Annotated in this window: 102 protein-coding genes, 3 tRNA genes, 1 other RNA gene, 1 pseudogene and 1 riboswitch (1 of these 108 running past the window's edge); of the genes and pseudogenes, 42 read left to right on the top strand and 65 right to left on the bottom strand. The window is 70.6% G+C overall.

The features are described 5' to 3' along the window. A protein-coding gene (locus tag CUT39_RS14390) for a choice-of-anchor I family protein (protein ID WP_157930700.1) crosses the window boundary here: on the bottom strand, positions 1-1,168 show its 5' portion. It extends 602 nt beyond the left edge of the window; the window shows 1,168 of its 1,770 coding nt (coding positions 1-1,168); its start codon is at positions 1,166-1,168; its stop codon lies beyond the left edge, outside the window. A gap of 316 nt (positions 1,169-1,484) precedes the next feature. Between CUT39_RS14390 and CUT39_RS14385 the strand changes: the two genes are divergently transcribed. Both CUT39_RS14385 and CUT39_RS14380 read left to right on the top strand, forming a co-directional pair. Then, positions 1,485-2,384, top strand: coding sequence for an ATP-binding cassette domain-containing protein (locus CUT39_RS14385; protein WP_157930699.1), 900 nt, complete (start codon positions 1,485-1,487; stop codon positions 2,382-2,384). Further along, entirely contained in the window at positions 2,377-3,162 is a 786-nt protein-coding gene (locus CUT39_RS14380) for a hypothetical protein (protein WP_157930698.1), read from the top strand. The genes CUT39_RS14385 and CUT39_RS14380 overlap by 8 nt, the downstream gene beginning before the upstream one ends. A gap of 70 nt (positions 3,163-3,232) precedes the next feature. Here the strand turns inward: CUT39_RS14380 and CUT39_RS14375 are convergent, their stop codons facing one another. The 3 genes from CUT39_RS14375 to CUT39_RS14365 all read right to left on the bottom strand — a co-directional run bounded on the left by CUT39_RS14375 (position 3,233) and on the right by CUT39_RS14365 (position 5,967). Then, positions 3,233-3,493 (bottom strand): hypothetical protein, encoded by a 261-nt coding sequence (locus CUT39_RS14375; protein ID WP_100447731.1) that lies wholly within the window; start codon positions 3,491-3,493, stop codon positions 3,233-3,235. A 138-nt stretch (positions 3,494-3,631) separates the two neighbouring features. Next, complete coding sequence (locus CUT39_RS14370; RefSeq protein ID WP_100447729.1) at positions 3,632-4,699, bottom strand: aspartate-semialdehyde dehydrogenase; 1,068 nt, start codon at positions 4,697-4,699, stop codon at positions 3,632-3,634. Between the two features lie 2 nt (positions 4,700-4,701). Continuing rightward, positions 4,702-5,967 carry an aspartate kinase gene (locus tag CUT39_RS14365; RefSeq protein WP_100447727.1) on the bottom strand — a complete coding sequence of 422 codons (1,266 nt, stop codon included), beginning with the start codon at positions 5,965-5,967 and terminating at the stop codon, positions 4,702-4,704. A 131-nt stretch (positions 5,968-6,098) separates the two neighbouring features. Between CUT39_RS14365 and CUT39_RS14360 the strand changes: the two genes are divergently transcribed. From CUT39_RS14360 to leuA, 3 genes are all read left to right on the top strand, one after another. Further along, positions 6,099-6,830, top strand: coding sequence for a hypothetical protein (locus CUT39_RS14360; protein WP_157930697.1), 732 nt, complete (start codon positions 6,099-6,101; stop codon positions 6,828-6,830). A gap of 112 nt (positions 6,831-6,942) precedes the next feature. Continuing rightward, the gene (locus tag CUT39_RS14355; protein ID WP_100447723.1) at positions 6,943-7,518 is read left to right on the top strand and encodes a nitroreductase family protein; all 576 of its coding nucleotides are present in this window, start codon (positions 6,943-6,945) and stop codon (positions 7,516-7,518) included. A 188-nt stretch (positions 7,519-7,706) separates the two neighbouring features. Beyond that, complete coding sequence (gene leuA / locus CUT39_RS14350; RefSeq protein WP_100448269.1) at positions 7,707-9,407, top strand: 2-isopropylmalate synthase; 1,701 nt, start codon at positions 7,707-7,709, stop codon at positions 9,405-9,407. A 42-nt stretch (positions 9,408-9,449) separates the two neighbouring features. Here the strand turns inward: leuA and CUT39_RS14345 are convergent, their stop codons facing one another. Beyond that, positions 9,450-10,319: an alpha/beta hydrolase gene (locus CUT39_RS14345; RefSeq protein WP_100447721.1), complete on the bottom strand. Its 870-nt coding sequence runs from the start codon at positions 10,317-10,319 to the stop codon at positions 9,450-9,452. Positions 10,320-10,643: 324 nt separating this feature from the next. Here CUT39_RS14345 and CUT39_RS14340 point away from each other — a divergent pair, with 324 nt between their 5' ends. Beyond that, positions 10,644-12,428: an ABC-F family ATP-binding cassette domain-containing protein gene (locus CUT39_RS14340; RefSeq protein ID WP_232805765.1), complete on the top strand. Its 1,785-nt coding sequence runs from the start codon at positions 10,644-10,646 to the stop codon at positions 12,426-12,428. Between the two features lie 7 nt (positions 12,429-12,435). Here CUT39_RS14340 and CUT39_RS14335 read toward each other — a convergent pair whose 3' ends face one another. Then, the gene (locus CUT39_RS14335; protein ID WP_100447717.1) at positions 12,436-15,534 is read right to left on the bottom strand and encodes an NACHT domain-containing protein; all 3,099 of its coding nucleotides are present in this window, start codon (positions 15,532-15,534) and stop codon (positions 12,436-12,438) included. A gap of 347 nt (positions 15,535-15,881) precedes the next feature. Here CUT39_RS14335 and CUT39_RS14330 point away from each other — a divergent pair, with 347 nt between their 5' ends. Both CUT39_RS14330 and CUT39_RS14325 read left to right on the top strand, forming a co-directional pair. Continuing rightward, positions 15,882-17,438, top strand: coding sequence for a S8 family serine peptidase (locus CUT39_RS14330; RefSeq protein WP_100447715.1), 1,557 nt, complete (start codon positions 15,882-15,884; stop codon positions 17,436-17,438). 307 nt (positions 17,439-17,745) lie between these two features. Beyond that, positions 17,746-18,987, top strand: a complete 1,242-nt coding sequence (locus tag CUT39_RS14325; RefSeq protein ID WP_100447713.1) for a S8 family peptidase — start codon at positions 17,746-17,748, stop codon at positions 18,985-18,987. 84 nt (positions 18,988-19,071) lie between these two features. Here the strand turns inward: CUT39_RS14325 and CUT39_RS14320 are convergent, their stop codons facing one another. Further along, positions 19,072-19,596 (bottom strand): hypothetical protein, encoded by a 525-nt coding sequence (locus tag CUT39_RS14320; protein WP_100447711.1) that lies wholly within the window; start codon positions 19,594-19,596, stop codon positions 19,072-19,074. A gap of 177 nt (positions 19,597-19,773) precedes the next feature. On the opposite strand from CUT39_RS14320, the gene CUT39_RS14315 reads away from it, so the two are divergent. Then, positions 19,774-20,421, top strand: coding sequence for a hypothetical protein (locus CUT39_RS14315; RefSeq protein WP_157930696.1), 648 nt, complete (start codon positions 19,774-19,776; stop codon positions 20,419-20,421). Positions 20,422-20,460: 39 nt separating this feature from the next. Here CUT39_RS14315 and CUT39_RS14310 read toward each other — a convergent pair whose 3' ends face one another. From CUT39_RS14310 to CUT39_RS14260, 11 genes are all read right to left on the bottom strand, one after another. Next, positions 20,461-21,735 carry a thymidine phosphorylase gene (locus tag CUT39_RS14310; RefSeq protein WP_198587147.1) on the bottom strand — a complete coding sequence of 425 codons (1,275 nt, stop codon included), beginning with the start codon at positions 21,733-21,735 and terminating at the stop codon, positions 20,461-20,463. A gap of 7 nt (positions 21,736-21,742) precedes the next feature. Beyond that, positions 21,743-22,132 carry a cytidine deaminase gene (locus CUT39_RS14305; protein ID WP_100447707.1) on the bottom strand — a complete coding sequence of 130 codons (390 nt, stop codon included), beginning with the start codon at positions 22,130-22,132 and terminating at the stop codon, positions 21,743-21,745. Continuing rightward, positions 22,132-23,421, bottom strand: coding sequence for an ABC transporter permease (locus CUT39_RS14300; protein ID WP_100447705.1), 1,290 nt, complete (start codon positions 23,419-23,421; stop codon positions 22,132-22,134). Before CUT39_RS14300 ends, CUT39_RS14305 begins: the two co-directional genes overlap by 1 nt. 5 nt (positions 23,422-23,426) lie before the next feature. Next, positions 23,427-24,695: an ABC transporter permease gene (locus CUT39_RS14295; protein ID WP_198587146.1), complete on the bottom strand. Its 1,269-nt coding sequence runs from the start codon at positions 24,693-24,695 to the stop codon at positions 23,427-23,429. Further along, positions 24,685-26,214 carry an ABC transporter ATP-binding protein gene (locus CUT39_RS14290; RefSeq protein WP_100447703.1) on the bottom strand — a complete coding sequence of 510 codons (1,530 nt, stop codon included), beginning with the start codon at positions 26,212-26,214 and terminating at the stop codon, positions 24,685-24,687. Before CUT39_RS14290 ends, CUT39_RS14295 begins: the two co-directional genes overlap by 11 nt. Before the next feature lie 21 nt (positions 26,215-26,235). Next, a complete protein-coding gene (locus tag CUT39_RS14285) occupies positions 26,236-27,351 on the bottom strand; it encodes a BMP family lipoprotein (RefSeq protein WP_198587145.1) in 1,116 nt (371 codons plus the stop codon). A 115-nt stretch (positions 27,352-27,466) separates the two neighbouring features. Further along, positions 27,467-27,808, bottom strand: a complete 342-nt coding sequence (locus tag CUT39_RS14280) for a hypothetical protein (protein WP_100447701.1) — start codon at positions 27,806-27,808, stop codon at positions 27,467-27,469. A 64-nt stretch (positions 27,809-27,872) separates the two neighbouring features. Further along, entirely contained in the window at positions 27,873-29,015 is a 1,143-nt protein-coding gene (galK, locus tag CUT39_RS14275; RefSeq protein WP_100447699.1) for a galactokinase, read from the bottom strand. Beyond that, the gene (gene galE, locus CUT39_RS14270; protein WP_100447697.1) at positions 29,002-29,973 is read right to left on the bottom strand and encodes a UDP-glucose 4-epimerase GalE; all 972 of its coding nucleotides are present in this window, start codon (positions 29,971-29,973) and stop codon (positions 29,002-29,004) included. Before galE ends, galK begins: the two co-directional genes overlap by 14 nt. Further along, complete coding sequence (gene galT / locus CUT39_RS14265) at positions 29,970-31,091, bottom strand: galactose-1-phosphate uridylyltransferase (protein ID WP_232805764.1); 1,122 nt, start codon at positions 31,089-31,091, stop codon at positions 29,970-29,972. Before galT ends, galE begins: the two co-directional genes overlap by 4 nt. Then, positions 31,088-31,927, bottom strand: a complete 840-nt coding sequence (locus tag CUT39_RS14260; protein ID WP_100447695.1) for a DeoR/GlpR family DNA-binding transcription regulator — start codon at positions 31,925-31,927, stop codon at positions 31,088-31,090. Before CUT39_RS14260 ends, galT begins: the two co-directional genes overlap by 4 nt. 126 nt (positions 31,928-32,053) lie before the next feature. Here CUT39_RS14260 and trpS point away from each other — a divergent pair, with 126 nt between their 5' ends. From trpS to CUT39_RS14245, 3 genes are read left to right on the top strand one after another with little or no spacing between them, the layout of a single operon-like run. Further along, positions 32,054-33,070, top strand: coding sequence for a tryptophan--tRNA ligase (gene trpS / locus CUT39_RS14255; protein WP_100447693.1), 1,017 nt, complete (start codon positions 32,054-32,056; stop codon positions 33,068-33,070). Beyond that, on the top strand, positions 33,070-33,672 hold the full coding sequence (locus CUT39_RS14250) for a 2'-5' RNA ligase family protein (protein WP_100447691.1): 603 nt from the start codon (positions 33,070-33,072) through the stop codon (positions 33,670-33,672). The genes trpS and CUT39_RS14250 overlap by 1 nt, the downstream gene beginning before the upstream one ends. A 30-nt stretch (positions 33,673-33,702) precedes the next feature. Then, positions 33,703-33,927 (top strand): hypothetical protein, encoded by a 225-nt coding sequence (locus tag CUT39_RS14245; RefSeq protein WP_100447689.1) that lies wholly within the window; start codon positions 33,703-33,705, stop codon positions 33,925-33,927. 118 nt (positions 33,928-34,045) lie between these two features. Here CUT39_RS14245 and CUT39_RS14240 read toward each other — a convergent pair whose 3' ends face one another. The 3 genes from CUT39_RS14240 to CUT39_RS14230 form a co-directional block, all read right to left on the bottom strand. Beyond that, positions 34,046-34,315 (bottom strand): TFIIB-type zinc ribbon-containing protein, encoded by a 270-nt coding sequence (locus CUT39_RS14240; RefSeq protein WP_269799171.1) that lies wholly within the window; start codon positions 34,313-34,315, stop codon positions 34,046-34,048. A gap of 85 nt (positions 34,316-34,400) precedes the next feature. Beyond that, positions 34,401-35,939 (bottom strand): bifunctional phosphoribosylaminoimidazolecarboxamide formyltransferase/IMP cyclohydrolase, encoded by a 1,539-nt coding sequence (purH, locus tag CUT39_RS14235; RefSeq protein ID WP_100447685.1) that lies wholly within the window; start codon positions 35,937-35,939, stop codon positions 34,401-34,403. A 265-nt stretch (positions 35,940-36,204) separates the two neighbouring features. After that, complete coding sequence (locus CUT39_RS14230) at positions 36,205-36,525, bottom strand: MerR family transcriptional regulator (protein ID WP_100447683.1); 321 nt, start codon at positions 36,523-36,525, stop codon at positions 36,205-36,207. Between the two features lie 133 nt (positions 36,526-36,658). On the opposite strand from CUT39_RS14230, the gene CUT39_RS14225 reads away from it, so the two are divergent. Together CUT39_RS14225 and CUT39_RS14220 are read left to right on the top strand one after the other, a co-directional pair. Next, entirely contained in the window at positions 36,659-37,075 is a 417-nt protein-coding gene (locus CUT39_RS14225; RefSeq protein WP_100447681.1) for an Hsp20/alpha crystallin family protein, read from the top strand. Positions 37,076-37,160: 85 nt separating this feature from the next. After that, positions 37,161-37,391, top strand: a complete 231-nt coding sequence (locus CUT39_RS14220; protein WP_100447679.1) for a hypothetical protein — start codon at positions 37,161-37,163, stop codon at positions 37,389-37,391. Here CUT39_RS14220 and CUT39_RS14215 read toward each other — a convergent pair. Genes CUT39_RS14215 through CUT39_RS14195 form a run of 5 tightly spaced genes read right to left on the bottom strand, consistent with a single transcriptional unit; the run spans position 37,347 to position 41,759 of the window. Continuing rightward, positions 37,347-37,907 (bottom strand): VanZ family protein, encoded by a 561-nt coding sequence (locus tag CUT39_RS14215; protein ID WP_100447677.1) that lies wholly within the window; start codon positions 37,905-37,907, stop codon positions 37,347-37,349. The two genes, CUT39_RS14220 and CUT39_RS14215, sit on opposite strands and share 45 nt — an antisense overlap. A gap of 5 nt (positions 37,908-37,912) precedes the next feature. Continuing rightward, on the bottom strand, positions 37,913-38,518 hold the full coding sequence (gene purN, locus CUT39_RS14210; RefSeq protein ID WP_100447675.1) for a phosphoribosylglycinamide formyltransferase: 606 nt from the start codon (positions 38,516-38,518) through the stop codon (positions 37,913-37,915). After that, on the bottom strand, positions 38,508-39,815 hold the full coding sequence (locus CUT39_RS14205; RefSeq protein ID WP_100447673.1) for a cell division protein PerM: 1,308 nt from the start codon (positions 39,813-39,815) through the stop codon (positions 38,508-38,510). The genes purN and CUT39_RS14205 overlap by 11 nt, the downstream gene beginning before the upstream one ends. Positions 39,816-39,870: 55 nt before the next feature. Beyond that, complete coding sequence (locus CUT39_RS14200) at positions 39,871-40,518, bottom strand: LuxR C-terminal-related transcriptional regulator (RefSeq protein WP_100447671.1); 648 nt, start codon at positions 40,516-40,518, stop codon at positions 39,871-39,873. Next, on the bottom strand, positions 40,506-41,759 hold the full coding sequence (locus CUT39_RS14195) for a sensor histidine kinase (RefSeq protein ID WP_100447669.1): 1,254 nt from the start codon (positions 41,757-41,759) through the stop codon (positions 40,506-40,508). Before CUT39_RS14195 ends, CUT39_RS14200 begins: the two co-directional genes overlap by 13 nt. 286 nt (positions 41,760-42,045) lie before the next feature. On the opposite strand from CUT39_RS14195, the gene CUT39_RS14190 reads away from it, so the two are divergent. Then, a complete protein-coding gene (locus tag CUT39_RS14190) occupies positions 42,046-42,747 on the top strand; it encodes an ABC transporter ATP-binding protein (RefSeq protein WP_198587177.1) in 702 nt (233 codons plus the stop codon). 46 nt (positions 42,748-42,793) lie between these two features. On the opposite strand, the gene CUT39_RS14185 is transcribed toward CUT39_RS14190, so the two are convergent. Continuing rightward, positions 42,794-44,218 carry an MFS transporter gene (locus CUT39_RS14185; RefSeq protein ID WP_232805762.1) on the bottom strand — a complete coding sequence of 475 codons (1,425 nt, stop codon included), beginning with the start codon at positions 44,216-44,218 and terminating at the stop codon, positions 42,794-42,796. A gap of 86 nt (positions 44,219-44,304) precedes the next feature. Between CUT39_RS14185 and CUT39_RS14180 the strand changes: the two genes are divergently transcribed. The 5 genes from CUT39_RS14180 to sucD all read left to right on the top strand — a co-directional run bounded on the left by CUT39_RS14180 (position 44,305) and on the right by sucD (position 48,903). Further along, entirely contained in the window at positions 44,305-44,694 is a 390-nt protein-coding gene (locus CUT39_RS14180; RefSeq protein ID WP_100448257.1) for a MarR family winged helix-turn-helix transcriptional regulator, read from the top strand. An 84-nt stretch (positions 44,695-44,778) separates the two neighbouring features. Next, a complete protein-coding gene (locus CUT39_RS14175; protein ID WP_100447665.1) occupies positions 44,779-45,789 on the top strand; it encodes a hypothetical protein in 1,011 nt (336 codons plus the stop codon). A 122-nt stretch (positions 45,790-45,911) separates the two neighbouring features. Continuing rightward, positions 45,912-46,376: a cobalamin B12-binding domain-containing protein gene (locus CUT39_RS14170; protein ID WP_100448255.1), complete on the top strand. Its 465-nt coding sequence runs from the start codon at positions 45,912-45,914 to the stop codon at positions 46,374-46,376. A gap of 454 nt (positions 46,377-46,830) precedes the next feature. Further along, complete coding sequence (gene sucC / locus CUT39_RS14165) at positions 46,831-48,012, top strand: ADP-forming succinate--CoA ligase subunit beta (protein WP_100447663.1); 1,182 nt, start codon at positions 46,831-46,833, stop codon at positions 48,010-48,012. A gap of 3 nt (positions 48,013-48,015) precedes the next feature. Then, positions 48,016-48,903: a succinate--CoA ligase subunit alpha gene (gene sucD, locus CUT39_RS14160; protein ID WP_100447661.1), complete on the top strand. Its 888-nt coding sequence runs from the start codon at positions 48,016-48,018 to the stop codon at positions 48,901-48,903. 99 nt (positions 48,904-49,002) lie between these two features. Here the strand turns inward: sucD and CUT39_RS14155 are convergent, their stop codons facing one another. The 10 genes and pseudogenes from CUT39_RS14155 to ffs form a co-directional block, all read right to left on the bottom strand. Beyond that, positions 49,003-50,013, bottom strand: coding sequence for an ABC transporter ATP-binding protein (locus tag CUT39_RS14155; protein ID WP_100447659.1), 1,011 nt, complete (start codon positions 50,011-50,013; stop codon positions 49,003-49,005). Next, a complete protein-coding gene (locus CUT39_RS14150) occupies positions 50,010-50,963 on the bottom strand; it encodes an ABC transporter ATP-binding protein (protein WP_100447657.1) in 954 nt (317 codons plus the stop codon). Before CUT39_RS14150 ends, CUT39_RS14155 begins: the two co-directional genes overlap by 4 nt. Then, positions 50,963-51,925, bottom strand: coding sequence for an ABC transporter permease (locus tag CUT39_RS14145; RefSeq protein WP_100447655.1), 963 nt, complete (start codon positions 51,923-51,925; stop codon positions 50,963-50,965). The genes CUT39_RS14150 and CUT39_RS14145 overlap by 1 nt, the downstream gene beginning before the upstream one ends. Continuing rightward, positions 51,922-52,929 carry an ABC transporter permease gene (locus CUT39_RS14140; protein ID WP_100447653.1) on the bottom strand — a complete coding sequence of 336 codons (1,008 nt, stop codon included), beginning with the start codon at positions 52,927-52,929 and terminating at the stop codon, positions 51,922-51,924. The genes CUT39_RS14145 and CUT39_RS14140 overlap by 4 nt, the downstream gene beginning before the upstream one ends. A gap of 23 nt (positions 52,930-52,952) precedes the next feature. Then, positions 52,953-54,695, bottom strand: coding sequence for an ABC transporter substrate-binding protein (locus CUT39_RS14135; protein WP_100447651.1), 1,743 nt, complete (start codon positions 54,693-54,695; stop codon positions 52,953-52,955). Positions 54,696-54,874: 179 nt separating this feature from the next. After that, positions 54,875-55,474, bottom strand: coding sequence for a recombination mediator RecR (gene recR, locus CUT39_RS14130; protein ID WP_100447649.1), 600 nt, complete (start codon positions 55,472-55,474; stop codon positions 54,875-54,877). Between the two features lie 68 nt (positions 55,475-55,542). Further along, on the bottom strand, positions 55,543-55,884 hold the full coding sequence (locus tag CUT39_RS14125) for a YbaB/EbfC family nucleoid-associated protein (protein WP_408611159.1): 342 nt from the start codon (positions 55,882-55,884) through the stop codon (positions 55,543-55,545). Between the two features lie 130 nt (positions 55,885-56,014). Further along, a pseudogene (locus CUT39_RS14120) lies at positions 56,015-57,829 on the bottom strand (DNA polymerase III subunit gamma and tau); the annotation flags it as partial. Positions 57,830-58,007: 178 nt separating this feature from the next. Continuing rightward, positions 58,008-58,080, bottom strand: a tRNA-Thr gene (locus CUT39_RS14115). Beyond that, positions 58,078-58,171: signal recognition particle sRNA small type (gene ffs, locus CUT39_RS14110), an RNA gene on the bottom strand. Before ffs ends, CUT39_RS14115 begins: the two co-directional genes overlap by 3 nt. A gap of 116 nt (positions 58,172-58,287) precedes the next feature. Here ffs and CUT39_RS14105 point away from each other — a divergent pair. Next, positions 58,288-58,377 (top strand) — tRNA-Ser (locus CUT39_RS14105). Between the two features lie 114 nt (positions 58,378-58,491). Here CUT39_RS14105 and CUT39_RS14100 read toward each other — a convergent pair. Next, positions 58,492-59,979 (bottom strand): ricin-type beta-trefoil lectin domain protein, encoded by a 1,488-nt coding sequence (locus CUT39_RS14100; protein WP_100447643.1) that lies wholly within the window; start codon positions 59,977-59,979, stop codon positions 58,492-58,494. A 181-nt stretch (positions 59,980-60,160) separates the two neighbouring features. Here CUT39_RS14100 and CUT39_RS14095 point away from each other — a divergent pair, with 181 nt between their 5' ends. Beyond that, entirely contained in the window at positions 60,161-61,210 is a 1,050-nt protein-coding gene (locus CUT39_RS14095; RefSeq protein ID WP_408611158.1) for a LacI family DNA-binding transcriptional regulator, read from the top strand. Here CUT39_RS14095 and CUT39_RS14090 read toward each other — a convergent pair. The 3 genes from CUT39_RS14090 to CUT39_RS14080 form a co-directional block, all read right to left on the bottom strand. Then, positions 61,195-63,576 (bottom strand): ATP-binding cassette domain-containing protein, encoded by a 2,382-nt coding sequence (locus CUT39_RS14090; RefSeq protein ID WP_100447641.1) that lies wholly within the window; start codon positions 63,574-63,576, stop codon positions 61,195-61,197. The two genes, CUT39_RS14095 and CUT39_RS14090, sit on opposite strands and share 16 nt — an antisense overlap. Before the next feature lie 76 nt (positions 63,577-63,652). Next, the gene (locus CUT39_RS14085) at positions 63,653-64,063 is read right to left on the bottom strand and encodes a VOC family protein (RefSeq protein WP_198587142.1); all 411 of its coding nucleotides are present in this window, start codon (positions 64,061-64,063) and stop codon (positions 63,653-63,655) included. Positions 64,064-64,073: 10 nt separating this feature from the next. After that, a complete protein-coding gene (locus CUT39_RS14080; RefSeq protein ID WP_100447637.1) occupies positions 64,074-64,514 on the bottom strand; it encodes a helix-turn-helix transcriptional regulator in 441 nt (146 codons plus the stop codon). Between the two features lie 306 nt (positions 64,515-64,820). Between CUT39_RS14080 and CUT39_RS14075 the strand changes: the two genes are divergently transcribed. Continuing rightward, a complete protein-coding gene (locus CUT39_RS14075) occupies positions 64,821-65,951 on the top strand; it encodes an LCP family protein (protein ID WP_100447635.1) in 1,131 nt (376 codons plus the stop codon). A 9-nt stretch (positions 65,952-65,960) separates the two neighbouring features. On the opposite strand, the gene cutA is transcribed toward CUT39_RS14075, so the two are convergent. The 8 genes from cutA to CUT39_RS14035 form a co-directional block, all read right to left on the bottom strand. After that, positions 65,961-66,311, bottom strand: a complete 351-nt coding sequence (gene cutA / locus CUT39_RS14070; RefSeq protein ID WP_100447633.1) for a divalent-cation tolerance protein CutA — start codon at positions 66,309-66,311, stop codon at positions 65,961-65,963. Between the two features lie 136 nt (positions 66,312-66,447). After that, positions 66,448-69,063: an ATP-dependent Clp protease ATP-binding subunit gene (locus CUT39_RS14065; protein ID WP_100447631.1), complete on the bottom strand. Its 2,616-nt coding sequence runs from the start codon at positions 69,061-69,063 to the stop codon at positions 66,448-66,450. A 323-nt stretch (positions 69,064-69,386) separates the two neighbouring features. Then, positions 69,387-69,737: a histone-like nucleoid-structuring protein Lsr2 gene (locus CUT39_RS14060; RefSeq protein WP_100447629.1), complete on the bottom strand. Its 351-nt coding sequence runs from the start codon at positions 69,735-69,737 to the stop codon at positions 69,387-69,389. A 212-nt stretch (positions 69,738-69,949) separates the two neighbouring features. Next, positions 69,950-71,404 (bottom strand): lysine--tRNA ligase, encoded by a 1,455-nt coding sequence (gene lysS, locus CUT39_RS14055; protein WP_100448251.1) that lies wholly within the window; start codon positions 71,402-71,404, stop codon positions 69,950-69,952. A 116-nt stretch (positions 71,405-71,520) separates the two neighbouring features. Further along, a complete protein-coding gene (amrB, locus tag CUT39_RS14050; RefSeq protein WP_100447627.1) occupies positions 71,521-72,345 on the bottom strand; it encodes an AmmeMemoRadiSam system protein B in 825 nt (274 codons plus the stop codon). A gap of 32 nt (positions 72,346-72,377) precedes the next feature. Further along, entirely contained in the window at positions 72,378-73,496 is a 1,119-nt protein-coding gene (gene amrS, locus CUT39_RS14045; RefSeq protein WP_100447625.1) for an AmmeMemoRadiSam system radical SAM enzyme, read from the bottom strand. A 153-nt stretch (positions 73,497-73,649) separates the two neighbouring features. After that, entirely contained in the window at positions 73,650-74,744 is a 1,095-nt protein-coding gene (locus CUT39_RS14040; RefSeq protein ID WP_100447623.1) for an ABC transporter ATP-binding protein, read from the bottom strand. Positions 74,745-75,010: 266 nt separating this feature from the next. Continuing rightward, the gene (locus CUT39_RS14035) at positions 75,011-75,751 is read right to left on the bottom strand and encodes a maleylpyruvate isomerase N-terminal domain-containing protein (protein WP_100447621.1); all 741 of its coding nucleotides are present in this window, start codon (positions 75,749-75,751) and stop codon (positions 75,011-75,013) included. Positions 75,752-75,798: 47 nt separating this feature from the next. Between CUT39_RS14035 and CUT39_RS14030 the strand changes: the two genes are divergently transcribed. Beyond that, positions 75,799-76,863, top strand: coding sequence for a UDP-N-acetylmuramate dehydrogenase (locus tag CUT39_RS14030; RefSeq protein ID WP_232805759.1), 1,065 nt, complete (start codon positions 75,799-75,801; stop codon positions 76,861-76,863). A gap of 38 nt (positions 76,864-76,901) precedes the next feature. Here the strand turns inward: CUT39_RS14030 and CUT39_RS14025 are convergent, their stop codons facing one another. Continuing rightward, on the bottom strand, positions 76,902-79,088 hold the full coding sequence (locus CUT39_RS14025; RefSeq protein ID WP_100447619.1) for an MMPL family transporter: 2,187 nt from the start codon (positions 79,086-79,088) through the stop codon (positions 76,902-76,904). A 98-nt stretch (positions 79,089-79,186) separates the two neighbouring features. Between CUT39_RS14025 and CUT39_RS14020 the strand changes: the two genes are divergently transcribed. The 3 genes from CUT39_RS14020 (at position 79,187) to CUT39_RS14010 (ending at position 80,545) form a co-directional block, all read left to right on the top strand. Further along, positions 79,187-79,816, top strand: a complete 630-nt coding sequence (locus CUT39_RS14020; RefSeq protein WP_198587141.1) for a TetR/AcrR family transcriptional regulator — start codon at positions 79,187-79,189, stop codon at positions 79,814-79,816. A gap of 127 nt (positions 79,817-79,943) precedes the next feature. Further along, entirely contained in the window at positions 79,944-80,135 is a 192-nt protein-coding gene (locus CUT39_RS14015; protein ID WP_100447617.1) for a hypothetical protein, read from the top strand. Next, a complete protein-coding gene (locus tag CUT39_RS14010; protein WP_100447615.1) occupies positions 80,132-80,545 on the top strand; it encodes a PIN domain-containing protein in 414 nt (137 codons plus the stop codon). Before CUT39_RS14015 ends, CUT39_RS14010 begins: the two co-directional genes overlap by 4 nt. A gap of 77 nt (positions 80,546-80,622) precedes the next feature. On the opposite strand, the gene CUT39_RS14005 is transcribed toward CUT39_RS14010, so the two are convergent. Together CUT39_RS14005 and CUT39_RS14000 are read right to left on the bottom strand one after the other, a co-directional pair. Then, positions 80,623-80,826, bottom strand: a complete 204-nt coding sequence (locus tag CUT39_RS14005) for a transposase (protein ID WP_100447614.1) — start codon at positions 80,824-80,826, stop codon at positions 80,623-80,625. Positions 80,827-80,890: 64 nt separating this feature from the next. After that, the gene (locus tag CUT39_RS14000) at positions 80,891-81,514 is read right to left on the bottom strand and encodes a TetR/AcrR family transcriptional regulator (RefSeq protein WP_100447612.1); all 624 of its coding nucleotides are present in this window, start codon (positions 81,512-81,514) and stop codon (positions 80,891-80,893) included. A gap of 88 nt (positions 81,515-81,602) precedes the next feature. Here CUT39_RS14000 and CUT39_RS13995 point away from each other — a divergent pair, with 88 nt between their 5' ends. Further along, entirely contained in the window at positions 81,603-82,658 is a 1,056-nt protein-coding gene (locus CUT39_RS13995; RefSeq protein ID WP_100447610.1) for an aldo/keto reductase, read from the top strand. A 33-nt stretch (positions 82,659-82,691) separates the two neighbouring features. Here the strand turns inward: CUT39_RS13995 and hemB are convergent, their stop codons facing one another. From hemB to CUT39_RS13965, 6 genes are all read right to left on the bottom strand, one after another. Beyond that, positions 82,692-83,684: a porphobilinogen synthase gene (hemB, locus tag CUT39_RS13990; RefSeq protein WP_232805758.1), complete on the bottom strand. Its 993-nt coding sequence runs from the start codon at positions 83,682-83,684 to the stop codon at positions 82,692-82,694. Between the two features lie 22 nt (positions 83,685-83,706). Further along, positions 83,707-85,287: a bifunctional uroporphyrinogen-III C-methyltransferase/uroporphyrinogen-III synthase gene (locus tag CUT39_RS13985; protein WP_100447606.1), complete on the bottom strand. Its 1,581-nt coding sequence runs from the start codon at positions 85,285-85,287 to the stop codon at positions 83,707-83,709. A 26-nt stretch (positions 85,288-85,313) separates the two neighbouring features. After that, the gene (hemC, locus tag CUT39_RS13980; RefSeq protein WP_269799165.1) at positions 85,314-86,255 is read right to left on the bottom strand and encodes a hydroxymethylbilane synthase; all 942 of its coding nucleotides are present in this window, start codon (positions 86,253-86,255) and stop codon (positions 85,314-85,316) included. A 5-nt stretch (positions 86,256-86,260) separates the two neighbouring features. Next, positions 86,261-87,583, bottom strand: a complete 1,323-nt coding sequence (locus CUT39_RS13975; RefSeq protein WP_100447602.1) for a glutamyl-tRNA reductase — start codon at positions 87,581-87,583, stop codon at positions 86,261-86,263. Beyond that, positions 87,580-88,224, bottom strand: coding sequence for a redox-sensing transcriptional repressor Rex (locus CUT39_RS13970; RefSeq protein WP_408611157.1), 645 nt, complete (start codon positions 88,222-88,224; stop codon positions 87,580-87,582). The genes CUT39_RS13975 and CUT39_RS13970 overlap by 4 nt, the downstream gene beginning before the upstream one ends. Positions 88,225-88,580: 356 nt before the next feature. Next, positions 88,581-88,829, bottom strand: coding sequence for a glutaredoxin family protein (locus tag CUT39_RS13965; RefSeq protein WP_100447598.1), 249 nt, complete (start codon positions 88,827-88,829; stop codon positions 88,581-88,583). Between the two features lie 382 nt (positions 88,830-89,211). On the opposite strand from CUT39_RS13965, the gene CUT39_RS13960 reads away from it, so the two are divergent. From CUT39_RS13960 to thrC, 6 genes are all read left to right on the top strand, one after another. Continuing rightward, positions 89,212-90,003 carry a sigma-70 family RNA polymerase sigma factor gene (locus CUT39_RS13960; RefSeq protein ID WP_100447596.1) on the top strand — a complete coding sequence of 264 codons (792 nt, stop codon included), beginning with the start codon at positions 89,212-89,214 and terminating at the stop codon, positions 90,001-90,003. 176 nt (positions 90,004-90,179) lie between these two features. Next, positions 90,180-91,340, top strand: coding sequence for a DUF5667 domain-containing protein (locus CUT39_RS13955; RefSeq protein WP_157930695.1), 1,161 nt, complete (start codon positions 90,180-90,182; stop codon positions 91,338-91,340). Positions 91,341-91,465: 125 nt separating this feature from the next. After that, entirely contained in the window at positions 91,466-92,365 is a 900-nt protein-coding gene (locus CUT39_RS13950; RefSeq protein ID WP_198587139.1) for an HAD family hydrolase, read from the top strand. Next, positions 92,366-93,457, top strand: a complete 1,092-nt coding sequence (locus CUT39_RS13945) for a hypothetical protein (protein ID WP_157930694.1) — start codon at positions 92,366-92,368, stop codon at positions 93,455-93,457. It begins immediately after the preceding gene. Positions 93,458-93,540: 83 nt separating this feature from the next. Continuing rightward, entirely contained in the window at positions 93,541-94,338 is a 798-nt protein-coding gene (gene folP, locus CUT39_RS13940; protein ID WP_100448243.1) for a dihydropteroate synthase, read from the top strand. Between the two features lie 149 nt (positions 94,339-94,487). Then, positions 94,488-94,597: riboswitch (SAM riboswitch) on the top strand. 14 nt (positions 94,598-94,611) lie between these two features. After that, entirely contained in the window at positions 94,612-95,874 is a 1,263-nt protein-coding gene (gene thrC, locus CUT39_RS13935; RefSeq protein WP_100447590.1) for a threonine synthase, read from the top strand. A gap of 536 nt (positions 95,875-96,410) precedes the next feature. Here the strand turns inward: thrC and CUT39_RS20850 are convergent. Continuing rightward, the gene (locus tag CUT39_RS20850; RefSeq protein WP_198587137.1) at positions 96,411-97,229 is read right to left on the bottom strand and encodes a potassium channel family protein; all 819 of its coding nucleotides are present in this window, start codon (positions 97,227-97,229) and stop codon (positions 96,411-96,413) included. A gap of 138 nt (positions 97,230-97,367) precedes the next feature. On the opposite strand from CUT39_RS20850, the gene CUT39_RS20845 reads away from it, so the two are divergent. The 5 genes from CUT39_RS20845 (at position 97,368) to CUT39_RS13905 (ending at position 104,677) form a co-directional block, all read left to right on the top strand. Continuing rightward, positions 97,368-98,246: a hypothetical protein gene (locus CUT39_RS20845; protein WP_100447586.1), complete on the top strand. Its 879-nt coding sequence runs from the start codon at positions 97,368-97,370 to the stop codon at positions 98,244-98,246. Between the two features lie 207 nt (positions 98,247-98,453). Continuing rightward, positions 98,454-100,097 carry a chaperonin GroEL gene (gene groL / locus CUT39_RS13920; RefSeq protein WP_100447584.1) on the top strand — a complete coding sequence of 548 codons (1,644 nt, stop codon included), beginning with the start codon at positions 98,454-98,456 and terminating at the stop codon, positions 100,095-100,097. Positions 100,098-100,292: 195 nt separating this feature from the next. Continuing rightward, positions 100,293-102,143 carry a right-handed parallel beta-helix repeat-containing protein gene (locus tag CUT39_RS13915; protein WP_100447582.1) on the top strand — a complete coding sequence of 617 codons (1,851 nt, stop codon included), beginning with the start codon at positions 100,293-100,295 and terminating at the stop codon, positions 102,141-102,143. A 24-nt stretch (positions 102,144-102,167) separates the two neighbouring features. After that, the gene (locus CUT39_RS13910) at positions 102,168-102,365 is read left to right on the top strand and encodes a hypothetical protein (RefSeq protein ID WP_100447580.1); all 198 of its coding nucleotides are present in this window, start codon (positions 102,168-102,170) and stop codon (positions 102,363-102,365) included. A 26-nt stretch (positions 102,366-102,391) separates the two neighbouring features. Then, positions 102,392-104,677, top strand: a complete 2,286-nt coding sequence (locus tag CUT39_RS13905; protein ID WP_100447578.1) for an AAA family ATPase — start codon at positions 102,392-102,394, stop codon at positions 104,675-104,677. 19 nt (positions 104,678-104,696) lie between these two features. On the opposite strand, the gene CUT39_RS13900 is transcribed toward CUT39_RS13905, so the two are convergent. After that, positions 104,697-106,310, bottom strand: a complete 1,614-nt coding sequence (locus tag CUT39_RS13900; RefSeq protein WP_198587136.1) for a hypothetical protein — start codon at positions 106,308-106,310, stop codon at positions 104,697-104,699. Positions 106,311-106,487: 177 nt separating this feature from the next. Here CUT39_RS13900 and CUT39_RS13895 point away from each other — a divergent pair, with 177 nt between their 5' ends. Then, positions 106,488-107,708, top strand: a complete 1,221-nt coding sequence (locus CUT39_RS13895) for a sensor histidine kinase (protein WP_100447576.1) — start codon at positions 106,488-106,490, stop codon at positions 107,706-107,708. 62 nt (positions 107,709-107,770) lie between these two features. Here CUT39_RS13895 and CUT39_RS13890 read toward each other — a convergent pair. Continuing rightward, a tRNA-Tyr gene (locus CUT39_RS13890) sits at positions 107,771-107,852 on the bottom strand. Between the two features lie 172 nt (positions 107,853-108,024). On the opposite strand from CUT39_RS13890, the gene CUT39_RS13885 reads away from it, so the two are divergent. Further along, entirely contained in the window at positions 108,025-108,516 is a 492-nt protein-coding gene (locus CUT39_RS13885) for a YajQ family cyclic di-GMP-binding protein (RefSeq protein WP_100447574.1), read from the top strand. A 13-nt stretch (positions 108,517-108,529) separates the two neighbouring features. Here the strand turns inward: CUT39_RS13885 and CUT39_RS13880 are convergent, their stop codons facing one another. The 3 genes from CUT39_RS13880 to CUT39_RS13870 all read right to left on the bottom strand — a co-directional run bounded on the left by CUT39_RS13880 (position 108,530) and on the right by CUT39_RS13870 (position 112,830). Next, positions 108,530-109,030, bottom strand: coding sequence for a hypothetical protein (locus tag CUT39_RS13880; RefSeq protein ID WP_100447572.1), 501 nt, complete (start codon positions 109,028-109,030; stop codon positions 108,530-108,532). An 80-nt stretch (positions 109,031-109,110) separates the two neighbouring features. Beyond that, positions 109,111-111,318 carry an SF1B family DNA helicase RecD2 gene (gene recD2, locus CUT39_RS13875; protein ID WP_100447570.1) on the bottom strand — a complete coding sequence of 736 codons (2,208 nt, stop codon included), beginning with the start codon at positions 111,316-111,318 and terminating at the stop codon, positions 109,111-109,113. Between the two features lie 33 nt (positions 111,319-111,351). Beyond that, positions 111,352-112,830, bottom strand: coding sequence for an alanine/glycine:cation symporter family protein (locus CUT39_RS13870; protein WP_408611156.1), 1,479 nt, complete (start codon positions 112,828-112,830; stop codon positions 111,352-111,354). A gap of 189 nt (positions 112,831-113,019) precedes the next feature. Between CUT39_RS13870 and CUT39_RS13865 the strand changes: the two genes are divergently transcribed. After that, positions 113,020-113,730, top strand: a complete 711-nt coding sequence (locus CUT39_RS13865; RefSeq protein WP_100447569.1) for an exonuclease domain-containing protein — start codon at positions 113,020-113,022, stop codon at positions 113,728-113,730. Positions 113,731-113,734: 4 nt separating this feature from the next. Here CUT39_RS13865 and CUT39_RS13860 read toward each other — a convergent pair whose 3' ends face one another. Next, positions 113,735-114,319, bottom strand: coding sequence for a hypothetical protein (locus CUT39_RS13860; protein WP_232805756.1), 585 nt, complete (start codon positions 114,317-114,319; stop codon positions 113,735-113,737). Positions 114,320-114,607 lie beyond the last annotated feature (288 nt).

Genomic DNA, 114,607 nt, shown 5'->3' with positions numbered 1-114,607 from the left:
AGATGGAGAACGAGCGGCCGCCGTAGGAGTACAGCTCGTCGTAGCAGCCGGATTCGGTCAGTCCGGCGCTGGTGGTGACCTTGAGGCGGCCGAGGTGCTCCTCGGCCTGGAGTTCGGCGAGGTCCATTCCGGCGAAGCGGTCGGCGTCGGCGCACAGTTCGAGGTCGGCCACGCGGGCCTCCTCGGAGTAGGCGTCCCAGTCGCGGGCGTCGCCTTCGTTGGCGGTGACCAGGTAGGTCTCTCCGCCGGCGGTGTGGAGGTCGAAGCCGTCGGGCAGGTAGTAGCCGTAGACGGGCCAGGGGGCGATGTCGATCGCGTCGTCGCGGTTGGAGGCGTCGAGTTCGTTGCCTTCGAGCAGGTGGTCCTTGACGCCGAGGGGGTGGATCGCGGTGATCTCGGCGGCGTCGACGTCGAGCACGGCGATCGCGTTGTTCTCCTGGAGGGTGACGTAGGCGGTGTGCTCGTCGGCGGCGACGATGTACTCGGGTTCGAGGTTGGTCGAGACGGCGTCGTCGGTCTCGAGGGTGCCTTCGGGGCCGAAGACGCGGACCCCGTCGGGCGCGCCGGTGCCGTCCCAGGCGGTGAAGTCCGCGGTCGCGGCGGTGAAGTCGGCCGTGTCGACGACGGTGACGGTCCCGGGCGGGTCGGCCGAGTAGTCGTCGGCGGGTTCGCCTTCGCCCGCGACCAGGAGGTGGCCGCCTCCGGGGGTGAAGGCGACGGAGTCGGGGAGGGCGCCGGCGGGGACGTGGTCGACCGGTTCGCCGTCGGCGGTGAAGAGGATCGCCCGGCCGGTGTCGGTCTTGACCGGGGGTTCGGCGGCGACGGCGACCAGGCCGTCGTGGACCGCGACGGAGTTGACCGTCCAGCCGGTCTCCTCGACCGCGGCCGAGGCGTCGATCTCGAAGAGCTTCTCCGGGTGGGCCGGGTCGGAGGCGTCGAGGACGTCGACGACGCCGGCCTCGGCGTTGACCACGAACAGCCGCCGGGTGCCGGCGTCGTAGGCGACGATCTCGGCGGCGGAGGCGTCGAAGGAGCCGTTCGCGTAGGAGCCGAGGGCGGTCAGTTCGATCGCGGGACCGGCGCCGTCCTGGGCGTCGGCGAACGCGGTCGGGAAGGCGGCGGCCGTCAGTCCGACGGCCAGTGCGGGTATGAACAAGCGTTTGCGCAAGGCGGTTCCTCTGCTGGGGTCGGGCGGGGACGGGCCCAGTCGACCGGAGGGAGTGGACGCCGATTCGAGCGGGAACTGAACCTCCCGTGAACACCCGGACGCGAATCGGTCCAGCCGGTGGCGGGTGGTACCCGGGTACTACCGCGGCCGTCGCCTCCTACCGCCGAAGGAGCGCGAAATCGGCCCCAGCAGGGACGCGCGGAGGGCGTGATCGGCCTAGTGTGGGGGTCATGTGCGGCAGTTACGTCCGCAATGGAAAGGGAACCCGATGATAACCGCGAAAGACCTGTACAAAAGGTACAGGAATACCGTTGCGGTGGACAATCTCTCGTTCGAGGTCCGCCCCGGTGTGGTGACCGGCTTCCTGGGGCCCAACGGCTCCGGGAAGTCCACGACCATGAGGCTCATGCTCGGCCTCGACCACGGCGAGGGCGAGACGCTGTTCGACGGTGAACGGTTCAGCTCGATCCGCCGGCCCATGAACCGGGTCGGCACGCTGCTCGAGGCCAAGCCGTTCCACCCCACCCGCAACGCCCGCAATCACCTGAAACTGCTCGGCTCGGCGAACGGCGTCTCCGACGCCCGGATCGACGAGGTCATGGAGCTCGTCGGGCTCGGGCCGGTGAAACGGAAGAAGCCGAAGGGCTACTCGCTGGGCATGGCGCAGCGGCTCGGCCTGGCGCAGGCGCTGCTGGGCGACCCGAAGATCCTGATGCTCGACGAGCCGACCAACGGCCTCGACCCGCACGGCATCCACTGGATGCGAGACCTGCTCAAGAAGCTCGCCGACGAGGGCCGCACCATCTTCGTCTCCAGCCATCTGCTGTCGGAGATGCAGTTGATGGCCGACGAGCTGGTGGTCATCGGGAAGGGCTCGATGCTCTACAACGGCGACGTCGACCAGTTCGTGCGCGAGTTCACCCAGTCGACGGTCGTCGTCCGCAGTCCTTCCGCCACCGAGTTCGCCGAGCGCCTCGAAGTCAAGGGCGCGACCGTCGTCAAGGGCTCCGAAGGCGAGCTGGTGATCTCCGGCATGGAGATCGACGCGGTGGGGCACCTGGCGTTCACCGAAGGGATCGAGCTGGCCGAACTGTCCCGCCGCAGCGCCTCCCTCGAAGAGGCGTTCATGTCCGCGACCGGCGCCTCCGAGGAGTTCGTCGCGACCGAACCGCCCACGTCCGCGACCCAGAAGCCCGGTGGTGCCGACCATGCTTGACGCTCTGCGATTCGAATGGACGCGGCTGAGGACGCTGCGTTCGACCTACTGGCTGATCGGCATCGGCCTGCTCTGCGCGGCGGGGATCGCCGTCATCCTCGGTTTCGCGGCCCGCGACGAGCCGCTGGGCAACGAGATCCTGTCCGTGGCGATCAACGGCGGCGCCTCCTTCGGCATCCCGTTCCTGGCGGTGTTCCTGGCCATCATCGGGATCTTCGCCACCGGCCACGAGTACCGGCACGGCACGATCCAGCCCACGCTCACCGCCCTCCCGCAGCGGTCGCGGCTCATCGCGGCGAAGATCCTCGTCGTCGCCACGACCACTGTGGTGGTGACGGTCGTGTCGATGCTGATCAACGTCGGCGTGGTGCTGGCGTTCTGGGGCGAGGCGCCCGGGCTGTTCGAGAGCCCGCTCGACGAGGCGCTGCTCGGGTACCTGGTGTACACGCTGATCTACGCGATGACCGGCCTCGGGCTGGGCCTGCTGTTCCGCGGCGTGCCCTCGGCGCTGGTCGTGATCTTCCTGATGCCGCTGATCATCGAATCGGTGATCATGGGACTCGCCTTCATCCCCGCCATGGACTGGCTGGTGCCGGTGGTGAAGTTCCTGCCGTTCACCGCCGGGGCGCAGCTCATGGCGGTGGGGCCGGCGGACATGGGCCCCGGGGCACCGGACTTCGACCTGTTCAGCCGCTGGGGCGGCGGAGCCGTCTTCGCGATCTTCGCCGCGCTGATCATCAGCGCCGCATGGACCCTGTTCAAGCGGCGCGACGCCTGACCACCGGTGCGCCCGCAGCACAGATGAAAGCGGCCCGGGACTCGCGTCCCGGGCCGCTGCGTTCGGTCGGTTATACCGGCCTGAACAGCGTTTCGGCGTCGTCGGCGGTGACGGCGCGTTCAAGCCAGGAGCACAGGAGCTCGGGATCGCTGCAGGAGGCGATCCGCTCGCGGTCGGCCTGGCTCAGCTCGATGCCGCGGCTATCGACTACCAACAGCAGCACGTAGACCATGCCTTGCAGGCGGCCCTCTTCGCGGCCAGCTTCTCGGCCCTCCTCGCGGCCCTCCTCGCGGCCCGTCAGGCGCATCTGCGACGGGTACTTGTACGGCATGCGCTCAAGGTATTCGGGCCGACACAGGTTCTCCCGCAACGCGACCGCGTGTCATTTGTCGGGATTCCGACACCGCTTGCGCACCGGACGACGAACGGCCCGGGACGCGAGTCCCGGGCCGCGGATCCTTTGCAGGATCTACTGCTTGGCTTCGAGTTCCCGGCGGACCAGGTCGGCCACCTGCATGGAGTTGAGGGCGGCGCCCTTCATGAGGTTGTCGCCGACGACGAAGAACTCCAGGGAGTTCGGGAAGTCGATCGACCGGCGGACGCGCCCGGCCTGGGTGCCGGGCTTGCCGACCCCGTCGATCGGCATCGGGAACTCCATGTTCTCCGGGTCGTCGACCAGATCGACGCCCGGCGCGTCCCGGAGCGCCCGGTGCGCCTCGGCGACCGAGACCTCGCGCTCGAAGGTGGCGTGGACGGCCTGCGAGTGGCCCACGGCCACCGGCACGCGCACGCACGTCGAGGCGACCTTGAGGTCGGGCAGGCCGAGGATCTTGCGGGACTCGTTGCGGACCTTCAGCTCCTCGGAGGTCCAGCCGCCGTCGCGCCAGCCGCCGACCTTCGGGACGACGTTGAGCGCCAGCGGAGCCCCGAAGGGGGCGTCGTACTCCTCGCCGAGGACGGCGCGGACGTCGCCGGGTTCGGTGCCGATCCGCTCCACGCCGGCGGACTTGTCGATCTGGGCGTAGAGGGACTCCAGGCCCTCCTTGCCGGAGCCGGAGGCGGCCTGGTAGGAGGAGACGCTCATCGACCGCAGGCCGAACGCCCCGTCCAGCGCGGCGAGGGTCGGGATGAGCGCGAGCGTGGTGCAGTTGGCGTTGGCGATGACACCCTTGGGCCGGGTGTGCGCATCGTCGGGGTTGGCCTCGGGGCACACCAGCGGGACCTCGGGGTCCATGCGGAAGGTCGCGGACTTGTCGACCACGACCGCGCCCTTCTCGGTGGCGACCGGGACCCATTCGGCGCTGACGTCGTCGGGCAGGTCGAAGTGGGCGATGTCGACCCCTTCGAACGCCTCGGCGCTGATGGCCTGGACGGTGACCGCCTCGTCCCCCACGTACAGGGTCTTGCCGGCCGAGCGGGGCGAGGCCAGCAGGCGGATCTCGCCCCACTTCTCGCGCTCGGCGGCCAGCAGGCGGCACATGATCGAACCGACGACGCCGGTGGCGCCGACGATGGCTACGGTGAGTTTGCGGCTCATGTCTATCGCCCCGTTCCCGCGTAGACGACGGCCTCTTCAGCGCCGCCGAGCTCGAACTGGTCGTGGACCGCGCGCACCGCGTCGTCCAGTTCGGTGTCGCGGCAGACCACCGAGATGCGGATCTCGGAGGTCGAGATGATCTCGATGTTGACCCCGGAGTCGGCCAGCGCCTGGCAGAAGTTCGCCGTCACGCCCGGGTGCGAGCGCATCCCGGCCCCGACCAGCGAGATCTTGCCGACGTGCTCGTCGAAGATGAGCTTGTCGAACCCGATCAGCTCCTGGTTCTTCTTGAGCGCCTCGGTGGCCTGCGGGCCGACGTCCTTCGGGAGCGTGAAGGAGATGTCGGTGTGGCCGTTGCCGGTGGTCGAGACGTTCTGGACGATCATGTCGATGTCGATCTCGGCGTCGGCGATCACCTTGAAGATCGACGCGGCCGCGCCCGGCTTGTCGGGTACGCGCGTGACGGTGATCTTGGCTTCGGAGCGGTCGTGCGCGACGCCGCTGATGAGTGCTTGCTCCACGGGCAGCTCCTCCATGTAACCCGACACCATGGTGCCGGTCTTGTGCGAGTACGACGAGCGGACATGCAGCGGGATGCCGTAGCGGCGGGCGTACTCCACGCTGCGCAGATGCAGGATCTTGGCGCCGGAGGCGGCCATCTCCAGCATCTCTTCGAAGGTGATCTTCTCCAGGCGCTTCGCGTTGGGGACGATGCGCGGGTCGGCGGTGTAGACGCCGTCGACGTCCGAGTAGATCTCGCAGACGTCGGCTCGGAGGGCGGCGGCCAGCGCGACGGCGGTCGTGTCGGAGCCGCCGCGGCCGAGCGTGGTGATGTCCTTGGTGTCCTGGCTGACGCCCTGGAATCCGGCCACGATGGTGATGTAGCCCTCGTCGAGCGAGGAGCGGATGCGTCCGGGGGTGACGTCGATGATGCGGGCCTCGCCGTGGGAGGCGGTGGTGAGCATGCCCGCCTGGGAGCCGGTGAAGGACCGGGCCTGGAAGCCGAGGTTGTTGATGGCCATCGCGAGCAGGGCCATGGAGATGCGCTCGCCGGAGGTGAGCAGCATGTCGAGCTCGCGGGGCTCGGGGAGCGGTGAGACCTGGCCGGCCATGTCAAGCAGGTCATCGGTGGTGTCGCCCATCGCGGAGACGACGACCACGACGTCGTCGCCGCGCTTTCGGGTGGCGACGATCCGCTCGGCCACGCGCTTGACGCGTTCGGGGTTCTCGACCGATGATCCGCCGTACTTTTGCACGACCAGCGCCACGGGATTCACCTCATGTCTCTGTTTTCTCGGGTGCTGTCGGCCCTCGCCGGTAAGCGACGGCCACACAACCCTAGCGGCGGTCACCGGCGTGGCGCCAGGTCATACCGCTTCGAGAGACGCAGAATCGCGCTGTGGCACCGAAATCGGCAATCATCACAGTGGTATCGATCACGATTCTGGCGGGCTGCGGTTCGGCGACGGCGGTCGACGAGTCCGAGCCGGCCCCGCGGCGCGAGAGCGCGCAGGCGGCGATGATCGGGCGGGTCACGAAGGCGCTGGACACGACGTTCACCGCCGAGTACGCCTGGTCCGAGGGCGGGACGGTGACGGTGTGGGCGGCCGAGGACGGGACGTGGCGGGTGGACGTGCCGGGGTGGGCCCACGGCGGCGAGGTGGACGTGTCGGTGGCGTGGACGACCGGGGGTTTCTTCCAGTGCGCGGAGGAGGAGTGCGTGAAGCTGGCCGGGATCACCGGCCGGATACCGGAGCGGTTCGATCCGAAGGTGCAGCGGCCGTTCGTGGAGTGGCTGCCGCTGCTGCTGGACCGCCACATGCCGTTCTCGGTCACCCGGGAGGGTGATTGCTTCACGCTGACGCCGAACACGGTGGTGGTGGAGACGCCGTTCCCGCCGGGCGAGTGGTGTCTGGACCGGGCGGGTGCGATCCTGTCGGTGACCGGTCCGGACGTGGGCGAGTTGGCCCTGGAGGGGGAGCCGGAGGCGCCGGTCGAGACGGTGCAACTGCCGGGGGAGGTCGTCGAGGGCGATCCTTTGGGCCGCAAGGCCCCAAAGCCGCCAAAGCCGGAAACTCCCACACCTTCACCAAGCCCAACAGTCACAACAGATTCGCCTGACAGAGAGTAAGGAAGGCGACAAGAGGACGCGGAAACGCGCCTGAGCGTGGCACCATGAAGTTTGGCACCGTGCCAGGGTTCGCGACGCGGACCTGCTGACCACACCATTCAGGTGATACCAGATGAACGGACCGATCGACCGGCACGCCCAGACCTCCGTGCCGATCCACCCGCTGTTGGCGAGCCGCCACTCGACCAGGGCCCTCGAGCCCGGGATCGAAGTGAGCGACGAGCAGTTCACGGCTCTGCTGGAGGCCGCCCGCTGGGCGCCCAGCTCGGGCAACACGCAGCCGTGGCGGTTCATCCTCGCCAGGCGGGACACCCCTGACTTCAAGCGGGTGCTCGACTGCCTCAATCCGGGCAACGCCGAGTGGTCCCAGCACGCCTCGGCGCTGCTGGTGGCCGTCCTGACCGAGTCCAACGAGAAGGGCTCGCTCTCGCACGCGGCGTACGACCTGGGCCAGTCCATGGCCCACCTGACCTTCCAGGCCCTCGCCGAGGGGCTGACGGTCCGGCAGATGGCCGGATTCGACGCCGAGGCCCTCGCCGGGGAGTTCGGGCTGCAGGCGGCGCTGAAGCCGACTTCGGTGGCCGCCATCGGCGTGCCCGGGGATCCGGGGCGCCTGGACGAGAGCGTCGCGGCCCCGGACCTGCGGCCGCGGTGGCGCATTCCGCTCGAGGAGCTGCTGATCGGCTGACCTTCTCAATATCCAGACACGGCGTCGACCGTGGGTGCCGCCGGGTGTAGGCTCGGCGGCAGTCATGCGGTACTCGATGCTCCTTAGCTGCCGCGGCGGGGCCCACTAGGTCGGCTCCCTCGCCGCGGGTTCTGTCATGCCGGCTGGCGAACCATCCGCAGTTTTCTTCTCAGGAGCAACCGTTGACCATTCCCGCTTTCGCCGACCGCGTCAAGCGATACCGGCCGTACCGTTCCCAGTTCTCGGTCGATCTGCCCGACCGGACCTGGCCCGACCGGATCATCGAGTCCTCGCCGGTATGGTGCGCCGTCGACCTGCGCGACGGCAACCAGGCGCTGATCGACCCGATGACGCCCGACCGCAAGAAGACCATGTTCCAACTGCTGGTCGACATGGGCTACAAGGAGATCGAGGTCGGCTTCCCCTCGGCCTCGCAGACCGACTTCGACTTCGTCCGGCTGCTGATCGAGCAGGATCTGATCCCCGACGACGTCACCATCCAGGTGCTGACGCAGTGCCGCGAGCCGCTGATCGAGCGGACCTTCGAGAGCCTGCGCGGCGCCAAGCAGGCGATCGTCCACTTCTACAACTCGACCTCGGTGCTGCAGCGCCGCGTGGTGTTCGGCCTGGACAAGGACGGCATCACCGACATCGCCACGCAGGGCGCGCGGCTGTGCATGAAGTACGCCGAGGCGATCACTCCGGACACGGCGATCCGCTACGAGTACTCCCCCGAGTCCTACACCGGCACCGAGCTCGAGTACGCCCTCGAGGTGAGCTCGAAGGTCGCCGAGATCATTCAGCCGCGCCCCGACTGGCCGCTGATCGTGAACCTGCCCGCGACGGTGGAGATGGCCACCCCGAACGTGTACGCCGACTCGATCGAGTGGATGAGCCGGCACCTGCCGTACCGGGATTCGATCCTGCTGTCGGTCCACCCGCACAACGACCGCGGCACCGCGGTGGCGGCCGCCGAGCTGGCAGTCCAGGCCGGGGCCGACCGCATCGAGGGCTGCCTGTTCGGCAACGGCGAGCGGACCGGCAACGTCTGCCTGGTCACCCTCGGCATGAACCTGTTCAGCCAGGGCGTCGACCCGGGCATCGACTTCTCCAACATCGATGAGATCAAGCGAGCGGTCGAGTACTGCAACCAGCTCCCCGTGCACGAGCGGCACCCGTACGCGGGCGACCTGGTCTACACCGCGTTCTCCGGCTCCCACCAGGACGCCATCAAGAAGGGCTTCGCGTTCCTGGAGAAGGACGCCGAGGAGGCCGGCGAGCCGGTCGACGAGTACACGTGGGGCGTCCCGTACCTGCCGATCGACCCCAAGGACGTCGGCCGCACCTACGAGGCGGTCATCCGCGTCAACTCGCAGTCGGGCAAGGGCGGGGTCGCCTACGTCATGCACAGCGAGTACGGCTTCGACCTGCCGCGGCGCATGCAGATCGAGTTCAGCCAGGCGATCCAGCGGCACACCGACGCCTCGGGCAAAGAGGTGTCCTCCGCCGAGATCCACGAGGTCTTCCGCGCCGAGTACCACCCGGACTACCAGCCGCGGCAGCGCCTGGTCGTGGACGACCACAGCACGGCCTACACCGACGAGACCCTCACCCTGGACGCGCACATCAACCTGGACGGCGTCGAGCAGAAGATCAGCGGCACCGGCAACGGCCCGCTCTCGGCCTTCACCGACGCACTGTCCTCGGTGGGCGTCGAGGTGGAGGTCCTGGACTACCACGAGCACGCCCTGTCATCGGGGCAGAACGCGCAGGCGGCCTCGTACGTGGAATGCGTGGTCGGCGGCCGGACCGTATGGGGCGCCGGCGTCCACCCGAACATCGTCCTGGCGACGATGCGGGCGGTGGCCAGCGCCTACAACCGCTCCTGATGCGGCGGCGCCGTCCGGCCGCGCGGCCGGACGGCGCCCCGTTCACTCTCGCTCGGCGAGGACCTTGTGCAGGGCGGCGGCGAACGCCTCCGGCTCGCCGGTCTGGCCGTACTCGCCTCCGAGGAACCCGGCGTGGCCGCCGGGGAACTCGACCGCGGCGGTCCCCAGCCGCTCGGCCACGGCCCGTGAGGCACGGGCGGTGAACTCCTCGCCCGAATCGGCTCCGACACCGACGACGATGCGGGTGGAGGCCGCCCGGAGCGCATCGAAATCGAGCTCGTAGGCGTTGCACGTCATCAGGTTCTGCCCGAGCAGCGAGTCGTCGCGCGAGCCGTCGTCCTCTGTCGGCAGTCCGAAGTCGGCGGGGTCCGGTGCGGGCCTGCTCGTGAAATCGGCCGGAACCGGGCCCTCGTGCGAGATGAAGGCGATGAACTTCGCCATCGCCGGGCCGAAGCCGGACCGCAGGTAGGTCTCGCGGATGTCCCGCATGACCGCGAGGACCTCCTCGTGGTCCGGCACCTCCCGGGCGGCGGGCGGTTCGTGGGCGACCAGGGTGCGCACCTGCTCGGGGTGGCGGGCCGCCAGGGCGAGGGCGTTGACCGCCCCGCCGCTGCTGGCGAAGAGGTCGACCGGTCCGGTGCCGAGCGCCTCGATCAGCCGGTGCAGGTCGTCGGCGTGCTCGTCGGGCGAGGTCTCGACGGTGGCGTCGGCGCGTTCGCTGCGCTCGGAGCCGCGGGGGTCGTAGGTCACCACCGTGCGGTCGGTGAAGTGACCGGCCAGAGTGCCGAACCCGGCGGCGGCCATCGGCGATCCGATCAGCAGCAGGGCGGGCTCGGCGGCGGTGCCGGTTCGGACGTCGTAGTGCAGGACGGCGCCGGGTGCTTCCAGGGTGTGCGTCTGTGGCTCGGTCATGGTGTCTCCTGGGTTTCTCGGGTTGCTTACCAATGGAGACGAGCCGGAGCGGTTGAATTCATCGCCGCGGGCGGCGGCCGAGGGACGGACTCCGCACGCTCGCGGTCTATCGAACCGAAGTTCGATATCATTGATGTCACTGTCATCGATGTTAGTATCATCAATGATAGTGACATGTATCACTTTTACATCTCCACCGTTGACCACCGGAGGACCGGAGTTCACAGAGCTCAGCGCAGGTACCGTCTCGTGCCGCGAGGGCGTCGCGGGAACGGTCTCGGCGCCCCTGCGGACCGGCCGAGCGCGCCGGTAGCCTTGGCCCACGTGTCTGCTGCGCCCAACCTCGTGAACCTCGAGGCCGTCTCCAAGGCCTATCCCGACCAGGTCGTCCTCGACGCCGTCTCGCTCGGCATCACCGCCGGGCAGCGCGTCGGCGTCGTCGGCCGCAACGGCGACGGCAAGTCCACGCTGCTGCGCCTGATCGGGAGGGCCGACCCGCCCGACTCCGGCCGGGTCGTCCACACCGGCGGCACCGCCGTCGCGGGCCTCGGCCAGGCCGACGCGCTCGACGACGCCTCCACCGTGCGAGCGACGCTGTTCGGCGACGCCCCCGACCACGAATGGGCCTCCTCCCCGCACGTCCGCGAAGTGCTCACCGGCCTGTTCGGCGGCCTCGACGCCCCCGGCCTCCCCGACGGGCTCGAGACCGCGGTCGGCACCCTCTCCGGGGGCGAGCGCCGCCGCACCGACCTCGCCCGCGTCCTGGTCGACCCCGCCGACCTGCTGCTGCTCGACGAGCCCACCAACCACCTCGACATCGAGGGCATCGCCTGGCTCGCCGCCTACCTGCGCGGGATCAAGTCCGCCATCGCCGTGGTCACCCACGACCGGTGGTTCCTCGACGAGATCTGCGACCGGATCTGGGACATCCAGCGCGGCACCGTCTTCGAGTACGACGGGGGCTACAGCGCCTACGTCGCCGCCCGCGCCGAACGCGAGCGCCAGGCGGCCCTGGCCGAAGAGAAGCGGCAGAACCTGCTGCGCAAGGAGCTCGCCTGGCTGCGGCGGGGCCCGAAGGCCCGCACCTCCAAGTCGAAGTTCCGCATCGATGCGGCCAACGACCTGATCGCGGACGAGCCGCCCCCGCGCGACACCGCCGAACTGGTCGGCTTCGCCACCGCCCGGCTGGGCAAGACCGTCTTTGAAGCCCACGACGTCACCGTCGCCGCCGGCGACCAGGTCCTGCTGGAGCACCTGGACTGGATCCTGGGGCCCGGCAAGCGGGTCGGGCTGGTCGGCGTCAACGGCTCCGGGAAGACCTCGCTGCTGCGGACCCTGGCCGAGGCGACCGAGGACCGGCAGCCGGCCGCCGGGCGGATCAAAGTGGGGCGGACGGTGAAGCTGGCGTGGCTGAGCCAGCACATGGAGGAGCTCGACGGCTCCTGGCGGGTGCTCGAGGCGATCGAGCGGGTCGCCAAGCGGGTGCAGCTCGGCAAGCGGGAGATGTCGGCCTCGCAGTTGGCCGAGCGGCTCGGCTTCTCCGGCGGCCGGCAGTGGACGCCGGTCGCCGACCTCTCCGGCGGGCAGCGGCGCCGCCTCCAGTTGGCGCGGCTGCTGATGGCCGAGCCGAACGTGCTGTTCCTCGACGAGCCCACCAACGACCTCGACATCGAGACGCTCACGCAGCTCGAGGACCTGCTCGACGACTGGCCGGGCACGATGATCGTGGTCAGCCACGACCGCTACTTCACCGAGCGGGTCGCCGACGAGACCTGGGCGCTGCTGGGCGACCGGCGGCTGAGGATGCTGCCGGGCGGCATCGAGGAGTACCTGGAGCGCCGCGCCGAGGCCAAGGCCGCCGGGCCGGCCGCGCCGACGTCGAAGGCCAAGGCGCCCTCGCAGGCGACGGTCGACCGCGCCGCCCAGAAGGAGATGTCCAAGCTGGAGCGCCGCCTGGAGAAGGTCGAGGGCCGCATCGCCGACCTCCACGCCGACATGGCCGAGTACGCCACCGACGCCGACAAGCTCACCGAGCTGGGAGAGCGCCTAGCCGAACTGGAGGGCGAGCGCGACCGGATCGAAGATCGGTGGATGGAGCTGGCCGGCTGAGGTCCGCTCAACGCGCCGGTCGGCGGTCCTGGGACCGCCGCCGCCACCAGGAGCCGAGCCGGGCCAGCGCGATCGCGATGCGGCCGCGGCGGCGGACGACGATCTCGTGCGCGGGCGGGCGCTCGGGTTCGCCGTCGGTCGGGAGCGGCTCGCGCACCAGCAGCAGGAGTTCGTCGCCGTGCTCGCCGGTGTCGTCGTCGCCGGTGGCGCGGGCGGAGACGACGACGAGTCCGGTGATGGCCCGGCGCAGGAGGTCGGTGGCGCCGGGGTCGTCGAGGAGGCGGTGGGTGAAGGCCGCGGCGGCGTTGAGGGCGAGGCGCGCGGTGGCGATGCGGTCGGCGTCGAAGCGGGCCTGCCGGTCGAGGATGGGGGTGAGAGCGCGTTCGCAGTCGCGCAGGAGCCCGGCGGCCTTGCCGGCGAGGGGCGCGAACGCCTCGTCGGTGACGCGTCCGCTCTCGATCGCTTCGGCGGCGGCGCGGATGGCCGGTACGACCTCGTCTGGGTAGACGGGGGCGTCGCCTTCGGCGGCGCCGACGGTGTCGAGGTAGCGTTCCTCCGATTCGAGGTTGGGGCGGGCCTGGGGGTTGCGCACCGCTTCGTGGATCCACAGCGAGACCGCGACCAGGTGGGCGCGGACGGCCAGGAGGTCTTCGACGGCCGCCCGTTCGGGGAAGAGCCCCTTGCGGACCAGGGAGCGGACGAATTCGTTGTCGCCGAGGTCGGCGAGGTGCGGTTCCCAGTTGAAGTGGGGGCGCCAGCCGGTGAATCCGGAGAGGGCGCGGATGCGGGCGAAGAGCTGGCTGAGGGCGCGGTCGAGGATCTCGTCGATGGGGCGGGCGGTGTCGATGCCGCGGGCGATGTCGAACAGGTCCCGGAACTGCATGGGGTCGGCTACGACGGCGCCTTTGCGGTGCATGGCGACGCGGACGGCCAGGGCGAGGAGGCGGTGCCCGTGGGTGTCGGCCCGGTCGGTCCGGAGCGTTGCGATGATCTGGGCCCGGTCGGCGGTGTAGGTGTTGTCGACGCCGGTGGGGCAGTAGAGGCGCGGGTGGGGTTCGGCTTCGACCCAGAGCGGGTGGGGGACGGCTTCGGTGGGCACGGCTTCGAAGTAGGCGTGCAGTTCGGCGGCGGCCGGGAGCCGGTAGCGGTGGCCGGGTTCGGCGTAGTGGTTGGCCCAGTTGAGGAATTTGTCCACGTAGATGGGCCACATGCCGGCGGCGGCTTCGCCGTTGCGGATGCGGCCGGGCGGATCGAGGCAGTCGTTGAAGCGCAGGTCGGTGAGGAAGCGGGTCCAGACGGCGTAGCGCAGGGGGACGACGCAGAGGTCGGCCTCGGGGCCGACCGGGACGGTGTCGGCGACGTTGCGGCGGAGCAGGAGCTGGTCGACCACGGCGCGGTCGCTGGAGTCCAGGGTGGAGTGGTCTTCGAGGATGGCGTTCAGCCGGTGCTGCAGGCCGGGGTCGAGTTCGGCGGCGACGTTCATGCATTCCTCGGCGAGCAGGAGGGAGTCGACGTCGCCGGCCTGGAGGCAGGCGTGGACGACGCTGTCGGCCTCGCCTTCGGCCGCCCACAGAAGGATGGTCTCGCGCCACCAGACCTGGTCGATGCGCTTGGCGAGGAACGCGTCGTCACCGAGGTCGCGGAGTGCGGCGGCGGCGAGGTATTCCTGCAGGGTGACGTGCGCGAAGCTGTAGGTGTCGTGGCCGTCTTCGACGAGGATGCCGTTCTCGACCGCTTGGCGCAGGTAGTCTTCGGGGTCGACTCGGCGCGGTGCGCCGCGGAGGCGTCCGGCGAAGACGGCGACGGCTTCGGCGGTGCCGGTGCGGCGGGTGCGTTCGCCCATCATGCGGAGGGCGAGTTCGCGCAGCGGGGCGACCTTCTGCCGTGCGGTGAGGGGGTCGAAGTGGCTGCGGACGCCGCTCTGCTGGCGTCGGCGGTGGATGAGCATCTCGCACATTTCGCGGTAGAGCTCGGCGCGGCCGGCCGGCAGTTGGCCCCGGTAGCGGTCGACGTTGCAGATCATGATCAGCAGCAGCGGGTTCGACACCAGGTGGCGCAGTTCGCGGCTGTCGCCGATGAGTTTGAGCAGCCGCCGGGCGTCCTTGTCGGACTTGACGCGGACGGCGCGGCCGGTGCTCTCGGTCTCCTGGCAGCGCACGGAGTAGCACCAGCGGTGGACGAAGCGTTCGATCTGGGGCCAGTCGAACCGCTGCACGCGCACGGTGTCGAGGTCGGCCAGGACGGTGTTGTCGTAGCCTTGGCGCCGGGCGGTGACCACGAAGTCGCAGTCGGGGTAGCACTCCATCTGGTCCTTGATCCAGCGGGCGACCTCCTGGCGGGCCTCGACGCCGGCCATCTCGTCGAGTCCGTCGAGCAGGACGAGGCAGCGGCCGGATTCGAGGCGCTGCCGGACGCCCGAGGCGATGGCGCGGTGGCGCAGCGAGGGGGTCTCCTCGAGCAGGGTCGCGACGGTGACGCCGCCGGGGTCGTCGAGGATGGTGTCGACGTGGTCGCGGAGGTAGACAAGGACCGGCAGGTGGCGGCGCTGGTGGCGGCGGCTCTGGCAGATGTGGAGTGCGGTGTGGCGCAGCAGGGTGGTCTTGCCGGCGCCGGGTTCGCCGATGATGACGAAGGCGCGCCGTTCGGGCCCCTCCAGCACCTCGAGTAGGGACTGTCCGGTGTGGCGGCCGTCCGGCAGGCCGTGGCGGGGCCGGATCAGGCCGGTGGCGACGTGGACTTCGGGAAGCCGCATGGCGTAGGGGCCGTGGGTGGCGACGCCGTAGAGCTGGATCTCGGCGGCGTGGTCGGCCAGTTGGGCGATGTAGGCGCGGCGCTGCCTGGCCAGCCACCACCACCGGTAGGGGTCGAGTTGGCCGGCGGCGCGCTTGGCCCAGCGGCGGCCGATCTCCTCACCGAGGAGGGTGAGGAAGCCGACGGCGATGAGCAGCAGCGCCGATCCGCTGAGGGCCGGGAGGCTCATGGGGATGCGTTCGCGCAGGGTCTCCCAGAAGACGGTGATCAGCAGGACCGACGGCCCGAGCGTGAGCAGTCCCCCCGAGACGAGCTTGCGGAGCCGGTCGCGGCGCCGGGGGGCTTCGGAGGTCATGGGTTTCCCATCGCTTGCTGTCCAGATCGATGGTATGGGATCGGAGCCACGCGCGCCGGACGGTGCCTTCGGGACGGTCGCGGGCGTTGCGAGTCCTCAAAGGATGCACCTCTCGCGCGGGCGCGTCATTGTACCGGAATCCCCTGCGGGAACTACCGGTTGGTAACAAGGAAGTAATTCACTGATTTACACCCCTCACCCAGGCTCTTCACAATTGGTTGTGATTTCCCTAACCTCGGTGTGAAAGCCCGAAAGCGACCGGTTCCACCGGACCGGTCCCCCGGAGCCGGAACCGTCCCTTCGGTCCCCGTATCGGCTCCGGACAACCGAAAGGGAGTACCCCCCTTATGTCCTTCTCGAGTCCCCCGATCCGCCGCGCCGCCGCAGCGGCCTTGGCGGGCGTCACCGCGACCGGCGCGGTCGCCCTGGGCGCCACCGGCGCCGCGGCCGAAGATCCGATCGCGACCGTCCTCGGCGCCGACGCCGCGGACGCCATCGAGGGCGAGTACATCGTCGTCATGGAGGACGAGATGTCCACCATGTCCGGCGGATACGACGCCGAAGTCGTCGAACGCTACGACTTCATGAACGGCTACCTCGCCGAGATGACCCTCGACGAGGCCGCCGAGGTGGCCGCCGACGACGCGGTCGCCTACGTCGAGCAGAACCGCACCGTCTCGATCGCCGACACCCAGACCGACCCGACCTGGGGTCTGGACCGCATCGACCAGCGCGACCTGCCGCTCGACAACGCCTACACCTACGACGGCGACGGCTCCGGAGTGACCGCGTACGTCATCGACACCGGTATCCGCGAGAGCCACGGCGAGTTCACCGGCAGGGTCGGTCCCGGCCGCGACTTCGTCGACGGCGACACGAACCCGGACGACTGCAACGGCCACGGCACCCACGTGGCCGGCACGGTCGCCGGCAGCACCTACGGCGTCGCCAAGGCCGCCACCGTGGTCGGCGTCCGCGTGCTCGACTGCAACGGCTCGGGCTCGTTCGCCGGCGTCATCGACGGCATCGAGTGGGTCGCGAACAACGCCTCGGGCCCGGCGACGGCGAACATGAGCCTCGGCGGCGGCTACAGCTCTGCGATCAACGACGCGGTCGCCGCGGCGGTCGACGCCGGGGTCTCCTTCGCGGTCGCGGCCGGCAACGAGGGCCAGAACGCCTGCAACACCTCCCCCGCCTCCGAACCGAAGGCGATCACCGTGGGCGCCACCGACTCCGGTGACAACCGGCCGAGCTGGTCGAACTACGGGTCCTGCCTGGACGTGTTCGCTCCCGGCGTGGACATCACCTCCGCCTGGCACAGCTCGGACTCCGCGGCCAACACCATCTCCGGCACCTCGATGGCCAGCCCGCACGTCGCGGGCGCGGCCACCGCGTACCTGTCCCAGAACCCGGGCGACACCCCGGCCCAGGTCGAATCGTGGGTCACCTCGAACGCGACCCAGGACAAGGTCTCCGGTCCCGGCAGCGGGAGCCCGAACCTGCTGCTGTACACCGGCGACGGTGACGGCGGCGACCCGGGCGATCCCGGTGACCCCGGTGACCCGGGCGACTGCTCGGGGACCTTCAGCGGGCCGCAGGCGCTGCCGGACCGGTCGGACACGACCACCTACATCGAACTCGGCTGCGACGGCACCGTCTCCAGCGCCGTCGTCGACGTGGACATCAGCCACACCTACCGCGGCGACCTGCGCATCCACCTGATCGCGCCGGACGGCTCCAGTTACCAGTTGAAGGACAGCGGCTGGGACTGGGGCGACGACGTGGTCGAGACCTACAACGTCGGCCTGAGCAACGAGTCCGCCTCGGGCTCGTGGGGCCTGCGGATCGTCGACGTCTACAGCGGCGACTCCGGAACGCTCAACAACTGGTCGATCGAGCTCTGATTCCCTCCGCAGCACAATTGAAGATCGAACAGCCGCGAGGCCGGAGCGCACGCTCCGGCCTCGCGCCGTGTGATCGCCCGACTTCGCAATGTTCGTCGCTTTTAGACTTTTCTTCTCCCGATCGGATCAATAGCGCATTTTTCTGATTCGGGGCCTTTACGAGTTTTACTCCGTGCCCTAGCCTCAGAACCTGACGAGCCCTCAAATAGGGCCGAACGGACCAATCGGACTCCCCGGGCGACCCCCTCGCCACCCCGCGTCGGTCGTTTCCTCGGGGCCGCGGAAAACCAAAGGAGTTCCCCCCGTTATGTCAAGGGCAGGAAGCAAACGGAGGCTCCGCCGCATCGGCGCGATCGCGGTGGCGAGCGCAACGGCAGGCGGATCACTCATCGCACTCAACGCGATCGCCACCGCCGGCCAGACCGGTGCGGCCGACCCGGAAGCGGTCGTGCTCGGCGCCGACGACCCCGACGCCATCGCCGGCGAGTACCTGGTGGTGCTCGACGAGGCCGCACCGGCCGAGGCCGGCCTCGCCTCACTGGTCGACGGCGTCGTCTCCGGGGCCGTCGGAGCGGTCGAGGTGGTCGACGAGCTTGACGTCCTCGACGGGTTCGTCGCCGAGATGAGCCCGGCCGAGGCCGCCGAACTGGCCGCCGACGACGCGGTCGCCTACGTCGAGCAGAACCGCACCGTCTCGATCGCCGAAGTGCAGACCGATCCGCCCTCGTGGGGCCTCGACCGGCTCGACCAGCCTGCGGCACCGCCCGACGGCTCCTACGAGTACGCCCACGCCGGCGCCGGGGTGACCTCGTACATTCTCGACACCGGCATCAACCTGGGCCACAGCGAGTTCACCGGCCGCACCGCGCCCGGCTACGACGCGATCGACTTCGGCGGCGACGGCTCCGACTGCCACGGGCACGGCACCCACGTCGCCGGCACCGTGGGCGGGGCGACCTACGGCGTCGCCAAGGAGACCACCCTGGTCCCGGTCCGGGTCCTGGACTGCGACGGCTCGGGCAGCTACGCGGGCATCATCTCCGGGATCGACTGGGTCGTGGACGACGCCGAGGGCCCGGCCGTGGTGAACATGAGCCTGGGCGGGACCTTCAGCCAGGCGCTCAACGACGTCGTGGCCGAAGCGGTCGGGTCCGGGGTGACCTTCGCGATCGCCTCCGGCAACGAGGGGGCGGACTCCTGCGGCGTCTCGCCGGGCTCGGAGCCGACCGCGATCACGGTGGGCGCCACGCGGAGCAACGACGCCGCCGCCTCGTTCTCCAACTGGGGCGAATGCGTCGACCTCCTCGCCCCCGGCGTGCGCATCACCTCGGCGTGGATCGAGGGCGACGAGGCCGAGAACACCATCTCCGGCACCTCCATGGCCGCTCCGCACGTCGCGGGCGCGGCCGCGCTCTACCTGGAGGCGGAACCGGAGGCGACTCCGGCCGAGGTGTCCGAGGCGCTGACGGCGAACGCGGTCGCGGGCGCGGTCAGCGACCCGAACGGCAGCCCGAACCTGCTGCTGAACACCGAGTTCCTCATCGAGTGAGCACGGGTCGAGAGCGAAGGGGGCCGCGGCGCGGCCCCCTTTCCTCCCGCCGCCGGGGTCCGGAACCGGCGGCCGGTCAGGGGCTCACGCCCGTTCCTCTTCGAGGACCGCGCCGTAGCGTTCGATCGTCTGCGGCTCGCCGCAGGCGGTGTCCGGTTGCAGCTCGGATCCATCGCGGACGTGGCAGACCTGCACGGTCACGTGGGTGATCACCATGCGGTTGTACCGCCCGCTGGTCATGGTGAATTCGAAGTCCTCCGGCGGGGTCCCCACACCGATGCGTTCGGTGTGGCGGTCCACCGGGCTGTCCCCGGAATAGGCGGTGAACTCCACCTGCTGGGGCAGGAGCACGACGTCGAGGCAGATGTCGCCGATCTGCTCGATGCCCTTCCGCCCTTCGATGACGGCTTCCGCGTCCTTCCGATCGTGATCGGCCTGGTCGATCCACCGGACCCCGCCCGCGGACCAGAAGAGGGTGCAGGCGTTGTTGCCGGGATTGTCGACATAGAAGCCGTGGGACGGCGCTTCCTGATGCTCGGCGGAGGCCGGTCCGGCCAGACCGACCGCGAGTAGCAGCCCAGCGGACGCCGCCAGGGCGGTTCGCAGCAACTTCGTTCCTCTCATATGGATCCAATCAGTCGAAATTGGTCATACATTGCCGTGTGACTCGCTGCGACACAGGGGAACATGTGAATTCCTCTGCATGGGAGCCTTCTCATACACATGTAAATGTGTCAATATTGAAACGCAGTGTCAACCTCGGCCCTCAACAGACGGGAGCGATCCTTGGTACGACGATTCGCCGCCCTGGCCCGCCGCAGCGGTGCCCTCGCCGCCGGAGCGGCCATGGCATTCGCGTCGGCCGCGCCCGCGGGCGCCGACGACCTCGGGCCAGCGGAGGAGCCACCCACCACCGGCCCGATCGAGCGGTTCGCCGTCGAGCACGAGCGCCACGACTGCGTGTGGACCGAAGCCGCCGGCGAAGTCCAATGGGAGGGCTTCACCGGCTACGCCGACAACCGGCGCGTCGACATCCGGGGCGACTTGGGCTCCAAAGACGACTGCGTCTACCTGCCCGGTTCGTCCACCACTCCCTCGGTCGAATTCATCGCCTACGGCAACGGGGCCGGCGGCCGGACCGTCGCGGTGGACGCCGCGGTCATCGAGGACCCCGAACTGAGCAACCCCGAGTTCGCGTTCACGCTCCGCAACAGCGAATCCGACACGATCTCGACACCGACGATCCACCGCGTCGAGGTCCGCTCGTGCCTGGAGGAGGTGCCGTGGACGCCGTCACCGGAGCCGTCGCCCGACCGGGCGAGTCCGGACGTCGAGCCACGGAGGACCTGCGGACAGACGCAAGTGCTGTACCCCATCGCCTGCATCTGCCTTCCCGGCGATCCCCCCGAAGCAGCCGCCTCGTCCCGTGAATGAACCCGGTCGCCCGTGATCCCCGAACCGGCGGAATGCGGTTCAAGCGATGCGGTCGAGGACGATCGGGCCGCGCTCGGGCGGTTCGGCGCCGGTCCCCCACCTGCCGTCGAGCGCCTCCCGGGCCGAGGTGAATCGCTCGGGCGTGTCGGTGTGGAGCCGGAACACCGGTTCTCCGGCCCGCACCTGCTGACCGACGGTCTTGAGAATCTCGACGCCGGCCCCTGCCTGCACCGGCTGGCCCTGCCTGGTGCGGCCGGCGCCGAGACGCCATGCGGCAACTCCGACAGCGTACGCGTCCATGCCGGTGACGAACCCATCGGCTTCGGCGGCAAGCGTCTCGGTTTCGCGCGCGATCGGGAGCGGCGCATCCGGACTGCCGCCCTGGGCGGCGACGAGCTTGCGCCACTTGTCCATCGCGCGGCCGTCGCGCAGCGCCTCGGCGGGGTCGGCGTCGGGTTCGCCGGCGGCGGCGAGCATCTCGTGCGCCAGCGCCACGGTCAGTTCGACCACGTCGGACGGGCCGCCCCCCTCGAGGACCTCGATCGCTTCGCGCACTTCGAGGGCGTTGCCGGCGGTGCGTCCCAGCGGCAGGGACATGTCGGTCAGCAGCGCCCGGGTGTCGACGCCGTGGTCGCGGCCGAGCCGCACCATGGTCCCGGCCAGCTCGCGCGCCTGGTCGAGCTCGGTCATGAACGCGCCGGAGCCGACCTTGACGTCGAGCACGATCGCGTCGGCGCCCTCGGCGATCTTCTTGCTCATGATCGAGGAGGCGATCAACGGGATCGACTCGACGGTGGCGGTGACGTCGCGGAGGGCGTAGAGCTTCCGGTCGGCCGGGGCGAGGTCGCCGGTAGCGGCGCACACGACCGCACCGACCTGCCGCAACTGCTCGATCACCCGGGTCTCGCCGAGGTCCGCTTCGAAGCCGGGTATCGATTCGAGCTTGTCGAGGGTGCCGCCGGTGTGCCCCAGGCCGCGGCCCGACAACTGCGGCACGGCCACGTCGAAGGAGGCGACCAGCGGCGCCAGGGGCAGGGTGATCTTGTCGCCGACGCCGCCGGTGGAGTGCTTGTCGACGCACCGGCGGCCGACCGGCGTCAGGTCGAGGGTGATCCCGGAACGGATCATCGCGGCGGTCCAGTCGGCGATCTCGGCCGGCGCGGCGCCGTTGAGGAAGATCGCCATCGCCAGGGCCGACATCTGCTCGTCGGCGACCTCGCCGCGGGTGTAGGCGTCGATGACCCAGTCGATCTGGGCGCGGGTCAGCTCGAGGCCGTCCCGTTTGGCGCGGATGACGTCGACCGCGGTGATCATGAGTACCTCACTCTTCCAGATGCTCGGGCCCGAACGCGTCCGGCAGCAGCCGGTCCAGCGCCGACGGTCCGGGCACGCCGTCCACGAGGCAGCCGGGGCCGCCGTGCTCGTACAGCAGTTGGCGGCAGCGGCCGCAGGGGGTGACCGGCGCGAGGTCGCGGTCGGCGCAGGCGACCGCGACCAGCCGCCCGCCGCCGGTGGCGGCGAGCTCGGAGACCATGCCGCACTCGGCGCACAGGGTCAGCCCGTAGGAGGCGTTCTCGACGTTGCAGCCGGTGACGGTGCGGCCGTCGTCGACCAGGCCGGCGGCGCCGACCGGGTAGCGGGAGTAGGGCACGTAGGCGCGGCGCACCATCCGGGCCGCCTCGGCGCGCAGCGACTCCCAGTCGACCTCCACTACTCGTCCCCCGGGTTGTAGGGCACGCCGTCGGCGGCGGGGGCCTTGGCGCGGCCGATGAGGCCGGCGACGACCACCAGCGTGGCGGCGTAGGGCAGCATCTGCAGGAACGGGCCGGGGATGATCGAGTTGCCGGCGGCGTCGAGGTCCTCGGCCATCTGGCTGGCGAAACCGAAGATGAGGGCGCCGGCGAGGACGCCGATCGGGTTCCAGCGTCCGACGATCATGACCGCGAGCGCGACGAAGCCGAGCCCGGCGGTCATGTTCTTGTTGAACGCCAGCGAGTTCGCGATGGTGAAGAACGCGCCGCCGAAGCCGGAGACGAGGCCGGCGGCGGTGACGTTCCAGAAGCGGAGCCGGTTGACGCCCACGCCCATCGAGTCGGCGGCGGCCGGGTGCTCGCCCACCGAGCGGGTCCGCAGGCCCCAGCGGGTGCGGAACAGCAGGAACCACACCACGAACACCATCGCCAGCCCGATGTAGACGAACAGGTTCTGGTCGAACAGGATGGGTCCGGCCAGCGGGATGTCGGACAGGAAGCCCAGGCCGAGCCCGCCGAGGGCGTTCTGCGGCACCCCGTAGGCGGTGTTGGCGCCGGGGGTGGTCTTGAGCTGGTCGTACATGAAGCCGGTGAAACCCAGGGCGAGCAGGTTGAGGATGACGCCGACGACGACCTGGTTGACCTGGAAGCGGGTGGCCAGCAGCGCCAGCAGGAGCGTCGACAGGCTCCCGGCGAGCATCGCCCCGAGCAGTCCGACGTAGACGTTGTCGGCGAGGTTGGCCACGAAGACGCCGGCGAACGCGCCCATGAGGAACTGGCCCTCGATGCCGATGTTGATCACGCCCGAGCGCTCGCAGACCACGCCTGCGAGCGCCCCGAAGATGAACGGCAGCGACAGGAACAGCGATCCGGCCAGGATGGACTCGGCGCGGAAGGACTGGCCCGGCTGGGAGACGGCCCAGCAGATGAGGGCGAGCACGATCGCGGCCACCGCGCAGGTGGAGGCGATCTTGTACAGCCGCTGCCGGATGCCGCCGAGCAGCCAGAGGCCGGCGGCGGCGCAGACGGCGGCCAGGGCGATCACGGCCGGGCGGGTCGGGATCGTCCAGCGGGCGTCGGTCAGGGTCACGTCCAGCCTGAAGGTGGTGGTGCGGTCGGCGCCGAGCGCGAAGAACGCGGCCAGGGCGAGCAGGACCCCGATCGCGGCGAAGACCGAGCCGCCGATGAAGTGGCGGTCCCGGCCGCGCTCCTCCGCGCGGGCGGCGACGTCGGTCGCGGTGACGGCCATGTCGCTTACCAGCCTTTCGCTTCGAGGGTGACCAGGCCGCCGCGGGGCGTGCGCAGCCGCAGGATGGCTTTGACCATGGCGGGGGCTGCGATGAACAGCACGATGATCGCCTGCAGCAGGATCGAGATGTCGACCGGGACGCCCGGCTGGGCCGACAGGGCGCCGGCCTTGAGCGCGCCGAACAGGACCGCCGCGGCGACGATGCCGCCGGGTTTGGCGCGGCCGAGCAGGGCGACGGTGATGCCGTCGAAGCCGTACTCGAGCGCGGTGTTGGTGGTGACGCCGCCGGCGTTGATGCCGAGGGCGAGCGAGGCGCCGGCGAGGCCGGCGAACGCTCCGGCGGTGCCCATCGTGGTCGCGTAGGTGCGGCCGATGTTCATCCCCGCGGTGGCCGAGGCGTGCGAGTTGAAGCCGACCGCGCGGATCCGGTAGCCGAAGGTCGACTTCGACAGCAGCCACCACACGAAGAGCGCCGCCGCGAACCCGAGGACGAGCGCCAGGTTCACCCGGAGGCTGCCGCCGAGGAAGCCGAGCAGGTGCGGCAGGGCGGCCGTGTCGTCGACCGGCTTGGTGACCAGTTCGGAGCGGGTCTCGGAGTGGAGGAAGCCGGTGCCGATGGCCCACACCAGGAACAGGGCGGCGATGTTGTTGAGCATGATCGACGAGATCACCTCGTGGGCGCCGGTGGTGGCCTTCAGCACGCCGGGGACGGCGCCGAAGGCGGCGCCGGCGAGGCCGCCGGCGATCACGGCGGCCGGGAGGTGCACGATCGCGGGGGCGCTGATGCCGAAGCCGATGACGAGGGCTCCGAGCATGCCCATGATCAGCTGCCCCTGGGCGCCGATGTTGAACAGGCCGGCGCGGAAGGCGAGCCCGACGGCGAGGCCGGTGAAGATCAGCGGGGTCGCGTAGGTGAGCGTCTCCGACAGCGGCCGGAGGACGTCGCCGAATCCGGCGGTGCCCGCGGCGAACCGGTCGAGGGTGTTGAAGTTGAGGACCGCGCCTTCGAACAGTGCGAAGTAGGCGCTGGAGACGACCTCCCAGGAGGCCGAGAGGGCGTCGCTGGGGCGGTCGAAGAAGTACGACCAGGTGCCGCGGACGCCTTCGTCGGAGACGATCAGGAGGACCGCGCCGATGGCGAACGCCAGCAGCAGCGACCAGATCGTGACCATGACCGAGTTCGCCTCGATCAGGTACCGCCCGAACAGGGTCATGAACGGCTCTCGGCGCTCGGGCGGCGCCTCCGGCGGCTCGGCGGCGGTCTTAACGTTCACGGTCACCTCCGTCGGCGTCGGCCTCGCCGCCGACCATGAGCCGCCCGATCACTTCCCGGGGCGTGTCGGGTCCGACCTCGCCGACGATGCGGCCGTTGTAGATGACGGCGATCCGGTCGGCCAGGGCGTAGATCTCGTCGAGTTCCGAGGAGATCAGCAGCACCGCGGTGCCGTTGTCCCGCTCGGTCACCAGGCGCGAGTGGATGAACTCGGTGGCGCCGACGTCGATGCCGCGGGTCGGCTGCGCGGCCACCAGGACGCGGCGGGGCCGGGAGAACTCGCGGGCGACGATGACCTTCTGCTGGTTGCCGCCCGAGAGGGACGCGGCCGGATCGTCCGGCGACTGGGTGCGGATGTCGAACTCGGCGACCGATTCGGCCGCCTGCCTGCGGATGGCGGCGGCGTCGACCATGCCGCGTCTGGAGAACGGCTCGTCGCGGTACTGGTTGAGGACGAGGTTCTCGGCGACGGTGAACTCGGTGATGACCCCGTCGCGGGCGCGGTCCTCGGGGATGTAGCCGAGCCCGGCCCGGATGCGGCGGGCCGGGCTCTCGCCGGTGGCGTCGCGGTCGTCGATGACGACCCGTCCCGAGTCGGGCTTGATCAGGCCGAGGACGGTGCGGGCCAGTTCGGTCTGGCCGTTGCCCTCGACGCCGGCCAGGCCGACGATCTCGCCGCCGCGGACGGTCAGGTCGAGCCCGTCGAGGACCTTGACGCCGTGGTCGTCGACCAGGGTGAGGCCGTCGATCTCCAGGCGCGGTTCGGCGGGTTCGGGCTCGGCCTTGTCGACGGTCAGCGAGATCTCGCGACCGACCATCGCCGAGGCCATCTCGGCCTCCGATGCGGTCGGGGGCAGCTCGGCGACGACCCGGCCGCGGCGGATCACCGTGACGGTGTCGGCCACGGCCTGGACCTCTTTGAGCTTGTGGCTGATGAACAGGATGGAGGTGCCCGCCTCGGCCAGGGACCGCATGATCGCCAGCAGCTCCCGGATCTCGGCGGGGGTGAGCACCGCGGTGGGCTCGTCGAGGATGAGCAGTTCGGTCTTCGGGCCCGACAGGGCCTTGACGATCTCGACCCGCTGCTGGACGCCGACCGGCAGGTCCTCGACCACGGCGCCGGGATCGAGGGCGAGCCCGTACTGCTCGGAGACCTCCAGGACCGCCGCTCGCGCCGCCCGGGGCGAGAGCACGCCCGCTCCGCGGGTGTGCTCCCGGCCCAGTTGCACGTTGTCGGCGACGCTGAAGGGCCCGACGAGCTTGAAGTGCTGGTGGACCATCCCGAGTCCGGCGTCGATCGCGTCGCCGGGACCGCCGAACTCCACCGGTTCGCCGTCGATCAGGATCTCACCGCTGGTCGGCTTGAGGATCCCGTAGAGCATGTTCATCAGCGTGGACTTCCCCGCGCCGTTCTCTCCGAGCACGGCGTGGATCTGCCCGGGCTCCACGGTCAAGTCGATGTCGTCGTCGGCGGTGAACGAGCCGAACTTCTTCGTCAGGCCCCTCAGTTCGAGTCGCAATTGGCTTCCTTCGGGACCCGGCTAGGAGGCGGCCGGCGACGACGGCGACTCCAGGCCGAGCGACTCGTCGCCCTCGATGATGCGCTGCGTGATCTCCTCCAGTTCGGCCTTGGTCTCGTCGGAGACGACGTCCTCGAACTCGTGGAACGGCGCCAGCGAGACGCCGTCGTTCTCGAGGGTGCCGACGTAGGAGCCGCCGACGGTGCCGTCGTAGGCCGCCAGCACGGCGTCCCTGACCGCGACCGCGAGGTTCTTCTCGGCGCTGGTGAGGATGGTGTCGCAGTAGTCGGCGAGGGACTGGCAGCCGTCGACGTCGACCCAGATGGACAGGACGTCGTCGTTCTCGTCGGCGGCGGTCACCGCGCCGACGCCGGCGGGTCCGGCCACCGGGAAGATGATGTCGGCGCCCTGCGAGATGAAGGTCTCCGACAGGCTCTTGCCGCCGGCGGCGTCCTCGAAGTCGTTGGTGAAGGAGCCGTCCTGGGCGTCGACGTCCCAGCCGAGGACCTCGACGTCGGTGTCCTTGGCCTCGTTGTGGTACTCCACGCCCTGGACGAAGCCGTCCATGAAGATCGTCACCGGCGGGATCTGCATGCCGCCCCAGGTGGCGACGGAGCCGCTCTCGGTCTGGGCGGCGGCGGCGTAACCGGCCAGGAACGCCGACTGCGCGGCGTCGAACTGGACCGAGTAGACGTTCTCCACCTCGGAGAAGCCGTCGACGGTGGCGAATGCGATGTCGGGGTTGTCCTCGGCCACGGCGTTGACGTCCTCGGTCATCAGGCCGCCGACGCCGACGATGAAGTCGCAGCCGTCGTCGACCGAGGAGAGCAGGTTCGGCTCGTAGTCGGACTCGTTCGAGGACTCCTTGTAGCTGGAGTCGATGTCGTCGTTCTCGTTCTCGGCGTCCAGCATCCCCTGCCAGGAGGACTCGTTGAAGGACTTGTCGTCCACGCCGCCGGAGTCGGTGACCATGCAGGCCTCGAACGAGGCTTCGGCCTCCCCGCCCGTCTCCTCCTCTTCGGGGGCCTCGCCGCACGCGGAGAGCGCGAGCAGGCCCGTGGCGGCCACGCCGGCCAGGGCGAATCGGTACGGCTTGACGGCCATCTTGGTCTCCTTCGGCATTTCAGGTACTCCCATAGCGCCTAATCATCGCCGGTCGGCCGCGGATTTGACAGCCACCTTGACGAACTCGTTACCGAAACATCCTATGACTGAGACCACTCGCGAACAGGTGTTCCACGGCGGCCGCGGTCTACTGCCAGAAGACGGCCACGCCCGCGGTGACCAGCACCATGCCGCCGATCGCGAAGAAGTGGCCGGCCGCGACCGGATCGCGCCGCTTCCACCAGGGGACGGCGATCATCACCGCCAGCAGCAGCGCCAGCAGGAACTTGATCCCCAGCTTCATGTGGTCCGCGTCCGAACCGGCCAGACCGTAGAGGACGATGCCGGTCGCCAGTTGGGTCGCGATCCCGTAGAGCATTGCGGGGTTGATGTTCTGGCGCTTGGTGAGCAGGGCGGCGAGCCAGCCGCCGAAAACGGCGGCGAAGCCGAGCAGGTGCAGGTAGCGCAGGAGCAGATCCACGAAGTCCATGCCCGGAGTATCGCAGAGACGCCGACCCGGCGATCGGCGCGACGGCGGGCCGGCCTCGGCCGCGTCAATGGACCCGGTGGGCGCCTTGCGCGGGGCGGGCGGCGGAAACGCGCGGGGCCGGCAGACCCTGCGCCGCGGCGGCCTCGGCCACCGCCGTCTCGACCTTGCGGGCCGCGGCGGCCTCGACCAGGGCGATCGCCGAACCGCCGAATCCGCCGCCGGTCATGCGGGCGCCGAGGGCCCCGGCCCCGAGCGCGGCGTCTACCGCCGAGTCGAGCTCTACCGAGGACACCTCGTAGTCGTCGCGCAGCGATACGTGCGAGGCGGTGAGGAGCTCGCCGATCCCGGCCACCGCCCCTCCCTTGAGGATCGCGACGGTGTCGGCCACGCGCCGGTTCTCACCGACGACGTGCCGCAGGCGCCGGTCCAGGCGGTCGTCGCCGACCGCGGCCCCGTCGGGGGCCTCGCGCAGCGAGGCCACGCCGAGCAGTTCGGCGGCCCGCTCGCAGTCGGCGCGGCGGGAGGCGTACTCGCCGTCGGCGTGCCGGTGCGGGGCGTCGGTGTCGACCACCAGCATCGTCAGGCCCTCGTCCTCGAGCCGGAACGGCACCTGCTCGCGGGACAGGTCCCGGCAGTCCATGAACATCGCCCGGCCGGCCTCGCACAGCAGCGAGGCGGACTGGTCGAGAATGCCGGTGGGGGCGCCGACGTACTCGTTCTCGGCCTTCCGGGCGATGCGGGCGGCCTCGTCCCGGGCGATGTCGTGGCCGTGGAGCCCGGCCAGGGCGAGCAGGACCGCGCACTCGATCGCGGCCGACGAGGACAGCCCGGCCCCCTGCGGCACGTCGGAGTGGAGCGCGATCCGCGCCGGTCCGACCTCGTAGCCGGACTCGTTCAGCGCCCAGGCGACCCCGGCGAGGTAGGCCGCCCAGCCCTCGACGCCGCCGAGCGAGCCGGGGCGGACGGTCCGACCGCCGTCGAAGGTGGAGTGGAACTCCCAGGCGTCGGCCTTCGAGGCGGCCGCCACCGCGTAGAACGGCAGGGCGAACGGCATCACGAAGCCGTCGTTGTAGTCGGTGTGCTCCCCGATGAGGTTGACGCGGCCGGGCGCGGCCCAGGCGAGGGCGGGGGCGGCGCCGAACTCGGAGCGGAAGGCCGCCTCGGCTTCGGAGCCGAGGGTGCGGGCGCGGTGATCAGGCTCGGGCATGCCGGTGGTACTCCCAGGCGTCGGCGACCATGCGGTCGAGGGTGTCTCGGCTGGGCTTCCAGCCCAGTTGCTGCTTGGCCTTCTCGGAGGAGGCGACGAGCTCGGCGGGGTCGCCGGAGCGGCGGCCGGCGACCTCGACCGGGAAGTCGACGCCGGTGACGCGCTTGACGGTCTCGACGACCTCCCGGTTGGTGAAGCCGTTGCCGTTGCCGAGGTTGAAGATCCGGTGCTCGCCGGGCTCGGCGGCCCGCAGGGCGAGCAGGTGGGCGTCGGCCAGGTCGGCGACGTGGATGTAGTCGCGCACGCAGGTGCCGTCGCGGGTGGGGTAGTCCTCGCCGAACAGGACCATCCGGTCGCGCTCGCCGGCGGCGGCCTCGAGCGCGATGGGGATGATGTGGGTCTCGGGGTCGTGGTTCTCGCCGTGCCAGACGCCATCGCGGCCCCGGTAGGCGCCGACGACGTTGAAGTAGCGCAGACTGACGGCGGCCAGGTCGTAGGCGGTGACCGCCGACCGGATGGCCATGTCGGCGGCGAGCTTGGTGGCGCCGTAGGTGGAGGTGGGGTCCTTGACGGCGTCCTCGCGGATGGGGACGGCGGTGGGGTCGCCGTAGACGGCCGCGGTCGAGGAGAACACGATGGTCTTCACCCCGGCCGCCCGCATGGCGCCCAGCAGCCAGAAGGTGCCGGTCGTGTTCGCCTCCCAGTAGCGGCCGGGCTCCCGCATGGACTCCCCGGCGGCGATGAGGCCCGCGAAGTGCAGCACCGCGTCGAAGCCGCCGTCGAGCACCTCCCCGGCGTCCTGCACGCGCGCCCGGACCAAGGTGGCCCCGGCGGGGACGCGCTCGGCCGCGCCGGTGGAGCAGTCGTCGAGGACGACCACTTCGTGGCCCTCCTCGAGGAGCATGGTGGCGACGATGGAGCCGATGTAGCCGGCGCCGCCGGTGACGAGGTATTTCACAGCGCTTCCCTCAGGATCTCAGCGGCCTTCTCGGGGCCGAGGTCGTTGACGAACCCGCCCATGATCGACTCCGACGAGGCCAGGTACTTGACTTTGCCCGCCGCGCGGCGGATGGAGACCAGCTCGAGCCGCAGCCGGGCGAGGTCGCGGCCCTCGCCCACCGGGGCCTGGTGCCAGCCGGCCATGTACGGCATCCTCCCCTCGGGGAAGGCGTTCTCGAAGCGGCGGAGCACTTCGAGGTAGAGCGGGGCGAACGCCGACACGTACTCGTCCGGCAGTTCGGCCAGGTCGGCGAACCGCTCGTGCGGGTAGAGGTGGACCTCGAACGGCCAGCGCGCGGCGTAGGGCACGAACGCGGTCCAGTGGTCGTTGGCGGCCACGACCCGGGGGCCGGAGCGCTCCAGGTCGAGGATGTCGCCGAAGAGGTCGCGGCCGGTGGTCCGGCGGTGGCGGGCGGCGGCCTCGAGGTGACGGCGGGTCTGCGGGGTGACGTACGGGTAGCCGTAGATCTGGCCGTGGGGGTGGTGGAGGGTCACGCCGATGTCCTCGCCGCGGTTCTCGAAGCAGAAGACCTGGGCGACGTCGCCGCGGGCCGACAGGTCGGCGGTGCGCTGGGCCAGGGCCCGGACCACCAGTTCGACGCGTTCGGGCGGCAGGTCCACGAAGGAGGCGTCGTGGCGGGAGGAGAAGACGACCACTTCGCAGCTTCCGGTGGCCGGGACGCTGATCTCCAGGCCGGGTTCGCCGGTGCCGGGTTCGGCGGGGGTGCCCCGGCCGAACCACTTGGCCTCGTCGGTTTCGCCTCCGAAGCTGGGGAACCGGTTCTCGAAGACGGCGACGTCGTAGTCGGGGGCGGGGATCTCGGTCAGCTCCTCGCCGTCGCTCGGGCACAGCGGGCAGGCGACCGGGAGCTGGGGGCGGGCGTTGCGGCCGGCCGAGACGGCGACCCATTCGTCGCGGAGCGGATCGTAGCGCAACTGCCCGGCTTCGGCGCGGTCGCCGAGGTCGCGCTTGTCGGCGAACGAGGCGCGGCCGGCGCCGGGTTCGGCGTCGAAGTAGAGCAGCTTGCGGCCGTCGGCCAGGGTGCTCGTCTCCAGGTGCAGGTGGGGTCGGCTCACTCGGTTTCCTTTTCGGTCCTCTTGGAGGCGGGAGCGGCGCTCCCGGGTGGTCGGGGCGGGGCGTCGGCGGGGGCGAGGAGCACCTGGTCGACCCGTTCGGCCAGGGCTTTGCGGGCGCTCTCCTCCAGGTCGGCGTCGGTGACGACGACGTCGGCGTCGTCGAGGGAGGCGATCGTGGCGATGCCGACGACGTCCCACTTGGTGTGGTCGGCGACCACGACCAGGCGGCGGCCCTTGCCCGCGAGCGTGGCGACCGTCTCGGCCTCCAGGAGGTTGGGCGTGGTGAAGCCGGCCCGCGCGGACATGCCGTGGACGCCGAGGAAGACGGTGTCGACGTTGACCTTCTCCAGGGAGGCGACCGCGAACGGTCCGACCAGGGCGTCGGAGGGGGTGCGGACGCCGCCGGTGAGGATGACGGTCTGGTCGCCGCGGCCGGCGCGGTAGAACACGTCGGCTACCGGCACCGAGTTGGTGACCACGGTCAGGTCCGCCACGTCGGTGAGGCGGTGCGCGAGGGTCCAGGTGGTGGTGCCCGCCGAGAGGGCGACGGCCTGGCCGGGTCCGACCAGTCCGGCGGCGGTCTCGGCGATGGCCTCTTTCTCGGGTTCCTGCCGCACCTGCTTGACCGCGAAGCCGGGCTCGGTGGTGGAACCGAAGTCGACGGCGGTGGCGCCGCCGTGGACCTTGGCGACCAGGCCGCGTTCGGCCAGGGTCTCGAGGTCTCGGCGGACGGTCATGTCGGAGACGCCGAACTCCTCGACCAGCTCGGCCACGCGGACCGCGCCGATGCGGTGCACTCGTTCGGCGATGCGACTCTGTCGCTGCTGGGCCAGCATCGTTGGCGGCTCCTCCGGGGTTATTCAAAAGCACAGTGCTCAAGATCCAACACAATTAAACATCATCGGGGCCGTGTCCGCAATACCGGGTGGTCGGCGGTTCGGCCCGGATGTCAGAATCGATCCATGACCACTGCAGACCGCCGACCCCGCGTCCTGTCGGGGATCCAGCCGACCTCGGATTCCTTCCACCTCGGGAACTATCTGGGCGCGCTGCGGCAGTGGGTGGCGCTGCAGGAGACCGCCGACGCGTTCTACTGCGTCGTGGACCTCCACGCGATCACGGTCGAGCACGAGCCGAAGGCGCTTCGGGAACGCTCCCGCGTCTCGGCCGCGCAACTGCTGGCCCTCGGCCTCGACCCCGACCGCAGCACGCTGTTCGTGCAATCCCAGGTGCCCGAGCACCCGATGCTGGAATGGATCCTCGGCTGCGAGACCGGTTTCGGGGAAGCCTCGCGGATGACCCAGTTCAAGGACAAGTCCGCCAAACAAGAACGCACAACGGTGGGCCTGTTCACCTACCCCGTGCTCCAGGCTGCCGACATCCTGCTGTACCAGACCGACCGGGTGCCGGTCGGCGAGGACCAGCGGCAGCACCTGGAGCTGACCCGCGACCTGGCGATCCGCTTCAACGGCGCCTACGGGCGGACGTTCAACGTGCCCGAGCCGTTCATCGTCTCCGAGACCGCCACGATCAAGGACCTGACCGAGCCGGAGAAGAAGATGTCGAAATCCTCCTCCGGCCCGCGCGGATGCCTGTACCTGCTGGACACGCCGAACCAGATGCGCAAGAAGATCCGCAGCGCGGTGACCGACTCGGGGTCCGAGGTGCGCTACGACCCCGAGAGCAAGGCCGGCGTGTCGAACCTGCTGACGATCTACTCGGCGCTCACCGGGACCCCGGTCGAGAAGATCGAGTCGGAGTACCACGGCAAGGGGTACGGGGACTTCAAGGGCGACCTCGCCGACCTCGTCGCCGACTCCCTCGAGCCGATCGCGAAGACCACCAAGGAGTACCTCGCCGACACCGCCGAGCTGGACCGGATCCTCGCCAAGGGCGCCGAGAAGGCACGCTCGGTCGCCTCGCGCACGGTCGCCAAGGCGTACAAGAAGGTCGGCTTCTATCCCCCGGTGTCGATGTAGTGGACCGAAGTCAGCCCCGCTCGGAGGGCGGCACGGGGGACGTCACCGACACGGCCGGCGCGCACAGCGTCACCGTCGGCGTGGCGATACCCGTGCCGCAGCCGTGGCGGGACCGGCTCGACAAAGCCCGGATCGCCTCGGGCGACCCGCTCGGCGGGGCGATCCCGGCTCACCTGACGCTGCTGGGGCCGACCGAGATCGGCGCGGACGCCCTCGGCGCGCTGGAGGCCCACCTGGCATCGGTGGCGGGCCGGACGCGCCCCTTCCAGCTCCACCTGCGCGGGACCGGATCGTTCCGGCCGGTCACGGACGTGGTGTTCGTGGCCGTGGTCGACGGGATCGCGGTGTGCGAGCAGTTGGAGGCCGCCATCAGGGGCGGCCCGATCGAGCGCGAGCAGCGCTTCCCGTACCACCCGCACGTGACGGTGGCCCAGGACGTCGGCCAGGACTCCCTGGACCGCACCTTCCGGGAACTGGCCGAGTTCGAAGCCAAGTTCGAGGTGGACTCGTTCACCCTCTACACCCACGGCACCGCCGACAACCCCATCGGCACCGCCACGCCCTGGACGCCGCGCCACGTGTTCGCGTTCAATGAGAAGTGATCCGACTACGATTCGCAATACCCTGATGTCATGCCGAGACTGAACGTACGCACCGACGAGGCCGTGGAAAAGGCGCTCTCCGCACTCACCGAGACCGGTCGCACTCGCAGTGAAGCCGTCAGGTACGCGGTGCTGCACACCTACCGAGACGAGCTCATGGAGCAGGCCAAGGAAGACGCCGCCAGGGTCGCCAACGACCCTGACGACAGGGCCGAAATACTCGCCATCCAGCGGTATCTTGGCTTGGCCGAGTGATATTCCGCTCCAATCGCTTGATCGGAACGGGAGGGCGAGCTCGAATGAGCACGGGAACCTGAGTAATCGGAGCCTCTCGATCCGGCGTTCCTTGCTCGAACTCGCTCTGCCGTAGGGCTCAGTCGAAGTCGAAGAGTTCTTCGAAGATGCCGCGGCGCTTCTTCTTTTTGTAGGAGCGGTCGTCGCGGCGGCGGTCGTCGTAGTGGCCGCGGTCGTAGCTCGGCGGCGGGGGCGGGGCGGAGCGCGAGCTGAACGAGGCCTCGAACTCGAGCAGGTGCTCCAGCTCGCCGCGGTCGAGGAAGATGCCCTTGCACTCGGTGCACTGATCGACGACCACGCCGTTGCGCTCGTACTGACGCATCAAATTCTGACATTTAGGACAGAGCATCTGCATGGCTCCAACCTATCGTGCATGAGGGCCTGCCGCCCACCCCGACCGGGCATGGGCGGCATACTCTCAGCGAACTGTCAGCTCAGTGCGTGAAGTGCCTCGTGCCGGTGAAGTACATCGTCACCCCGGCCTGTTCGGCGGCGCTGACCACCAGTTCGTCGCGGACCGATCCTCCGGGCTGGACGACCGCCCCCACTCCGGCCCCGGTCAGGAGCTCCAGGCCGTCGGGGAAGGGGAAGAACGCGTCCGAGGCCGCCACCGCGCCCTTGGCTCGGTCGCCGGCGCGCTCGACCGCGAGCCGGGCCGCGTCGACGCGGTTGACCTGGCCCATGCCGACCCCGACCGAGGCGCCGTCGCGGGCCAGCAGGATCGCGTTCGACTTCACCGCACGCACCGCGCGCCAGGCGAAGGCGAGGTCGGCCAGGGTCCGCTCGTCGGGGGCCTTGCCGGTGGCCAGGGTCCACCGCGCCGGGTCGTCGCCTTCGGCGTCGATCCGGTCGGGCCGCTGGGCGAGCACCCCGCCGGAGACCGGCTTGAGCTCCAGGGCCGACGGCGTCCACTCCGGAGCGCGGAGCAGGCGGATGTTCTTCTTCCGGCTCAGGATCGCCACGGCCTCGTCGGTGAACGCCGGGGCGACCACGACCTCGGTGAAGATGTCGGCGATCTGGACGGCGGCGGCCGTATCGATCGGGCCGTTGGCGGCGATGACGCCGCCGAAGGCGCTGACCGGGTCGCATTCGTGGGCTTTGCGGTGGGCCTCGGCGATCGAGGCGGCGACGGCGATCCCGCACGGGTTGGCGTGCTTGATGATCGCCACGCACGGTCCGGTGAAGTCGTGCGCGGCGCGCCAGGCGGCGTCGGCGTCGGTGTAGTTGTTGAACGACATGGCCTTGCCGTGGAGCTGCTCGGCCTGGGCGAGCCCGGCGGGTGCCAGCGGATCGCGGTAGACCGCGGCGGCCTGGTGCGGGTTCTCGCCGTAGCGCAGATCGTCGGCCTTGGTCAGCGGGGCGGCGACGAAATCGGGCAGGCCCTCGGCGCCGGCCTGGTCGGCGAGCCAGGAGGCGACCGTGGAATCGTAGGTGGCCAGGTGGGCGAAGGCCTTGGCGGCGAGGCGGAGCCGCTGCGCGGCGGTGGTGCCGCCGGAGCGGACCAGGTCGTAGTCGGCCGGGTCGACCACCACGGCCACGTTCGCGTGGTTCTTGGCGGCGCCGCGCACCATCGAGGGCCCGCCGACGTCGATCTTCTCGACGACGTCGTCGAAGCCCGCGCCCGAGGCGACCGTCTCGGCGAACGGGTACAGGTTGCCGACCAGCAGGTCGAACGCCTCGATGTCGAGTTCGGCGAGCTGCTCGCGATGGGAGTCCCGGCGCACGTCGGCCAGCATGCCGGCGTGGACGGCCGGATGCAGGGTCTTGACGCGGTCGTCGAGGATCTCGGGGAAGCCGGTGAGCTCCTCGACCTTGACGACGGGGACGCCGGCCTCGGCGATGCGGGCGGCGGTCGACCCGGTGGAGACGATCTCGGCGCCGGATGCGTGGAGGTCGCGGGCCAGATCGACGACTCCGGTCTTGTCGAAGACCGAAATGAGGGCCCGCTTGACGGGCTTGGGCTGCTCGCTCACGGTTGCACTGCTCCTGATTCAGTGAATATGACTGCGGCCCAGGCGTTCGACCGCAGTTGCAGGTTCAGCAGTGCCGCTCCCCGGTGGTGCTCCACCTCTGGACGCCTTCGGAGTCTCCCCTCAACAACGAGCTGCCCGGTCCGTGCCACGGGAGACCTCGGCCGCCGACGTCCGCGCCAGTCGCGACGGGCCGAGGCTAACACGGCCGCACGATCGGATCCGGCCGCGGCGGCGCGCCCCGGTGAGGCCGGACACCGGGCGCTCCTCACCGGCGGTCGAGCCGCTCGCGAGCCTCGTCGAGCTCGGCACGCAGCCGCCGGTTCTCCAGCTCTATCTCGAGGACCTCCCTGACGCCGGCGAGATTGAGCCCCGCCGCGAGCAGCTCGCCGATCCGCCTGACCCGGTCGAGGTCGTCGTCGCTGTACCGGCGGGTGCCGCCGGCGGTGCGACTGGGTTCGACCAGGCCCCGCGCCTCGTAGACGCGCAGCGTCTGCGGGGCGACGCTCAGCAGCTCGGCCGCGACCGAGATGCCGTAGACGGCCTGGTCGCGGCGCGGTCGGTCGAAGCGGCCCGGATCGGCTTCCAACGGCGCACCTCCATCGAGATCGAATGTGTCGACTACCACTTTATCTCATCCTGTGGCTAGACGAAACCTAAAACATACGATATATATTAGGTGTTGGCAGCGACCACAGATCCATCCTGGAGGTGACTCTGCAATGCTGATGCGCACCGACCCGTTCCGGGAGATCGACCGCCTCGCCCAGCAGATGCTCGGCAGGGCCGACTCCCAGACGACCATGCCGATGGACGCCTGGCGGGAGGGTCACGACTTCACCGTCCAGCTCGACCTTCCCGGGGTGAAGGAGGGCGACATCGACCTCGAAGTCGAACGCAACGTCCTGACCGTCAAGGCCGAGCGCCGCGGCGTCGAGGCCGGCGAGCGCGAGGTGATCCACTCCGAGCGCCCCGCCGGCACGTTCGTGCGGCAGATCTTCCTGAGCGACAACCTCGACACCGAGCACGTCTCGGCCGACTACACCGACGGGGTGCTGACGCTGCGGCTCCCCATGGCCGAGGAGGCCAAGCCCCGCAAGGTCCTCATCGGCGGCAACACCAGGCAGATCGAGCAGTAGGCCCCCTCGGAACGAGGGGGGCGAACGGCTCCGTCCGGTGCGCACCGCCGACGCACCGGACGGCCCCCTATCGGAGTGATGCACGTTGAGCAGACGGATCAACCGCTCGCACCTGGGAGTCGTGGACTACGAACTTCACTGCGACCGCTGCGGAACGCTGTTCCGCTGCGGCGACGACTCCTACTTCAATTGGCGGGTGCTCTGCGCGGCGGCCGAGGCCGAGGGCTGGCGGATCGAAGGCGGCGCGCACGAATGCGCCGACTGCGCCGGCTCACCGACCGGACGCGTCGGCGATCCCCGGCTCCTGGCGGCGTGACCGCCACCAGCGGCGCGAGGCCAGCGCCGCCAGGACCGCGCCGAGCGTGTTGAGCAGGGCGTCGTCGACCGAGACGACCCGGCCGGTCAGGAACAGGTACTGGAGCGCCTCGAGTGCGGTGCAGGCGAGCGCCGCCCCGAGCGCGATCGCGCCGAGCCCGATCGGGAAGCGGATCGGCACGAAGAACCCGGCGGCGGCGAACACGAGGAGGTTGCCGGCGAGCTGCTCGACGATGACGCGCGGATCGGAGGCGAAGAGGTCGGCCAGGTCGACCAGGGGGACGAGCTGGACGGCGACGGCCCCGTCGCGGGAGGTCAGGCCCAGGAACAGCAGGGGGATCGACCCGGCGACCGCGCCGACTTCGGCGATCGCGTCGCGCCGCGCGGTCCGCGGAGGGTGTCCCTTCCGGATCCGCCGGGCCGCGAGCGCCCCGGCCGCCCCGATCGCAAGCGGCAGCAGCGCGACCGAGACGGCGAGCGTCGTCGCTTCGAGGGTGTTGACGGCGACCGGTGGCATGCGGGTCAGCCGAGGCGCACGCGGCGCCCTTCGACGGTCCAGCCTTCGCGCACCATGCGTCCGACCGCGTCGACCAGTTGGGCGCGCTCGGCGGTCTTGATGCGCTCGGTGAGGGTCTCGACGGTGTCGTCGTCCTCGACCGGGACGGCGGTCTGGGCGATGATCGGTCCGGTGTCGACGCCGGCGTCGCAGACGAACAGGGTCGCCCCGGCGACCTTGACGCCGGCGGCGAGGGCCTCGGCCGGGGCGTCCATGCCGGGGAAGGCCGGCAGGAGCGAGTTGTGGGTGTTGATGTAGCGGCCGCCGAAGGCATCGAGGAACCGCGGCCCGCAGAGTTTGAGGAAGCCGGCCGAGACGATCAGGTCGGGTTCGTGGGCGGCGACGAGGTCGGTGAGCGCGGCGTCCCAGGCGTCGCGGTCGGGGTGGTCGCGGACGCGGCAGGTGAAGGCGGGGACTCCGGCGTCCTCGGCGCGCTTGAGGCCCCGGATGCCGCCGCGGTCGGCGCCGACGGCGACCACGCGGGCGCCGTAGTCGGGGTCCCGGGAGGCGTCGATGAGGGCCTGCAGATTGGAGCCGGAGCCCGAGACGAGGACGACGAGTCTAGCGGTCACCGCTGCACACTAACGCGTCGTCGCGGCCCGGCGCCGGTTCGGGGATGACCACCGTGTCTCGCCGCACCAGCTCGGCTTCGGCGGCGCGGCGGTGGACGGCGAACAGGCGCGCCACGAGCGCGGCGCCGACCAGGCCGATGAGGACCTGGAGGCCGCCGATGAGCGCCACCGGCACCGGGTCCGGCCCGATGCGGGACAGCAGCGCCGACCCGGCGGCGCCGCCGGAGGCCCAGGCCAGCGCGGCGAGCAGGGCGGCGGCGGTGCCCGCGGCGAGGATGGCGGCGGTGGTCACCCGGGGGATGCGCAGGTCGGGCGAGCGGTAGGTGAGCAGGACGCCGAACACGGCGGCGAGCATGAGCGGGAGGCCGACCAGGATGGTGGCCTCGGCCGGCAGCGGCTCGGTCGGCACGGCGGCGAACACCGGGAAGGCCGGCAGCGGGTTGAGTTCGACCAGTTCGGCCTGGACGGCGGTGTCGGTGCCGGCGGCGAATCCGGGGCCGGCGATGTAGGCGACGGCCCAGATCGCGAGGTTGGGCAGGTAGAGCAGGCTGAGGAGGGCGACGGCCCAGGCGCCGTCGCCGTAGACGGCGAGGGTGTCGGCGACGGCGGCGCCGCGGACGGCGACCGAGACGCCGGCGGCGGCCGCGCCGAACGCGAGCAGCGAGGTCACGATGAGCGCGCCGGTCCGCAGGCCGCGCCGCAGCCACACCGAGTACCGGTCCCAGGGCAGGATTCCGGCTTCGCGGGCGGAGCCGTAGGCGGTCACGGCGATCGCGAAGGGCGCGACGTAGGCGAGGGTCTGGAGCACCGAGATCCGGAACGGGCCGGTGGAGGCGAACGCCGCCGCCCCCACTGCGAGTCCGATGTAGAGCACGGAGACGGAGCCGGCGGCGGCCCGGACCGCGGCGGCGTCCCTGCCGCCGATCGCGCGGGTGGTGCCGGCGGCGGCCTTGGCCAGGCGCCAGACGAGGACGGCCGTGAGCAGCAGCGGGGTGACCGTCAAGTGGATCCGACCGATGTCGACGGCGACGCCGTGCCCGGCGATCCAGGCCGCGCCCGCGCCGGCCACCACCGACGAGACCGCGCCTTCGCGGCCGGTGAGCCACCAGGCCAGGATGGTCAGTACCAGGATCGGGGTGTACACCACGATCGCGCACCACAGCGTGGTGGCGACCGCGGAGGCGAGCAGCGTCGCCGGGCGGCGCGCGGGGCGGGCGCGCTCGGCAGGGTCGACCACCACGGTGTCCCGCTGCCCCGACTGGACGGTGACCGGCGGCGTGTCAGGTCGTTGCTCCACGCCGACCAGTCTGTCATAGGGCGGCCGCTCCGGGCGGGACCAGCGATCCGGGCGGTCAGGCCCGTTCGAGGTAGCGGAGGACGGCGGCGACACGGCGGTCGGTGTGGTCGTCCGGGGCGAGGTCGAGCTTCATGAAGATGTTGCGGATGTGCTTGTGGACGGCGTTCTCGGTGATGAACAGCCGCTCGGCGATCGCGCCGTTGCCCAGGCCCTCGGCCATGACCGACAGGACCTCCCTCTCGCGGGGCGTCAGCCGTTCGAGCGGATCGTCCTGGCGGCTCTGGGCGAACAGTTGGGCGACGACCTCGGGGTCGATGGCGGTGCCGCCGTCGGCGATGCGGCGCAGCGCCTCCACGAAGGCGTCGACCCGGCCGACCCGCTCCTTCAGGAGGTACCCGATCCGGTCGGCACCGTCGGCGAGCAGGTCGGTCGCGAAGCTCTGCTCCACATAGGCCGACAGCACCAGGACGGCGAGTCCGGGACGGAGCCGGCGGGCCTCGACGGCGGCCTTGATGCCCTCGTCGGTGTGGGTCGGCGGCATCCGGACGTCGACCACGGCGATGTCGGGCCGGTGCTCCTCGACCGCGGCCAGCAGGGCGTCGGGCCGGTCGACCGAGGCGGCGACCTCGAAGCCCTCGCCCCCCAGCACCAGGCCGAGTCCCTCGCGCAGGAGGGTGTCGTCCTCGGCGATCACGATCCGCATGGCAGCTCCACTCTGATCTCGGTCGGGCCGCCTTCGGGGCTGACGACGGCGACTTCGCCGTCGTGGGCCTCGACGCGGCGGCCGATGCCGGCGAGACCGGACCCGCCGGCGGGGTCGGCGCCGCCGCGGCCGTCGTCGGTCACGACCACGTGCAGGCGGTCGCCGCGCACCGAGACCCCCACCTCGGCGCGGCTCGCCCCGCTGTGCTTGGCGACGTTCGTCAATGACTCTGCCACAACGAAGTACGCGGTCGCCTCCACACTCGCCGGACAGCGCACCGGCACGTCCACGGTGAGCCTGCACGGGACCGCGCACTCGGAGGCCAGCGCGCTGAGCGCCCCTTCGAGGCCGCGGTTCTCCAGCACCGGCGGCAGGATCGACCGGACCACCGCCCGCAGTTCGGACAGGGCCAGCTCGGCCGAGTCCTGGGCGCGGGCGAGGATCTCGTCGGCGCGGCCGGGGTCCCGCTCCACCTCCCGGCGGGCGGCACCGACCAGCACCGCGACGCCGACGATGCGGTTCTGGGCGCCGTCGTGCAGGGCCCGTTCGATCCGGCGCAGCTCGATCGCGTGCGCATCCAGCGCCGCGGCCCGGGTCGCTGCAAGCCGGGCGACCCGCTCCGAGAGGTCGATGTCGGGGTCGGGGCCGAGCAGGTTGACCCCGGGCCGGCACTGGTACCGCAGGAGCCGCGGGGCGAACAGCAGCCAGAGGATGAGCTGGGCGATCCCCACCACGACGCCGAAGACGGACCCGCTCCAGGTCTCGAGACCGATCAGGCCGTTGATGACGCTGCGTTCGGACTCGTCGACCAGGGGCCACCAGAGCCACAGCGTGGCGTCGTGGATGCCGTTCGACAGCAACTGGACGGTGACCGTGCCGAGCACGATCCCGAACGTGGCCTGCATGAACAGCCAGGACAGGTCGCGGCGGACCGTCGGCTCGTCGAGCACGCCCCGGACCGGGCCGGTCTCGCCGTCGGGCGGCTCGTCGTGGTAGGGCGATTCGATCTCGTGTCCGAGCCTGCCGAGGCGGCGGCGTTCGAGGTCGGCCAGGACCCGCACCCACTGCAGCAGCGGGCGCACGAGGGGCCGGCCGATGCGGATCGATCGCAGGGCGGCGACGGCGCCGACGAGCGGCAGGGTCATCAGGGCCAGGACACCGATGCCGACGCCGGCGGCGACCCAGAGGGTGGCGATCAGGGCGCCCGCGAGCAGGCCCCGGCGCGGCTCGTCGCCCCCCATCGGCTGCCACCTCCCTGAACGCCCGGCTCGGGCCGGTTGGGTGAACGGTACCCGGCGGTGCCCGCGGGCGTCGGTACAGCGGACTGCACCATCGGCCCTACCGCTGTCCCCACCTCGGATTCGCCAGTCTCCTGCATTGGAACGCGAGGCCGGACTCCATAGCGTTCAAAGCATGCGAACGCAGCTCCCCGAACGGGAACACCCCACGACCGATCAGGACCGCCGCGCCCCGCCCGCGCCGCGGACGGTGCTGCGGGAGGACACCACCCGGCCGGCGGCGCTGGTGATGCACGAGGTCACGAAGGTCTACGACGGCGCGGTCGCCGCGCTCGACCGAGTCTCGCTCCACGTCTCGCGCGGCTCGTTCCTGGCGGTGGCGGGCGGGGCCGGATCGGGGAAGTCGACGCTCCTGCACTGCGCGTCCGGGCTCGACTCCCCCACCTCGGGCGAGGTCCGCGTCGGCGGCACCGAGATCGCCGGGCTCGACGAGTCGCAGCGGAGCATGCTGCGGCGGGGCCGCATCGGATTCGTCTTCGAGGCCTACAACCTGCTGCCGTCGCTGACGGTGGAGGAGAACATCACGCTGCCGCTGCGGTTGTCGGGCGGCGCCGCCGACCGGAGGTGGCTGCGCGACCTGGTCGAGCGGGTGGGCCTCGGGCGCGTGCTGCAGCAGCGCCCCGGCGACCTGTCGGGCGGAGGGCGGCAGCGGGCCGCGCTCGCCCGCGCCTTGGCGGTCCGGCCCGAGGTGGTGTTCGCCGACGAGCCCACCGGGGCGCTCGATCCCGACACCGGCGCCGAGGTGCTGGACCTGCTGCGCGAGGTGGTCGACGAGCTGGGCCAGACGGTCGTGATGGTCACCCGCGATCCGAACGCGGCCGCCCGCGCGCACGCCGCGGCCGTGCTCGCCGACGGCCGCGTCGACCGGTACTGCTCGCGCCCGAGTTCCGGTGAGATCGCCGGGCATCTGGCGCGGCCGCGCCGGCGGTAGCGGTGGTTCCGCTCCGGCCGGCGCGGCCGCTCGGGGGGAGGACCGGTTACGCGGCCCGGGCGAGCGGCCGTCGCCCGGCGAGGAGGGCCGTGGCCGAGGCCAGCAGGCCGACCGCGGCCACGCCGATCACCAGGTACAGGCCCGGCCGGTATTCGGCGATGCCGGTGGCGCCGGTGGCGCCGATGAGACCGGTGGCGGCCGCCAGGACGACCGCGCCGCCGATCTGGCCGGAGGTCTGGACCAGGCCGGAGGCCAGGCCCTGCTCGTCGTCGGCGATGCCCTCGGTCGCCTGCACCATGACCGAGGAGAACCCGGTCGCGAAGCCGAGACCCAGCAGCAGGAAGCTCGGCAGGTAGTCGGCGAAGTAGGCCGGGTCCGGGCTGCCGCCCCGGGCGATGAACCACAGGTAGCCCAGCACGAACGACGACATCGAGGCGATGATCATCGGGGTGGTGCCGAACCGGTCGATGAAGCGCCCGGCGAACGGGGAGATGAAGGCGACGAGGACACCGGTTGGGGCCAGCGCGAGCGCCATCTGCAGCGGGCCCCATCCGAGCGTGTTCTGCAGGTAGAGCGACACGATCGTCTGGAAGCTGATGTAGGAGCCGAAGATCGCCATCGCCGCGAGGTTGGCGCGCACGATCGAGCCGATCCTGAAGATGCCCAGCCGCACCAGGGGGTTGCGGAGCCGGTTCTCCAGGATCAGGAACGCCCCGAGCAGGACCACCGCGGCCGCGAGCGTGGCGGTCACCGCGGGGGTGAAGCCGGTTTCGGGGGCGGTGACGATCGTGTAGACGGCGGCGAGCATCCCGCCGGTGAGCAGGACCGCCCCGCCGAAGTCGACGGTGCCGCGCTCGGTGTCGCGGTCGCGGGGCACCACGACGAGGGCGGCGGCGAGGACGGCGGCGGTGACCGCGACCGGCGCGAAGAAGGTCAGGCGCCAGCCGATGCCGGTGAGCAGCCCCGACATGATCAGTCCGGAGGCGTAGCCGGTGGCGCCGAAGACGGTGAAGATCGACAGCGCCTTGTTGCGGTCGCGGCCCTGCCTGAAGGTGGTGGTGATGATCGACAGGGCGGCGGGGGCGGTGAACGCGGCGGCCACGCCCTTGACGATGCGGCTGGCGACCAGGAGGCCGCCGTCGTCGACCAGGCCGCCGAGCAGGGAGGCCAGGCCGAACACGACCAGGGCGGTCAGGAAGACGCGGCGCCGGCCGAACAGGTCGGCGGCGCGGCCGCCCAGGAGGAGCAGGCCGCCGTAGCCGAGGATGTAGCCGTTGACGATCCACTGGAGACTGGCGGTGCCGAGGTCGAGTTCGGCTCCGATCGACGGCAGCGCCACGCCCACCATGGACACGTCGAGGGCGTCGAGGAACAGCGCCAGGCCGGAGACGATCAGGACCGCCCAGAGTTTGGGGCCCCAGCGGGCCGGGGTGGGTCGGGGATGCGGTGGTTTCGTTTCCGTGAGTGTCACGCCGGGAAACTTACATGTGCGTGCATTGGATGTCAACGCATTAAATGAGCGTGCATAAAATGACTGGACATGGTAATATGCAGGTCATGGAGCCGCCCACCGAACCGGATGTATGCGCCAAGTGGTCCGAAACACTGCGCGTGTACCACGACACGTCCGCCGCGCTGGAGTGCGAACTCCAGGCTCGCCACGGGTTGGGGCTCAGCGAGTTCGAGGTCCTCCAGGCGCTCGCCGGCCAGTGCTGCGGCGACCCGGGCCGCAAGGTCAGGATGAAAGAGCTCGAGGCCGAGATGTACCTCAGCCAGAGCGCCCTCTCGCGCACGGTGACCCGCCTCGAACGGGCCGGCCTGGTCACCCGCGACGAATGCGAGTACGACCGCCGCGCGAACTTCCTCATGCTCACCCCCGCCGGCCGCGAGCGGTGGGAGACGGCGCGCCCGACCCACAAGGCGGTCTTGATCAGACATCTCGACTGACCGCGGTGCACCTTTCATGTGATTGAACTCGGTATGGTGTGACCGAGAGAATTCACCACCGCATCCGCCCTGGAGTAGATCGCAATGACGCACCCCGAGAACCGGCCGCCCGAGGAAGACGACGACGGCGGCACCTTCAAACTCAGGCCCGGCGGACAGTCGGAACCGGAACCGCAGCAGCAGGACGGCATCGATTCGACGATGAAACTGCGCAAGACCGGCGGCGGCAACCCGGCGGCCCCGGGCGGCGCGCCCCCGCCCCCGCCCTCCCCGCTCGGCCAGCCGACCGGCCCGGCGAACCCGCAGAACGCGCACGCCGACACCAGCGTCATGCCCCAATCCGGCGGCTCGCAGACCGGCTTCCAGCCCTCGGCCCCGCCGCCTCCCGGCCAGCCCGGCGGCCCGCTCGCCCAGGGCTCCCCGCCCCCGCCGCAGGGGCAGCCCCCGTACGGGCAGCAGCCCGGCGGCGGCCAGGCGCCCCCGCAGCCGCCGTACGGCCCGCCGCCCGGCGGCGCGGCCGGAGCGGTCCCGTCCGGGGTCAAGCGGATCGGCCTCCTGGCGCTGATCGCCGGCGGCGTGAGCCTGGTCAACGTCATCATCAACATCGCGTTCGCCGGCGCCGAGACCGGTGTGATGGCCGTGCCCGGCCTCCTGTTCGCGCTGGCGGTCCTCGGCTACGGCATCACGCTGCCGCGAGGCATGCTCTCGTCCAAGGGACCGCGACTGACCGGGATCATCCTCATGATGATCCAGGGCGGCTTCGGCCTGATCGGCCTGCTCGGCCTGCTCGGCATCATGTCGCTGATCAGCGGCGGCGTCCTCGCGCTCAGCCTGGCATTCCTGGTCGCGGTCGTCGGAGCCGACGCCTGGGCCACGTTCATCTACTTCAAGGACCACGAGGCCCACGCCTGGATCATGGGCAGCGCGGCGAGGCCGCGGCAGGCCGGAGGCGCGGCCCCGCCCCCCGGCGCCCCCGGGCCGCAGGGTCCGCCGCAGCAGGGCCACCCGCAGCAGCCCGGCCGGCCGGGCGCCTACGGGCCGCCTCCGGGGTACCAGCAGGGCGGGCAGCCCGGGCAGCCGCCCTACGGCCGGTAAGCCCCTACACACTCCGGACGACCGCGACTAAGCTCACTCCTAGGACGGCCGCCGCCATGCAGATCCATGGCACCGCAGGCGTCGCCACAAGCGGCGCGGCGGCCGCGAGCGAGGAGGTCGGTATGTCTGCAGCGCGCGCATCGAACAACGACGCGCCGGTACGTGTGGTCGTGGCGAAGGTCGGGCTCGACGGGCACGACCGCGGAGCGAAGGTCGTGGCCCGAGCGCTGCGCGACGCGGGTATGGAAGTGATCTACACCGGCCTGCACAACTCTCCCGAACAGGTGGTGGCCACGGCGCTGGCCGAAGACGCCGACGCGATCGGATTGAGCATCCTCTCCGGCGCGCATATGACGCTGTTCCCCCGGGTACTCAAGCTCTTGGACGAGGCCGACGCGCGCGACATCGTCGTTTTCGGGGGCGGGATCGTCCCCGAGGAGGACAGCGCGTCGCTCGAGGAGCAGGGGGTGTCGGCGATCTTCGGTCCGGGCGCCTCCACGCAGGCGATCGCGGAGTGGGTCGCCGCGCACGTCGGCCCTCGCCCGAAGGGCGACACGGTTGCCGAAGACACCGCGTCGACCGGCTAGAACACCGCCGGCAAAAAATTCTTTGGACTTCCCGTAACCGTGCGCGACCGGGCTCGTTCTTATAGGTGTCGGGCGCACAGCGAACGGCAACAACCGCATCGAAGGCGGCGACTCGTTCACCGCCGATCGGTATTGCGCGGCTCATAGAGCCGTGCCACAAACCGCCGATGCCCTATCGATTGAGGGGTGGCGATGGGGCATCGTGCCTAAAAGGGGATCAAGCCTTTGAGGGGTGGGCTTGATTCCCGTCTAAAAGGGGACCGGACGCCTGAGGGGTGCGTCCGGTCCCCGCTTATTCGCTCACGGCGGCGCCCGCACGCGGTGAGACCCTCGAACTCGTCACACCCGCGCACCGCCAGGCCATCGCCGGAGACACGCGCGCGTTACGCTGCGCTAACGGGATACCTTCGGGCAACCCGGTCGAACAAGACTAGCTAGTGGAGCGGACTCTACAGTGGATCTGTACGAATACCAGGGCCGCGCACTGTTCGCCCGGCACAGTGTGCCGGTACTGGACGGCGGCGTCGCCACCACCCCCGCCGAGGCCGTGGAGCTCGCCGAGCGCCTCGGGGACCGGGTGGTCGTCAAAGCACAGGTGAAGGTCGGCGGCCGCGGCAAAGCCGGCGGCGTCAAGCTGGCCGACAGCGTCGACGAGGCCAAGACCCACGCCACGGACATCCTCGGCATGGACATCAAGGGCCACACCGTCGAGAAGGTCATGCTGACGGTCACGGCCGACATCGACTCCGAGTACTACTTCTCCTACCTCCTCGACCGAGCGAACCGCACGTTCCTGTGCATCGCCTCGACCGAGGGCGGCGTGGAGATCGAAGAGGTCGCCAAGACCTCGCCCGACAAGGTCGTCAAGACCCCGATCGACGCCGGCGTGGGCGTCACCCCCGAGATCGCCGGCGACATCGCCGACCGGGCCGGATTCCCGGTCGACCTGCGCGACCAACTCGTCGACGTGTTCGTGCGGCTCTGGGACGCCTTCGTCGCCGAGGACGCGACGCTCGTCGAGGTCAACCCCATGGTCCGCACCCCCGAGGGCAAGGTCCTCGCGCTCGACGCGAAGGTCACCCTCGACGAGAACGCGGCCTTCCGGCACCCCGAGAACGCCGAGGCGTTCGCCGACGCCTCCGCGGTCGACCCGCTCGAGCAGCGCGCGGTCGAGGCCGGCCTCAACTACGTCAAGCTCGACGGGCAGGTCGGCATCATCGGCAACGGCGCCGGGCTGGTCATGTCGACCCTCGACGTGGTCGCCTACGCCGGCGAGGGGCACGGCGGGGTCGAGCCCGCGAACTTCCTCGACATCGGCGGCGGCGCCTCCGCCGAGGTCATGGCGAGCGGCCTCGAGGTCGTGCTCTCCGACCCGCAGGTCAAGAGCGTGTTCGTCAACGTCTTCGGCGGCATCACCGCCTGCGACGAAGTCGCCAACGGCATCATCGGGGCCCTCCGGATGCTCCGCGACCGCGGCGAGGACGTCCGCAAGCCGCTGGTGGTCCGGCTCGACGGCAACAACGCCGAGGTCGGCCGCAAGATCCTCGCCGACGCGAACCACCCGCTGATCACCGAGGTCGACACCATGGACGCAGCAGCCGACAAGGCCGCCGAACTCGCGCACAAGGAGGCCTAGGCAATGGCGATCTTCCTCAACGAGCAAAGCAAGGTCATCGTCCAGGGCATGACCGGCTCGGAGGGCATGAAGCACACCCGCCGCATGCTCAAGGCCGGCACCAACGTCGTCGGCGGCGTCAACCCGCGCAAGGCCGGCCAGAAGGTCGACTTCGACGGGCAAAGCCTGCCGGTGTTCTCCTCCGTCCAGGAGGCCATGGCCGAGACCGGCGCCGACACCTCGGTGGTGTTCGTGCCGCCGGCGTTCTGCAAGGCCGCCGTCATCGAGGCGATCGACGCCGAGATCGGCCTGGCCGTGGTCATCACCGAGGGCATCCCGGTCCACGACGCGGTCACCTTCTGGAACCACGCCGAGGCGACCGGCAACAAGACCCGCATCGTCGGGCCCAACTGCCCGGGCGTGGCCAGCCCCGACAAGTCCAACGCGGGCATCACCCCGGCCGACATCACCGGCTCCGGCCCCATCGGCCTGGTCTCGAAGTCCGGCACGCTGACCTACCAGCTCATGTTCGAGCTGCGGGACATCGGCTTCTCCACCTCCGTCGGCATCGGCGGAGACCCGGTCATCGGGACCACCCACATCGACTGCCTCGAGGCGTTCGAGAACGACCCGGAGACCAAGGCGATGGTCATGATCGGCGAGATCGGCGGCGATGCAGAAGAACGCGCCGCCGAGTACATCAAGGACCACGTGACCAAGCCGGTCGTGGCCTACATCGCCGGATTCACCGCGCCTCCCGGCAAGACGATGGGCCACGCCGGCGCCATCATCTCCGGCTCGGCCGGCACCGCCGACTCCAAGAAGGAGGCCCTCGAGGCCGCCGGAGTCAAGGTCGGCAAGACGCCGAGCGAGACCGCGAACCTGATGCGCGAGATCATCAAGGGCCAGTAGGTCCCCATCGACTCGAGGGCCGGGCGTCGCCGCCCGGCCCTCACTCGTGCTCGGTCACCCCGAGCCGCGCTCGAAGGTCGCCCGACCCCGCCGCTCCGATCAGAGGTCGAAGTGGCAGGCCACCCGGTGGCCGTCGCCGACCTCCCGCCAGACCGGCACCTCCTCGGCGCAGATGTCGGCCGCCCACGGGCAGCGGGTCCGGAATCGGCAGCCCGAGGGCGGATCCGCCGGCGAGGGCAGGTCGCCTTTGAGGATGATCCGCTCCCGATCCGCCTCGGCCTCCGGATCCGGCTGCGGCACCGCCGACAGCAGCGCCTTGGTGTACGGGTGGCGCGGGTCGTCGTAGATCGCCTCCGAGTCGGCCTCCTCGACCAGGTTGCCCAGGTACATCACGCCGACCCGGTCGGACATGTGCCGGACCACCGCCAGATCGTGGGCGATCACCAGGTAGGTCAGGTTGAACTCGCCCTGGAGCTGCTCCAGCAGGTTCATCACCTGCGCCTGGATCGACACGTCCAGGGCGCTCACCGGCTCGTCGCAGATGACCAGGTCCGGGCGCAGCATGAGCGCCCGGGCGATGCCGAGGCGCTGCCGCTGGCCCCCGGAGAACTCGTGCGGGTAGCGCTCCAGGACCGACGACGGCAGGCCGACCGCGTCCAGGGTCTCGATCGCCAGCCTGCGCTGCTCGGAGCGGCTGCCGACGCCGTGGACCTTCAGCGGCTCGGCCAGCAGCATGTCCACGTTGTGCCGCGGGTTCAGCGAGCCGAGCGGATCCTGGAACACCATCTGCATCCTCGAGCGGAAGCGGCGCAGCCGGTCCGAACGCAGCCCGGTCACCTCGGTGCCGTCGAGCCGGACCCGGCCGCCGGTGGGCTCCTCCAGGCGCAGCACGGCCCGGCCGAAGGTGGTCTTGCCGCAGCCCGACTCGCCCACCAGACCGTAGGTCCGGCCCGCGGCGATGCCCAGGCTCACCCCGTCGACCGCCCGGACGTGGCCGACCGTGCGCTCCACGACCAGGCCCCGGCGGATCGGGAAGTGGACCACCAGGTCCTCCACGCTCAGCAGATCCGTCGTCGCTCCGATCGGTCCGGGCTCGGTCCCGATGCTCATGCGACCTCCTCGGCCCTGACGCAGCGGTGCATGTGGGCCGCGCCGATCAACGGCGGCTCACCCGCCACGCACTCTTCGGCCACCCGGTCGCACCTGGGCGCGAACGCGCAGCCGTCGTTCCATCCGATCACATCGGCGATCGACCCCCGGATCGGCCGGAGCGGCTCGTGGATCGGCAGATCCAACCGCGGGATCGAGTTCAGCAGGCCCACCGTGTACGGGTGGGTCGGCCTGGCGAACAGGTCCCGGGCCGGGGCCGACTCGACCACCCTGCCCGAATACAGGACGTTGACCTCGTCGCACAGGCCCGCCACGACGCCCAGGTCGTGGGTGATCATCAGCAGCGCCGTCCCCTCGGAGTCGACCAGGTCCTTCAGCAGCTCCAGGATCTGGGCCTGGATCGTCACGTCCAGGGCCGTGGTCGGCTCGTCGGCGATCAGGAGCCGCGGCGCGCACGCCACCGAGATGGCGATCAGGACGCGCTGGCGCATCCCGCCGGACAACTGGTGGGGGTACTCCCCCAGGCGGCGGGCCGGATCGGGGATGCCGACCCGGTCGAGCAGGTGGACCGCCTCCTTCCGGGCCGCCTCGCCGCGCATGCCCCGGTGCCGTTCGAGCACCTCGGTGATCTGCCGCCCGATCTGGACCACCGGGTTGAGGCTGGAGAGCGGGTCCTGGAAGACCATCGCCAGGTCCGGCCCCCGGAGCCGCCGCATCTCGCCGCGCGGCAGCGAGAACAGGTCGACACCGTCGTACCGGGCGGCGCCGGCGACGCTCGCCGCCCGCCGCGGCAGCAGTCCCATGATCGCCAGGCTGGTGACCGACTTGCCGCAGCCGGACTCGCCCACCAGGCCGACGACTTGGCCCTCGTCGACCTGGAAGTCGACGCCGTCGACGGCCCGGGTCTCTCCGAAGGAGACCCGCAGGTCCTCCACTTCAAGCAGTGCCACTACCCCTGCCTCCTCAGCCTCGGGTCGAGCGATTCGCGCATCGCCTCGCCCAGCAGGGTGAAGCCGAGCGCGGTGACGATGATGCCCACCGCGGGGTAGATCGCCAATTGCGGTGCGCCCGAGAGGAACCGCTGCGCGTCGGCGAGCATGGTCCCCCACTCGGGGTTGCCCGGGTCGGGGTTCCCCAGGCCCAGGTACGACAGCGCCGCCGCCTCGATGATCGCCGTCGCCAGCACCAGCGTGGCCTGCACGATCACCGGCCCCAGCGAGTTGGGGAAGATGTGGGAGATCACGATGCGGCCCTTGGGGACGCCGAGCGAGATGGCGGCCAGGACGTAGTCCGAGTGGGCCTGCGCGAGCATCGAGCCGCGCAGCAGCCGGGCGAAGATCGGGATCTGCGCGACCCCGACCGCGATCATGACCGTGGTCAGGCTCGGCCCCAGCAGCGCCGCGACGCTGAGCGCCAGCAGCAGCATCGGGATCGACAGCGCGACGTCGACCGCGCGCATGATGACCGCCTCGATCCGCTGCCCCCAGCGGCCGCCGAAAGTGCCGGCCGCCGCTGCGGTGCCGCCGACGGCCGCCCCGGCGGCGAAGCCGATGAGCGTGGCGACGACACCGACCAGCAGCGTCTGCCGTGCGCCGACGATCATGCGGGAGAACATGTCCCGGCCCAGGTGGTCGAGACCGAACCAGTTCTCGGCGCGCGGTCCGGGGAAGACGTTGCGGTTGAGGAAGACCTCGTCGCCCCACCGCTGCGCGGTGGGGTCGTAGGGCGCTATCCAGGGCCCCAGGACCGCCACCAGCACGAAGACGCCGACGATGGCGCCGCCGGCGATGGCCATCGGGGAGCGGCGCAGCCTCCGGAACGACTGCCGCCACAGCGAACCCGACTCGGCGGTCCGGGCCTGCGCCCCGGCTTCGACGAGCCGCTCGAGCTTCTCGATCTTGGCCGGTGTCATGACCGCACTCTCACTCTCGGGTCGAGGAAGCCGTAGGACAGGTCGACCAGCAGGTTGAGCACCACGTACGAGACGGCGATGATGAGGATGAAGCCCAGCAGCGCCGGGTAGTCCCGCTCGGTGGTCGCCTGGTAGACGAACGAGCCCACCCCGCCGAAGGCGAAGACGCTCTCGGTCAGCACGGCGCCGGCGAACAGGCTGCCCAGGAGCAGGCCGATCACGGTCACCACCGGGAGGAGGGCGTTCTTCATGACGTGGCGGGCGCGGATCGTCTGCGGCTTGAGTCCCTTGGCGTCGGCGGTGCGCACGTAGTCCTCGCCGAGGACCTCCAGGACGCTGGCGCGGGTGATGCGGGTGATCACCGCCAGCGGGATCGAGGCGAGGGCGACCGCGGGCAGGACCAGGTGGACCAGCGCATTGCCGACGACGTCGAGCTCGCCGGTGATGAGCCCGTCGAGGACCCGGAACCCGGTGACCTCGGTGAAGCCGGTCCCCGGGGTGAGCCTGCCGAAGGTGGGGAAGACGCCCATGTTCTGGGAGAAGACCACTTTCAGCATGGCGGCCAGGAAGAACACCGGCGTGCAGATCCCGATCAGGGATCCGGAGACGGCGATGAAGTCCAGCCAGGAGCCCCGTTTGCGGGCGGCGAGGTAGCCGAGCGGGATGCCGACGCCGATGGCGATGACGATCGCGAACAGCGACAGCTCGACCGTGGCCGGCAGGCGGTCGGCCAGTTCGGTGGCGATGGGGCGGCCGGACGACAGGGACGAGCCGAAGTCGAGCCGGACGATCCGGCCGAGGAACTCGACGTACTGCGTCCAGATCGGTTCGTCCAGCCCCAGGGCGCGCCGCAGCGCCTCCCGCTGCTGATCGGTGGCGTCGTCGGGAAGCAGCCGGTTCTCGGGTCCGCCCGGGAGGGCCTTGAACCACGCGAACAGCAGCAGCGTCAGTCCCAGCAACGCCACCGTCAACTGCAGGAGGCGTTTGACCGTGTAGCGCAGCATATTCTGCTTTTACTCGATCCGGTTCACTCTGCGGCGAAGTACATCTGCGAGAAGTCCTCCTGCGTCAGCGGGGAGACGTCCATCGGATACACGTCCGGGGCGAAGGCGATCGACGGCGGCGAGTGCGAGATCGGCAGACCCGGCAGCTCCTCCATGATCAGCTCGTTGAGCCCGGCCCAGTGCTCGGCGCGGACCGACGGGTCCGGTTCGGCCGCGGCCTCGGCCAGGCCGTCGAAGATCGCCTGGTTGTCGAAGCCCCACTCGGTGGTCTCGGTGGCGAACCAGGTGCCCAGGAAGTTGTAGGCCTCGTTGAAGTCGCCGGTCCAGCCGAGCAGGTACAGCGGGCAGTCGCCGCTGCGGGTGGTCGGGATGTACTCGACCCAGGTGATCGGCGTGGCCTCGACGGTGACGCCCACGGCCTCCAGGTCGGAGGCGATGATGTCGAAGATGTCCTTCGGCGCCGGCATGTAGGGCCGGGTGACGTCGGTCGGGTAGCAGAACTCGAGGGTCAGGTCCTCGTGTCCGGCGTCGGCCAGCATCTCCTGGGCCAGGTCGGGGTCGTGCTCGTAGGTGACCACGTCCTCGGACCAGCCTTCGAGGCTGGGCGGCATGAACTGGGTGGCGACGGTGCCGCCCGGGGGCAGCACGGAATCGACGATTCGCTGCCGGTCGACCGCGTGCGAGAGCGCCTCGCGGACGGTGTGGTCGTCGAGCGGGGCGTGGCCCTGGGTGTAGGTCATGTAGAGGATGTTGAACACCCCGCGCGTCGGCACCTGGAAGCCGCCTTCGGCCAGCGGCTGCACGTCGGCGGGGGCGACCAGGTCGTAGCCGTGGATGTCGCCGGCCTCCAGGGCCTGGCGGCGGGCGTTCTCGTCGGAGATGGTGCGGAAGATCAGGGTCTTGACCTCGGCGGTCTCACCCCAGTAGTCGTCGAAGCGTTCCAGGGTGACCGCCTGCCCGCTGTGGTCCCACTCGGCCAACTGATACGGGCCGGTGCCGGCCAGGACGTCGGCGGTCTGGGTGTACTCGGGCAGCGGGTCGTCGGCGGTCTCGACCTCGTCGTCGGTGATCTGCTCGAGCGAGCCGGGGCTCACGATGGCGGTGGTGGCCATGCTGAACGCGCCCGGGAAGTTGGCGGTGTACTCGTGGATCCTGATCGTGGCGGTGAGCCCGTCCGCCTCGCATCCGGCGTAGTTGGTCTCGGCCTCGATGCCCATCTCGGGGTCGTTCTCGGCGTATCCGTCGAAGAACTTCGAGTAATAGTAGGTGTAGTTCGGCGACTGGTAACCGCCGGTGAAGTTGTTCCAGCGGTCGAAGTTGGCGCACACGGCCGCGCCGTCGAGCGGCGTCCCGTCGTGGAAGGTGACGCCTTCGCGCAGGTGGAAGGTCCACTCGGTGCCCTCGTCGTTCTGCTCCCAGCTTTCGGCGAGGCCGGGGACCATCTCGGTGCAGTCGTGGTCCAGGAGGGTGTCGTAGACCTGGCGGGTGATGCGGAAGGTCTCGCCGTCGGAGGCGAACACGGGGTCGAGGGAGCTCGGGTCGCCCGGGGTCCCGAACACGAAGGGGGTGTTCTCGTTGGCCTCTTCGTCGGGGGCGCGCTCGGCGTCCTCCCGCTCGGGGCAGGTGAAGTCGAAGTCCTCGGCGGACTCGGCGTCCTCATCGGATCCGCCGTCGCTGCCGCAGGCGGTGAGCAGGCCGAACGAGAGTATCGCTCCGGCCGCGGCGCCGATGGCGCGCCTGGCAAGGGTGGTTCGAGACGTGCGCATAGGTAGTTCACCCGTCGTTTCGTTGGGTACTCGGAGGTACCCAACAGATTAGGACACGGTGAGTTGTGCCACGGTTGAGCGTTATGCAACCGTGATGGATTCGGCTCGGATTGTTACCGGCCGTGCGCGAACCCGCGGGGCCGGAGTTTCCATTGGGGCGCAGCGGCGCGGGCGCGCGGTCAGGAGTCGACGTCGCGGCGGCCGGAGAAGGCGCGGCCGAGGGTGACTTCGTCGGCGTACTCGAGGTCGCCGCCGACCGGGAGGCCACTGGCCAGGCGGGTCACCTTGAAGCCCATGGGTTTGACGAGCATCGCCAGGTAGGTGGCGGTGGCCTCGCCCTCGGTGTTGGGGTCGGTGGCGATGATGAGCTCCTTGGTCTCGCCGCCCTGGAGGCGGGACATCAGGGAGCGGATGCGCAGGTCGTCGGGGCCGATGCCTTCGAGCGGGTTGATCGCCCCGCCGAGGACGTGGTAGCTGCCGCGGAACTCGCCGGTGCGCTCGATCGCCAGGACGTCCTTGGGCTCTTCGACCACGCAGATGAGCTCGGCGCTCCGGCGCTGGTCGCGGCAGATCGCGCACCGCTCGGACTCGGAGACGTTGCCGCACACGTCGCAGAACCGGACCTGGTCCTTGACCCGGTGCAGCGCCGAGGTCAGCCGCTCGACGTCGGAGCCGTCGGCGGCGAGCAGGTGGAAGGCGAGGCGCTGGGCGCTCTTCGGGCCGATGCCCGGCAACTGCCCCAGCTCCTCGATCAGATCGCCCAATGCCCCGTCGTACACGCTGCTCCTTCAACTCGGGCCGACGATCCTATAGGATATTTCCTATAGGATTGGATGCCGACCGTGCTTCACATGCCCGGCAGGCCCATGCCGCCGCCGAGCCCGCCGAGGGCGTCGCCGAGCGGACCCATCTTCTCCTCGGCTATGCGCTTGGCGTCCTCGGTCGCGGCCTGCACCGCGGCGACGACGAGGTCTTCGAGGGTCTCGACGTCCTCGGGGTCGACCGCCTCGCGGTCGATCTTGACGCTCTTGAGATCGCCGTCGCCGGAGACGGTCGCGCTCACGAGCCCGCCGCCCGCCGAGGCGGTCACCTCGGCCTCCTGGAGCTCCTCCTGGGCCTGCATGTAGTCGGCCTGCATCTGCTGCGCCTGCTGCAGCAGCTTCTGCATGTCTCCGCCACCGGGGAACATGTCCATCACTCCTCGCGCTGGGTTTCCTTGATATCTGCCAGCCTAGCGGCCGCACGGCGTTCTCGCGGACACGCTCGCGCCGACCTCAGATCTGCTTGGCGCCGAAGGCATTGGAAAGCAGCTTCACCGCCTGCTCCTCGGGGGTGCCGAAATGGCCGGGCGCGACCGGGTCGTCCGGGGAGGGCTCGTCGGACTCCTCCGGCGGCGGCTCGGCCGCCTCGGCCCGCCGCGGTCCCGCTGCACTCCGGCCCTCAGCGGCCCGGGTCGGGCCAGACGCCTCCCGTTGCGCCGGGGCCGGACCCGCTTTTGGGATCTGGGACGCCTCCCCGACCTCGCAGCGGATCTTCCAAGTACCGCCGAGCACCTCGCCGAAGACCTCGACGACGGTGCTGTAGGCGGGCTCCTTCTGCAGAGCCCCGGCGTGGAAGGCGTGGTTGAAGGCGAGGACCACCTCGCCGTCGCCGGCGTCGGCGACCGTCGCCTCCGACAGCAGCGCGGCGGTGGTCTTGCGGCGGTCCTTCATCGTCATCATGATCCGGTCCCACTGGCGCCGGATCGAGGCGGCCGTGACACCGCCGGAGGCGGGCGCGGGCGGAGCCGGGTCGGGCTCGGGGGCCGCAGCGGGAGCCGCGGCGGCCGGCTCGGGCTCGGGGACCGGATCGGGTTCGGGATCGGGCGGCGCGGCCGCCGGTGCCCGTGGCGCCGGTTCCGGATCCGGAGCCGCGGCCGGTTCGGGCGCCGCCGCCGGAGCGGCGGGGCGGGGCTCCGGGGCTGCGGGGACGGCGCTCACGCCGCGCTGCTCGAGGGTCTCCAGACGCTGCAGCAGGCCCGCCATCGACTCGTCGGAGCCCGGCAGGATCGCCCGCACGCAGGCCAGCTCGAGCAGCAGGCGGGGCGCCGTCGCCCCGCGCATGCCGCCGAGGCCGTCGGCGACGACCTCGGCCATCCGCGTCAGCGTCGAGGTGCCCATGCGGGTGGCCTGGCTGGTCATCTTCGCGAGTTGGTCGGCCGGGGCGTCGATCAGGCCGTTCCCGGCAGCGTCCGGGACCTGGGTGAGCACGATCAGGTCCCGCAGGCGTTCGAGCAGGTCCCCGGCGAAGCGGCGCGGGTCGTGGCCGCCCTCCACCACGCGCTCGACGACCTCCATGACCGCTGCGCCGTCGGCCGCCGCGAAAGCCTCGCACATCTCGTCGAGCAGTCCGGCGTCGGTGACCCCGAGCAGGGCCGCGGCCCGCTCGTAGGTGACCCCGTCGTCGCCGGCACCGGCGATGAGCTGGTCGAGCACGCTGAGCGAGTCGCGCGCCGAGCCGCCGCCGGACCTGACGACCAGCGGGTAGACGTCCTCGGCGACTTTGGCGCCCTCCTCCTCGCACAGCCGCTTGCACAGCTCCCGCATCGCCGGCGGCGGGATCAGGCGGAACGGGTAGTGGTGGGTGCGCGAGCGGATCGTCGGCAGGACCTTGTCCGGCTCGGTGGTGGCGAAGATGAACATGACGTAGTCCGGCGGCTCCTCCACCAGCTTCAGCAGCGCGTTGAAGCCGGCGGCGGTGACCATGTGGGCCTCGTCGATGATGTAGATCTTGTAGCGCGACTCCACCGGCGAGAACACCGCGCGTTCGCGCAGCTCGCGGGCGTCGTCGACACCGCCGTGGCTGGCCGCGTCGATCTCGATGACGTCGATCGAGCCGTGGCCGTCGGCCGCCAGCGCGCGGCAGGGCCCGCACTCGCCGCACGGCTCGGCGGTGGGCCCCTGGGCGCAGTTGAGCGACCGGGCCAGGATGCGGGCCGACGAGGTCTTGCCGCAGCCGCGCGGCCCCGAGAACAGGTAGGCGTGGTTGAGCCGTCCGGCGCGGATGGCGTTGATGAGCGGCTCGGTGACGTGCTCTTGCCCGACGACTTCGGCGAAGGTCTGCGGCCGGTATTTGCGGTATAGCGCGAGTGCCACGGTGCCTCCCAGCTCGTCCGACGGTCCTGGAGCCACGATACGACCTCGGGCCGACACGGCGGCGGTGGACTCGGCGGCCCCGCGCCCGGGCCACAGGGGCGGCGCCGGGGCCGGTCCGGGCCTCGGGCGGGTCTGGTCCGGGGCATGAAAAAAGGCCCTGTGCCCAGGGCCTTCGCCGAGCCGCCTGACGGAATCGAACCGTCGACCTTGTTATTACGAGTAACACGCTCTTCCGACTGAGCTAAGGCGGCCAGGTCCCTCACGCACCCGCCAGAGCCCGCTTATCCTTGCTGCCTTCCGGCCCTGGGGAGGTTCACAAGATGACGCCGCATGAGGGACGGGCAATAGCGTACCTCACCGGGCGGCGCCCACCAAGGCGGGAGAAGGCGGCGAGTCGCCGAGGTCACGGCCGTTCACCCGCTCGATTCCCGTGCACGGTATCGGGTATGCTTCCCGGCGGAGGATTCGCATAGTGGCCTAGTGCGCTCGCTTGGAAAGCGAGTTGGGTGTTAAAGCCCTCAGGGGTTCGAATCCCCTATCCTCCGCCACTTGAGCAGTGAGAACGCCGAGGCGATCACGTTGTGACGCCTCGGCGTTCTTCGTTCCGTCTCAGTTGCGGCGCTGCGGTTCCGGCCGGAGGCCCCTTGGTTCTCCGCTGGGGCTCAGGTGCTCCACTGCTGGTTGGCGCCGCCGTAGCAGTCGTACTGCTGGAGCCGGGTGCCGTTCTCGGTCGAAGAGTCGATCACGTCGAGGCACTTCCCGGAGTGGCGCGCGACGAGCTCGACGTTGCCGCTGCCGGCGTCGCGCAGCTCCCACTGCTGGTTGTCGCCGCTGTGGCACGACCAGAGGATGGCCCTGGCGTTGTTGTCGGTGGAGGCGCCGTCGATGTCGAGGCACTTGCCCGAGTGCTGGGAGACGAGCTGGACGTAGCCGCTGCCGGCGTCGCGCAGCTCCCACTGCTGGTTGGAGCCGCCGTGGCAGTCCCACTGGATGATCTCGGCGCCGTCGTCGGTGGAGGCGCTGACGACGTCGATGCATTTGCCGGAGTTGACGTTCGTGAGGTCCACGATGGTTCCGCCGCCGCCGTCGTCGTCGTCCTCGCCGTCGCCCCAGCCGTACTGGAGGCGGTCGGCTCCGGTCTGGTTGCGGATACTCAGGTTCAGGTCGGTGCCGCCGCCGCTGAGGGCGAACATGGAGTACCAGTCGTAGCCCCGGTCGCCGGGCTTGCCGCCGATGGCCGGCCAGTAGGTGCCGCCCATGGAGTTGTCGCGCATGGTCTGGGTGACCGCGCGGATGTGGCGGACGAAGTTCTCGGAGCTGTTCGGGTCGCTGTAGTCCAGGCCGTTGTCCATCGGGGCGCCGAACTCGGTGACGACCGCGCGCGAGGCGCAGTTGCCCAGGCGCGTGTCGATGTGGTTGAGCCAGCCGGAGTAGGTGTTGTCGTTGTAGAAGAACGCGTAGTGGTGGAACGACAGCAGCGTCTCGTCGAAGCGGCTGTCGTCGCAGATCGGCCGCAGGTCCTGGCTGTAGCCGGTGCCGCCGATGAGCACCCGGCCGGGAGGCGCCGAGTAGTGGTAGTCGAGCCAGTCGGCGGCGACGTCGCGCCACTCGGAGGAGCTGTAGCCGTGGGGCTCGTTCATCGGCTCGAAGTAGACCTGGCCGTTGGAGCCGTACTGGTCGGTCACGGCCGACCACATGGAGTTGAACGCGGCCATGTCGGTGATCCGACCGCCGGAGGCGGCCCCGTCCTCCCAGTAGGCGAGGATGACCTTGAAGCCGCGGTCGGCGGCGGCGTCGATGGTGCCGCGGTAGGCGTCCCACCAGCTCGAACCGACGGTGTGGGTATTCACCGGCAGCCGGACGGTGTTGACTCCGAGCTGGGCTTCCATGTCGTCGTAGACGGCGTCGGCCTTGGCCCGGACGGTGTCGTAGCCGTCGGATTGGTCCAGGCCGTCGAGGACGAGCGGACCTTCCTGGAAGTTGTCGCCCAGGACGGCCCAGTTCACGCCGCGGAACTGGCTCGTGTCGGCCGCGGCCGGCGCCGGGTTGGCGAGGACGACGACCGGTACCAGTGCCAGCGCGGCGAGCAGACTGAGCAGGGTGCGGCCGCGGGATCGAGGCGGCGCTCCGGCGTTATAGGTAGTACTCATGCGTTCTTGCCGATCTCGTGCAGTTTGCACGTATAGGGGTATAACGAGCAGGTGTTGACGTCAACATCCGCTGGTAGTATGTCATTCGTCACACGAGTGGTCAAGGTTGTTCGTGTGTGAATCTCTGTTCGAGTGTGTGGAGGCGTGCGATGGTCCGGGACGGAGCGAGCGTGTGGGCACGGTGAGCGGCGGGACGCGCTCGGGCCGACCGGGTCGGCAGAGTGTGTCGATCGGTGACGTGGCCCGGGCGGTGGGAGTGTCGGCGCAGACGGTGTCGCGGGTGGCCAACGGCCGCGACAATGTGAACGCCGCGACCCGGGAGCGGGTGCTGGGGGCGATGCGCCGGCTGGGGTACCGGCCCAACAGCGCCGCCCGCGCCCTGCGGCAGGGCCGGTTCCAGACGATCGGGGTGATCCTGTTCCGGCTGACGGCCACCGGCAAGAGCGCCACGGTCGAGGCGATCACCACCCAGGCGGCCGCCGAGGGCTACGCGATCACGCTGATCCCGATCGAGGTCCCCTCCCAGGACCACATGCTGGGGGCCTTCACGCGGATGAACGAGCTGGCCGTCGATGCGGTCATCGTGTTCATCGAGACCCACCTGCTGGATGCGGCGGTGGTGGAGCTCCCGCCGGGCGTGCACGTGGTGGTGGTCGACTCCGATGCCGACGACCGCTACCGGGTGATCGACTCCGACCAGGCCGGCGGCACCGCCGCGGCCGTCGACCACCTGCTCGGCCTCGGCCACGCCACGATCTGGCACGTGACCGGCCCCGAGACCTCGTTCGCCGCCCGCCGCCGGAGCCGCGCCTGGCGGGCGGCGCTGGAGGCCTCCGGTCGGCCGGTGCCGCCGCCGGTGGCCGGGGACTGGACGGCCGCCGGCGGTTACGCCGCCGGCCAGGCCCTGGCCGACCGGCCCGACTGCACGGCGGTGTTCGCCGCCAACGACCAGACCGCGCTCGGTCTGCTGCGGGCCTTCGCCGAACACGGGCTGGCCGTCCCCGATCGGGTGAGCGTGGTCGGCTTCGACGACCTGCCCGAATCGGCCTACTTCACCCCGCCGCTGACGACGGTTCGCCAGGACTTCCCCGAAGTCGGCCGCCGCAGCGTCCGGGAGGTCCTCCGCCAGATCCGCGACGGGGCCGCCCCGCCGCCGGGCACCGAGGTCATCCCCACCCGCCTGATGATCCGCGAGAGCACCGCACCGCCGCCCGGTCAGGCGCCGATGTAGTCGGCCAGGTGCTCGCCGGTCAGGGTCGAGCGGTCGGCGACGAGATCGGCGGGCGTGCCCTCGAAGACGACCTTGCCGCCGTCGTGGCCGGCGCCGGGGCCGAGGTCGATGATCCAGTCGGCGTGCGCCATGACCGCCTGGTGGTGCTCGATGACGATGACCGTCTTCCCGGAGTCGACGAGGCGGTCGAGCAGGCCGAGGAGCTGCTCGATGTCGGCCAGGTGCAGGCCCGTGGTCGGCTCGTCCAGCACGTAGACGCCGCCCTTCTCGCCCATGTGGACGGCGAGCTTGAGCCGCTGGCGCTCGCCGCCGGAGAGCGTCGTGAGCGGCTGGCCGAGCTTCAGGTAGCCGAGCCCGACGTCGGCGAGCCGGCCGAGGATCTTGGATGCGGCCGGTGTGCGCGCCTCGCCGGAACCGAAGAATTCCTCGGCCTCGGCCACCGACATCGCGAGCACCTCGCTGATGTTGCGGCCGGCGAGCCGGTATTCGAGCACGTCGGCGCCGAACCGCTTCCCTTCGCACTCCTCGCAGGTGGTGGTGACCCCCTGCATCATCCCGAGGTCGGTGTAGATGACGCCGGCGCCGTTGCAGTTGGGGCAGGCGCCTTCGGAGTTGGCGCTGAACAGCCCCGGCTTCACGCCGTTGGCCTTGGCGAACGCCTTGCGGATCGGGTCGAGCATGCCGGTGTAGGTGGCGGGATTGGAGCGGCGGGAGCCCTTGATGGCGGTCTGGTCGACCAGCACCACGTCGTCGCGCTCGGCGAGGTTCCCGTGGATCAGGGAGGTCTTGCCCGAACCGGCCACGCCGGTGACGACGGTGAGGACCCTGGTCGGGACGTCGACGTCCACGTCCTGGAGGTTGTTCTGCCGCGCCCCGCGGATCTCCAGCGCACCGGCGTGATCCCGCACCGACCCCTTGAGGGCCGCCCGGTAGTCCAGGTGGCGTCCGGTGAGGGTGTCGCTGCCCCGCAGGCCGTCGACGGTGCCCTCGAAGACCACCTCGCCCCCGGCCGTCCCGGCGCCGGGGCCGAGGTCGACCACGTGGTCGCCGATCGCGATCGCCTCGGGCTTGTGCTCCACGACCAGGACGGTGTTGCCCTTGTCGCGCAGCCGCAGCAGCAGGTCGTTCATGCGCCGGACGTCATGCGGGTGCAGCCCGATGGTCGGCTCGTCGAAGACGTAGGTGACGTCGGTCAGCGACGACCCGAGGTGCCGGATCATCTTGGTGCGCTGCGCCTCGCCGCCCGACAGGGAGCCCGCGGGCCGGTCGAGCGACAGGTAGCCGAGCCCGATCTCGACGAAGGAGTCGAGGGTCTCCCCCAGCGCGGTCAGCAGCGGGGCGACCGACGGCTCGTCGAGTCCGCCGACCCACTCGGCGAGGTCGTTGATCTGCATCGCGCAGGCGTCGGCGATGCTCACCCCCCGGATCTTCGCGGACCGTGCCGCCTCGCTGAGCCGGCTGCCGCCGCACTCGGGGCAGGGCTGGAAGGTGATCGCCCGGTCCACGAATCGCCGGATGTGCGGCTGCATCGCCTCGCGGTCCTTGGCGAGCATCGACTTCTGGATCTTCGGGAGCAGGCCCTCGTAGGTGACGTTGATGCCCTCGACCTTGATCCTGGTCGGCTCCTTGCGGAGCAGGTCGTCGAGTTCGGCCTCGGTGTACTCCTTGATCGGCTTGTCCGGGTCGAGGAAGCCGCAGCCCCGGAAGATGCGGCCGTACCAGCCGTCCATGGTGTAGCCGGGGATGGTGAGCGCGCCTTCGTTGAGCGACTTGGTGTCGTCGTACAGCGCCGAGAGGTCGAAGTCGGAGACCTGGCCGCGGCCCTCGCATTCGGGGCACATGCCGCCGGTGCGGGAGTAGGTGACCTTCTCGGCCTTGCCGTCGCCCTGTTTGAGCATCCCGGAGGCCTGAACCGAGGCGACGTTGAACGAGAACGCGGCCGGGGAGCCGACGTAGGGCTCGCCGAGCCTGCTGAAGAGGATGCGCAGCATCGCGTTGGCATCGGTGGCGGTGCCGACCGTGGACCGGGCGCCGGCGCCCATCCGCTCCTGGTCGACGATGATCGCGGTGGTGAGCCCGTCCAGTACGTCCACTTCGGGGCGGTCCACCGAGGGCATGAAGCCCTGCACGAAGGCGCTGTAGGTCTCGTTGATCAGCCGTTGCGACTCGGCGGCGATGGTGCTGAACACCAGCGAGCTCTTGCCGGAGCCGGAGACGCCGGTGAACACCGTCAGGCGGCGCTTCGGCAGCTCGATTTCGACGTCCTTGAGGTTGTTCTCGCGCGCGCCGTGCACGCGGATCAGATCGTGGCCGTCGGCGGGGTGCTGCGCCGACGGGTGCGTGTCCGTCCTGGCGGCCTTGCTCATGGTGTCTCCAAAGTCGAGGCGGGGCCGCCTTCGCGGTCCCCGCCGGTCTCGTGCGCGGTCCGGGTCGGCGGGCGGCTCAGCGCCGTTCCTGGATGCGGACCATGTTGCCCGCGGGGTCGCGGAAGGCGCAGTCGCGCGCGCCCCACGGCTGATCGGTGGGTTCCTGGACGACCTCGGCCCCGGCGGCCTCGATCGTCGCGAAGGTGCCGTCGAGGTCGGCGGTGGCCAGCATGATGCTGGAGTAGGTGCCCTTGGCCATCATCTCGGCGATGGTGCGGCGCTCCTGATCGGTGACGCCCGGGTCGGCGCCCGCCGGGTGCAGGACCAGGTTCACGTCCCTCTGGCCGGCGGGGCCGACGGTGTTCCAGTGCATTCCGCCGTACTCGACCTGGTTGCGGACCTCGAATCCGAGGGTGTCGCGGTAGAAGGCCAAGGAGGCCTCCGGATCGTCGTGCGGCAGGAAGGTGGTGTGAATGGTGATGTCCATGGGAGCCACTCTAAGTTCGGCTCGGGGCGGGCGCTTCTCGATTCCTGATCGGTCTGGTGACTTGTTTGGCCAGGCACGGGGGCATGCCCGCCGCCTCGGCGGCCTCCTGCCGCCGGTAGACGCTGGGCGGCACGCCGACCAGTTCGGTGAAGCGGGTGCTGAAGGTGCCCAGCGAGGAGCAGCCGACGGTGAAGCAGACCTCGGTGACGCTGAGGTCGCCGCGGCGCAGCAGCGCCTTAGCGCGCTCGATGCGCCTGGTCATCAGGTAGGAGTACGGCGATTCGCCGTAGGCGAGCTTGAACTCGCGGCTGAGGTGCCCGGCGGACATGTGCGCGCCGCGGGCGAGGGCCTCGACGTTCAGCGGCCGCGCGTGCTCGCGGTCGATCCGGTCGCGGACGCGACGCAGTTGCGCGAGGTCGCGCAGGCGCTGGTTCGCCGGTGTGCTGGTCACCCCTGTGATTCTGCCACGGCCCGCCGACACGCTGCCGTCGTCGCAGTCCTATGCGGTCCGACTTTCTGTCAATAAACGGACTTTTAGTCATATAAGTTCCTGACGTAGATGGTTTTGACGTAGAAGCGATCCACGTCAAAACCATCTACGTCAGAAGCATCGACCTCACACGCCGAACTCGCCCGGCACCGGCGGCGCCGCGGCGCTCACGCCCGCTCGTTCCGAATCGTTTCGCGGGCACATGCAACCATTTGGCGTTAACAACGCGTGTACTAGTCTGAACGTGTTTTGCGCCTGGGGAGATAAGTGAGCGAATCGAACAAGCAGACGGCGAAGGCCCGATCGCCGTGGTGGGCCAAAGTCATGGTCGTCGTCGGTGCGATGGTCATGCTGGCGGCCGGCGGCGGCGCGGTGGCGACGCAGGTGAGCGTCGATCTGGTCAACAACGCCGTCAACAACGAGCAACTGCTCCCCGACCAGCCCGCCGTCGAGGCCGACGCGGGGTCCGACCTCGAAGGCCCCCTGAACTTCCTGGTGCTCGGCGTCGACGAGCAGGGCGACGGCCGACGCTCGGACACCACCATCATCGTCCACGTCAACGCCGAACTCGACGACGTCACCATCGTCTCGCTCCCCCGCGACCTGCTGGTCGACATCGAAACGTGCGACCCGGCCTGCTCCACGAAACTCACCTCGGCGTTCGCCGGCGGCGACGACCGCTCCGACGGCTTCGCCAACAGCGCCCAGACCGTCACCGACCTGACCGGCGTCCATTGGGACGGGGCCATGATCGCCAACTTCGAGGGCTTCATCGACCTGGTCGACGAGCTGGGCACCATCGAACTGTGCCCGTGGCACGAGATCACCTCGATCCACGGCGACCGCAGGACCTACCCCGAAGGCTGCGCCGAGTACAACCAGGAGGAGGCGCTCGACCTGGTCCGCCAGCGCTACGGCTGGGACTGGGACTCCGACTGGGAGGAGGGGCGCGGCGGCGACTACGGCCGCCAGAAGATGCAGCAGCAGGCGATCATGGGCATCCTCAACAAGGCCAAGGAGCTCGGTTACCACAAGAACCCCACCAAGGCGGTGAAACTGCTCAACGGCTTCGGCGAGAAGCTGACGGTCGACCTGGGCGGCATGCAGCTCGCCGATCTGATCGTGGCCATGCGCGAGGTCGATCCCGCCCGGATGACCGCGATCCGGACCCCCTCCACGACACAGGAGATCAACGGCACCTCGTACGTGGTCATCGGCGAGGGCACCGAGCACCAGACCGCCTCCGAGGCTCTGTGGGCCGCGCTCCGGAGCGACACCCTCGACCAGTGGGAATGCCAGTACCCCGAGTACATCAACAGCGACAGCAAACCCGCCTGCGCCACGGCCACCGAGACGGCGAGCGCCGACGGCGGGCCCTCCGAGCCGGCCGCCGGCTGAACCGCCGGCTCAGGCGGTCTTGGTGTCGACGGTCTCGGCGATCACCCAGCGGTGGTAGGCGGGGTTGGCCACCACGATCGGCAGGGCGATCACGCACGGCACCTCGTAGGGGTGCAGCTCGGCGACCCGTTCGGCGATCGTCGGCACCAGCGTGGTCCGGGTGTGGAACCGGACGCGTTCCTCCGGCTGGTGCTCGATCTCGCCCTGCCATTGGAACGTCGACTGCACCCAGTCGGTGCGCTGCCCGCAGGCGACCAGCCGTTCGGTGATGAGCGTCTCGATCATCCGCTGCATCGCGCTGGAGCGCGGCCCGGTGACCACCAGCTCGCAGATCGGTTCGGGATTGACGTCCTCATCCATGCCCGCTCCCTCCTTCCGCCGACAGCATACGGGCGGTACCCGTCGGTGCCGCGGCACAGTCGTCGGCGATCGCCGTTCCGGGGACGCGAAGCGGCGGCCGGGCTTCGCCCGGCCGCCGCCGCATCGGGTTCGGGTGTCAGGCGCCGCCCTCGCCGGCCATGCCGCCGCGCGGCCCGCTGCCGGGGCTCTTGGGCGGCATCGTGCCGGACCCGGCGCCGGGGCTCTTGGGGGCCCGCTCGCTGCCGGCCAGTTCGGTCGGCGGCGTGTCGGGGATCCCCTCGGGCTTGTCGGCGCCGGTGAAGGTCAGGTGCGCGTTCTCGATGTCGGTGGGCTCGCCCTCGACGTCGACGACGATGATCTGCCCGGCCACGAACTCGTTGAACAGGATCTTCTCCGAGAGCGTGTCCTCGATCTCGCGCTGGATCGTGCGACGCAGCGGCCGCGCGCCCAGGACGGGGTCGTAGCCCTTGTGGCCCAGGTAGCGCTTGGCGTCGTCGGTCAGCTCCAGGGCCATGTCGCGGTTGTGGAGCTGCTCCTCGATGCGCTCGACCATGAGGTCGACGATCTCGACGATCTCGGGCTCGGAGAGCTTCGGGAACACGATCGTGTCGTCGATGCGGTTGAGGAACTCCGGCCGGAAGTGGTTCTTCAGCTCGTCGGAGACCTTGTCCTTCATCCGCTGGTAGTCGTTCTCGGTCTCGTCCCCGGCCTGGAAGCCGAGGGTGACGGCCTTGCCGACGTCCCGCGAACCGAGGTTCGTGGTCAGGATCAGCACCGTGTTCTTGAAGTCGACGATGCGGCCCTGGCCGTCGGTCAGGCGGCCGTCCTCGAGGATCTGCAGGAGCGTGTTGAACACGTCCGTGTGGGCCTTCTCGATCTCGTCGAACAGGACCACGCTGAACGGCTTCCGGCGGACCTTCTCGGTCAACTGCCCGCCCTCGTCGTAGCCGACGTACCCGGGAGGCGCACCGACCAGGCGCGAGACCGTGTAGCGGTCGTGGAACTCCGACATGTCGAGCTGGATGAGCGCGTCCTCGGAGCCGAACAGGAACTCCGCGAGCGCCTTGGCCAGCTCGGTCTTGCCGACGCCCGAGGGGCCGGCGAAGATGAACGAGCCCGACGGGCGCTTGGGGTCCTTGAGGCCGGCGCGGGTGCGCCGGATGGCCTGGCTGACGGCCCTGACCGCGTCGGTCTGGCCGACGATGCGCTTGTGCAGCTCCTCCTCCATGCGGAGCAGGCGGGAGGTCTCCTCCTCGGTGAGCTTGTAGACCGGGATGCCGGTCCAGTTGGCGAGCACCTCGGAGATCATCTCCTCGTCGACCTCGGTCACCTGGTCGAGGTCGCCCGCCTTCCACTCCTGCTCGCGCTTGGTGCGCTTGTCGTGGAGCTGCTTCTCGACGTCGCGCAGGCGCGCGGCCGCCTCGAAGTCCTGGGAGTCGATCGCCGACTCCTTGTCGCGGCGGGTCTCGGCGATCTCCTCGTCGATCTCGCGCAGGTCCGGCGGCGCGGTCATGCGGCGGATGCGCATGCGGGCGCCGGCCTCGTCGATGAGGTCGATGGCCTTGTCCGGCAGGAACCGGTCCGAGATGTAGCGGTCGGCCAGGGTCGCGGCCTGCACCAGGGCGCCGTCGGTGATCGACACGCGGTGGTGCGCCTCGTAGCGGTCGCGGAGGCCCTTGAGGATCTCGATGGTGTGCGACAGGCCGGGCTCGGCGACCTGGATCGGCTGGAAGCGGCGCTCGAGCGCGGCGTCCTTCTCCAGGTACTTGCGGTACTCGTCGAGCGTGGTCGCGCCGATCGTCTGCAGCTCGCCGCGGGCCAGCATCGGCTTGAGAATGCTGGCGGCGTCGATCGCGCCCTCGGCGGCGCCCGCACCGACGAGGGTGTGGATCTCGTCGATGAACAGGATGATGTCGCCGCGGGTCTTGATCTCCTTGAGCACCTTCTTCAGGCGCTCCTCGAAGTCACCGCGGTAACGGGAGCCGGCCACCAGCGCGCCCAGGTCGAGGGTGTAGAGCTGCTTGTCCTTCAGCGTCTCGGGCACCTCGCCCTTGGTGATCGCCTGCGCCAGGCCCTCGACGGCGGCGGTCTTGCCGACGCCGGGCTCGCCGATCAGCACCGGGTTGTTCTTGGTGCGGCGGCTGAGCACCTGCATGACGCGCTCGATCTCCCGCTGCCGGCCGATGACCGGGTCGAGCTTGCCCTCCCGGCTGGCCTGGGTCAGGTTGCGGCCGAACTGGTCCAACACGAGCGAGCCGGACTGCTGCGACTCGGAGGTGGTGCCCCCGGCGGCGGCGCCGGCGGGCTCCTTCCCCTGGTAGCCGGAGAGCAGTTGCAGCACCTGCTGCCGGACGCGGTTGAGGTCGGCGCCGAGCTTGATGAGCACCTGCGCCGCCACGCCCTCGCCCTCCCGGATCAGGCCCAGCAGGATGTGTTCGGTCCCAATGTAGTTGTGGCCAAGCTGCAAAGCCTCGCGCAGGCTCAGCTCGAGCACCTTCTTCGCCCGGGGGGTGAAGGGGATGTGCCCGCTGGGGGCCTGCTGGCCCTGCCCGATGATCTCCTCGACCTGCTGACGGACGCCTTCAAGGGAGATGCCCAGGCTCTCCAGGGCTTTCGCCGCCACGCCCTCGCCCTCGTGGATGAGGCCGAGGAGGATGTGCTCCGTGCCGATGTAGTTGTGGTTGAGCATCCTGGCCTCTTCTTGGGCCAAGACGACCACACGTCGAGCACGGTCGGTAAACCGTTCAAACATGCGCTTCTGCTCCTCGCGTCCGCCGCTTTACTGTCGTCGTCGATAACTGGTCGTGGCTTATACAACCCTGTGGGTACACCTTATCCCCCGGGCCGATTGGCCACGGGTGCCACGTGGGTGACAACAAGCGTGCCTGGTGGGGCATTCCCGACGAAAAGACGTTCGCTGTGAGCGCAATGGCGCCTCCTTCCGGCCGGACCTGCCGGGTCCAATGGTGCCTCGCGAGCGCGAAGGCGCCAAAACCGCCGGAGGAGGGACGGGCACCGAAACGCCCGCGGCCGGGCACCGGACGCGGGCGTCGAGCCGATCGGAGTGCCTGAGGTCTAGCCGTGGGCGGCGTTGTATTCCTCGACGATGTTCTGGGGAATGCGACCCCGCGGGGACACCTTCTTGCCCTGACGCTCCGCCCACTCGCGAATCGCCTTGTTCTGCTCGCGGTCGACCGCCTGGCGGCGGCCGGACGATCCTCGGGCGGGGCGCGAGGAGCCGACGGTGTAGCGACCAAGCCGGGTTCCGTGCTCCTGGAATGTCGCCAAAGCTTCGCGCAGTTCATTGGCGTGGCCCGCCGAAAGGTCGATCTCGTAGGCCTGCCCGTCGATAGCGAATTTGACGGTCTCCTCGGCCTTGCCGCCGTCGATATCGTCGATCAGGATGACCTGTGTCTTCTTCGCCATGGCAAATTCCTCTCGATGAGAAGCGACTCAGCGCTTACCGGCTACCGTTGTTAGTGCCAGAGCATATACGAGTCCCTTAGAGAAGCGAAAGAGGGTCTCGCTTGAACATCGTAATCCCCCGTACGGCGAAGCGTGCGGTGAATTGGCGGGGCGCGCTCCTTCTAGACGAAAGGGACCGCTCGTTGCACGCCGCCCGCGGGCGGCCCAATTGTTTATTCCGGTTTCACCAGCGGGAAGAGGATGGTCTCTCGGATACCGAGTCCGGTGAGCGCCATAAGCAGCCGGTCTATTCCCATCCCCATGCCGCACAACGGCGGCATTCCGTATTCCATCGCCCGAAGGAAGTCCTCGTCCACGGACATGGCCTCGTCGTCGCCCCCCGCGGCCAGCCTGGCCTGCGCCTCGAGGCGTTCACGCTGGACGACCGGGTCCACCAGCTCGGAATATCCGGTGGCGAGCTCGAATCCGCGGACGTAGAGGTCCCATTTCTCGGCCACGCCCGGTACCGAGCGATGACCGCGCGTGAGCGGAGAGGTGTCCTCGGGGAAGTCGAACACGAAGGTCGGCGCATACAGCTTGTCGGCCACGAGGTGCTCGAACAATTCCTCGGCCAGTTTCCCGGGGCCCCACATCGGGTCGACTCCGAGCTCGACTTTGTCGGCGTAAGCCCGCAACCGGTCCAGCGGGGTGTCGGCCGTCACCGTCTCTCCGACCGCATCGGAAAGCGCGCCGAAGAGGGTGATCTCATCCCACTCCCCGCCCAGGTCGTAGGTCGATCCGTCGGCCAGTTCGACGGTGGTCGATCCGAACACCGACTCCGCCGCGCCTTGAATGAGCGTCCGCGTCAGCTCGGCGATGGCGCGGTAGTCCCCGTAGGCCTGATAGGCCTCGAGCATCGCGAACTCCGGCGAATGCGAGGAGTCGGCCCCCTCGTTGCGGAAGTTCCGATTGATCTCGAATACGCGATCGATCCCGCCGACCACGCAGCGCTTCAGAAAGAGCTCCGGCGCGATGCGCAGGTACAGATCGATGTCATAGGCGTTCATATGCGTCACGAAAGGCCGCGCGGTCGCGCCCCCGGGCTGAACCTGCATCATCGGGGTCTCGACCTCGACGAAGTCGCGGCCGTGCAGCAGATCGCGGACCGAGCGGACCACCGCCGCACGGTTCCGCACGTTGTCGCGGGCCTCGGGGCGCACGATCAGGTCGACATAGCGCTGCCGCACCCGGGTCTCCTCGGCGAGCGGCTTGTGCGCGACCGGGAGGGGCCGCAGGGCCTTGGAGGTGACCGCCCACTGCTCGGCCATCACCGACAGCTCGCCGCGCTTGGAGGCGACCGCCTCGCCGGTCACCCCGACGTGGTCCCCGATGTCGACCAGCCGCTTCCATTCGGAGAGCGACTCGGCGCCGACCTTGCCCTGGGAGAGCATGACCTGGAACTCGGTGCCGTCGCCGTCGCGCAGCTTCGCGAAGCACAGCTTCCCGGCCACCCGCAGGAAGATCACCCTGCCGGTGGTCGCGACCGTCTCCCCGGACGAGGCCCCGGCCTCCAGGTGCCCGAATCGGTCCCGCAACTCCCGCAAGGAGTGGGTGCGCGGATAGCCCAGCGGGTACGGCTCCCTGCCGGCGGCGAGCAGTTCGTCGCGCTTGGCGCGGCGGATCTTCATCTGCTCGGGAAGGTCGTCGCCGGTCTCACCGGTCTGCTGCTCGTGCTCGGTCACGTCCTACAGGGTAGATGCCGCCCCGAGCGCCCGGCATGCGCGTTTCCCGCGGCCGGGACGGGTCACAGGGCCCCGTCCGGCACGGCCGGGCGCGGCGACTCGACCGCGAACGCGGGGTAACCGACCACCCGCTCGGTCTGGCCGGTGGCGTCGGCGGAGGTGCGCAGCGCCAGGCGGCGGGGCCGGCGGCCGGTCGCGTCCGCCCAGGCGACGGCACCGCGCAGCGCGAACACGCCGCAGGCGTCCGAAGTGGAGATCTCGCGCGGCCGCAGCCCCTCGATCGCGGCCGCGGTGGCGGCGTCGAGGCGCCCGGCGGTGGCCGCGTCGTGGTAGTGGGACAGATCGGTCGAGCACAGCACGACCGCGTCGTCGCCGGCCTCCTCGACCAGGCCGCCGACGATCCGGGCCGTGTCCGGGATCTGGCTCATGCCGACCGCCACCGGCGTCACCTCGACCTCCCCGCCCAGGGCGACCTGGAGGAACGGCATCTGGACCTCCAGCGAATGCTCCTCGGCGTGCGGCAGGCGGGAGGAACCGACCACCTGCGTCGGCGCCGCCGCGAGCCGCCCCAGCGGGGTCTCCCATGAGGTGTAGGGCGCGGCGGCGTGTCCGCGCAGCGGATGGTAGTGGGACGGCCCGACCAGGACGACGCGGCCGATGCGGTCGCGGTGCGCGGCCAGGCGGGCGTAGACCTCGGCGGCGACGCTCCCGGAGAAGCGGTAGCCGGCGTGCGGGACGATGTAGGCGGGGGCGAGCGACTCGGCGGGGTCGACCTCGACCGCGTCGAGCAGCTCGGTTATCTGTTCGCGGAGCCGGCCCGCATCGGCCGGGTAGAAGCGCCCGGCGACCGCCGGCGGCCGGACGGTGTCAGATTTCGTCGAGGGCATGATGTTGTCTCTCGCGTGTGTGGTGGTTCCAGTTACTTGTGTGACGGCGCGGCCAGCCGGATCGGTTGCCTCTTCGGCCCCCAGTCTCCGGCCGGACCCTCGTAGACCCCGGGAATCCGCGCGCCGCAGAACGTGCAGTGTCCCGAATCTGACAGCTCATATTGGTCGATCCGGTACCAATCGCGCACTACGAGAGGTTCGCCACAGTCCGGGCAGTAGGTGGTCTGGTTCGCCGCGTCGTGGACGTTGCCGGTGTAGACGTAGCGCAGCCCGGCATCGAGCGCGATCCGCCTGGCCCGCCGCAGCGTGGCGGGCGGGGTGGCGGGGACGTCGCGCATCTTGAAATCGGGGTGGAACGCGGTGAAATGGAGCGGCACGCCGTCGCCGAGGTGCTCGGCGATCCAGGCCGCCTCGGCGGCGATCTCGTCGTCGGAATCGTTGTGGCCGGGGATCAGCAGGGTGGTGATCTCGGTCCACACATTCGTCTCGTGGACCAGGTACTCCAGGGTGTCGAGCACCTTCGCGAGCGAGGAGAAGGTGATCTTCTTGTAGAACTCCTCGGTGAAGGCCTTCAGGTCGATATTGGCCGCGTCCATGTGCGCGTACAGCTCGGCGCGCGGCTCGGGGTTGATGTACCCGGCCGAGACCGCCACGGCCTTGAGCCCCTCCTCACGGGCGGCCTCGGCGCAGTCGGCCGCGTACTCCAGGAAGATCGTGGGGTCGTTGTAGGTGAAGGCGATCGACTCGCAGCCCAGGCGCTTCGCGGTCCGGGCGATCCGCTCGGGCGAGGCCGACGAGGTGAGCGTGTCGATCTCGCGGGACTTGGAGATGTCCCAGTTCTGGCAGAACCGGCAGGCGAGATTGCAACCGGCGGTTCCGAACGACAGCACCGGGGTCCCCGGCAGGAAGTGGTTGAGCGGCTTCTTCTCGATGGGGTCCACGCAGAAGCCCGAGGAGCGGCCGTAGGAGGTCAGCACGATCTGGTCGCCCTCGCGGGCCCGGACGAAGCACAGGCCGCGCTGGCCCTCCCGCAGCCTGCAGGCCCGCGGGCAGACGGTGCACTCGATCCGGCCGTCCTCGAGCGCACGGTGGTGTCCGGTGCCGACGGTGAACTCGTCGGCACCCTCGACGCGCGGCCCGGCGGTGCTCATCCGCGGCTCGCTAGCGTCGCCGTGGTCGGGGTGATGGCGGCCATACCCCAACCGTAGCGCCTAGTCCGTTGCGAGTTGTGCCCCGCAGGACGGCAAACGCAAACCGCGCGGCCCCGCCGGGGAACGGGGGCCGCGCGGTCCGGTATCAGGCTGTCAGTTCAGGCGGTTGCCGGTGGTGGCGTGGAAGACGTGCTCGTGGCCCGGTTCGGGGACGACGTGCACGGTCTCGGCCAGTTGCGGCACGGCCTTGCCCTCGGTGCGGACGACGAAGCGCTCGCTGGCGCCGTTGTAGGCGGCGTGCCCGTACACGAACGCCTCGGCGCCGAGCTCCTCGACGAGGTCGACCTCGATCGGGATGCCGCCGGAGCTCTCGGTGCCGAGCTTGCAGTGCTCGGGGCGGATGCCGACCGTGACCTCCTGGTTGGCGCCCTCGGTGGCGGCCGCGTCGCGGACCTCGCGGGGCAGCGGGAGGGTCATGTCGCCGAACAGGGCGCCGCCCTCGGTGAGCGAGACGGTCTTGAGGTTCATGGCCGGCGAACCGATGAAGCCGGCGACGAACATGTTGGTCGGGGTCTCGTAGAGCACCCGCGGGGTGTCGCACTGCTGCAGGACGCCGTCCTTGAGCACCGCGATGCGGTGGCCCATCGTCATGGCCTCGACCTGGTCGTGGGTGACGTAGACGGTGGTGATGCCGAGGCGCTTCTGGAGCGAGGCGATCTGGGAGCGGGTCTGGACGCGGAGCTTGGCGTCGAGGTTCGACAGCGGCTCGTCCATGAGGAACACCTGCGGTTCGCGCACGATGGCGCGACCCATGGCGACACGCTGCCGCTGGCCACCGGAGAGGGCCTTGGGCTTGCGGTTGAGGTAGTCCTCCAGGTCGAGGAGCTTGGCCGCGTCGTCCACCCGGCGCTTGATCTCGGCCTTCGGCATGCGGCGCAGCTTGAGGGCGAACGCCATGTTGTCGAAGACGGACATGTGCGGGTAGAGCGCGTAGTTCTGGAACACCATCGCGATGTCGCGGGACTTCGGCGGGAGGTTCGAGACGTCGGTCTCGTTGATGTAGACCGAGCCTTCGTCGATCTCCTCGAGCCCGGCGAGCATCCGCAGCGAGGTGGACTTGCCGCAGCCGGAAGGTCCGACGAGGACCAGGAATTCGCCGTCCTGGATCTCGAGGTGGAGTCTGTCGACGGCGGGCTCTTCGGCGCCCGGATAGACGCGCGAAGCGTCCTGATAGGTCACTGTGGCCATCTTTGGGTCCTTTCACTGGCAGGTACGTGCCAGACGATCCGTTGTAAAAGGCGAGTTATTGTCACAGGCTGCAGTGAGGACCTCGCGAGGCGCGGCCCTGCGCTGCGGCATGTCCGCCACGCACACGTTGCCGCTGCGTCGCGTGTGGTGAGCCTAACGGTTTAGGAATACCTTTGCCAAGTAGGCGGGGGGTATATGTCCGTTTTCCCGGGAAAGTATATCCAACCGTTACGAGCATCACGCCGCGGGATGGGAGCGGTGATCAACTATTCCACGCGCAGTGATTGCAGGAGCGCCTCGTCGCCGACCACGTCGCAGATGCCGAACGGCAGCCGGCCCCACAGGGCGAGGGCGATGTCCGAGGCCGAGCCGGCGGCGCGGGCCTGCAGCTCGATCCGGTGGTCGGGGTGGTCGAGCAGGGCTATGTGGCCGTCGCGCAGCCGCACGAACCAGGTGGCGTCGGCGTCCTGCGCGAACAGTTGGGCGAGCCCGTGGGCGTCGGTGCGCTCGCGGCGGTGCCCCGCCGGGATGTGGGCCTCGAAGACCTCGGAGATGGTCTCGGCCGCGAGTGCGGCGGGGATCGGCGCGGTGGCGCCGACGGCCATCTGGACGTCCCAGCGCGCCAGGCCGGTGGCGACGGTGATGCGGCGGTGCCAGAATCCGGCCTTCCATTCCACCGGGGCCCAGGACCAGGCGGGTGCGTCGAGCGGACGCGATTCGAGCGCGTCGACCGCCCGGCCGAGGGCTTCGTCGAATTCGTCGAGGGTCGCCTCGCCCCGGGGGCGCGCGGGCGGCGGTTCGGGCACGTCCCCCTCGTCGGCGCCGGCGCGCAGCGCTTCGACGGTCCAGCGGTAGAGCCGGACCAGGTCGGCCAGTGCGTCGGCGACGGTCGCGTCCGGGCGGGAGGGCACGGGTCGGTCGAGCGACTGCCCGTCGGCGAGCTCGCGGAGGGCTCCGGCCTCCTTCTTCAGCTCGGTCAGGTAGTCGGTGATCCGCGACTTGGACATGGTGACCGCCTTTCCCCCTAGCCTGCATAAAGCTTAGGCTTTGCGGCGTGACAGACGCCAGCCCGCCGCCGATCGGGATCCGCTCGACGGGTCGGATCGACGATAAAGCCCTCGGACCGCTGACGACGCTGCGGCTGGGCGGCCCGGCTCGGGAGATGGTGGCGGCCGAGACCGCCGAGGAGGCGGTGGCCGCGCTGCGGTCGGCCGAGGGGCCGACGATGGTGCTGGCCGGCGGCAGCAACGTCGTGGTCGGCGACGGCGGCTTCGACGGGACGGTGGTGCTGCTGCGCGGCGGCGGGATCGAGGAGCTGGGCGACGGCCGCGTCCGGGTCGGGGCCGGCCAGGTGTGGGACGACTTCGTGGCCTGGACGGTCGAGCGGGGCTGGTCGGGGGTGGAGTGCCTCAGCGGTGTCCCCGGTTCGGCCGGGGCGACCCCGATCCAGAACGTGGGCGCCTACGGCCAGGAGGTGTCCCAGACGATCGCGGCGGTGACCGTGTGGGACCGCGAGGCGGACCGGATCCGGGACTGGGCCCCCGAGGAGTGCGGTTTCTCCTACCGAAGCAGCATCTTCAAGCACAACGGCCGCTACATGGTGATGGGCGTCGATTTCCGGCTCGAGCGGAGCGGCCTGTCGCGCCCGATCGCCTACGCCGAACTGGCCGGGCGCCTCGGGGTCGGGGTCGGCGACCGGGTCCCGTCGGCCGAGGCCCGCGAGGCGGTGCTCGAGCTGCGCCGCGGCAAGGGCATGGTGCTCGACGAGGCCGACCACGACACCTGGAGCGCCGGTTCCTTCTTCACCAACCCGGTGATCGACCGGCACGCCTTCCGCGAATTGACCGATCGGGTCGGCGGCGAGGCCCCGCACTGGGCGGTGGGCGAGCGCGTGAAGGTCTCGGCGGCCTGGCTGATCGGAGCGGCCGGGTTCGAGAAGGGCTACCGCAGGGGCAACGTCGGCCTTTCGACCAAGCACGCCTTGGCGCTCACCAACCGGGGCGGCGCCACCACCGCCGAGCTGCTGGGACTGGCGAGGGAAGTGGTCGGCACGGTCGAGGACGAGTTCGGTATCCGGCTCCGGCCCGAACCCGTCCTGGTGGGCGCCACCCTGGACTGAGTTTCCTATAGGATATTTCCTATATCCTATAGGAAATGTCACTCCGCGAGCCCGATCCGGGCGTGGAGCCTCCGCAGCGGTCCGGGCGACCACCAGTTCCACCTCCCGGTGAGTCGCATGGCGGCGGGCAGGAGCACGCCGCGGATCACGGTGGCGTCGAACAGCACCGCCAGCGCCATGCCCACGCCGAGCATCTGCAGGAACACCACTTGGCCGGTGGCGTAGACGGCGAAGGTGAGCGCCAGGACCAGGGCCGCGGCGGTGACCAGCGGGGCGCTGCGCTGGACCCCGGCGGCGATGGAGCCGGTGTGGTCGCCGGTCCGGTCGTACTCCTCCTTGATCCGCGAGAGCATGAAGACCTCGTAGTCCATCGACAGCCCGTAGGCGACGCAGAACATCAGGATCGGGATGCTCGGTTCGAACGAGCCCTGCGGCGTGAAGCCGAGCATTCCCGACAGGTGTCCCTCCTGGAATATCCACACCAGGGCCCCGAACATCACCGACAGCGACAGTCCGTTGAGGAGTGTCGCCTTGAGCGGTGCGATCACGCTGCCGGTCATGAGGAACAGGATCGCGAAGGTGACCAGTACGACCAGGGCCAGCACCAGCGGGAGCCGGTCGAGCAGCGCGTCGCGGAAGTCGGCGAGGTCGGCGGGGTATCCGGAGACCGCCGTCTCGAACGGCGCTTCCACGGCCCGCACCTCTGCGACCAGGTCGTACGCGCCCTCTCGCATGGCCTCGACGGTGGGCACGGCCGACAGCCAGGTGTCCTCGGGGTAGGCGAACCGCTCGGCGTCGGGCGGCGCCTCCTGTCGGCCGTCGGCGAACCGTCCCGCGGCCGAGTCGACTTGGGCGATGCCGGGCACCAGCGACACCTCGGCGGCGTAGGCGGCGAGGTCGTCGGGACCGGGCGCGGTCGCCAGGATCTGGAGGGCGTCGGTCTCCTCGGCGGCGAAGTTCGCGGTGATCTGGTCGGCGACGACGCGGCTGTCGGCGTCGGCGGGCAGGGCGCGCTCGTCGGGCACGCCGAAGCGGACGCCGAGCAGCGGCGAGGCGAGTAGGAGCACCAGCGCGAGGGCGGCGGCACCCCAGGCGACCGGTCGCCGCATGACGGCGGTGGCGAGCCGGTGCCAGCGGCCGCGTTCGGTCGTGCGGGTCGGCCGCTCGACGCGGTGGCCCCAGGCCCCGAGCGCGGCGGGCAGGAGCACGACGGTGCATGCGGCGGCGATGAGCGGGACCAGGATGCCGGCGTAGGCGAACGAGCGCAGGAAGGGGAAGGGCATGGCCAGCAGCACCGAGAGGCTGACGGCGACGGTCACGGCGCTGAAGACGACCGTCCTGCCGGCGGTGGCGACGGTGCGGGCGATCGCGTCGGCGCGGTCGGCGCCGGCGGCGGCCTCCTCGCGGTATCGGTTGATGAGGAACAGGCAGTAGTCGACCGCCAGGCCGATGCTCATCACGAGGGTGAGGTTGGCGGCGAAGGTGGACACCTCGGTGACGGCGGCGACGGCGCGCGTGAGTGCCAGCGCGAGCACGAGCGTCAGCACGCCGACGCCCATGGTGAGCAGCGCGGCGACGGGTCTGCGGTAGAGGGCTATGAGCAGCACCAGCAGGCCGGGCAGGATGATCGCCTCGGCGAGCAGGAAGTCCTGGCGGGCCAGTTCAGCGGCTTCGCGGAAGAGTTCGTCGGAGCCGCCGACGGCGACGGTGACGGTGTCGTCCTCGATCGTGAAGTCCCTCTTGATGTCGGGCAGGACGTTCTCGCGGACGTCGGTGACGTCGCCGGGCAGGTAGGCGGTGATGACCGCCTGAGAGCCGTCTTCGCTCCGCAGCGTCGGGGATCGCCGGTCCCAGTAGGAGTCGGTATCGGCGATGCGCGGGTGCGAGGCGAGCCGGGAGGCGATCTCGGTTCCGGCCGACGCGGTCACGGCGGCGTCGACGTCGCCGTTGCGGGCGGTGACCAGGAGCAGGAGGTTGGCGCTGCCGACGTCGAAGCGCTCGTCGAGTTCCTGCCCGGTGGTGATCGACGGCGAGCCGGGGGCCTCGAATCGGGAGAGTACGAGGGCGTTGAGCGTGCCGGATCCGATCAGGCCGCCCGCGATGAACAGGACCACGGCGGCGGCGAGCAGGGGCGCGCTGCGCCGCGCGGCGAAGCGGCCGAGCCGGTGCAGGGCCGACCGGGGTCGGGCGCGGGGCTTAGGATGCGGGGCGGTGGTGGAGGTCATGCGGGTCTCCCGGCCGAAGTAGACTGAAAACGCGAGCAGTTGCTCGCATTTAAAAATACGAGCAGTTGCTCGTGTTCATCGAGACCGAGGGAAGATTCGTGACCGGAGACACACCGAAGTCGCCGCGGAAGCGGCAGGCGCGGGGCCGGAAGCGCATGGCCGAACTCCTGGACGCCGCCGCCGAGGTCTTCGCCGAGCGGGGGTTCACCGGCGCCACGACGAACGCGATCGCCGCCCGGGCCGGTGCGTCACCGGGCACGCTCTACCAGTTCTTCGAGAACAAGGAGGCGATCGCCGAGTCCCTGATGGCCCGCTACGTGGAGCGCCTGCGCGAGGCGCACGGGGCGGCCTTCGCCCCGGAGGTGGCGAAGCTGCCGCTGGACCGGATGCTGGACCGCGTGATCGACCCCCTGATCGCCTTCGACCGCGCGCACCCGGCCTTCTACGCCCTCCTGGCCGACCCGGACCTCTCCCCCGAGCTGGCCGGGGCCAAGCGGCCCGCGCAGCGGGTGATGTTCGAGCGGATCGACGCGATTCTCGAGGCTCGCGCCCCCGATCTGCCGCCCGCGAAGCGGGCGCTCACCGCCCAGGTGGCCGTCCACCTCTTCCGAGGGCTGCTCCCGCTGGTCATGGACGCCACCGACGACCTGCCCGAGGTGACCGCCGAACTCAAGCGCGCGCTCCACGCCTACCTCGCCCCGGCGATCGGGGAGGGCCCGCCCGAGTGACGCTCCGACTTCACGGCGGGGGCCGCACCGACGCACGGAACACGCCGAGAGCTCCTAGTTTTCGCTGTCCGCCGGTATCGGCCAGTGCGCTTGAGGTTCGAAACAGTTCACCAGCGGAGGAGATCGGATGACCACGGTCAAACATGATGCTCTCAGCGAGCTCCCGGAGCTCTTCGGCTCCGAGGCGGAACGGGTCGCGTATCTGCGATCGCTGGTCACCACTACCCGCGAAGAACGGAGAGAGGCCCGGGAGCGGCTCCAGCAGATCGCCGCCGAAGACGGCTTCGACTGGGACCTGTATGAGGAGCTCGACCAGTGACCTACCTCGCGGACACGAGCGCATTGGTCCGCATCATCCGGTTCCAGGTCGACCCCCGATGGAACGACGCCGCTGACTCAGGACTCATCGCCGGATGCGAGCCGGTATTCACCGAGACGCTCACCATGTCTCGGACCAGCACTTTCTCCGAGGTCGAAGAGCGCCTTTGCACCGAGCACCCGTGTGTGGCCGAACCATCGAGCACCTGGGATTACGTCGCGGCAATGCGTCGGGATCTGGCGAAGCACTCCATGCACAACATGCTCAGCGTCGCCGACTTCCTGGTAGCCGCGATCGCGATGCAGCTCAAGCTCATCGTCCTGCACGAGGACAAGGACTTCATCGCAGCCGCGCGACTGTTCCCCCAGCTAGAGCAGCAGCGCATCTCCCACAGCCTCCCGGCCGCTTGACCGGAGACCGGCCGTCGGGCGCCTCGGACCACCGCTTATCCGGGAGTGCGGTGCGCCGGAGCCTAAGAAGCAGTCCTTCAACCCATCTTGGAGAGTCGGCGGGTCCTGGTGAGGACGCCGGCCCAGTACACGAATGATTCCGAGTGGATGGCGAGGCGCTCGCATTCGCGGGCGTTGCGACGCCGGTCGGTGGTCCAGGCGAAGGTCCGTTCTACCACCCACCGCCGGACGCCACCGACGACCTGCCCGAGGTGACCGCCGAGCTCGAGCGCGCGCTCCACGCCTACATCGCCCCAGCGATCGGAGAGGGCCCGCCCGGCTAGCGCGACCCGGCCGGCGACGTGTTCACCCCTCGGCGGTCGAGGAGAAGATACCGGCCGCGGCGGCCTCCAGCGCGGCCGCGGCGGCCCGGTCGGCCGCCGCCGGGTCGACCGGCTTGCCGGTGGCCAGCAGCCGGTAGTACAGCGGGCCCGACACGGCCTCGATCACCTCGGCGGCGTCGGTCCCGGCCGGGACCTCCCCGCGCTCGCGGGCGCGTTCAATGCACGGCTCCCACTCGGCCGCCCGCGTCCGGTAGAACCGGCCGAGCGCCTCGGCGGCCTCGGCGTCGCAGGTGGCGGCGGCGATGACGGCCTTGAACAGCGGGCCGTGCAGCGGGTCGGCGAAGGTGCGCCGGATCAGGTGCGCCAGCGCGGCCAGGTCGCCGCCGAGCGAGCCGGTGTCAGCTCGCGGTTCGGAGTCCGAGGCCATCTCGGCGAGCAGGTCGGCCACAACGCCCGCGACGCTCCCCCAGCGGCGGTAGACGGTGGTCTTGCCCACCTCGGCCCGGCGGGCGATGTCGGGCAGGTCGATGCGGCCGAAACCCCGGTCCACCAGTGCTTCGGCCGCGGCGCGCAGTACGGCCGAACGGACCCGGGCGGTCCTGCCTCCGGGCCGGACGGTCCCCGGTTCGGGCAGCTCGACACTCATAACGGAACTCCAGTTGCGTTTACGGCTCTTTCGAGCTAGCTTAGTCGCCACCTAAACGGAACCATAGAACCATTAGAAGGAGACGGTCATGGAATACCGACGACTCGGCGCTTCCGGCCTGCAAGTGCCCGCCCTGAGCTTCGGCGCGGGGACCTTCGGCGGCTCGGGGCCGCTGTTCGGCGCCTGGGGCGACACCGACGCCGAGCAGGCCCGCCGCATGGTCGACATCGCGCTCGAGGCCGGCGTCAACCTGTTCGACACCGCCGACGTCTACTCCGACGGCGCCTCCGAGGAGGTCCTCGGCGCTGCGATCAAGGGCCGCCGCGACCAGGTGCTCATCTCCACCAAGGCGGGGCTCCCGGTCGGCGGCGGCCCGAACGAGGCGGGAGCCTCCCGCGCGCACCTGACCGGTGCGGTCGAGGCGGCCCTGCGCCGGCTCGGCACCGACCGCATCGACCTGTTCCAGCTCCACGCCTTCGACGCGGGCACCCCGGTCGAGGAGACGCTCTCCGTGCTCGACGGCCTGGTCCGTGACGGGAAGATCCGCTACCTCGGGGCCTCCAATTACGCCGGATGGCAACTGATGAAGACCCTCGCTGCGGCCGACCGGCACGGGCGCAACCGCTTCGCGGCCCATCAGGTCTACTACTCGCTGGTCGGCCGCGACTACGAGTGGGAGCTGATGCCGCTGAGCCTGGACCAGGGGGTCGGGGCCATGGTGTGGAGCCCGCTCGGCTGGGGCCGCCTGACCGGGAAGATCAGGCGGGGCCGACCTATCCCCGCCGGCAGCCGCCTGCATCGGACGGCCCAGTGGGGTCCGCCGATCGAGGACGAGCACCTCTACACCGTCGTCGACGCCCTCGACGAGGTCGCCGCCGAGACCGGCCGCAGCGTCCCGCAGATCGCAATCAACTGGCTCCTGCGCCGCCCCACCGTCGCCTCGGTCATCATCGGCGCGCGCGACGAGAACCAGTTGCGGCAGAATCTGGGAGCCGTCGGCTGGGAGCTGACCGAGGACCAGGTGGCCAGGCTCGACGAGGCCAGCTCCAAGACCCCGCCGTATCCGTACTACCCGTACGAGACCCAGGAGGGCTTCGCGCGCCTCAACCGGCCGACGACCCCCTCGCGCGGCCGGGCGGCATGATCGAGGGGGACCGTTCGTCCGGCCCCCGAACGTCTAGGCGAGCAGGCGCGCCGCCTCGAGCGCGGCGTAGGTGGCGACGATGCCGGCGCCTGCCCGCTTGATCGAGGTCAGCGACTCCAGGACCGCCGCGTCCCTGTCGATCCACCCCTGCTCGGCGGCGGCGCAGATCTGGGCGTACTCGCCGCTGATGTGGTAAGCGGCCACCGGGACCGGTGAACGCTCGGCCGCGGCCGCCACGATGTCCAGATAGGGCAGCGCGGGTTTGACCATGACGATGTCGGCGCCCTCGGCCACGTCCAGGTCGATCTCGCGGACCGCCTCGACCGCGTTCGGCGGGTCCTGCTGGTAGGTGCGGCGGTCGCCGCTCAACTGGGACTCGACCGCCTCGCGGAACGGGCCGTAGAAGGCGCTGGAGTACTTGGCGGCGTAAGCCAGCAGGCCCGTTCCGGTCCGGCCCGCGCGGTCGAGCACGGCGCGGACGTGGCCGATCTGGCCGTCCATCATGCCCGAGGCGCCGAGCAGGTCGGCCCCGGCATCGGCCAGGTGCAGCCCCATCTCGGCGTACCGCTCGAGGGTGGCGTCGTTGTCGACGGTGCCGTCATCGGCCGGCACCCCGCAGTGGCCGTGGTCGGTGAACTCGTCCAGGCACAGGTCCGGGATGAGCACCAGGTCGTCGTGGATCTCCTCGCGCAGGGCGCGGGTGGTCACGTTCAGGATCCCGTCCGGGTCGGTCGCGCCCGAGCCGCTCGCGTCGCGGCGCTCGGGGATGCCGAAGGGCATGAGACCGCCGATGCCGACTCGGACCGCTTCGACCGCGAGCTTGCGGGCCGAGGCCACGGTGTGCTGGTAGACCCCGGGCATGGACGCGATCGGCCGCGGCTCGCGCAGGCCCTCCTTGACGAACAGCGGCAGGACCAGGTCGGAGGGGTGCACGCGGGTCTCGGCGACCAGGCGGCGGAGGGCCGCAGTGCGGCGCAGCCTCCTCGGACGGATCGTCGGGAACTGCCCGGGAGCATCGCTCGGCACTGCGGTCGTCTCCATTCGTCGTCTAGCGGAACCTCAACGCCGTGGGCCCCTGGACCTTCTGGCCGCGCCGGGTCTTGATCGGACCCTCGGCGAGGCGCTTGCGCAACTCCACGGCGTACTCGGCGAGCGATTCGATCAGGTCGGGCACCGAGGCGAGCTCGGGCTTGGCGTCGACGCGCAGCCCGAACTCCGAGGCGGTGTCGGCGGTGGCCGGGCCGATGGTGGCCACCACCGTGCGCTGGTGCGGCTTGCCGGCGATGCCGACGAGGTTGCGCACCGTCGAGGACGAGGTGAACAGCACCGCGTCGAAGCCGCCCGACTTTATGGCGTCGCGGATCTCGGCCGCCGGCGGCGAGGCGCGGACGGTCCGGTAGGCGGTGACGTCGTCGACCTCCCAGCCGCGCTCGCTCAGGCCCTGCACCAGGGTCTCGGTGGCGATGTCGGCGCGCGGCAGCAGCACCCGCCCGACCATGTCGAGCACCGGGTCGTGCGGCGGGAAGACCTCGAGCAGACCCTCGGAGGACTGCTGGCCCGAAGGCAGCAGTTCCGGCTCGACTCCGAAGGCGCGGACCTTATCGGCGGTGGCCTCGCCTATGCAGGCGATCTTGATGCCGCCGAAGGCCCGGGCGTCCAGGCCGTGCTCCTTGAACTTCTCCCAGATCGCCCTCACCGAGTTCTGGCTGGTGAACACGATCCAGGCGTAGCGGCCGTCGACCAGACCCTTGATGGACCGTTCCATCTGGGCCGGGGTGCGCGGCGGCTCGACGGCGATGGTCGGGACCTCGCAGGGGATCGCACCGTACGCCCGCAGGCGCTCGGACATGACCCCCGCCTGCTCCTTGGTGCGCGGGATGAGCACCTTCCAGCCGTACAGCGGCCGGGACTCCCACCAGGCGAGGTCGGCCCGCTCGTCGACGCCGGGGCCGATGGTGAGCACCACCTGCCCGGCGTAGCCCAGCGCGGCCTCCACGAAGGTGTCGACCGACGAGGTCGTGGTGTACTCGGTCTCGCCGGTCGCGTCGCCGGTGACGGCCACGGGGGTCTCGCCCAGGACGCCGCCGGCCAGGAGGATGTCGCGGAGGCTCGAGAGGTCGGAGACGTCGGCGGTGACCGTCAGGCTGCCGCGCTTGACCGCGTCGGCGAGGGCCTGCGGCTCCAGGGAGGCGATGTCGTCGATGTCGATGACGGTGCGGATCTCGCCCGGCGGCATGCCGGCGTAGACGCCGACGGCCTGGGCGTGGCTCATGCCCGGGATGACCTCGAAGCGGGCCCCTTCGGCGCCGGCGGCCCTGATCTCGGCCTTGGCCAGGCGGTTCGGATAGGCGTCGCCGACCAGAAGGCGGGCGATGTTCTCGCCGTCGCGGGCGGCGGCGGCCATCAGCTTGCCCTGGTCGCCCGGGGAGGACTCGATGAGTCTGAGCCTGCCTTCGTCGCCGGTGAGTTCTTTGGCGGCCTCGAGCAGCGACTGCGGCATCGACCGGTCGTAGTAGACGCGGTCGGCCTCGGTGATGGCGTCGAGGGCGCGCTTGGTCAGCAGTCCCGGATCGCCTGGGCCGGTCCCGACGAATCGTACGCGGCCAACCAGCTTACGGGCACCGGTCATGTTCTCTCCATCAACAATCGTCTGAGCTAAAGGTCTGACTTCAATAGTTGCTCGGCACCGTTGTTCAGCAAGTCCCCGGCCAGTGCCCTGCCCACAGCGGCGGCCTCGGCCGCCGGATCCGCCTCCGCGGCGTCGGTGAGCGTCGCAGTGGTCGAAAGCCGCTCGAACGCGCTGCCGTCGACAGCGAAGGCCGCCCCACGCAGGTACAAGTCGATCTGACCGGGCGATGAGCCCTCCGAGACGTCGGCGAGTGCGGCGACGGGTGCGCTGCATCCGGCTTCGAGGCGTTCCAGAAGGCCGCGTTCGGCCGCGACCGCGGCTTGTGAGTACCGGTCGTTGAGCATACTCGAAATACGCGCAGATGTCTTGTCCGCTTTGCGGCATTCGACCGCCAGTGCCCCTTGTGCGGGAGCGGGAAGCATCACCAACGGGTCCAGAAATTCGCTGACCTCGCCCTCGCGCCCGGCGCGGCTCAGGCCCGCCGAGGCGAGGACCACCGCGTCGAGGTCGCGGCCGACCCGGCCGATGCGCGTGTCGATGTTGCCGCGGATCGGGACGCAGTCGAAGCCGCGTCCGAGCGCGCGAAGCTGCGCCATCCGCCGCGGCGACCCGGTGCCGATGCGGGCGCCGTCGGGCAGCTCGGCGAGGGCGCGGTCCTCGGCCGCGATGAGGACGTCGCGCGGGTCGGCCCGGCCCGGAACGCTCACGACCAGGTGGTCGGGCTGAGCGGTGGGCAGGTCCTTGTAGGAGTGGACGGCGATGTCGATGGTCTCGCGCTCGAGTTCCTCGCGGAGCTGGTTGACGAAGACGCCGACGCCGAGCTGGGCGACCGGGGCGCTCGAGCCGTCCCCGGTGGTCTTGATCCGGACCAGTTCGACCTCCTCGCCCGAGACGCGGGCGAGCTCGTCGGCGACCAGCCGGCTCTGCGCCATCGCGAGTTTCGATCCCCGGGTGCCGACTCGGATCACGGCCGCTACTCCCCTTCCGGCTTGATTTTGAGTGCTTCGGCGAGGGTGCCCTCGTCCGGTGAGCTCAGCCCTTCGGGCGCCAGGGCGAACAGGTCGCGCAGCGCCTTGGCGTAATCGGGGGCCCCGGGCCGGCCGCCGAGCTCGCGGACCCGGACCGTCGGCTCGTGGAGCAGCCGCTGCACCACCCGGTGGACGGTGCGGGCGACCTCGGCGCGCTGGTCCTCGGTGAAGTCGCCGCGGCGGGCGACGCGGGCCAGCTCGGCGTCGACGATGTCGGCGGCGGCCGTCCGCAGGGCCGCGACGGTGGGGGTCACCGAGTCGGCCTTGAGCGCCTCGGTGTAAGCGGTGAGCTCCTCCTCGATGAGCCGCTCGACCTGGGCGATGGTCTCGGCGCCGGCGCCGCCGGCATGGGCGCGCTGGATCTCGGCGATGTCGATGACGGTCACGCCCTCGATCCGGGCGACCTCCTCGGCGACGTCGCGCGGCAGGGCCAGGTCGCAGATCACCAGGCGCTCGCGCCGGTCCGCCACCACAGCCGCGTCGATGACCGGCCGGGGCGAGGCGGTGGCGGCCACGACCAGGTCGGACCCGGCGACGAGACCGGCCAGGTCCTCCTCGCCGGCCGCGCGGGCGCCGTACTCGGCGGCGAGCCGCTCGGCTCGGCCGGAGTCGCGGTTGGCCACGGCCAGGTTGCGCGCACCGGAGCGGGCGAGCGTGGCGGTGGCGAGGCCGCCCATCGCGCCGGCGCCGACCACGGCGGCGTCGGCCTCGCGCAGCGGCCTGCCGAGCGAGCGTTCGGCCAGGTCCAGGGCGGCGGTGACGATCGAGGGGGCGTGGGCGTCGACGTCGGTCTCGGCGTGGACGCGCTTGCCGACGCGCAGGGCCTGCTGGAACAGGTCGTGCAGGTGGCGGCCGACGTGATCGCGCTCACGGGCGGCGTCGTAGGCCTCCCGCAACTGCCCGAGGATCTGGGGCTCGCCGGCGACCATCGAGTCGAGCCCGGCGGCCACGCGGAAGGCGTGGGCGACCGCGTCGTTGCCGTGGCGGACGTAGCCGCAGGCGGCGAAATCGAGGGCCGCTTCGTAATCGGCGTAGCCCCACAGGTCGTGGAGCTCGTCGACGATGGCCGACAGGGCGCCGTGGAAGGTCGCGGCCGCGGCGTAGACCTCCACCCGGTTGCAGGTGGAGAGCACGACGGCCTCGCGGACGTCGCCGCCGGCCAGGAGCCTGCCGGCCAGGCGCGAGCCCGCCTCGGTGTCCAATGCGAGTCGTTCCAGCGTCTCGACCGCCGCACTGCGGTGCGAAATGCCGACTACCAGGAGGTTCACTTCACCGTTCCCGTCTGTTGACGTCTCAGCGTCTTGTGGTGTTCGTGGAAGGACAGGATCTGCAACTCGACGGCCAGATCGACTTTGCGGACCGCCACACCCTCGGGTACGGCGAGCACGCATGGCGCGAAGTTGAGAATGCTGGTGACACCAGCTTGGACGAGGACATCGGCCACAGGTTGGGCGGCCGACTCAGGTGTGGCGATCACCCCTATGTTGATGCCTTCGTCGCGTACGGCCCCGGACAGTTGCGCCACGTCGCGCACTTCCCGCCCGTCCAGGTCCTTCCCTATGATGCCCGGGTCGGCGTCGAAGAGGCCAACGATGGCGAAGCCGCGGTCGGAGAATCCGGGGTAGCGCGCGAGGGCCTGCCCCAGGTGACCGAGGCCGATGATGGCAACGCGGGAGAATTTGGTGAGACCGAGCACCCCGGCGATATAGGAGGCGAGCGTGGCCACGTTGTAGCCGACCCCGCGCATCCCGGAGGCGCCGAGTTGCGACAGGTCCTTGCGGAGCATCGCGGAGTTGACGCCCGTGGCGGCGGCGAGCGTCTCGGAGGAGACGGTGTCGACCCCGGAGTCGGTGAGGGCGTGGAGGGCGCGCAGGTACTCGGGCAGGCGCCGGACCGTGGCGGCCGGCAGGTCGGCGGCCGTCGTCGGGAGTGCGTGCCCGGGTGCCTGGTGGTCGGTGCCTTCGCCGGTGGTCGTCAATGTCAGCACTCCGTCGAGCCGCGTCGTCGTGATGAGTTACTCAGCTTAGGACGTCGGCCGCGGGCCGGGTCGCACAGGCAATGCTCACCATGTCCCGGCAGGGCGTGGTCGAGGCGACTCGCGGGCGTCGATCCGGTGCACCCCCGTTTCGCCGAGCGCAGCTCGGCTGTACCGGACCTTCGGTGCCGCCCGGCGAGTCGCCGTCGTCCCGATTCTCCCCCGGACCGCCCGAACGGGGACGAATTGGAAATTCCTCGGCGCGTCGCCGCCCGGCCGGGCGGGGCGGCTCAGGCGCTCGCGGCCAGGTCGCGCTCGAGCCGGTCGACGTCGACCTCCCAGTAGCCGTGCTCGGCACCGTCGAGCAGGACCACCGGCAGCCGGTCGCCGTACTCGCGGGCCAGGTCCGGATCGGTGGCGACGTCGATCTCGGTCCAGGCGACGCCGGCGGACCGGCTGACCGCCTCCAGGTCGGCGCGCGCCTCTCCGCAGAGATGACAATCCTTTGTAGTCAGCAGTGTCAGCCTGTTCACTCGCACCCTCCGGCTCGCGGAAAACCATCCGGACGATCGCACCGTTTGTGCGACACGCTCTGTCATTCCTCGATCACGATTGACCCAGAGCCAAGTTCGATCCATCGGACCGCTGAACGACTGGGGAGGCAATGGTGGGATTCCGCCCCCGCGAACAAGGATACGCCGCGCCCCGCTCCGGGCGCCTGCATCGACATGGCCGCGACCGTCACTCACAGCGACACGCCGACTCCAAATCCCCCTCGCAGGCCGACGCGATTCCTAGACTCAGCCGGGTCAGTCCCTGCGGGACCCGATCGCATGACTCGGCCCGACCCCTCACACGAGGAGGCCAATAGTGTCCGGTACTGCACCAGCCACGGCGGCGCTTGCGAGCCATCAGTTGGCAATGCTCACCGAACCACACGCCCCTGAACGGCACGGCGTCTCGCTCGTCGGTGCCGCACCCCGCGAGGCGGCCGGGGGCCTGGAGCGGCTGCGGCATGCACTGTGGGCGGTGCTGAGTCTCGACACCGGCACCGCCGAACAGGAGCGGGCCCGCATCGGGGCCACCGGCCGGACCGCCGAGGCGTCCCCGCCCGGTGACGGGCACCGCCGCGAGACCGAGGACCGGGTCGACGGCGAAGAGGTCGCCGCGCTGGTCGCACGGGCACAGGCAGGCGACGCCGGGGCCTTCGGCGACATCTACGACCGCTACAGCGAGACGGTCTACCGCTACATCTACTTCCGCGTGAACAACGCGCAGCTCGCCGAGGACCTCGCCTCCGAGACCTTCCTGCGGGCGCTGCGGCGGATCTCCAGTTTCTCCTGGCAGGGCCGGGCCTTCGGGGCGTGGCTGGTGACGATCGCGCGGAACCTGGTGGTCGACCACTTCAAGTCCGGCCGCTACCGGCTCGAGATCGCCAAGCCGGACGTGCTCGGCGCCGACTCGCCCGAAACCGACCCCACGAACTCGCCGGAGACCGCGGCGCTGGAGCGGCTCACCAACGCCACCCTCCTCACCGCCGTCAAGAAGCTCAACCCCGACCAGCAGGAATGCATCGTCCTGCGGTTCCTCCAGGGCTTCACGGTCGCCGAGACCGCCCGAACCATGGACAAGAACGAGGGGGCGGTCAAAGCCCTGCAGTACCGGGCGGTCCGCACCCTCGCCCGGCTCCTGCCCGAGGGCTTCCGCGGCTGAACGGCCGCGGACCGGACCAGTGACTGTCGGATACCCGACAGCAGCCGATCTACCTGGGCGATGAGGCCCAGACCACGTCAGACGCCGCCAGGCCAGACCGTAACCTCAGGGGCTATTCGTGCGTTGTTCTAGGTACAAGTGCCCGAACCATGCAGTGAGAGGGGGTGTGCCCGGTGATGCTCAATCCCTTGGAGCGCCGGCGCGCGGACGCGTTCGCCAGTCGGCTTGATTCCGACCCGTCCGCCCACCCTCAACCGAGCCGCAGTGCTCGCGCATCGGGTACTTCAGATACAGAGCTCGCCGAACTACTCCACGTCACCGAACGGCTGGAAGATCTCGGTGAGCAGGCCGCGGCCGCCGCCGCCCCGTCGGACCGGTGGCGCGAGGCCACGCGGCGGCGGCTGATGGCCGTCGCCGGCGCCGAGGGCATCGGCGCCACCGCGCGCCACCGCGCCAGCGCGTCCGTGCCCGAATCCGAGCGGCCGCCGGTCGTCGGCGAGCTGTTCCCGCGGCGCCCCAGGGGCGGCAGGCGGATGGCGATCATCGCCGCGCTGCTGACCGGCACCGTCGCGATCTCCGGGGTGTCGGCGGCCTCCGGCGACGCACTGCCCGGCGAGACGTTGTACGAGGTCAAACGGTCCACCGAGCGCGCCCAGTTGGCGCTGGCCGGCAACGACCTCGGCCGGGGCCAGCTCCACCTGGAGTTCGCGCGCACCCGCATCCAGGAGGCCGAGGCCGTCGCCGGCGACGACGAGGCCGTGGCCCGGGCGCTCGACGACGCCGCGGGCGAGGTGCGCGACGGCACCTCGCTGCTGGGGTCGCTGGCGGTGGAGCGGGGCGAGGAGGACCCGCTCGACTATGTCGACCTGTTCGCCAACGAGCACCGCTGGGCGCTCGAGGACCTGGTGGCCGACCTCGACGGGGAGGCCGGGGAGGCCGCGGAGGACCTGCTGGAGCTGCTGGAGTCGGCGGCGGTCAGGTCGGTGGAGCTGCGCGAGTCGCTCGGTTGCACCGCCTCCGGCGGCCCCGACGATCTGCTCGGTCCGCTGCCCGGCGAGTGCGCCGGCCCCGACGGGAGCGACGGCGCCGGATCCGGCGACCCGGGCTCGGGCGAGACCGAGCCCGACGGGTCTGAGCCGGGCTCCGAGCCCGGCGGTGAGGACCGGGAACCGGAAGCCGAGGTCTCGTCCGACTCGAGCGCGGACGAGACGAGCGACGCGCCGGAGCCGGACGAGTCCTCTTCTCCCGCCGACGACGAGGACTCCGGTGACGACGAGGTCGAGGACGAGGGCGTGCTCGACGATGTGTCGGGCGTCGTGTCGGACCTGCTCGGCTGAGGCCCGCTCGCGGCGGCCCGGAGCGCGCGGTTCGCTCGCGCGCGTCACCGGGCTCACACGCGAAGTTCACCGGGCGCGCGAACGAGCGTTACAGGGCGTCCGTCTTCGACCGGTAGGCTTTCAGGGTGTCTGAGATCGAGGCTTCCATCAGCGCCTCTTGCGTCCCCCGTCCGTCGGCCCCGCGGGTCGGCGGGCGCAGCGTCGCGCGACACCAGAGCGTCGTAGTCCAGCCCGGCGCGCCCGGCGACGACGAGAGCGCCCGCCGGCCCATCGCCGCGTTCTTCGACGTCGACAACACCTTCATGCACGGTGCCTCGATCTACTGGCTGGCGCGCGGGCTCGCCCGGCGCGGCGTGCTCTCCGGCCGCGACATCGCCGGTTTCGCCTGGAAGCAGGCCCGCTTCAAGGTCCAGGGGACCGAGCACCGGGGCCACATGCAGTCGGTCAAGTCCTCGGCTCTGGAGCTCGTGGCCGGCTTCCCGGTCGCGGAGATGCGGCGGCTGTGCGAGGAGGTCGTGGACCGCGACATCTCCCCGCGCATCCTGGCTCCCGTGCAGCGCCTGGCCGAACGGCACCTCGAACTCGACCAGGAGGTGTGGCTGGTGACCGCCAGCCCCATCGAACTGGCCGAGGTCATCGCCGCCCGGCTCGGGCTCACCGGCGCCCTCGGCACGATCGCCGAGGTCGCCGACGGCTGCTACACCGGCCGCCTGGTCGGCGACCTCATGCACGGCCCGGCCAAGGCCGCCGGCATCGCCGCCCTGGCGGCCGAGCGGCGGCTCGACCTGTCGGACTGCACCGCCTATTCCGATTCGGCCAACGACCTTCCGATGCTGCGCAAGGTCGGCAGGGCCATCGCGGTCAATCCGGACACGCGCCTGGCCCGCCAGGCCCGCCACCACGGCTGGCCGGTCTTCGATTACCGGCGCGGGCGCCGCGCCGCCCGGCTGGCCCTGCCGTCGGCCGCCGCCGCGGGCGTCGCCGCCGGACTGCTGTATCTGCTGCGGGGACGCGAACGCGAGTAGATGCGTCATCCTCAACGGCTCACGCTCGCCGGTGCGATGGTGCTCGCCGTCGCCTGGCTGGTCTGGCCGCCGCCCGAACGGGAGGCAGCGGTCACCGCTCCGGTGGCCGACCGGGCGCCGACGGTCTGGGAGACCTGGGATCTGGAACCGGTCGACTGGCCCGGGACGGTCGGCGGCGAACCGTGGGAGCCGCTGTCGTTCCTGGACGACCGGATCGCGCTCGGCACCGACGAGGACGGCAGGCTCCTCTATGTCGAGCGTGCCGGGGCGGGCCCGAAGGCGAGCGCGAGCGTCGTCGCCGAGCCCGGTGGCGTCCCGGGCGTGGTCGCCGCCGCCGCGACCGAGCGGCGCCTGGCCTGGATCGAGTCCACACCGGACGAATCGGGACGGGTGGTGTCGGAGCTGTGGACCGCCGAGCGCGGGTCCGACGGCCGCCCGGCACCGGCCGAGTCCCTCACCGCCGACACCGGCGATGTGGTCGTGTCCGGGAGCGCCTACGACCTCCAGTTCGCGGCCGAGCAGCTCCACTGGCTGGCCAGCGCCCGCGGCGGCGAGCGCGTCACCGAGCATCGCTCGATCGGCGTCGGCGGCGGCGAGGTCGAGGTGGTCGGCCGCGAGGGGGCGTGGCGGGCCGCGGCGTGGCCGTGGCTGACCGGCGCCGGTTCCGACGCGGTCGGCGGGACCGAGCTGGTGCGCACCGACGGGGACGCAGAGATCCTGCTGCCGGCAGGGCGGGACGAGTTGGCGATGTGCTCGGCGACGTGGTGCCGCATCGTGGTCACGGCCGGCGACGGCTCCCGGGTGGACCTGGTCCGTCCGGACGGGACGGAGCGGGTGACGGTGGCCGAGGGGTTCGCCTCCGCGGTCTCGACGGACGTCGGCCTGATCGACCGCTTTGAGGCGCTTGAAGAGTCGACCGCGGCCGCCGGGGACGGGTCGCGCCTGACGCTGTTCGACCTCGAAAGCGCCGATACCTACCTGGTCGCCTCCGCGGCGGGGAGGACCGGCGCCGACACGCGGCGGCTGTGGTGGTCGACCGGCTCGGGCGGGCTGCTCCGATGGCACGTGCTGGACCTCACCGACCTGTCTTGATCGGGTTCGTCCGGCGGAGGGCCGGGGGTACGGTCGGGATCGTGACCGCACCAGACGACACCGCTCCGGCCGCGCCCCGGATCATGGGAATCCTCAACGTCACCCCCGATTCCTTCTCCGACGGCGGGCGCTACCTCGATTTCGCCGACGCGGTGGGACACGGCGAGCAGATGGCCGCCGAGGGGGCCGACATGATCGACGTCGGCGGGGAGTCCACCCGGCCGGGAGCCGATCGGGTCGACGCCGCCACCGAGGCCTCCCGGGTCGTCGACGTGGTGTCCGCGCTGGCCGAGCGGGGCCTGACCGTCTCGATCGACACCACCCGGGCCGCGGTGGCCTCGGCCGCGATCGAGGCCGGGGCGAGCGTGGTCAACGACGTCTCGGGCGGTCTGGCCGATCCGGACATGGCCGGGGTGGTCGCCGACGCGGGGGTGCGGTGGATCCTGATGCACTGGCGCGGTCATTCGCGCGACATGCAGCGGCTCGCGCAGTACGAGAACGTGGTGGCCGATGTGAAGGCCGAGCTGGAGGACCGCGTCGAGGCGGCGCTGGAGTCGGGGGTGGACGCGAGTCGGCTCGTGATCGATCCGGGTCTCGGCTTCGCGAAGTCCCCCGAGCACAATTGGCGGCTGTCGGCGCGGCTGCACGAGTTCGTGGCGCTGGGCTATCCGGTGCTGTTCGCCTCCTCGCGCAAGTCGTACCTGGGCCGGCTGCTGGCCGACGAGAGCGGCAAGCTGCGGCCGGTCGGGCAGCGGGAGGCCGCGACGCTCGCCACCTCGGTGCTGGCGTTCGAGGCCGGGGCGTGGGGCGTGCGGGTCCACGACGTGGCCGGCACCGCCGACGCCAGGGCGGTGTGGCTCGAGACCAAGCACGCCGCCTGAGCGAATCCTATAGGAAATAGGATATATCCTGTAGGATCATGAACCGTTCGCGTTCGCTCGGCGACGCCGCTTCGCGGTCCTGCCTCGGGTTCCACTCCATGGAACTTCGGTTGCCGCCTTCGGCCGCACGCCCGTAGCATTCGCGTCGTACTTCATCCAGAGCAGCTGAGGGGTCCGGCCCGACGACGCTGCGGCAACCACCGGCGGCTCTCATGTCGGCAGGTGCCAATTCCGGCCCGCCAAGCGGGGAAGATGAGGGAGGAGCCTTCTCGCATGTCCAACATGGTCGTCACCGACTCGCCTGCCAAGGGTCTCGCCTGCCGCAACTGCGGCGCCACCTACGACCTGGTCGCCCAGCATGCCTGCTGGCACTGTTTCGGGCCGCTCGAGGTCGACTACGACACCGCCGCGCTCGCGGGAGTGACCCGCGAGCGCATCGAGGCCGGTCCGCAGAACCTCTGGCGGTACGCCCCGCTCCTGCCGGTCGGCGTCGACCCGGCCGACCGGGTCACCCTCGATCCCGGCCTGACGCCGCTGATCGACGCCCCCCACCTCGCGCGGGCCCTGGGGATGCGGAAGCTGTGGGTCAAGGACGACAGCGCCAACCCCACCCATTCGTTCAAGGACCGGGTGGTCTCCACGGCCGTGTCGGCCGCGGTCAAGCTCGGCTTCGACCGCTTCGCCTGCGCGTCGACCGGGAACCTCGCCAACTCGGTGGCCGCGCACGCCGCCCGCGCCGGCATCCCCTCGACCGTGTTCGTCCCCCACGACCTGGAGCCGGGCAAGATCGTGCAGACCGCCGTCTACGGCGGCCAACTGGTGGCCGTCGAGGGCTCCTACGACGATGTGAACCGACTGTGCTCGGAGCTGACCGAGACCGACGAGTTCGAGAACACCGCGTTCGTCAACGTCAACATCCGGCCCTACTACGCGGAGGGTTCGAAGACCCTCGGCTACGAGGTCGCCGAGCAGCTCGGCTGGCGCCTGCCCGAGCAGGCGGTGGTGCCGATGGCCTCCGGCGAGCTGCTGACCAAGATCCACAAGGCCTTCGACGAGACCGCCGAGATCGGGCTGACCGACCCCGGCAAGGTCCGGGTCTTCGGCGCCCAGTCGGCCGGATGCAGCCCGATCGCCGATGCATACGGTGCCGGGACCGACGTCATCACCCCGGTCAAACCGACCGGGATCGCCAAGAGCCTCAACATCGGCGACCCCGCGGCCGGTCCGTACGCCATCGAGGCGTGCCGGTCGACCGGTGGCGGCATGGCGAAGGTGACCGACGACGAGATCCGGGACGGTATCAAGCTGCTCGCCTCCACGACGGGAGTTTTCGCTGAAACGGCCGGCGGGGTCGTGGTGGCTACGCTCCGTAAGCTTCTGGAATCGGGGCAGTTGGACCCCGAAGCGGAGACCGTCATCTACAACACCGGCGACGGACTCAAGACCCTGGATGCGGTATCTTCCCTGGTGGGACCCACGCACACCGTGAAGCCGTCGCTGAAGTCGGCACGGGAGTCGGGCCTGTTGGGATCCTGAGTGGATGGCTTGTGAAGCGCTTGCCCAACTCCCGAAATTATCACTCTCCGTGACCGATGTGAAGTGAACTGTCGGCTACCCGACAGAATGAAGCGAACCTGGGGCCTTGACCCCATTCAGTGAATGCGCCAGAATTCTTTGTGCGGGAGGCCGCAGTTGTCCTGTCGCCACTCACCCGGTTGACTGCGAGTCCTGGGGCTAGAACGTGTCGAGCAGCGCCAGCCGGTGTCAGGAACTGCGGTCTCCCGACCAATTCCCTCCCACGTTCCCTCGGCCTCAACGGGTTTCGCGGCAGTGCCGGCAGCGGCTCCCCGCCGAATCTCAGCCGCCTTCTAGTGGTCGTGTCCCCTCGGTTCCCTTGGCCCGAGGACGTCCACGGTCCGGTCGCTTCTGAAGGAATCCACGCACCCGTGGCGCGCCCGTCGAAGTGATCCACGACCCGGACCGTGACCAACCCCGGTCGTGAATCGAGGAGATACGGAGAACTCCGCACGTGCGGCCCGGCCACACCGAATCTCGTCCGGAGGGCGTCGCGCCTAATTCCGCGGCTGCTTAGGCAGCGCCGACTCCTCCTCGCCGCGGCCGCCCACCAGGACCGCGTGGATCTCGGCGACCTGGGCCTCCAGGGCGGCCAGGCGCCGGTCCAGGTCCTCGGCCTCGGCGCGGTCGTCCCGGTCGTCCTGGGTCTTGACCCGGTCGACGAACCAGGAGGCGAGCGAGCCGCTGACGAGTCCGACCAGGCCGATCGCCGCGAACATGAGCATCGAGGCCACGATCCGGCCGCCGGTGGTCTGCGGCACCATGTCGCCGTAGCCGACGGTCGAGGCGGTCACCACCGACCACCACAGCGCGTCACCGAAGCTGGTGATCTGCGAGCCGTCCGCGTGCTGCTCGGAATCGAGGATCGCCAGGCTCGCCACCAGCAGGATCATCATGGTCACCCCGGTGATGTACACGCCCGCCTTGGTGCGCAGCGAGGTGCGGGCGTGCCTGCTGATCGCCTCGATGAACACCAGGACCATCCGCACCAGCCGCAGCGGGCGCGCCAGCGGGATCAGCACCATGATCACGTCCAGCGGGTGCGTGTAGACGAACCGCCACCTGCGGCCGCTTCCGGCCAGGTACAGGCGCACGGCGAAGTCGACCGCGAACAGCGCCCACACCGCCAGGTTCACCAGGGAGCTGACCGAATCGACCCAGCCCGGCAACTGCGGGTAGAGGATCGGCGCCGCGTAGGCGATCAGGAACAGCAGCGCGAGCACGAACAGCGGTGTGTTCGTCGCGCGTTCCCAGGCCGTGAGCTGCTCGGGCCAGCGCTGCTGTTGTTCCGCTAGGGATGGCGTTGATCCAGGCACGCGCCCCAGGGTATCGATCCCCACCGGATCCGCAACCCCGCCAGCCAGGGGATATGTGCTCGACCGCACGCATCGTCCGGCTTGCCCGGTGGAGTGAATTGGCCGAGTATGTCCGTGCCGCGGGCTTAGGATCCGACCATGAGCGACGACCCGTACTGGAACACCGAGGATCCGAGCGGTTCGTCGAGCCGGTTCGGCGGCGACCCGCTGGTGACCGACGGTTTCGAGGCCTGGTGGACGGCCTCGCTCCGCACGGTGGGGCGCTCGTGGCGCACCATGGGGCTGATTCTGCTGGTCGGGGTGGTGCTGCCGCGCTGGGTCTACGGCACCTACCGGACCTTCACCGGCCCCGAACTCGATCTGGACGGCCTCGCATGGGGCGAGGTGGGCGGGATGTGGTGGCCGGGCCTGCCGGCGGCGGTCGTCGGCGGGCTGCTGGGGCTGGTGCTGCTCTATCTGATGGGGGCCGCGGGTCTGGCGGCGACGCGGACGGCGGCCGCCGAGGCGGCCGGCGGCTTCCTCAGCGTCGGCGAGGCGTTCGCGTTCGGGTTGCGGCGCGGCTGGAGGTTCTGGCCGTGGCTGATACTGGCGTGGCTGACCGTCGCGGTCGGGCTGGTGCTGTGCGTGCTGCCGGGCCTGTGGGCGCTGTTCGCGCTGAGCCTGATGGTCCCGGCGGCCACGTTCGAGCACCGCCGCAGCCCGTACGCCCGTTCGGTGCGGTTGACGCACTCGGCGTTCTGGCCGGCATTGGGTCGGATGATCATCGTGGTGCTGGTGCTGCTGGTGGCGAACGTGCTCATCGCGATGCTCGGTGCGGTCCTGACCGCGGTGTGGCCGGCGGTGTTCTCGGGGTGGGCGGCGTCGGTCCTCATCGTGATCACCGAGGCGGTCATGTCGCTGCTGCTGCTGGTGCCGATGGTGTGGGTCCTGGCCGCGGCCCTGTGCGCCTACGCTTGGCTGCGGGGCCGGCGCGAGTCGGTGTCGGCGACGTCGCTGTCGGCGGAGGCGAGCGGGTAAGGCCGGGTGCAGCGGTCCTCACCACTTGATTCACGCCCCGGATTGGCACTCTCGCTCCGAGAGTGCTATACCTGGTTTTGGCACTCTCAGAGTGCGAGTGCTAAATGCGATGAGGTGGTCGGGCCGGCCGGTCAAGGCGGGCTCACCGTCGCGGGGTGCCGCCTCACCGTCGACTATCGAACGTTATCCGAAAGGAAGCCATCCGCTATGGCGAAGATGATCGCATTCGACGAGGAGGCTCGCCGCGGACTCGAGCGGGGCATGAACGTCCTCGCCGAGGCCGTCAAGGTGACCCTCGGCCCCAAGGGCCGCAACGTCGTGCTGGAAAAGAAGTGGGGCGCCCCCACGATCACCAACGACGGTGTCTCCGTCGCCAAGGAGATCGAGCTCGAGGACGCCTACGAGAAGATCGGTGCCGAGCTGGTCAAGGAGGTCGCCAAGAAGACCGACGATGTCGCCGGTGACGGCACCACGACGGCCACCGTTCTCGCCCAGTCCCTGGTCAAGGAGGGCCTGCGCGCGGTCGCGGCCGGCGCCAACCCGATCGCCGTCAAGCGCGGCATCGAGAAGGCCACCGCCGCCGTGGTCGCCGAGCTCGAGGGCGCGGCCACCGAGGTCGACACCGAGGACCAGATCGCCAGCACCGCCTCCATCTCGGCCGGCGACGCCACCGTCGGCGCCATCATCGCCGAGGCCATGGAGAAGGTCGGCAAGGAAGGCGTCATCACCGTCGAGGAGTCGAACACCTTCGGCCTCGACCTGGAGCTCACCGAGGGCATGCGCTTCGACAAGGGCTACCTGTCCGGTTACTTCGTGACCGACCAGGACCGCATGGAGGCCGTCCTCGACGACCCGTACATCCTCATCGTCAACTCCAAGATCTCGGCGGTCAAGGACCTGCTCCCGGTGCTGGAGAAGGTCACCCAGACCGGCAAGCCGCTGCTGATCATCGCCGAGGACGTCGACGCCGAGGCGCTGGCGACCCTGATCGTCAACAAGGTCCGCGGCGTGTTCAAGTCCGTCGCCGTCAAGGCCCCGGGCTTCGGCGACCGCCGCAAGGCCATGCTCGGCGACATCGCCGTCCTCACCGGCGGCCAGGTCGTCTCCGAGGAGCTGGGCCTCAAGCTCGAGAACGCCAACATCGAGATGCTCGGCAGCGCCCACAAGGTCATCATCAGCAAGGATGAGACCACCATCGTGGACGGCGCCGGCGATGAGGACCAGATCAAGGGCCGCATCAACCAGATCCGCGGTGAGATCGACAACTCCGACTCCGACTACGACCGCGAGAAGCTGCAGGAGCGCCTGGCGCGCCTGGCCGGCGGCGTGGCCGTCATCAAGGTCGGCGCCGCTACCGAGGTCGAGCTCAAGGAGCGCAAGCACCGCATCGAGGACGCCGTGCGCAACGCGAAGGCCGCGGTCGAGGAGGGCATCCTCCCCGGCGGCGGGACCGCGCTGGTGCAGGCCGGCACGACCGCTTTCGACAAGATCGAGACCGACAACGCCGACGAGGCGACCGGCGTGGAGATCGTCCAGCGTTCGCTGGGCGCCCCGCTGCGCGCGATCGCCGAGAACGCCGGCCTCGAGGGCGGCGTCGTGGTCGAGCGGGTCAAGGGCCTGCCCAAGGGCGAGGGCCTGAACGCCGCGACCGGCGACTACGGCGACATGCTCGCCGCGGGCATCCCGGACCCGGCCAAGGTGACCCGCTCGGCGCTGCAGAACGCCGCGTCGATCGTGGGCCTGTTCCTGACCACCGAGGCCGTCGTGGCCGACATCCCGGAGAAGGAGCCGGCCGGGGGCGGCGGCGGTGCGCCCGACATGGGCGGCATGGGCGGCATGGGCATGATGTAACTCGGCCCATCTGAGTGCTGCAGGGGAGGGCCCCTCACGGTAGAGTGAGTGGCTCTCCCTTTCTCTGTATTGGTCCGCCAGTGCAGACAGGTGAAAGCGCCTACTGCGCAAGCGGCATGCCGCTCTCCGAGAGCGGTATGCCGCCCTGGGGACCGACGGGTCCGGACGCCGTGTGACCCGGGATACCCTAGAGGCATGCCCCCGTTCTACCGCAAATCCCTTCCGCCGGCGGCGCTCTGCGCCCTGGTCGCCGGCACCGCCGCCGCGATCGGCGCGCCCGCCCACGCCCAGGAGACCGAATCCCCCGAATACCGCGATGAGGGCCCGTACCTGCTGGTGTGCATCGACGACGAAGAGGACTTCACCGCCCGCAACGAAGAGGTCGGTTACAACCGGCGCCTGCGCAACGAGCGGCTGTTCGCCGAGTGCCAGGACGACGGCTACGAGAGCCTCGCCGACGCCCTGGCGGCCGAACCCGGCCCCGAATCGCGGATCCTGGTCCTGCCCGGCCGGTACACCGTCGAGGAGACCATCACGGTCGACGGCGCCGAGGACCTCCAGATCGAAGGGCTCGGCGACGGACCGGCCGACGTCCAGTTCGCCGCCGGGTACGCCGCCGAATCGGTCATCACCTCCGACGACTCGACCGGCCTGTACCTCAAGGGCTTCACCGTCCTCCAGGCCCGCGGCAACGGCCTGGAGCTGACCGGCGCCGAGGGCGCGACCGTCGAAGGCGTCGCCGGCACCCGGAACGGCGGCCACGGGCTGCGGATCGACGACTCCGCCGGCGTCCGGATGGCCGACTGCGGCGCGACGCAGAACGACGGCGCCGGCATCGCGATCGAGGACGTCGCGGCCGAGATCGAGGGATGCGAGTCGAACGGGAACCACATCGGACTGCTCGACACCGGCCGGAGCAGGGCATTCCTGACCTCGAACCGCCTGCACGACAACACCACCGGACTCGTCGTCACCGAATCGGCCGGAGACCACCACCTCGAGGCGCGCTCGAATGCGATCTTCGACAACAACGCCGACCACTACGGGCGCCTCGACGGCGCCGCCTGCACCGGGCCGCTCGAGGAGCGCGACTGGAGCACCGGCCTCCTGTGCCCGTCCCGGACCTTCCCCAGCGGCGTCGGCGTCCTGGTCGCCCAGAGCAGCGGCACGCTGTTCGCCGGCAACCACCTGTGGGGACAGCACACCGCCGCCGCGATGGTGTGGGGCGACCCCGACATCGGCGAGGCCGGCGCGGACCGCAACCGCTTCGAGGGCAACACGTTCGGGTTCCGCGACGACGGCCGGCGCGACCGCAACCGATCCGACCTGTGGTGGGACGGCCAGGGCGAGGGCAACTGCTTCTCCGAACCCGGTGTACTGCACACCAGCCCGGCGGTCATGCCCGGCTGCGACTCCGGTCCCGGGCCGGACCGGCTGGCGGCCGACCCGGTCAAGACCTACAAGGTCGGGCAGTGCGGCATCGGGCCGCTGGACGGCGGCGCGCCCCCGGCCGGATGCGACTGGTTCGGCGCCCAGTTCACCGACCGGCTCGAATTCCAGTCGGCGGTCGTGTTCGCCGCCGCGCTGCTGTTCCTGACCGGCACCGGCTGGTTCGGCGCGGCCCGGTCGGCGAACCCGCCGCCGCCGATGTCGATGACGTTCTCGGCCATCGCCACCGGTTTCGCGGCGCTGCTGATGGTGCTCGCCGCCTGGTCGGGCCGGGCCGACTACGAGGCGCTGGCGATCGGCCTGTGGGGTCTGGGGTGGCTGCTGGCCGGGCGGTCCTGGTTCGCCGCCGGGCTGACCGCCTTCGGCGGTTTCACCTGCCTCATAGGCGGTCTCGCGGTGCTCGATGCGATCGACCGGGGGATGTGGATCATCCCGGTGATGCCTTTCTCACCGGCGTGGCTGTGGCTGCTGCCGCTGCCGCTGTGGGTCCTGCTGGCGCTGACGGCGGTCTTCCGCCGCCGCCCCAAGGAGCCGGAGGCTCCCGCCGTGGAGCGCACTCCGGCCACGATCCCGGTCTACAACCGCTTCGATTGGTAGCGTCCGATCGCGTAGTGTGGCCCCATGACTTGGACCTGGCAGATCGAAGACGCCGACGGCAACCCCATCGACACTCCCGAGGCCGATCTGGGCAGTCAGGGCGACGCCGAGTCGTGGCTGGGCGAGCACTGGCGCGACTTCGTCGCCGAGGGCGCCGCGACCGCGGTCCTCACCGAGGACGGCCGGGTCGTCTACCGCATGGCCCTGGACGCGCCGGAGTAGCCGGGCCTCGTAATAGGCTGGGCGGCGTGACCGATTCCAGCTCTCTCACCCTGACCGCGACCCGCGCCCGCGCCGCGCTCGACGCCAGGCGCGGCATCGTCCGGCTCCACGCCGAGGTGCTGGCCTCGCTCGGGATCCGCGCCGGCGACGCGGTGGAACTGGAGGCGCGGCGGGCTACGACCGCGATCGCGCTCGCGGCGGACCGGCACGCCTCGCGGCGGGCGCTGTACGCCGACGACCTGACGCTGGGAAACCTCGGGGCGCGCGACGGCGATCCGGTGCGCCTCGGGCGGGCGTCGCTGGCAGCGGCCGAACGGGTGGTGATCTCGGGCCCGGCGACGGCGGCGGCGTCGGTCGACGCCGACACGCTGCGGCTGGCGCTGCTGAGCAAGGTCGTCGGCACCGGCGACGACGTGTCGCTGCTGCCGATCGAGATCGGCCAGGGCCGCAGCGAGACGGTCGCGGCGGCCCGCAGGACCTTGCAGAACACCCTCGGGACGGGCTGGGCCACGATGGTGCTCAACGTGGTGGAGGCGCAGCCGGAGCGGTCGGCCATGATCACCGCCGACACGTCGGTCCGGTGGGAGGACGAGGCGCCGGCGTCGATCGACGTGTCGCTGCCGAGGATCGGCGGGGTCGCGAACGTGCGGCGCCCGCGTCCGCCCGAGCCGACCGGGGGCGGTGGCGCGCACGCGGCCGAGCGGTCGGGTCGGGACCGGCCCGAGCCGGCGGTGCGGATCGAACCGGCCCGGCAGGTCGACCACGTCCCCTACGACGAGCTGGCGGGCGTGCGAATCCCGGCCGAGGAGCTGCGCGAGCTGCTCGATCTGGGTTTCAACCACCGGGAGGTGCTCACGGTGGTGGGCACCGACATGACCCTCGGGGTGTTGGTCTCGGGGCCGGCGGGAGCCGGCAAGGCGACCCTGGTGCGGTCGGTGGCCGCCGAGGTGGGCGCCTCGGTCGGCGAAGTGTCCGGCCCGGAGTTGGCCGCGGTCGAGGCCAACACGGCGGCCGAGCGGCTGCGCCGGGCGGTGGCGGCGCTGGCGGAGCCGGGCTTGCTGCTGGTGCAGGGCGTGGAGGCGATCGCCGCGGCGGGCCGGAGGACGCCGCTGGGGACGATGTTCCTGAAGCTGGTCGAGGAGGTTCTCGACCAGGGGCACGCCGTGGTCTGCACGGCCGCCGACGTCGAGGACGTCGACGCCGAACTGCGCGGCGCCCTCGCGCACGAGGTGGTGGTGCCGATGCCCGACACCGACGCGCGGCGCGAGCTGATCCTGCACTTCACGCGCGGCATGAGGATCGCCGAGGACGTGGGGATCGAGTCGGTCGCGCAGCGCTCCCCCGGGTACGTGGCCGCGGACCTGGCGACGATGGTCCGCGAAGCCGGAGTCCGGGCGGCGATGCGCGCCAAGGCCGGCGGCGCGACCGCGTTGCAGCGCTCGGACTTCGACGCCGCGCTGGAGGCGGTGCGTCCTTCGAGCATGGGCGGCGACTCGGTCGAGCTCGGTGGGCTCACGCTCGACGACGTCGGCGGCATGGCGGATCTGAAGCAGACCCTCACCGAGACCGTGCTGTGGCCGCTGACGTACCCCGACGCGTTCACCCGCTTGGGCATCGAGGCCCCGCGCGGCATCCTCCTCTACGGGCCGCCGGGCTGCGGCAAGACCTACATCGTGCGGGCCGTCGCCGGGGAGGGCCACGCGAACGTATTGAGCGTCAAGGGCTCCGAACTGCTGAACAAGTGGGTGGGCGAGTCCGAGAAGAACGTGCGGGAGCTGTTCAGGCGCGCCCGGCAGGCGAGCCCGACGCTGATGTTCTTCGACGAGCTCGACGCGCTGGCGCCGGTGCGCGGGGGCGGCACCGACGGCGGCACCGCCGACCGGGTGGTCGCCGCGCTGCTGACCGAACTGGACGGCGCCGAGTCGCTGCGGGACGTGGTGGTCGTGGGCGCGACGAACCGGCCCGACATGGTCGACCCGGCGCTGCTGCGGCCCGGGCGCCTGGAGCGGCTGGTGTACGTGCCGCCGCCGGACGCCAAGGGCCGGGCGGACATCCTGCGCGCCAGCGCCAAGAACGTGCCGTTCGCCGATGACGTGGACCTGGACGCGGTCGCCGACGAGCTGTGGCTGTACTCGGCGGCCGACTGCGCGGCGCTGGTGCGCGAGGCGGCGCTGACGGCGATGCGCGAGTCGCTGGATGCCTCGATCGTGACCATGTCGCACGTGATGCGGGCGATGGAGCGGATCCGCCCGAGCCTGGACCCGGGTCAGCTCGAGAGGCTCGAGAGTTACGCCGAGGGCCGCGAAGCCTAGCCGCAACGACGGTTCGGAGTCACCCGCTGCGGTTGAACCACTCCTCGGCCTGCGCGACCAGCCGCCGGAACGGCCGCTGCCGGGGCACGGCGTCGTGGCCGGGCCCGGGGTCGGGGACGCGGAAGCCCTCCTCGATCAGGCGCGGCGACAGCGGCTCGACCGGTTTGATCCACGAGTCGGACGAGGCCCCGTCGGGGTCGGCGGTCCACTCGCGGCCGCTGCGGTCGAGCCCGATCGGGAACACCGTGACCCCGTCGCGGGCCACGCGGATCCGCAGGAAGCATTTCTGGTCGATGATGGACAGACCGGCGAAGAGCTCATTGGCGTTGACCCCGAACCGGTTGGCCACCACCAGATAAAGCCCCACCAGCCAGGTGCCGACCAGGCCCGCGACCGGCAGATAGGCCACGTAGGGCCAGAAGTCCTCCCAGGGCGTCTCCCGGAGCACCCGCGCTCCGGCCCAGGCCAGGCCGACCTGCGCCGCGCCGTGGGCGAGTCCGAGCACGTAGTGCTTGAGCGTCCTGGTGCCCTGCCCGGGGTGGGCGAAGCCGACCCCGGCCGCCAGGAGCACCACGGCTGCCGCGGCGAACGTCCCCGGTCCCTCCAGGATGGACACGGTGGCGATGAGCATGATGGCGCTCATCAGGACCGTGAAGCCCTTGTTGAGCCACGGCAGACGGCCGAAGATCCCGAACGCGTACCGCAGCGAGCGCGCCCGGCTCGGATAGGTGCCGGTCAGGCGGTAGCGGCGCTGCACCGCATCGGGTTCGGAGACGGTCTTGCGCGGAGCGGTGAGTTCGTCGGGCAGGTTGTGGGTGGGCGAGAGGTAGGCGCCGCCGCCGCCGGCGGTCACCAGGTGCCGGGAGCCGCCGATCTGGGCGTAGTGGGCGTAGTGGTGGCGGTCGCCGGTGAGGATCAGCGGGACTTCGGCCTCGTGCTCGGCGACGACGTCCCGGATGAAGTGGTCGATCCGGTCGTAGGAGCGCGGGTTGTCCTCGGTCCACACCCACGAGGGCTGCGGTACGCACAGGATCACCTGGTCGCCTGCTTGGAGCTCGCCGGCGGCCCGCTTGAAGTATTCGAGCTGCGGCCGGTCGAGGTGGGCGTCGAACTGGGCGTCGACGGCGTACAGCCACCAGCGGTGCGGCAGGCGCAGCGCGAAGTAGGAGCGGGTCTGGGCGGTCCGGTAGCCGCCCCACCGGCGGCCCTCGATGAACTGGCGGCCGAAGGCGGTGAGCCCGTCGAACCAGTCGTGGTTGCCCGGGATGGCGTACAGCGACACCTCGGTCTCGGGGTTCGCCGCCTCGTAGGGGCCCTTCATCCGGTGTTCGTATTCGCGCCAGTTCGCGGCCGGGTAGACCTCGTCGCCGCCCATGACCAGGACCGAGCCGCGCGGCAGGCGCCGGCCGCCGACCTCCAGATCGGGTTGCGCCATCAGGTGGGCGATCGAGTAGGTGGCGTCGAAGCCGTCGCCGATGTCGGCGACGTAGTCGATCCACAGCTCCTCGTCCCGGTCGTGGGCGAACACCTCCTGCCGGCGGCTCTCGAAGATCTCGCGCTTGTCGAGGTAGCCGCCGAGCAGGCGGGCGAGCCCGAGCCGGGCGGCGGTCTCGGTCAGGGTGCGGGGCGACATCCATCGCACGGGGCGCTGAGGGATGAAGCGGAGCTCTTCCGGGCTGAGATCACGCGGACGGTGAGACATGTGCACATAATGGCACGTATTTTCCCTACTTAGGAGACCGGATGGGTCCGGCCGGGGCGGCTCGGCCATTCGGCCGACGCAGCCGTTTCCGCGGTTACCGTCGAAGGCATGACCTCCAAGCCCAACTGGAGCGCCCGGTTGAACCGGATCGGGATGCGCACGCTCAAGATCGGCGTCGTCTGCGTGCTGGGGCTGTCGCTGCTGGGCGAGTCGTTCTCCTATTCACCGGTCGAGCCGATGCCGATACTCCATCCGGTCTCCTGGATTCAGGCGGCGACCGCGCTGCTGGCGTTCGGGGTGTACCTGTGCTACCGGCCCGGCCGCAAACGCTGGATCGGATACGCCGCGTTCGCCTCGCTGGCGGCGACGGCGCTGGGGACGGCGTCCAACCAGGGCCGCGGGGTGGGGGTGGCCGAGATGTTCGCGCTGCTGCTGCTCATGTTGTACGCGGTGCGGCACTGGGACGCGCCGCCGGGCCGCTGGGTCGCGTTCGCGCTCGGCGCGGCGCTCACCGCGATCGGCTTCCGGTTCTTCGTCTACCAGGGTTCGATCGCGGCCGGGATCGTCATGATCGTCATGGCCATGTCCACGGTCGTCGGCTTCGGCGCCTATCTTCGCGGGCTCGACCGGCTGCGCCGCGAGACGCAGGCGGAGGTCCGCCGGGCCGAGCGGATGGAGCTGGCCCGCGAGATGCACGATTTCGTGGCCCACCACGTGACCGGGATGGTGGTGCTGGCGCAGGCGGCGCAGGTGACCGACACCGATCCGAGGCGGTCCTTCGCCGGTATCGAGGAGGCCGGGCTGGCGGCGCTGGCGTCGATGCGGCGGATGGTGAAGATGCTGCGCGCCGAGGACGCCGGCGCCGGGGTGAATCCGCTCGGCGACCTGTCGCAGATCGAGGAGCTGGTCGACCGGTTCAGCCGCGAGGGCACCGATGCGAGCTGCTTCATCTCCCCCGACCTGGCCGACCGGGTCGCCCCGGAGATCGCGGCCACGGCGCACCGGGTGGTGCGGGAGTCGCTGACCAACGTCCGCAAGCACGCCCAGGACGCCCGGCAGGTGCGGGTGGTGGTGGCCGCGGCCGGAAGCGGGGGCGTGGAGGTGAGCGTCCGCGACGACGGCCGGGCCGCTCGCGGGAGGCTGGCCGAGACCGGCGCCGGGATGGGCCTGGTGGGCCTGGGCGAACGGGTCGATGCGGTCGGCGGGCGTCTGCGGGCGGAGCCGCGGCCCGAGGGCGGCTGGGAGGTCGGCGTCTGGCTCCCCTGCGAGCCGCAGGAGGAGCACGCTCCGGCCCCGTCGGCGGATCCGGGACGCCCCGCCGGCGCCTAGCCGGGGGAACGACGACGGCCCGCGACCGGGCCTCCCCGGTTCACGGGCCGTTGCTTCGACGGTGCCAGGTAGAGGATTCGAACCTCTGAAGGCAATGCCGGCTGATTTACAGTCAGCTCCCTTTGGCCGCTCGGGCAACCTGGCTCGCTGTGTAGCGGAAGCAAGAATAGCGCTTCGCTCCCGGCCGTCCGCAACCGGGTTCCGGCCCCGTGAGACGGCGTTCACTCCGGCGGACGGCGGCGGCCGCCGGGTCGGCCCGGAGGCGCCCGACTAAGCTGGACGACCGTCGCCCCACCTACTGGAAGGACTGGTTTCCATGGCCGACGCCTCGTTCGACATCGTTTCCGAGATCGATCTGGCCGAGCTCGACAACGCCGTCAACCAGGCGCAGCGCGAGCTGTCGACCCGGTTCGACTTCCGCGGGACCGGCGCGCGCGTCGACCGCAGCGGCGAGGGGGCGGCGGTCCTGACCGCCGAGACCGAGGACCGCGTCAAGGCGGCCCTGGAGGTGCTCAAGGAGAAGCTCATCAAGCGCGGGATCTCGCTGAAGGCCATGGAGGCCTCCGATCCGCGCCAGTCGGGCAAGGAGTCCAAGATCGACGTGTCCTTCCAGCAGGGGATCGCCCAGGACAAGGCCAAGAAGATCGGCAAGATCATCCGCGACGAGGGCCCCAAGGGCGTCAAACCGCAGATCCAGGGCGAGAAGCTGCGCGTCTCGGGCAAGAAGCGCGACGACCTCCAGGAGGTCATCCAGTTGCTCAAGGGCAAGGATCTCGACGTGGCGCTGCAGTTCGTCAACTACCGCTAGGCGCCGCCGGCGGTCAGGGGAGGTACACGTAGCAGTGTGAGTCGATCTCGGGCGCGTTGTACAGCCACGGCGTGTCCACCAGGAACGCGAACGACTTCGACTCGCCCGGTTCGATGTAGCCGTACTGCGGGTGGGCGGTGACCTCCACCAGGCGGCCGTTCTGCTCGGGAAGGCCCTCGACGTCGAAGACGTGCGTGATCTCGGTGTCGTCCGGCCAGATCCAGGAGGCGTACCAGCCCTGGACCGTGTCGTCCCCCGCGGTGACGGTCAGCATGTAGATCGATCCGGTGTCGAAGCCGTATTCGAGCTCCAGTTCCACCTCGCAGTCGGCGAGAACGCCGGTCGGGCTGGGGCCGGGCGTGCCCGACGAGGCTTGCGCCGGGCCCTCCGTGCCGTCCCGGCTCTGGTCGGAGGATGCGGCCGAGGTGCTCACCGCCATGCCGAGCACGGCGACCGCGAGCGCGGCTCCGGTGATCGTGATGCGCCTCCAGCGCCGGGTGATGCGGTTCGCCATCGGGACTCCTGCGGGTTGATTCCGGGCGGCCTGTGATCCGCATTCTACCCATTTGGATCGATTATTATCAATATGGAAGTTCAAGTCCCCAGACGGTGGGTCAGGCCCGTGTGGCGCTTGCCGGTCCCGGCGCTCCGCACGGCCACCGCCAGTGCCTTCTTGGATCCGACCATCACCACCAGCCGCTTGGCGCGGGTGATCGCGGTGTAGATCAGGTTGCGCCGCAGCATGGTCCACGCGCTGGTGGTCACCGGGATCACCACCGCCGGGTACTCGCTGCCCTGCGAGCGGTGCACGGTGATCGCGTAGGCGTGGACGAGTTCGTCCAGTTCGGAGAACTCGTAGTCGACGTCCTCGTCCTCGTCGGTGCGGACGGTCAGGGTCTGCGCCTCGGCGTCGAGCGCCGAGACGACCCCGACGGTGCCGTTGAAGACCCCGTTCGCGCCCTTGGCGTAGTTGTTGCGGATCTGGATGACCTTGTCGCCGACCCGGTAGACGCGGCCGCCGTAGCGGCGCTCCGGACGCCCCTCCCGCCCCGGGGTGAGCGCCTCCTGGAGCTTGAGGTTGAGGTTCCCGGCGCCGGGCCCGCCGCGGTGCATCGGGGCGAGCACCTGGACGTCCCGCACCGGGTGGAGCCCGAACCTGGCCGGGATGCGGCGGGTGACGATGTCGACCACGTGGTCGGCGACCAGGTCGTTGTCGTCGCTGGCGAACCAGAAGAAGTCGTCGTAGCCCTCCAGGCGCGGGAACGCGCCCGAGTTGACCCGGTGGGCGCCGGCGACCACGCCCGATTCGGCCGCCTGCCGGAAGATCCGGGTCAACCGCACCCGGGGGATCGCGGGCGCGGCCAGCAGGTCCCGCAGGACCTCACCGGCGCCGACGCTCGGCAACTGGTCGACGTCCCCGACCAGCAGCAGGTGCGCCCCGGGAGGGACGGCCTTGACGAGCTTGTTCGCCAGCACGGTGTCGAGCATGGACGACTCGTCGACGACCAGCAGGTCGACGTCGAGCGGGTTGTCGCGGTCGTAGGCGGCCTCGCCGCCGGGCCGCAGTTCGAGCAGCCGGTGCAGGGTGGCGGCCTCGCAGCCGGTGAGCTCGGCGAGCCGCTTCGCGGCCCGCCCGGTGGGCGCGGCGAGCACGACCTTGCCGCGCTTGGCCTTGGCGAGGTCGACGGCGGCCGAGACGGTGAAGCTCTTGCCGCAGCCGGGGCCGCCGGTGAGCACGGCGACCTTCTCGGTGAGCGCGAGTTTGACCGCATCGGCCTGCTCGGGCGCCAGTTCGGCGTCGCGGCGCTTCCGCAGCCACTCGAACGCCTTGTCCCACTCGACGTTCTGGAAGGCGCCGAGCCGGTCGCCCGAGGCGTCCAGGAGGCTCAGCAGGCCCGAGGCGAGGCCGCGCTCGGCGTGATGGAAGGGCGCGAGGTAGCGCGCCGGCACGGTCGACTCCCCTGCGGGGATCCGGTCGGCGATGACGTGCTCGGCCTCGTCGGTGAGCTCCTCGAGCGCCCGCGTCACGGGTCCGGCCTCGAGTCCCAGCAGCTCGACCGTGTCGCCCACCAGGTTCGGCGCCGGCAGGAAGCAGTGCCCGGCGTCGCCGGCCTCGGAGAGCACGTACTGGAGCGCGGCCTTGATCCGCTCGGGCGAGTCGTGCGGGACGCCGACCGCGCGGGCGACCGTGTCGGCGGTCTTGAACCCGATCCCCCACACCTCGTTGGCGAGTCGGTACGGCTGGTTCTTGACCACCCCGATGGAGGCGTCGCCGTACTTCTTGTAGATCCGCACCGCCAGCGAGGTGGAGACCTCGACCGACTGGAGGAAGACCATGACCTCCTTGATGGCCCGCTGCTCCTCCCAGGCCGCCGCGATCGACTTCGTCCGCTTGGGGCCCAGGCCGGGCACCTCGGCCAGCCGCTCGGGCTCGTCGTCGATCACCTCGAGGGTGGCGGTGCCGAAGTGCGCCACGATCCTCTCGGCGGTCTTGGGCCCGACGCCCTTGATCAGGCCCGAGCCGAGGTAGCGCTCGATGCCCTGGACGGTCGCGGGCAGCACCGTCCGGTACGACCAGACCTCGAACTGGCGGCCGTACTTGGGGTGGCTGGTCCACCGCCCGGTCAGGTCGAGGCTCTCCCCGACCTGGGCGCCGAGCAGCGGACCGACGATCGTGAGCAGTTCCGGGCCCGACCGGGCGGTGGAGGCGCGGGCGATGGTGTACCCGGTCTCCTCGTTCGCGTACGTGACGCGTTCGAGGACCGCCTCCAAGGTCGCCTGGCCGGGCCGGGACTCGTGCATGGCTACATGCTATTGGCGGACTGCGACACCGCCCTAATCCGGTTTCCCCTCCGGCTCGGGCGGTTCGGACCCCGCCTCGCCTTCGGCTCGCGCCGCGCCTCCGGCCGGGACGGCGTCGGCCGGCAGCAGCCGCCAGTCGGGCCTCGCGAAGAACTTCCTGGTCTCGCGGTAGACCACCGGCGACAGGATCAGCAGGCCGATCAGGTTCGGCAGCGCCATCAGGCCGTTGGCGATGTCGGAGAAGCCCCACACCAGGTCGAGGCTGGTGACCGCGCCCAGGTAGGCGACCACGACGAACACGGCCCGGTAGGGCAGGATCAGCCACTGTCCGCTGAACCGCTCCAGGCACTTCTCGCCGTAGTAGGACCAGCCGATGAGGGTGGAGAACGCGAACGTGGCGATCGCGACCGCGACGATCAGGCCGCCGACGGTGCCGCCGACCGTGCCGGAGCCGCCCAGGCCGGTCTCGAACGCGAGCCGGGTGAGCGCCGAGTCGGTGACCATCCGCTCCTCGCCGTCGACGACCTCGGTCGTGCCCAGCACCCCGGTGACGACGATGACCAGGCCGGTCATGGTGACCACGATGAGCGTGTCGATGAACGTCTGCGTCATCGACACCATCGCCTGCCGCACCGGCTGGTCGGTGCGGGCCGCGGCGGCGGCGATGCCGCCGGTGCCCAGGCCGGACTCGTTGGAGAAGATGCCGCGGGCCACGCCGTAGCGGATCACCGTCAGGATCGCGGCGCCGGTGAAGCCGCCGACCGCCGAGGCGCCGTTGAAGGCCTGGTCGAAGATCATGGCGAAGGCGGTGCCGAGCACGTCGACGTTCATCACCAGGACCGCGAGCGCCCCGGCGAGGTAGAGGACCACCATGAGCGGCACCAGCGCCGAGGCCACCCGCCCGAGCCACTTGATGCCGCCGAGGATGACCAGGCCGACCGAGACGAGGATCACCACGCCGGTCCACGACGGGGTCCAGAAGGTGTCGTCGGGCAACTGCCCCTGGATGGCGGCGGCCACCTGGCCGGACTGGACGGCGTTGCCGATGCCGAAGCTGGCGATGACCCCGAACCCGGCGAAGGCGAACGCGAGGATCTTGCCGAGCGGGCCCTTGATGCCCTCCGAGAGGTACCGCTGCGGGCCGCCGGACTGCCGGCCCTTGGGGTTGACCTTGCGGTACTTGACCCCGAGCAGCGCCTCCGAGTACTTGGTGGCCATGCCGACCAGGCCGGTCACCCACATCCAGAACAGCGCGCCGGGCCCGCCCATGGCGATCGCGGCGCCGACCCCGCCGATGTTGCCGACCCCGACCGTGGCGGCCAGCGCCACCGACAGGGCCTGGTAGTGGCTGATGTCGCCCTTGACATCGCCCTCGTTGCGCCGGAACAGGGCGAGCCAGAGCCCGTAGCCGAGCCGCCGGATCTGGATGCCGCTCAGCAGGGCGGTCAGATAGACACCGACGGCCAGCAGCAGCGGAATGAGCACCCATGGGCCCCATACGAACGAGCTCACCTCGCCGACGTCGCCGCCGTAGTCGGCGTCGAGGTTGTCGGCCCATCGCTGGATGGCGTCGGTTATCGAATGCAACCAGTCCAAAGTTCCTCCAGGGGTCGTTTACGGGCGGGAAGGGGCGTAGCTCCGTTCCGGGCGCAGCGTAGAGCATATCGGCGGATCGTCGGAGGCGGTCGATATGGTGGCCCCATGAGCGAGCAATGGTTCCAAGGTCCGCTGCTGGGGTTCGACACCGAGACCACCGGCGTGGTCCCGGCCGAGAGCCGGATCGTGCAGGCGGCCCTGGTGACCGTCGACCCGGTCGGGCCGGACCGGGAGACCGTCGGGTGGATGGGCGAGTCGTGGCTGATCGATCCGGGGGTGCCGATCCCGCCGGGCGCGTCGCGGGTCCACGGCATCACCGACCAGAAGGCCCGCGCCGAAGGGGAGGTGCCGGTGAAGGCGCTGGGCGAGATCGCCGCCGCCCTGGGGGCGGCGATCGAGGCCGGGACGCCGGTGGTGGCGTTCCGCGCCGGATTCGACCTCACCATGCTGTCCTATGAGCTCGATCGGCACGCGATCCCGCAGCCGGACTGGGACCGGATCTCAGTGGTCGACCCGGCGGTGCTGGACAAGCGGGTGGACCGCTACCGGAAGGGCAAGCGGACGCTCGGGGCCACGGCCGAGCACTACGGCGTCGAGCTGGACGGGGCGCACTCGGCGACCGGCGACGCCGCCGCGACGGTGGCGCTGGCCAGGGTGATCGGGACGCGTTTCCCCGAGGTGGGGAGCATGGAGCCGCGGGAGCTGCACGAGGCGCAGGTCCGGTGGCACGCCGAGGACGCGGCGAGTCTGGAGGCGTACTTCCGGCGCCGCGGGCGCGAGGAGTCGGTCGAGCGGCGCTGGCCGCTCGCGCGGTGACCGGTCAGTGGCCGAGCCCGGGGTGCTCCTCGTATTCGGGCTCTTCCTGCTCGGTCGCCTGACCGACCGGAACGTCGACCGGGACCTCCCGGCCGCCGGAGAACACGAAGGTCACGCCGATCGCCTGCCCGGAGACGAGCGGCTCGGCGAGTCCTTCGAGCCGGAGGTAGTCGGCGCCGTCGACGTTGGAGTCGAGGCGGACGTAGTCCTCGGAGGCGATCTCGATCGGCGCGAAGTCGGCGGTGCAGCCGGAGGCGGCCTCGTCGCCGGGGCAGAAGGCGACCGCCTGGGCCCCGTCGGTGACGACGCTCTCGAGGCTGACCGGCTCCTGGCCTTCGTTGCCGATCCAGATCCGCAGCGGGGCCTCGCCGCCGGCCTCGTACCCGTCGGCGGAGGAGAACTCGACCTGGAGGTCGCGCAGGGCGATGTCGCCGTGGTCGACGTTGACTCCGGCGATCGCGGCCTGCTTGGTGTCGGTGTGGGTCACCTGTCCGGCGCCGCAGGCCGACAGCCCGACGGTCGCGGCCGCCGCGACCGCGAGCGCCGCCGCGCGGCGTGCGGTGAGCGCCATGCTGATACCCCTGGCCACTGCTGGTCCTCCCTGAGTCATGAGGGCGTGCTGCCGACAGCGTAGACGACCGCCCGGGACCGGGTCTCCAGGCCCGCGCCGCGCCGAGGAATGGCTCTCACCGGAAATGGCGCGATTCGGGGAGTGGCGCCCTCGGAGCGGGCGACGCACGCCTCATTCACGACTCTCTGTCCGTTCGGGATCGCCAAGGTGCCGTAGAGTAGTCGGTCACATACCAATTGACCAGGGCATTCATGGCGATCCGCTGTCGGGTATCAACCCGGTGACGTGTTAGGCTAGACACAGCGA

Source organism: Glycomyces xiaoerkulensis (genome assembly GCF_002798405.1).
GTDB classification, from domain to species: domain Bacteria; phylum Actinomycetota; class Actinomycetes; order Mycobacteriales; family Micromonosporaceae; genus Glycomyces; species Glycomyces xiaoerkulensis.
This window is presented reverse-complemented; position numbering and strand designations above follow the sequence as displayed.

Bases quoted from the DNA above. Each gene is read 5' to 3' on its own strand.
- CUT39_RS20845 (WP_100447586.1), top strand. From the start codon at position 97,368: ATGAGCGACGACCCGTACTGGAACACCGAGGATCCGAGCGGTTCGTCG.
- galK (WP_100447699.1), bottom strand. From the start codon at position 29,015: ATGCCCGAGCCTGATCACCGCGCCCGCACCCTCGGCTCCGAAGCCGAG.
- CUT39_RS14225 (WP_100447681.1), top strand. From the start codon at position 36,659: ATGCTGATGCGCACCGACCCGTTCCGGGAGATCGACCGCCTCGCCCAG.
- folP (WP_100448243.1), top strand. From the start codon at position 93,541: ATGGGAATCCTCAACGTCACCCCCGATTCCTTCTCCGACGGCGGGCGC.
- CUT39_RS14370 (WP_100447729.1), bottom strand. From the start codon at position 4,699: ATGAGCCGCAAACTCACCGTAGCCATCGTCGGCGCCACCGGCGTCGTC.
- CUT39_RS13945 (WP_157930694.1), top strand. From the start codon at position 92,366: ATGCGTCATCCTCAACGGCTCACGCTCGCCGGTGCGATGGTGCTCGCC.
- CUT39_RS14180 (WP_100448257.1), top strand. From the start codon at position 44,305: ATGGAGCCGCCCACCGAACCGGATGTATGCGCCAAGTGGTCCGAAACA.
- CUT39_RS14135 (WP_100447651.1), bottom strand. From the start codon at position 54,695: ATGCGCACGTCTCGAACCACCCTTGCCAGGCGCGCCATCGGCGCCGCG.
- sucD (WP_100447661.1), top strand. From the start codon at position 48,016: ATGGCGATCTTCCTCAACGAGCAAAGCAAGGTCATCGTCCAGGGCATG.
- groL (WP_100447584.1), top strand. From the start codon at position 98,454: ATGGCGAAGATGATCGCATTCGACGAGGAGGCTCGCCGCGGACTCGAG.
- CUT39_RS14140 (WP_100447653.1), bottom strand. From the start codon at position 52,929: ATGCTGCGCTACACGGTCAAACGCCTCCTGCAGTTGACGGTGGCGTTG.
- amrS (WP_100447625.1), bottom strand. From the start codon at position 73,496: ATGAGCACCGCCGGGCCGCGCGTCGAGGGTGCCGACGAGTTCACCGTC.
- thrC (WP_100447590.1), top strand. From the start codon at position 94,612: ATGTCCAACATGGTCGTCACCGACTCGCCTGCCAAGGGTCTCGCCTGC.
- CUT39_RS13985 (WP_100447606.1), bottom strand. From the start codon at position 85,287: ATGACCGGTGCCCGTAAGCTGGTTGGCCGCGTACGATTCGTCGGGACC.
- CUT39_RS14100 (WP_100447643.1), bottom strand. From the start codon at position 59,979: ATGAGTACTACCTATAACGCCGGAGCGCCGCCTCGATCCCGCGGCCGC.
- CUT39_RS14175 (WP_100447665.1), top strand. From the start codon at position 44,779: ATGACGCACCCCGAGAACCGGCCGCCCGAGGAAGACGACGACGGCGGC.
- CUT39_RS14355 (WP_100447723.1), top strand. From the start codon at position 6,943: ATGAACGGACCGATCGACCGGCACGCCCAGACCTCCGTGCCGATCCAC.
- CUT39_RS14245 (WP_100447689.1), top strand. From the start codon at position 33,703: ATGCCGAGACTGAACGTACGCACCGACGAGGCCGTGGAAAAGGCGCTC.
- CUT39_RS14310 (WP_198587147.1), bottom strand. From the start codon at position 21,735: ATGATCACCGCGGTCGACGTCATCCGCGCCAAACGGGACGGCCTCGAG.
- CUT39_RS14000 (WP_100447612.1), bottom strand. From the start codon at position 81,514: ATGAGTGTCGAGCTGCCCGAACCGGGGACCGTCCGGCCCGGAGGCAGG.
- CUT39_RS14195 (WP_100447669.1), bottom strand. From the start codon at position 41,759: ATGGGGGGCGACGAGCCGCGCCGGGGCCTGCTCGCGGGCGCCCTGATC.
- amrB (WP_100447627.1), bottom strand. From the start codon at position 72,345: ATGCCCTCGACGAAATCTGACACCGTCCGGCCGCCGGCGGTCGCCGGG.
- CUT39_RS13885 (WP_100447574.1), top strand. From the start codon at position 108,025: ATGGCCGACGCCTCGTTCGACATCGTTTCCGAGATCGATCTGGCCGAG.
- CUT39_RS14190 (WP_198587177.1), top strand. From the start codon at position 42,046: ATGCACGAGGTCACGAAGGTCTACGACGGCGCGGTCGCCGCGCTCGAC.
- CUT39_RS14060 (WP_100447629.1), bottom strand. From the start codon at position 69,737: ATGGCGAAGAAGACACAGGTCATCCTGATCGACGATATCGACGGCGGC.
- CUT39_RS14380 (WP_157930698.1), top strand. From the start codon at position 2,377: ATGCTTGACGCTCTGCGATTCGAATGGACGCGGCTGAGGACGCTGCGT.
- CUT39_RS14325 (WP_100447713.1), top strand. From the start codon at position 17,746: ATGTCAAGGGCAGGAAGCAAACGGAGGCTCCGCCGCATCGGCGCGATC.
- CUT39_RS14300 (WP_100447705.1), bottom strand. From the start codon at position 23,421: ATGGCCGTCACCGCGACCGACGTCGCCGCCCGCGCGGAGGAGCGCGGC.
- CUT39_RS14065 (WP_100447631.1), bottom strand. From the start codon at position 69,063: ATGTTTGAACGGTTTACCGACCGTGCTCGACGTGTGGTCGTCTTGGCC.
- CUT39_RS13915 (WP_100447582.1), top strand. From the start codon at position 100,293: ATGCCCCCGTTCTACCGCAAATCCCTTCCGCCGGCGGCGCTCTGCGCC.
- CUT39_RS14035 (WP_100447621.1), bottom strand. From the start codon at position 75,751: ATGTCCAAGTCGCGGATCACCGACTACCTGACCGAGCTGAAGAAGGAG.
- CUT39_RS13865 (WP_100447569.1), top strand. From the start codon at position 113,020: ATGAGCGAGCAATGGTTCCAAGGTCCGCTGCTGGGGTTCGACACCGAG.
- CUT39_RS14345 (WP_100447721.1), bottom strand. From the start codon at position 10,319: ATGACCGAGCCACAGACGCACACCCTGGAAGCACCCGGCGCCGTCCTG.
- CUT39_RS14335 (WP_100447717.1), bottom strand. From the start codon at position 15,534: ATGACCTCCGAAGCCCCCCGGCGCCGCGACCGGCTCCGCAAGCTCGTC.
- CUT39_RS14215 (WP_100447677.1), bottom strand. From the start codon at position 37,907: ATGCCACCGGTCGCCGTCAACACCCTCGAAGCGACGACGCTCGCCGTC.
- CUT39_RS14040 (WP_100447623.1), bottom strand. From the start codon at position 74,744: ATGGCCACAGTGACCTATCAGGACGCTTCGCGCGTCTATCCGGGCGCC.
- CUT39_RS14085 (WP_198587142.1), bottom strand. From the start codon at position 64,063: ATGGACATCACCATTCACACCACCTTCCTGCCGCACGACGATCCGGAG.
- recD2 (WP_100447570.1), bottom strand. From the start codon at position 111,318: ATGCACGAGTCCCGGCCCGGCCAGGCGACCTTGGAGGCGGTCCTCGAA.
- CUT39_RS14025 (WP_100447619.1), bottom strand. From the start codon at position 79,088: ATGACCTCCACCACCGCCCCGCATCCTAAGCCCCGCGCCCGACCCCGG.
- CUT39_RS14200 (WP_100447671.1), bottom strand. From the start codon at position 40,518: ATGCGGATCGTGATCGCCGAGGACGACACCCTCCTGCGCGAGGGACTC.
- CUT39_RS13910 (WP_100447580.1), top strand. From the start codon at position 102,168: ATGACTTGGACCTGGCAGATCGAAGACGCCGACGGCAACCCCATCGAC.
- CUT39_RS14155 (WP_100447659.1), bottom strand. From the start codon at position 50,013: ATGAGCATCGGGACCGAGCCCGGACCGATCGGAGCGACGACGGATCTG.
- CUT39_RS14015 (WP_100447617.1), top strand. From the start codon at position 79,944: ATGACCACGGTCAAACATGATGCTCTCAGCGAGCTCCCGGAGCTCTTC.
- CUT39_RS13895 (WP_100447576.1), top strand. From the start codon at position 106,488: ATGACCTCCAAGCCCAACTGGAGCGCCCGGTTGAACCGGATCGGGATG.
- CUT39_RS14090 (WP_100447641.1), bottom strand. From the start codon at position 63,576: ATGAGCAAGGCCGCCAGGACGGACACGCACCCGTCGGCGCAGCACCCC.
- CUT39_RS13995 (WP_100447610.1), top strand. From the start codon at position 81,603: ATGGAATACCGACGACTCGGCGCTTCCGGCCTGCAAGTGCCCGCCCTG.
- CUT39_RS13960 (WP_100447596.1), top strand. From the start codon at position 89,212: ATGCTCACCGAACCACACGCCCCTGAACGGCACGGCGTCTCGCTCGTC.
- CUT39_RS13955 (WP_157930695.1), top strand. From the start codon at position 90,180: ATGCTCAATCCCTTGGAGCGCCGGCGCGCGGACGCGTTCGCCAGTCGG.
- lysS (WP_100448251.1), bottom strand. From the start codon at position 71,404: ATGAAGATCCGCCGCGCCAAGCGCGACGAACTGCTCGCCGCCGGCAGG.
- CUT39_RS14125 (WP_408611159.1), bottom strand. From the start codon at position 55,884: ATGTTCCCCGGTGGCGGAGACATGCAGAAGCTGCTGCAGCAGGCGCAG.
- CUT39_RS13880 (WP_100447572.1), bottom strand. From the start codon at position 109,030: ATGGCGAACCGCATCACCCGGCGCTGGAGGCGCATCACGATCACCGGA.
- CUT39_RS14375 (WP_100447731.1), bottom strand. From the start codon at position 3,493: ATGCCGTACAAGTACCCGTCGCAGATGCGCCTGACGGGCCGCGAGGAG.
- CUT39_RS14240 (WP_269799171.1), bottom strand. From the start codon at position 34,315: ATGCTCTGTCCTAAATGTCAGAATTTGATGCGTCAGTACGAGCGCAAC.
- cutA (WP_100447633.1), bottom strand. From the start codon at position 66,311: ATGGATGAGGACGTCAATCCCGAACCGATCTGCGAGCTGGTGGTCACC.
- CUT39_RS14260 (WP_100447695.1), bottom strand. From the start codon at position 31,927: ATGCTGGCCCAGCAGCGACAGAGTCGCATCGCCGAACGAGTGCACCGC.
- CUT39_RS14280 (WP_100447701.1), bottom strand. From the start codon at position 27,808: ATGGACTTCGTGGATCTGCTCCTGCGCTACCTGCACCTGCTCGGCTTC.
- CUT39_RS14145 (WP_100447655.1), bottom strand. From the start codon at position 51,925: ATGACACCGGCCAAGATCGAGAAGCTCGAGCGGCTCGTCGAAGCCGGG.
- CUT39_RS14330 (WP_100447715.1), top strand. From the start codon at position 15,882: ATGTCCTTCTCGAGTCCCCCGATCCGCCGCGCCGCCGCAGCGGCCTTG.
- trpS (WP_100447693.1), top strand. From the start codon at position 32,054: ATGACCACTGCAGACCGCCGACCCCGCGTCCTGTCGGGGATCCAGCCG.
- CUT39_RS13900 (WP_198587136.1), bottom strand. From the start codon at position 106,310: ATGTCGCCCCGCACCCTGACCGAGACCGCCGCCCGGCTCGGGCTCGCC.
- CUT39_RS14285 (WP_198587145.1), bottom strand. From the start codon at position 27,351: ATGGGAGTACCTGAAATGCCGAAGGAGACCAAGATGGCCGTCAAGCCG.
- CUT39_RS14170 (WP_100448255.1), top strand. From the start codon at position 45,912: ATGTCTGCAGCGCGCGCATCGAACAACGACGCGCCGGTACGTGTGGTC.